The organism is Marinobacter sp. DS40M6 (genome assembly GCF_028581595.1).
In the GTDB taxonomy this organism is placed as follows: domain Bacteria; phylum Pseudomonadota; class Gammaproteobacteria; order Pseudomonadales; family Oleiphilaceae; genus Marinobacter; species Marinobacter salarius.
In genome coordinates, this window is the sequence record NZ_JAFCAE010000007.1 from 114,406 (window position 1) to 199,296 (window position 84,891).

General features: G+C 56.4%; 73 protein-coding genes and 1 pseudogene (1 of these 74 only partly in view). 30 read left to right on the plus strand and 44 right to left on the minus strand.

All coding sequences use genetic code 11. From position 1 onward, the window contains the following. The 4 genes in view from JJO78_RS17315 to sufB are tightly spaced (at most 60 nt apart) and all read right to left on the minus strand, a layout consistent with a single transcriptional unit that may run on beyond the window. Nucleotides 1-952, minus strand: the 5' portion of a protein-coding gene (locus JJO78_RS17315; RefSeq protein ID WP_273624239.1) for an aminotransferase class V-fold PLP-dependent enzyme. The gene continues 302 nt to the left of window position 1, outside the view; only the first 952 of its 1,254 coding nucleotides appear in the window; its start codon is at nt 950-952; its stop codon lies beyond the left edge, outside the window. A 6-nt stretch (nt 953-958) separates the two neighbouring features. Beyond that, entirely contained in the window at nt 959-2,245 is a 1,287-nt protein-coding gene (gene sufD / locus JJO78_RS17320; protein ID WP_085679189.1) for a Fe-S cluster assembly protein SufD, read from the minus strand. A 12-nt stretch (nt 2,246-2,257) separates the two neighbouring features. After that, nucleotides 2,258-3,031, minus strand: a complete 774-nt coding sequence (gene sufC / locus JJO78_RS17325; protein WP_041334000.1) for a Fe-S cluster assembly ATPase SufC — start codon at nt 3,029-3,031, stop codon at nt 2,258-2,260. Nucleotides 3,032-3,091: 60 nt separating this feature from the next. Then, complete coding sequence (gene sufB, locus JJO78_RS17330) at nt 3,092-4,540, minus strand: Fe-S cluster assembly protein SufB (protein WP_075194399.1); 1,449 nt, start codon at nt 4,538-4,540, stop codon at nt 3,092-3,094. Nucleotides 4,541-4,993: 453 nt separating this feature from the next. Between sufB and JJO78_RS17335 the strand changes: the two genes are divergently transcribed. Next, nucleotides 4,994-5,347 (plus strand): helix-turn-helix transcriptional regulator, encoded by a 354-nt coding sequence (locus JJO78_RS17335; protein ID WP_041334002.1) that lies wholly within the window; start codon nt 4,994-4,996, stop codon nt 5,345-5,347. A 62-nt stretch (nt 5,348-5,409) separates the two neighbouring features. On the opposite strand, the gene fabB is transcribed toward JJO78_RS17335, so the two are convergent. From fabB to JJO78_RS17365, 6 genes are all read right to left on the minus strand, one after another. Next, nucleotides 5,410-6,621 carry a beta-ketoacyl-ACP synthase I gene (fabB, locus tag JJO78_RS17340; RefSeq protein ID WP_085679192.1) on the minus strand — a complete coding sequence of 404 codons (1,212 nt, stop codon included), beginning with the start codon at nt 6,619-6,621 and terminating at the stop codon, nt 5,410-5,412. Nucleotides 6,622-6,631: 10 nt separating this feature from the next. Beyond that, nucleotides 6,632-7,141 (minus strand): bifunctional 3-hydroxydecanoyl-ACP dehydratase/trans-2-decenoyl-ACP isomerase, encoded by a 510-nt coding sequence (fabA, locus tag JJO78_RS17345; RefSeq protein WP_007153372.1) that lies wholly within the window; start codon nt 7,139-7,141, stop codon nt 6,632-6,634. Nucleotides 7,142-7,300: 159 nt separating this feature from the next. Beyond that, on the minus strand, nt 7,301-8,131 hold the full coding sequence (locus JJO78_RS17350; RefSeq protein WP_085679195.1) for an ion transporter: 831 nt from the start codon (nt 8,129-8,131) through the stop codon (nt 7,301-7,303). A 79-nt stretch (nt 8,132-8,210) separates the two neighbouring features. Next, nucleotides 8,211-8,666, minus strand: coding sequence for an EVE domain-containing protein (locus JJO78_RS17355; RefSeq protein WP_228210148.1), 456 nt, complete (start codon nt 8,664-8,666; stop codon nt 8,211-8,213). A 79-nt stretch (nt 8,667-8,745) separates the two neighbouring features. Further along, nucleotides 8,746-9,435 carry a PAQR family membrane homeostasis protein TrhA gene (trhA, locus tag JJO78_RS17360; protein ID WP_085679201.1) on the minus strand — a complete coding sequence of 230 codons (690 nt, stop codon included), beginning with the start codon at nt 9,433-9,435 and terminating at the stop codon, nt 8,746-8,748. Between the two features lie 91 nt (nt 9,436-9,526). Further along, complete coding sequence (locus JJO78_RS17365; RefSeq protein WP_085679204.1) at nt 9,527-10,237, minus strand: Crp/Fnr family transcriptional regulator; 711 nt, start codon at nt 10,235-10,237, stop codon at nt 9,527-9,529. A 147-nt stretch (nt 10,238-10,384) separates the two neighbouring features. Between JJO78_RS17365 and JJO78_RS17370 the strand changes: the two genes are divergently transcribed. After that, nucleotides 10,385-11,305, plus strand: coding sequence for an AEC family transporter (locus JJO78_RS17370; RefSeq protein WP_041334011.1), 921 nt, complete (start codon nt 10,385-10,387; stop codon nt 11,303-11,305). Here the strand turns inward: JJO78_RS17370 and rrtA are convergent. After that, the gene (gene rrtA / locus JJO78_RS17375) at nt 11,295-11,882 is read right to left on the minus strand and encodes a rhombosortase (protein WP_085679207.1); all 588 of its coding nucleotides are present in this window, start codon (nt 11,880-11,882) and stop codon (nt 11,295-11,297) included. The two genes, JJO78_RS17370 and rrtA, sit on opposite strands and share 11 nt — an antisense overlap. 93 nt (nt 11,883-11,975) lie before the next feature. On the opposite strand from rrtA, the gene JJO78_RS17380 reads away from it, so the two are divergent. Both JJO78_RS17380 and JJO78_RS17385 read left to right on the plus strand, forming a co-directional pair. Continuing rightward, a complete protein-coding gene (locus tag JJO78_RS17380; protein ID WP_273624246.1) occupies nt 11,976-13,601 on the plus strand; it encodes a M12 family metallo-peptidase in 1,626 nt (541 codons plus the stop codon). Next, the gene (locus JJO78_RS17385; protein ID WP_151982994.1) at nt 13,598-14,083 is read left to right on the plus strand and encodes a DUF6174 domain-containing protein; all 486 of its coding nucleotides are present in this window, start codon (nt 13,598-13,600) and stop codon (nt 14,081-14,083) included. Before JJO78_RS17380 ends, JJO78_RS17385 begins: the two co-directional genes overlap by 4 nt. Here JJO78_RS17385 and JJO78_RS17390 read toward each other — a convergent pair. From JJO78_RS17390 to thpD, 3 genes are all read right to left on the minus strand, one after another. After that, nucleotides 14,051-14,701 (minus strand): cation transporter, encoded by a 651-nt coding sequence (locus JJO78_RS17390; RefSeq protein WP_041334016.1) that lies wholly within the window; start codon nt 14,699-14,701, stop codon nt 14,051-14,053. The two genes, JJO78_RS17385 and JJO78_RS17390, sit on opposite strands and share 33 nt — an antisense overlap. Before the next feature lie 80 nt (nt 14,702-14,781). Then, on the minus strand, nt 14,782-15,234 hold the full coding sequence (gene cadR, locus JJO78_RS17395; RefSeq protein WP_085679212.1) for a Cd(II)/Pb(II)-responsive transcriptional regulator: 453 nt from the start codon (nt 15,232-15,234) through the stop codon (nt 14,782-14,784). 33 nt (nt 15,235-15,267) lie between these two features. Continuing rightward, nucleotides 15,268-16,182, minus strand: coding sequence for an ectoine hydroxylase (thpD, locus tag JJO78_RS17400; RefSeq protein WP_273624248.1), 915 nt, complete (start codon nt 16,180-16,182; stop codon nt 15,268-15,270). A gap of 282 nt (nt 16,183-16,464) precedes the next feature. On the opposite strand from thpD, the gene JJO78_RS17405 reads away from it, so the two are divergent. After that, nucleotides 16,465-17,058, plus strand: a complete 594-nt coding sequence (locus JJO78_RS17405; RefSeq protein WP_273624262.1) for a DUF2845 domain-containing protein — start codon at nt 16,465-16,467, stop codon at nt 17,056-17,058. A gap of 2 nt (nt 17,059-17,060) precedes the next feature. Beyond that, on the plus strand, nt 17,061-18,749 hold the full coding sequence (locus JJO78_RS17410; RefSeq protein ID WP_036208863.1) for an HAD family hydrolase: 1,689 nt from the start codon (nt 17,061-17,063) through the stop codon (nt 18,747-18,749). Nucleotides 18,750-18,751: 2 nt separating this feature from the next. On the opposite strand, the gene JJO78_RS17415 is transcribed toward JJO78_RS17410, so the two are convergent. After that, nucleotides 18,752-19,999, minus strand: a complete 1,248-nt coding sequence (locus tag JJO78_RS17415; protein WP_273624265.1) for a substrate-binding periplasmic protein — start codon at nt 19,997-19,999, stop codon at nt 18,752-18,754. 141 nt (nt 20,000-20,140) lie between these two features. Between JJO78_RS17415 and JJO78_RS17420 the strand changes: the two genes are divergently transcribed. From JJO78_RS17420 to JJO78_RS17450, 7 genes are all read left to right on the plus strand, one after another. Continuing rightward, nucleotides 20,141-20,857, plus strand: a complete 717-nt coding sequence (locus JJO78_RS17420; RefSeq protein WP_075194409.1) for a response regulator — start codon at nt 20,141-20,143, stop codon at nt 20,855-20,857. Then, the gene (locus JJO78_RS17425; RefSeq protein ID WP_075194410.1) at nt 20,844-22,313 is read left to right on the plus strand and encodes an ATP-binding protein; all 1,470 of its coding nucleotides are present in this window, start codon (nt 20,844-20,846) and stop codon (nt 22,311-22,313) included. The genes JJO78_RS17420 and JJO78_RS17425 overlap by 14 nt, the downstream gene beginning before the upstream one ends. Nucleotides 22,314-22,422: 109 nt before the next feature. Next, on the plus strand, nt 22,423-23,859 hold the full coding sequence (locus JJO78_RS17430; protein ID WP_198324904.1) for a carbohydrate porin: 1,437 nt from the start codon (nt 22,423-22,425) through the stop codon (nt 23,857-23,859). A 41-nt stretch (nt 23,860-23,900) separates the two neighbouring features. Then, complete coding sequence (locus tag JJO78_RS17435) at nt 23,901-25,160, plus strand: ABC transporter substrate-binding protein (RefSeq protein ID WP_273624267.1); 1,260 nt, start codon at nt 23,901-23,903, stop codon at nt 25,158-25,160. Between the two features lie 54 nt (nt 25,161-25,214). After that, nucleotides 25,215-26,141 carry a carbohydrate ABC transporter permease gene (locus JJO78_RS17440; RefSeq protein ID WP_075194413.1) on the plus strand — a complete coding sequence of 309 codons (927 nt, stop codon included), beginning with the start codon at nt 25,215-25,217 and terminating at the stop codon, nt 26,139-26,141. After that, a complete protein-coding gene (locus JJO78_RS17445; protein WP_273624268.1) occupies nt 26,134-27,003 on the plus strand; it encodes a carbohydrate ABC transporter permease in 870 nt (289 codons plus the stop codon). Before JJO78_RS17440 ends, JJO78_RS17445 begins: the two co-directional genes overlap by 8 nt. Nucleotides 27,004-27,009: 6 nt before the next feature. Continuing rightward, a complete protein-coding gene (locus JJO78_RS17450) occupies nt 27,010-28,125 on the plus strand; it encodes an ABC transporter ATP-binding protein (RefSeq protein ID WP_273624270.1) in 1,116 nt (371 codons plus the stop codon). A gap of 22 nt (nt 28,126-28,147) precedes the next feature. On the opposite strand, the gene JJO78_RS17455 is transcribed toward JJO78_RS17450, so the two are convergent. After that, on the minus strand, nt 28,148-29,680 hold the full coding sequence (locus JJO78_RS17455; RefSeq protein ID WP_273624272.1) for a cryptochrome/photolyase family protein: 1,533 nt from the start codon (nt 29,678-29,680) through the stop codon (nt 28,148-28,150). 284 nt (nt 29,681-29,964) lie between these two features. On the opposite strand from JJO78_RS17455, the gene JJO78_RS17460 reads away from it, so the two are divergent. Continuing rightward, nucleotides 29,965-30,465: a cupin domain-containing protein gene (locus tag JJO78_RS17460; protein WP_151982989.1), complete on the plus strand. Its 501-nt coding sequence runs from the start codon at nt 29,965-29,967 to the stop codon at nt 30,463-30,465. Nucleotides 30,466-30,522: 57 nt separating this feature from the next. On the opposite strand, the gene JJO78_RS17465 is transcribed toward JJO78_RS17460, so the two are convergent. From JJO78_RS17465 to moaA, 14 genes and pseudogenes are all read right to left on the minus strand, one after another. Continuing rightward, the gene (locus JJO78_RS17465; protein WP_273624274.1) at nt 30,523-31,593 is read right to left on the minus strand and encodes a hypothetical protein; all 1,071 of its coding nucleotides are present in this window, start codon (nt 31,591-31,593) and stop codon (nt 30,523-30,525) included. 185 nt (nt 31,594-31,778) lie between these two features. Then, nucleotides 31,779-32,741 (minus strand): LysR family transcriptional regulator, encoded by a 963-nt coding sequence (locus JJO78_RS17470; protein ID WP_159265599.1) that lies wholly within the window; start codon nt 32,739-32,741, stop codon nt 31,779-31,781. Between the two features lie 74 nt (nt 32,742-32,815). After that, the gene (locus tag JJO78_RS17475) at nt 32,816-34,036 is read right to left on the minus strand and encodes an HlyD family efflux transporter periplasmic adaptor subunit (RefSeq protein ID WP_199480639.1); all 1,221 of its coding nucleotides are present in this window, start codon (nt 34,034-34,036) and stop codon (nt 32,816-32,818) included. Nucleotides 34,037-34,092: 56 nt separating this feature from the next. Beyond that, nucleotides 34,093-35,187: a citrate/2-methylcitrate synthase gene (locus tag JJO78_RS17480; RefSeq protein WP_151982985.1), complete on the minus strand. Its 1,095-nt coding sequence runs from the start codon at nt 35,185-35,187 to the stop codon at nt 34,093-34,095. Then, nucleotides 35,184-35,915: a Sua5/YciO/YrdC/YwlC family protein gene (locus JJO78_RS17485; RefSeq protein ID WP_151982984.1), complete on the minus strand. Its 732-nt coding sequence runs from the start codon at nt 35,913-35,915 to the stop codon at nt 35,184-35,186. Before JJO78_RS17485 ends, JJO78_RS17480 begins: the two co-directional genes overlap by 4 nt. Before the next feature lie 13 nt (nt 35,916-35,928). Next, nucleotides 35,929-36,573, minus strand: a complete 645-nt coding sequence (gene leuD, locus JJO78_RS17490) for a 3-isopropylmalate dehydratase small subunit (protein WP_151982983.1) — start codon at nt 36,571-36,573, stop codon at nt 35,929-35,931. A gap of 10 nt (nt 36,574-36,583) precedes the next feature. Then, nucleotides 36,584-37,174 (minus strand): YbhB/YbcL family Raf kinase inhibitor-like protein, encoded by a 591-nt coding sequence (locus JJO78_RS17495; protein WP_159265601.1) that lies wholly within the window; start codon nt 37,172-37,174, stop codon nt 36,584-36,586. 398 nt (nt 37,175-37,572) lie between these two features. Next, the gene (locus tag JJO78_RS17500; protein ID WP_151982981.1) at nt 37,573-38,967 is read right to left on the minus strand and encodes a 3-isopropylmalate dehydratase large subunit; all 1,395 of its coding nucleotides are present in this window, start codon (nt 38,965-38,967) and stop codon (nt 37,573-37,575) included. Nucleotides 38,968-38,972: 5 nt separating this feature from the next. Then, on the minus strand, nt 38,973-40,151 hold the full coding sequence (locus JJO78_RS17505; RefSeq protein WP_159265603.1) for an amidohydrolase family protein: 1,179 nt from the start codon (nt 40,149-40,151) through the stop codon (nt 38,973-38,975). A 14-nt stretch (nt 40,152-40,165) separates the two neighbouring features. Next, on the minus strand, nt 40,166-40,846 hold the full coding sequence (locus JJO78_RS17510) for a TenA family transcriptional regulator (RefSeq protein WP_151982979.1): 681 nt from the start codon (nt 40,844-40,846) through the stop codon (nt 40,166-40,168). A 15-nt stretch (nt 40,847-40,861) separates the two neighbouring features. Then, entirely contained in the window at nt 40,862-42,031 is a 1,170-nt protein-coding gene (locus JJO78_RS17515) for a LeuA family protein (RefSeq protein ID WP_151982978.1), read from the minus strand. A 46-nt stretch (nt 42,032-42,077) separates the two neighbouring features. Further along, nucleotides 42,078-42,782, minus strand: a complete 705-nt coding sequence (locus tag JJO78_RS17520; protein ID WP_151982977.1) for an L-threonylcarbamoyladenylate synthase — start codon at nt 42,780-42,782, stop codon at nt 42,078-42,080. A 282-nt stretch (nt 42,783-43,064) separates the two neighbouring features. Then, nucleotides 43,065-43,238 (minus strand): annotated as a pseudogene (locus tag JJO78_RS17525) (cryptochrome/photolyase family protein); the annotation flags it as partial. Nucleotides 43,239-43,338: 100 nt separating this feature from the next. Continuing rightward, nucleotides 43,339-44,331 (minus strand): GTP 3',8-cyclase MoaA, encoded by a 993-nt coding sequence (gene moaA / locus JJO78_RS17530; RefSeq protein ID WP_036208888.1) that lies wholly within the window; start codon nt 44,329-44,331, stop codon nt 43,339-43,341. A gap of 185 nt (nt 44,332-44,516) precedes the next feature. On the opposite strand from moaA, the gene JJO78_RS17535 reads away from it, so the two are divergent. Beyond that, complete coding sequence (locus JJO78_RS17535) at nt 44,517-44,954, plus strand: RrF2 family transcriptional regulator (protein ID WP_273624281.1); 438 nt, start codon at nt 44,517-44,519, stop codon at nt 44,952-44,954. Here the strand turns inward: JJO78_RS17535 and JJO78_RS17540 are convergent. Next, on the minus strand, nt 44,951-46,045 hold the full coding sequence (locus JJO78_RS17540; RefSeq protein WP_036208894.1) for a fatty acid desaturase family protein: 1,095 nt from the start codon (nt 46,043-46,045) through the stop codon (nt 44,951-44,953). The two genes, JJO78_RS17535 and JJO78_RS17540, sit on opposite strands and share 4 nt — an antisense overlap. Nucleotides 46,046-46,113: 68 nt before the next feature. Next, on the minus strand, nt 46,114-47,217 hold the full coding sequence (locus JJO78_RS17545) for a ferredoxin reductase (RefSeq protein WP_273624283.1): 1,104 nt from the start codon (nt 47,215-47,217) through the stop codon (nt 46,114-46,116). A gap of 182 nt (nt 47,218-47,399) precedes the next feature. Here JJO78_RS17545 and JJO78_RS17550 point away from each other — a divergent pair, with 182 nt between their 5' ends. Further along, nucleotides 47,400-48,026, plus strand: a complete 627-nt coding sequence (locus JJO78_RS17550) for a TetR family transcriptional regulator (RefSeq protein ID WP_036208900.1) — start codon at nt 47,400-47,402, stop codon at nt 48,024-48,026. Between the two features lie 19 nt (nt 48,027-48,045). Here the strand turns inward: JJO78_RS17550 and JJO78_RS17555 are convergent, their stop codons facing one another. Together JJO78_RS17555 and JJO78_RS17560 are read right to left on the minus strand one after the other, a co-directional pair. Next, on the minus strand, nt 48,046-48,639 hold the full coding sequence (locus JJO78_RS17555) for an HD domain-containing protein (protein WP_273624284.1): 594 nt from the start codon (nt 48,637-48,639) through the stop codon (nt 48,046-48,048). A gap of 13 nt (nt 48,640-48,652) precedes the next feature. Continuing rightward, a complete protein-coding gene (locus JJO78_RS17560) occupies nt 48,653-49,423 on the minus strand; it encodes a class II aldolase/adducin family protein (RefSeq protein WP_007153342.1) in 771 nt (256 codons plus the stop codon). A gap of 110 nt (nt 49,424-49,533) precedes the next feature. Here JJO78_RS17560 and JJO78_RS17565 point away from each other — a divergent pair, with 110 nt between their 5' ends. Beyond that, on the plus strand, nt 49,534-50,226 hold the full coding sequence (locus tag JJO78_RS17565; protein ID WP_075194420.1) for a Crp/Fnr family transcriptional regulator: 693 nt from the start codon (nt 49,534-49,536) through the stop codon (nt 50,224-50,226). A gap of 26 nt (nt 50,227-50,252) precedes the next feature. Here JJO78_RS17565 and JJO78_RS17570 read toward each other — a convergent pair whose 3' ends face one another. Further along, on the minus strand, nt 50,253-51,710 hold the full coding sequence (locus tag JJO78_RS17570) for a WS/DGAT/MGAT family O-acyltransferase (RefSeq protein WP_273624285.1): 1,458 nt from the start codon (nt 51,708-51,710) through the stop codon (nt 50,253-50,255). A 267-nt stretch (nt 51,711-51,977) separates the two neighbouring features. Between JJO78_RS17570 and JJO78_RS17575 the strand changes: the two genes are divergently transcribed. The 4 genes from JJO78_RS17575 (at nt 51,978) to JJO78_RS17590 (ending at nt 56,150) form a co-directional block, all read left to right on the plus strand. After that, the gene (locus tag JJO78_RS17575; RefSeq protein ID WP_036208907.1) at nt 51,978-52,889 is read left to right on the plus strand and encodes a bile acid:sodium symporter family protein; all 912 of its coding nucleotides are present in this window, start codon (nt 51,978-51,980) and stop codon (nt 52,887-52,889) included. Between the two features lie 64 nt (nt 52,890-52,953). After that, on the plus strand, nt 52,954-53,334 hold the full coding sequence (locus JJO78_RS17580; RefSeq protein ID WP_085679244.1) for a CidA/LrgA family protein: 381 nt from the start codon (nt 52,954-52,956) through the stop codon (nt 53,332-53,334). Then, nucleotides 53,327-54,052, plus strand: a complete 726-nt coding sequence (locus tag JJO78_RS17585) for an LrgB family protein (RefSeq protein ID WP_036208912.1) — start codon at nt 53,327-53,329, stop codon at nt 54,050-54,052. The genes JJO78_RS17580 and JJO78_RS17585 overlap by 8 nt, the downstream gene beginning before the upstream one ends. A 43-nt stretch (nt 54,053-54,095) precedes the next feature. Beyond that, complete coding sequence (locus JJO78_RS17590; protein ID WP_273624290.1) at nt 54,096-56,150, plus strand: TonB-dependent receptor family protein; 2,055 nt, start codon at nt 54,096-54,098, stop codon at nt 56,148-56,150. 16 nt (nt 56,151-56,166) lie between these two features. Here JJO78_RS17590 and JJO78_RS17595 read toward each other — a convergent pair whose 3' ends face one another. The 4 genes from JJO78_RS17595 to tmpT form a co-directional block, all read right to left on the minus strand. Continuing rightward, nucleotides 56,167-57,714, minus strand: a complete 1,548-nt coding sequence (locus JJO78_RS17595; RefSeq protein ID WP_041334047.1) for a SpoVR family protein — start codon at nt 57,712-57,714, stop codon at nt 56,167-56,169. Further along, nucleotides 57,711-59,000, minus strand: coding sequence for a YeaH/YhbH family protein (locus JJO78_RS17600; protein WP_206512165.1), 1,290 nt, complete (start codon nt 58,998-59,000; stop codon nt 57,711-57,713). The genes JJO78_RS17595 and JJO78_RS17600 overlap by 4 nt, the downstream gene beginning before the upstream one ends. 39 nt (nt 59,001-59,039) lie before the next feature. Then, nucleotides 59,040-60,962, minus strand: a complete 1,923-nt coding sequence (locus tag JJO78_RS17605; protein ID WP_036208922.1) for a PrkA family serine protein kinase — start codon at nt 60,960-60,962, stop codon at nt 59,040-59,042. 233 nt (nt 60,963-61,195) lie between these two features. Beyond that, complete coding sequence (gene tmpT, locus JJO78_RS17610; RefSeq protein WP_273624291.1) at nt 61,196-61,849, minus strand: thiopurine S-methyltransferase; 654 nt, start codon at nt 61,847-61,849, stop codon at nt 61,196-61,198. Between the two features lie 97 nt (nt 61,850-61,946). Here tmpT and JJO78_RS17615 point away from each other — a divergent pair, with 97 nt between their 5' ends. The 8 genes from JJO78_RS17615 (at nt 61,947) to JJO78_RS17650 (ending at nt 77,854) form a co-directional block, all read left to right on the plus strand. Next, on the plus strand, nt 61,947-62,879 hold the full coding sequence (locus JJO78_RS17615) for a D-2-hydroxyacid dehydrogenase (protein ID WP_273624294.1): 933 nt from the start codon (nt 61,947-61,949) through the stop codon (nt 62,877-62,879). A gap of 155 nt (nt 62,880-63,034) precedes the next feature. Next, entirely contained in the window at nt 63,035-63,862 is an 828-nt protein-coding gene (locus JJO78_RS17620; protein WP_273624296.1) for a sulfotransferase, read from the plus strand. 33 nt (nt 63,863-63,895) lie between these two features. Next, nucleotides 63,896-72,388 (plus strand): Ig-like domain-containing protein, encoded by an 8,493-nt coding sequence (locus JJO78_RS17625; protein ID WP_273624298.1) that lies wholly within the window; start codon nt 63,896-63,898, stop codon nt 72,386-72,388. Nucleotides 72,389-72,398: 10 nt separating this feature from the next. Then, on the plus strand, nt 72,399-72,689 hold the full coding sequence (locus JJO78_RS17630) for a hypothetical protein (RefSeq protein ID WP_273624300.1): 291 nt from the start codon (nt 72,399-72,401) through the stop codon (nt 72,687-72,689). Beyond that, the gene (locus JJO78_RS17635; RefSeq protein ID WP_075194431.1) at nt 72,676-73,293 is read left to right on the plus strand and encodes a hypothetical protein; all 618 of its coding nucleotides are present in this window, start codon (nt 72,676-72,678) and stop codon (nt 73,291-73,293) included. Before JJO78_RS17630 ends, JJO78_RS17635 begins: the two co-directional genes overlap by 14 nt. A 173-nt stretch (nt 73,294-73,466) precedes the next feature. Beyond that, complete coding sequence (gene malE, locus JJO78_RS17640) at nt 73,467-74,684, plus strand: maltose/maltodextrin ABC transporter substrate-binding protein MalE (RefSeq protein WP_085679266.1); 1,218 nt, start codon at nt 73,467-73,469, stop codon at nt 74,682-74,684. Nucleotides 74,685-74,695: 11 nt separating this feature from the next. Further along, nucleotides 74,696-76,432: a methyl-accepting chemotaxis protein gene (locus JJO78_RS17645; protein WP_273624303.1), complete on the plus strand. Its 1,737-nt coding sequence runs from the start codon at nt 74,696-74,698 to the stop codon at nt 76,430-76,432. A 99-nt stretch (nt 76,433-76,531) separates the two neighbouring features. After that, nucleotides 76,532-77,854, plus strand: a complete 1,323-nt coding sequence (locus JJO78_RS17650; protein ID WP_041334063.1) for a YihY/virulence factor BrkB family protein — start codon at nt 76,532-76,534, stop codon at nt 77,852-77,854. Here JJO78_RS17650 and JJO78_RS17655 read toward each other — a convergent pair. The 4 genes from JJO78_RS17655 to JJO78_RS17670 all read right to left on the minus strand — a co-directional run bounded on the left by JJO78_RS17655 (nt 77,851) and on the right by JJO78_RS17670 (nt 82,592). Next, nucleotides 77,851-78,891, minus strand: a complete 1,041-nt coding sequence (locus JJO78_RS17655; protein WP_036208938.1) for an HDOD domain-containing protein — start codon at nt 78,889-78,891, stop codon at nt 77,851-77,853. The two genes, JJO78_RS17650 and JJO78_RS17655, sit on opposite strands and share 4 nt — an antisense overlap. A gap of 114 nt (nt 78,892-79,005) precedes the next feature. Then, on the minus strand, nt 79,006-80,235 hold the full coding sequence (locus JJO78_RS17660) for a DUF445 domain-containing protein (protein ID WP_127401835.1): 1,230 nt from the start codon (nt 80,233-80,235) through the stop codon (nt 79,006-79,008). A 261-nt stretch (nt 80,236-80,496) separates the two neighbouring features. Beyond that, the gene (locus JJO78_RS17665) at nt 80,497-81,231 is read right to left on the minus strand and encodes a 16S rRNA (uracil(1498)-N(3))-methyltransferase (RefSeq protein WP_075194433.1); all 735 of its coding nucleotides are present in this window, start codon (nt 81,229-81,231) and stop codon (nt 80,497-80,499) included. An 8-nt stretch (nt 81,232-81,239) separates the two neighbouring features. Then, nucleotides 81,240-82,592, minus strand: a complete 1,353-nt coding sequence (locus JJO78_RS17670; protein WP_041334068.1) for an adenosylmethionine--8-amino-7-oxononanoate transaminase — start codon at nt 82,590-82,592, stop codon at nt 81,240-81,242. Between the two features lie 182 nt (nt 82,593-82,774). Here JJO78_RS17670 and JJO78_RS17675 point away from each other — a divergent pair, with 182 nt between their 5' ends. After that, nucleotides 82,775-83,263, plus strand: a complete 489-nt coding sequence (locus tag JJO78_RS17675; RefSeq protein WP_036208948.1) for a DUF2505 domain-containing protein — start codon at nt 82,775-82,777, stop codon at nt 83,261-83,263. A gap of 14 nt (nt 83,264-83,277) precedes the next feature. On the opposite strand, the gene JJO78_RS17680 is transcribed toward JJO78_RS17675, so the two are convergent. Beyond that, nucleotides 83,278-84,891, minus strand: a 1,614-nt coding sequence (locus tag JJO78_RS17680) for an outer membrane beta-barrel protein (protein WP_228210166.1), incomplete at its 5' end; no start/stop codon positions are given.

Consider the following 84,891-nt stretch of genomic DNA (forward strand, 5'->3'; position numbering starts at 1 on the left):
CGTTTTCCGCCGCTTCCATGCCATTGCGATCCAGGTTGCCCAGATAATCAATGGCCGCACCCAGGCCGATGGCCTCGGCAACCGGCGGTGTGCCGGCCTCGAACTTGTAAGGCAGCACGTTCCAGGTGGTGCGCTCGAACGACACCCGCTCAATCATTTCACCGCCACCCTGGAACGGGGGCATTTCTTCCAGCAACTGGGCCTTGCCGTACAGCACGCCAACGCCCGTCGGGCCGAACAGCTTGTGGGACGAGAACACGTAGAAATCACAGCCCAGAGCCTGTACGTCCGGCTGGAAGTGCGGCACCGCCTGTGCGCCATCGATAACGGTGATCACGCCGTGAGCCTTGGCCTGCTCAATCAGCGGTGCAATCGGGTTCACCGTGCCCAGGACGTTGGACACGTGCGTCAGTGCCAGTACCCGGGTGCGGTCGCCCAGCAAACTATTGAACGAGTCCGGATCCAATTCACCCTGTGGAGTGATCTGGATGGGAACCACCTTCGCGCCCGTGCGCTCGGCCACCATCTGCCAGGGCACGATGTTGGCGTGATGTTCCATATGGCTGACGAGAATTTCGTCACCAGGCTTGAGGCGGCCGGCCAGGCCATTGGCCACCACGTTGATGGCCTCGGTGGTGCCACGGGTCCAGATAATCTCGCGGGTGCTGTCAGCGTTCAGGAACGCGCGAACCTTCTCCCGGGCGCCCTCGAAGGCGCTGGTGGCGCGGTCGCCAAGCGTGTGGGCGCCCCGATGGACGTTGGAATGCATTTCCCGGTAATAGCGATCCATGGCGTCCAGCACGGCGATGGGCTTCTGTGACGAAGCGCCGTTGTCCAGATACACGAGGGGCTTGCCGTTGACCTGCTGATCAAGAATCGGAAAGTCCCGGCGAATGGCCTCGACGTCGAACGCCGCAGTGCCCGCCTTTTTGGCCATGGAAAGGTCTGTCATAACCGGTCAGGCCTCCTGAAACGTCTGATCGAAAAATTCATTCAGCCGGAGCTGGGCAGCGTCTTTGACCGCCTGAACCGGAATCTGTTCAACAAGTTCGTTAATAAAGGCCATTGTCAAAAGGGTATTGGCCTCACGGCGACCGATGCCGCGGGATACCAGATAGAACAGGGAAATCCTGTCGAGCTGGCCGATGGTGGCACCATGGGCGCATTTGACGTCGTCCGCGTAAATCTCCAACTCGGGCTTGGTGTCGATTTCGGCGCCGGTGGAGAGCAACAGGTTCTTGTTGTTCATGTTCGCGTTGGACTTCTGGGCATCCTCGTGGATATGGATGCGGCCATTGAACACCGCGTGGGACTCGTCTGCAGCGATATTGCGATAGGTTTCCTCGCTGTCGCAGTGAGCGGCCACGTGTTCAATGGAGGTATGGTTGTCGTAGTGCTGTTTGCCCTGGGTGACAACCACGCCGTTCAGTTTGCACTCACCGCCTTCGCCTTCCAGCCGAACCTGCAGGTCATGGCGACGCAGTGGTCCGCCGAAGCCCACGCAGTGGCTCTCGAAGCGGGAATTGGCGGCCTGGCGAACACCGGTAGCCCCGATGTGCTGTACATTTTCGCCTTCCATGACCAGCCGCACATTCGTGACCTGGGCTCCATCTGCCAGTACAAACTCGGTGACGGTATCCACCATGACCGGCTCCTCGCCACTGGAGAGGTATTCCTCTACCACCGTAATCTGGCTGTGACGCGCGGCATCCACATAAATGCGCGGGTACGCCGAGCCGGAAGCTGTGCCGGTCACTTCGTGCACGATGAACAGCGGCTGATCGAGAACCGCTTCCTTGTCCAGCTGGATGTACAGGCCGTCTTCAAAGCGAGCGGAGTTCAGTCGCGCCATCTGTACGGCACGGGTGTCCAGCGTGTTGTCCAGGCGTTCGGCCAGGGCCGCGGCCTCGTCATCGTCCAGATCGGCGAAGCGTTGAATGCGGATGCCATCCAGGTCCGGAAAGTCCGAGGCCTCCGGAATCATCACGCCGTTGTGGAACACCACGCGATAACCGGGAATCGACAAGCTGCAGCCGTCCTTGCCGGTTGCGGGCAGGGTGGTGGCCAGTTCGTCGGTCAGCTTCAGGTGCCGGCTGGAGTATTTCCAGTTCTCGGTTTTGCGGGTGGGCAATGGCATATCCACCAGTGCCGTGCCCCGCTGTTTGCGCAGTTCAAGCAACGGCTCGGGCAGCGAATGCCCGCCCGGCTCAAGGAAGGCGCTGGAAATGGTTGGTGCTGGTTTCATTCCACGGCCTCCTTAGCTGGCTGCACTGGGGGTGGCTTCTTCGTCTTTCACGCCGAGCCAGCCGTAGCCACGCTCTTCGAGCTCGAGGGCCAGCTCGCGACCCCCGGATTTGACGATCCTGCCACCGGCCAGTACATGAACATGGTCTGGCACGATGTGGTTCAGCAGACGCTGGTAGTGAGTCACCATCAGAATGGCACGGTCTTCGGCGCGCAGGGCATTTACGCCCTTGGAAACCACCTGCAGGGCATCAATGTCGAGCCCTGAGTCTGTCTCATCCAGAATGGCCAGCTTTGGCTGCAGCAACAGCGCCTGAAGAATCTCATTGCGCTTCTTCTCGCCACCGGAGAAGCCTTCGTTGACACCGCGCTTGAGGAACGCCGGGTCCAGGTCCACCTGTTTGGAAACCTCTTTGGCCAGCTTCATGAACTCCGCGGCGTTCATTTCCTGCTCGCCGCGGTGTGTGCGCATGGCGTTGACGGCGGTGCGCAGGAACTGCAGGTTGCTGACGCCGGGAATCTCCACCGGATACTGGAACGCCAGGAAAATACCTTCACGAGCCCGCTCTTCGGTTTCAAGGTCCAGCAGGTTCTCGCCGTTCAGGCTGATTTCGCCCTGGGTTACCTCAAATGTCTCATTGCCTGCCAGCACCTGGGACAGGGTGCTCTTGCCTGAGCCGTTGGGGCCCATGATGGCGTGAACTTCCCCGGCCTTGATCTCCAGGTTGATGCCCTTGAGGATCTCTTCACCCTCAACGGATGCGTGCAGGTTCTTGATGCTTAGCATTTCTGGCGTCTCTCTATAATCTGAAAACTGGAATCTGAAAATTTGTATATGAGCCTGGGCTTAACCAACGGACCCTTCAAGGCTGACTTCAAGCAACTTGCCAGCTTCCACGGCAAACTCCATCGGCAGCTCCTTGAACACCTCTTTACAGAAGCCGTTCACAATCATGGAAACCGCCTGCTCCGGGTCGATGCCACGCTGGCGGCAGAGGAACATCTGCTCGTCGCTGACCTTGGAGGTGGTTGCCTCGTGCTCAACGATGGCCGACTTGTTCTTGCTCTCGATGTACGGGAAGGTGTGGGCGCCACAGCGGTCGCCGATCAGCAGCGAATCACACTGGGTATAGTTACGTGCACCTTCCGCACCCGGGCCGAACTTCACCAGCCCGCGATAGGCGTTGGAGCTCTTGCCGGCGGAAATGCCCTTGGAAATGATGGTGCTGGACGTGTTTTTGCCCAGATGGATCATCTTGGTACCGGTATCCGCCTGCTGGTAATTGTTGGTCAGTGCCACCGAGTAGAATTCGCCCACGCTGTTGTCACCACGCAGCACGCAACTCGGGTACTTCCAGGTCACCGCAGAACCGGTTTCGACCTGAGTCCAGGAGATCTTTGAGTTCTTGCCAATAGCGGCGCCACGTTTGGTGACGAAGTTGAAGATGCCGCCTTTGCCATTCTCATCGCCCGGGTACCAGTTCTGCACCGTGGAATATTTGATCTGTGCATCGTCCAGGGCCACCAGTTCAACAACGGCAGCGTGAAGCTGGTTTTCGTCGCGCATCGGCGCGGTGCAGCCTTCCAGATAACTGACGTAGCTGCTGTCCTCGGCGATGATCAGGGTGCGCTCAAACTGACCGGTGTTGGCCGCGTTAATGCGGAAGTAAGTGGACAGTTCCATGGGGCAACGAACACCCTTGGGTACGTACACGAATGTGCCATCTGAAAACACGGCGGAGTTCAGGCCCGCGAAAAAGTTGTCGCCTGCAGGAACCACAGAGCCCAGATACTTTTTCACCAGTTCCGGGTAGTCCTGAATGGCCTCCGAAATGGAGCAGAAGATTACGCCAGCCTTGGCCAGCGGCTCCTTGAAGGTGGTCGCCACCGAAACGGAGTCGAATACGGCGTCAACAGCCACGCCAGCGAGCTTTTCACGCTCGTGCAGGGGAATGCCCAGTTTCTCGTAGGTCTTGAGCAGCTCAGGGTCGACTTCGTCGAGGCTCTGGGGCATGTCTTCCTTGCGCTTGGGCGCGGAGTAATAGGAAATCGAGTTGTAGTCGATTTTCGGGTAACCCACGTGTGCCCAGTCCGGCTCGTCCATTTCCAGCCAGCGACGGTAGGCCTTCAGGCGCCATTCCAGCATCCATTCCGGCTCTTTCTTAATGGCGGAAAGGCGGGCAATGACGTCTTCGTTCAGGCCGGGCTCGAACGTGTCGGCTTCGATGTCTGTTACGAAACCGTGTTCGTATTCCCGTTTGATCAGCTCGTTCACCTCTTTATCGGTGGTCGCCATGATCGTCGCTCCGTATTCTCTCATCTCGGGCCTTGCAGCCCCTGGTGTCGCCGGTAGTCTCGTGTTCAGGGCTGCCGGGCGGATGTCATAAATTCATGCGTCGCAGTGATCGCCCCAGATCTGGGTGCGCCCTGCAATCGGTTTTTGGATGACGGATTGGGTGCGGCCCTGTTGAAAATCAAGGGCAATATCCGTTTCTTCTGGTGAGTGAGTATACAATACCAGAGTAAAATAGTCAGGTATTAAATTGCGCGTGTCGTGATTATACCTTAATCGACCCTTGTGGCACTAAGGGTGCGGTAATCGGGTCGATAGCCCGGCTCTTTGTGCTATTAGGCGGAGTGTGTCTTCCTGTCTGCGACTAAAGCCCAATATGGTTATTTTCGGCTAACATGTGTACGCTGACCAGCGCAGGTAAAGCGTGCCTGCAGGGAATGATCAGGAGACCGTGACATGCACTCAGAACCGATGAAGCCCCGCGCGGCTATGGCACCGTTCAGTGCGCGAGTGACTTCGTTGATTGCCGGGCATCTGGAGCGAGGTCGGGTAGGGGTGGAGGCTGTTGCCTCTCAACTGCACATGAGCCGGCACACGCTCCATAAAAGATTGAAAGAAGAAAATCTGACCTTTGCTGCGTTGCTTGAGGACATCCGGCGTGAACGGGCGCTGGCCTACCTGAAGGATCGCAGTAAGCCCCTGGTGGAAATCGCTGAACAGCTCGGGTTCTCCGAACTCAGTGCTTTCAGCCGTGCGTTCAAACGCTGGATGGGTAAATCGCCAGGAGCCTACCGCTCGCGGGTTGCTTAAGGAATATTGAAAACGCCGGGGCCGCAAATTTGTGCGTGCCCCGGCGGCTTGCTGCCGGGTGGTCAGGCTTTCTTGAAGATCAGCGTGCCATTGGTGCCGCCGAAGCCAAAGCTGTTGCTCATCACCAGGGGCAGATCCACGTTGTCCTGCCGTTCCCGCACGATGGGGTAGCCTTCGGCGCCCTCGTCCAGGTTCTCGATATTGGCTGACGGAGCAATAAAGTTCCCCCGCTGCATGATCAGGCTGTATATGGCCTCGTGCACACCGGCTGCGCCCAGAGCATGGCCGCAAAGTGGCTTGGTTGAGCTCAGTGGCGGTATCTTGTCGCCAAAGGTTTCCTTCAGGGCTTTGAGTTCGGTGACATCCCCCGCTGGCGTGCTGGTGCCGTGGGTGTTGATGTAGCTGATCTCGCCATCGATGTTTTTCATCGCCTGCTGCATGCAGCGAATGGCGCCTTCACCGCTGGGCGCCACCATATCGGCGCCGTCAGAGGTTGCGCCGAAGCCCACCAACTCGGCCAGGATGTTGGCTCCGCGAGCTTCCGCATGCTCCAGGGCTTCCAGTACCAGGATGCCGCCGCCGCCAGAGATGACGAAACCGTCCCGATCCCGATCGTAGGTGCGGGAGGCTTTTCCGGGGGTGTCGTTGTATTTGGTGGAGAGCGCACCCATGGCGTCGAACATCAGGCTCAACGTCCAGTGGATGTCTTCACCGCCACCGGCAAACATCACGTCCTGGCGGCCCAGGGCAATCATATCGGCGGCATGGCCAATGGAATGGGCGCTGGTGGCGCAGGCTGAGGTGATGCCGTAGTTGATGCCGGTAATGCCAAATGCCGTGGCAAGAGAGGCGTTGATAGCGCTGCCCATGGTGCGGGGCACACGATAAGGTCCTACCCGGCGGATGCCTTTCTCACGGTGGGTGTCGATGGCGTCCATCAGCTCCACCGTTGATGCACCGCCAGCGCCGGTAATGACGCCGGTAGAGTTGGCGCGGATATGCTCTTCTGTCAGCCCGGCTTGTTCAATGGCTTCTTTCATCGCCAGGTAGGTGTAGCCGGAGGCCGGGCACATGAAGCGCATCAGTTTGCGGTCGATCAGTTCCGGCAGATTCAGGTCAATCTGTCCGCATACATGGCTGCGCAGACCGTTGTCCTTGGCTTCCTGGCTAAAGCCAATGCCAGGAATTGAATCCCGCAGGGACCGGGTTACTTCGTCTTGATTGGTTCCGAGGCTGGAGACGATTCCCATGCCTGTAATAACAACACGACGCATTTAATGGCTCCTAGAAGTCATCCGTAGAATTGAACATGCCGACCTTCAGGTCTTTGGCGGTGTATATTTCCCGGCCATCCACTTCCATACGGGCATCGGCAATGGCCATGGTGAGCTTGCGGCGGATGACCCGTTTGATGTCGAGGTGATAACGCACGAGTTTGTTCGTGGGTAGCACCTGGCCGGAAAACTTCACCTCACCGCTTCCAAGCGCGCGCCCCTTGCCTTCACCTCCGGTGGCTGCCAGGAAAAAGCCCACCAACTGCCACATGGCGTCCAAGCCCAGACAGCCGGGCATGACCGGATCGTCCACAAAATGAACCTTGAAGAACCAGAGGTCCGGGTTGATGTCCAGCTCCGCAACGATGCTGCCTTTGCCATAGAGCCCGTCGGTTTCGCTGAAATGGGTAACGCGGTCCATCATCAGCATTTCATTGATGGGCAGTCGCATCTTGCCGGGGAAGAGCGTGCCTTGTCCGCAGGCTTCCAGATCGGCCTTGGTAAAGTGATCAGGGGTCATAATGCCAGTGTTCCTGTTACAAAATGGTTTCTTATACTTTAGCTGGTATTACCGCTAAGGCTATTGACCATTGGTTGCAGTTTGCAGTCGGGCACAAATTTTCTGTGACGATTTTTCACTTCGCCATGGCGACGCCACCCTGGCCAACGACTCCGGAGGTCAGCGCCCCCCGGATTTCTCGGATACCTGCTTCGTCAGTTCCTGCAACTGTTGCTGAACCGCCTTTAACTGGCGTGCGATCTCGTCCCGTTCATCGTGGGCTTTCTGGGCCTGCTCCGCATTCTGTTCCTCACTCATGACTTCCAGGATAGCCCCGATCATCATGTTGAGGAATACGAACGCCGTCAGGAATATGAACGTCAGGTAGTAGAGCCAACTGAGCGGGTAGGATTCCATCGTGGCATACATTACATCCGTCCAGTCCTCGAAGGTTGCCACCCGGAACAGAGTAAGCATGGCTATGGCAACATCGCCCCAAAGTGTCTCGTCCACGTCGGCAAAGAACATTGAGCCCATGGCCGCATAAATGTAGAAAATGATAAACATCAACAGGGCGATGTAGCCCATGCGCGGGATGGCTTTCAGAAGAGAGTTGATCAGGAAGCGCAGCTCTGGCACCACAGAGACCAGGCGCAACACCCGGAACACTCGCAACAATCGGCCAAGCAGCACGGCGTCGGAGTTGTCCAGTGGAATAAGGCTGCCAACCACGACCAGTGTGTCGAACAGGTTCCAGCCGTCCATCAGAAAGCGTTTCTTGTTGGGGCAGGCAGCAAAACGGAACAGGATTTCTATCAGAAAAAACAAGGTGATGGCGTTGTCCATCACGCTAAGGGAAGCCTCCACCAGTGGCGGAAGCTCATAGGTCTTTGCGCCAATGGTGAGCGCCGACAGGATGATAATGCCGATAACCACGCTCTGGAAGATCCGGCTGGACTCTATGCGGCGCAGTTGTTCGAATCCGGTTGTAGGGCTTGGTTGGGCAGACATGGGAAAACAGCAACTCCATAACGATCGCGGAGCCTGAATTCTAAAGGGAGTAGGGCGGATTGGGTAGCGGGAACTTTGCTCAGGCGTTGGCGAGTATGATCCGCCACTGCTCTTCAGTAACGGGCATCACCGACAGGCGGTTGCCACGCCTGATCAATGCCAGACCCTCAAGCCCTGGCAGGGACTTGATTTCATCCAGTGGGATCAGTCGTGGCAGTTTTTTCTCAAAGGCCATATCCACGGCCTGCCAGCGCGGTTTTTCCGGTGTGCTTTTGGGGTCGTAGTAGGGCGAATCTTCCCGGAACTGGGTCGGGTCCGGATAGGCGGAAGTCACGACGCGGACAATCCCCGCCACCCCAATGTGTTTGCAGCTGGAGTGGTAAACAAACACGTCGTCCCCCTCGGCCATTTCCCGCAGGAAATTTCGCGCCTGATAGTTGCGCACTCCGTCCCATGGGATGGTCTGATCCTTCGCGTTCTCAAAGTCATCAATGCTGCATTCTGACGGTTCGGTCTTGACCAGCCACTTTGCCATCGCTCGGCTCCCGACATGGTGAGGTTATACAGTATAACCAAAATCCGGCTCGTCTGGCCGTTATGGCACGGTCACGCTGTCACAGGGTATGGGGCAGGACGCCGTAGTAGATTGCGCTGAAGTGCAGGGCGCTGCCGCCGATGACGAACAGGTGCCATACCGCATGCATGTAGGGAATGCGGTCCGCGAGGTAGAAGCCGACGCCGGCTGTATAGACCACGCCACCCGCGATGGTCAGGTAGAGGGCTGTCTCGCTGATGCTCGCTACCAGGTCCGATGAGGCGAAGGTGATCAGCCAACCCATGGCAATGTAGATACCTACACGTGCCAGTTTGAAGCGGTTCTGGAAGATGACTTTCAGAACCACGCCGGTAGCCGCCAGGGACCAGATGATGGCAAACAGGGTCCAGCCGCTGGTGCCGCGCATGTTGACCAGCAGGAAAGGGGTGTAGGTGCCGGCGATCAGCACGAAGATGGCGCAGTGATCCAGGGTCTTGAACAGCGCTCGCATCCGGGGATGGCGAGCGCCATGGTAAAGCGCCGATGCCAGGTAAAGCATGATCAGGGACGCGCCAAAAATGCTGAAGCTTACAATCTTCCAGACATCACCCAGTTGGCTGGCCGCGACGATCAATGCAACCGTGCCGATCACGCTAAGAAGGGCGCCGAGGCCGTGGGTGGCACTGTTCAGCCATTCCTCGATACGGTGATGGACGGATTCTTCGGGGTTCTCGCGGGCTTTCATGGGTACCTGGTTCGGTTCTGTCATGCCGCTACGGTACTTCAGCGTACAGGTGTACGCAATAGACGAAGTGTGACGTGTTGTTCAGCTCGAACCTGTAATGACGCTGTTCGATGGATTATCCCGAGCTGCGGCCGTTGCCGGACGCCTTTTTCAGCCTTGAGAAGGTTGCGGGCACCACACCCAGCCACGACGCCAACTGGTTGTCCGGCACCCGCTTGATCAGCTCGGGATACTCGTCCAGCAACAGCCGGTAACGCTCCTGGGCCGGCATGGTTTGCTTGCGGAATTCCCTCATGCTGGTCAGCTCGGCGACTTCCTCCGTCAGCACAATGGCGAACTTTTCCCAGGCGCCATCCCCCTGTGCCTGGACTGCTGCCCGGAACGCGGAAAAATCGGCCACCCAGAGTGTTGCGGGGGTAACGGCTGTGAGGCACAGGGTGTTGCGGGAAGTTCGGCTTCTGCCAAAGACAGGCCAGATCAGATCCCCTTCCGTGAAAAAATGGTGGATGGCCACCTTTCCCGCCAGTGATTCCCGGAACAGTCGAAGCACACCGTGCTGGATCAGGTACACGTTACCCCAGGGGCGGTTGTGTCGCTCCAGATCGGTTTCAGCGTCTACCCGGCATTTCTGGAACAGTCCGCCCAGTTCACTGACGAAGCGCTGTTGGGGGTTGTCGCTGTCGTTGCTCAGATGAATGCCAAAGCAGTGGCTGAGCCCGCTGAGTAACGCATGGGACTCCGGCGCGGGCTCATGCCAGATAATATCCCGGTGTCGCTCTGCCAGCATGCAGGGGGGCGATGAGCTGGCAATCGGTTCCTGTTTCATGGGAGCACCTTGGCTGAGTCGGTTGTCGGAGTTTGGCATCTGGATAGGTACATTCAAAATAAATTAAACCAGTTTGTCTTAGCGGCTGAATCAATATTCCTGCTGGTGTTAAACTCGGTGCCTTTCATGCCCTGTACTGGAGTCAGCATGGCCGCGGCCCTCGCACTGTTCTACAAACTGCTCCCCCTGTATATCACGGTTGCCCTGGGTTGGGTTGCCGGGCGTTATCTTCAGGCCAGCGGCAAACACATCGCCGGTATCATGCTCTACATTGTAACGCCCTCTGTGGTGTTTTCCGGCGTTATGGCGGCACCGCTCTCGACGGAAGTGATCCTGTTGCCACTACTGGTTTTTACGCTGTGTTCGGTGCTTGGTTTTGCGCACATGAGGATTGCCCGCGGAATGATTTCGGACGGCAGTGCCAGTCTTATTCCGTTGTCGGTGGGCACGGGCAATACCGGTTATTTTGGCATACCGGTGGCATTGCTGCTGTTTGGTCAGGAAGGACTGGCGCTTTATATCGTGTGCATGCTGGGTACGACGCTGTTCGAGAATTCCGTGGGCTTCTATCTGGCCGCCCGGGGACGATACAGCCTCAAGGATTCCCTCGTGAGGGTGGCGCGGCTGCCTTCAGTCTACGCCTTTATGTTGGCGGTTGTGCTGAACCTGAACGGATTTTCCATCCCGGATGTTTTCACGCCGCTTTTCGACAATCTTCGTGGGGCCTACAGTGTCCTCGGCATGATGATTATTGGCATGGGGATTCTCAGTTTCCGCGGGCTGGCGGGCAACCCGCGTTTTACCGGCCTGGCGTTCTTCGGCAAGTTCGTGTCCTGGCCGCTGGCGGCCATCGTGCTCTGGTGGCTGGATGCCCGTTTCTTTGGTATCTATAACCTGGCCGTCTACCAGGCGATTTTCCTGATTTCCATAACGCCCATTGCCGCCAATACGGTGGTCATAGCCACGCTGCTGGACACCGCGCCAAAACAGGCCGCCGGCACCGCCTTGCTGAGCACCTTGTTTGCCCTGGCGTTTATTCCGGTGATGGTGGCCCTGGTTATGCCGTAACCCGGGGAGCGGTGCGTAAGGTGAACAAGCCCGCTATCAGGCCGGTGAGCGCGCCAAGCCAGTGGGATTGGACGATGACATGGCCCCCAATCAATGGGTTTTCGCCAACCGCCGGGTATAGAAACACCTCCGTTGCCATCTTCAGCAGAATGAATGCCAGTATGGTGATGCTCCAGCGGGTATCCGTTTTGATATTGAACAAGGCCGTAAACACCAGAAGCCCATGAAGACAGCCTGAAAACCCCCGATACCAGTCAACCTCGGGCGCCGCCAGAAACAGGCCTGAAGAGATGGCGAGAGGGGAGAGAATCAGGTAGCTTATCCAGCTCGGCAGGGGGGGATGCCTTGTGAACAACAGGCCGGTTACCAGTAGCCCCGCCAGGTTGAGTAGCAGGTGGTTCAGACCCAGGTGGGTCCAGTGGCCGGTGAGCAGCCGCCAGTACTCGCCGCCAGGAATACCCTCACGAGACCATTCCAGAGCGCTTGCCGGCCACAGGAATGCAGCCGCCAGAAGCGCTGCCAGTACCGTGAATCGCGGCCAGTAAGGGAACAGTTGTGGTGATCGTGTGTGTGTCATAAATACACGGCGTTACGCAAAACGCCTGGTGCCCTGCTTGCGAAGTGATTAGATTTTGTGCACCCCCTTTAAACAATAAAACAGGGATGTTCAATGCAGTTCAAGTTTATACAGGTTGTTGCGGCCATAATCACCCTCATGCTCCTTGCTGCAACCCCTGTGGCTGCGGAAACCAGCATGGTTCGTGACATCTGGATTGAGGGTCATGATTACGCAGCGGTGCTGGAGGAGAACTTGCGGGTGGACAACGCCCGGGATTCCGACCTTGCCGGCACTCACTATAAAGGGCACTTCCCGGAAGACCCGGACAGTTGGGTGAGGGTTTCCCGCCTGGACAGCGGCTGGGAAGGCTTGGCGTACGTTTTCGGGCGTATGCATGCCATCGGCGATGCCCATCGTGCCAGTCGGGTGACCAGTTTTAGTACCAGCCAGTTGGAGGCGCCGCAGTGCGGTCTTGATCATCTCCATGGCCGAACATTCATCACTCCGCAAAGCTTGACCGGTCGTGCCATGGCGCAGGCGGTCTCCGCCAGTTACGACACACTCTGCGCAAACAAGGTAGACGGCGCCTGCCTGATGCTGGAACTTGAGCTGGCGTTTGACCAGCAGTTCCAGGATCGCTTCCCGGGCGACTTCCAGGGCCGTGCAGGAGCCATACTGAATATGGTGGAAGGCTTCTACGCTGATCAGTTCGGCATTGTGTTTGATACCTTATCGCTGACGTTCACCGGGCCGGGGACGTTCGACAGCACCACGGATGCGGGAACCCTGCTGGACGACGTAACTGCCCGTCGCGACAGCCGCAGTTTACCGTTCCTGAAAAGCGAACGTTCGATATTTCACCTGATCAGCGGTCGTGAATTCGATGGCGCCACGGCAGGCCTGGCGTGGGTTGGTACGGTGTGTTACTCGCAAGGCTATGCCTCCGGTATTACCAATGCTTATAACTCTAACGCAACCACTGCGGTTGTGATCGCCCACGAGATTGGCCATAACCTGGGGGCAAGCCATGACTCGCCAGATAACGGGTGCGATGAAGGCGTAAATATCATGAGCCCTTATGTGGTGTCCTCGGCCACGCAGTTCTCCCAGTGCTCCGACGATGCCATCACCAACAGGATTTCCCAGCTAAATTCGGTCGAACAATGTTTTAACTTCCCGGCGGATGCGGGGCTCACCGCCGTCTCCGGAAACCCGAGTGAGGTTCAGGCTCAGTCGGCGTTTCAGGCGCATTTCGACATTGCGTATCGCCGGGCTGCCGAGCCAGCAGACGGCCTTGTCGTTGCAGGGGCTATCGGTGATCAGGAGGGGCGCTTGCTGGGCGTCAGTGTAGGTGGCGCAGCCTGTACCTTGCTGGGCACCGATGCCTATGACTGTGGTGAAATACAGGCTAGAACGGGGCTTCAGCTCAGCGTTCACGCGGTTGCCGGCGATCGCCCGACTTTCAGTTTGCTGCAGAATGTGAGTCTGGCCAGCAACAGCGGTGACGTTAAGGATATCCGGCCGATAAACGATTCGATACTGACGGAAATTGCGGTTACCGACAATGAGTCTGGGACGACGGGAGATCCGGACGACGCTGAACCGACATCAGGCACTCCGGAAACTTCCGGTTCTGGTTCAAGTTCTGGGGGAGGCGGCGGTGGTTCCGTTTCCTGGTGGTGGCTTGTGGTCGCGGTATTCGCGGCGGGCCTTCGTCGCCAGGGCCGGGTAGAATGATCCCGCAGCGGCTTTCGCTTTTACTGATCGGCTTCGCCCTGGCCGGTTGCGGGAGCTCAGTGTCCCAGGCCGGTGCGGACAATGCCCCCGTGCCGGCACCGGAGACTCTTGAGCACGCTGAGGCCGTGTGGGACAGCCATGCAACCGAGCGTTACCAGGTGACCGTGCAGCAAACCTGCTTTTGTCCAGAGGACATGCGTCAGCCAATACGCGTGACGGTATCAGCAGGTGAGGTTGTGAAGGCAGAAGGCCTCGAGCAACCTCTACAGAACCGGAACCTGCTGGACAACCAGAGGCTCACCGTTGCGGGGCTTTTCCTGTTTATCGAGCAATCCGCGGCGAAAGATCCACACAGGCTTGAGGTGGTGTACGACGCCCGTTATGGCTTCCCTCGCCGCATTGATTACGACGGTCACGAGATGATTGCCGACGACGAGTTCCAGTACGAGTTATCGGACTTCCGGGCTGGCGGAACTGACTGACGCCTGTTTGGCGCCTTCAATATCCTTCCGGGCATGACGCACTACGCTGACACCCGCGGTAATAGCCAAGCCGCCCATGATGGTTGCCACGGCCAGGTCAGGCCACGCGGTGCCAGTACCAAATACCCCCAGGGCGGCCACCATGACAGCGACATTGCCGATAGCATCGTTGCGACTGCACAGCCACACCGAGCGCATGTCTGAATCGCCATCCCGGTAGCGGAACAGTATCAGTGCCACAACGACGTTTGCCACCAGTGCCATAAGGCCCACGACCCCCATGGTCAGCGGCTCCGGTGTGATGCCGCTCTGAAGTACCCAGATGGCCCGGGCGAGTACGATGACACCGAAAACGGCCATCGTAATACCTTTCACCAGGGCGGCCCGGCCGCGCCAAAGCATACCCATGGAAAGTACGGTCAGGGACAGCACGTAGTTGGCGCTGTCGCCAAAGAAGTCGATGGCATCGGCCATCAACGACACCGACCCGGATTGAAGGCTTGCGATGCCTTCCACCAGAAACATTGCAAGGTTGACCCAAAGCGCAATCCACAATGCCTTTCGAAAGCCTGGAGCGGGGGATTTTGGGTTGGGGGCGGAGCAGCTACTGCAGGCCATGAATACCTCCTTATGTGAGACTGTATTCATTAAAAACCCTGTAGCTACTACAGAGTCAAACCCCGTCGCGAAAATGGTGTTCAGCGAGAGCCGTGAGTGCCGGGAATATGGTTGTGGTTGCCGGAGGACGCTTCATGGGCCGGCTCCGAAGTCAGTCCGCCGAGGATGCCGCACTCGCTGACTGTACGGCCTTCGGAGCAGGCATGCTGCAGTTGTTCAAGGGTATCTTCCAGGCTTTCAAGCTCCTGCAAACGCTCGCGTACATGGCTGAGGTGCCGAGCCAGAAGGGCATCCACCTCACTGCAATCAGAGTCCGGCTGGTCGGCCAGGCGTATGAGCTCCCGGATTTCGTCCTGTGCCATATCCAGGTTACGGCAACGTTTGATGAACAGCAGGCGATCAAGGTGGCTTTGCCGGTATTGGCGATAGCCACTGGCCAGGCGGTCGGGTGCCGGCACCAGCCCGATTTTTTCGTAGTAGCGAATGGTTTCTACCGGAATGCCTGTGGTTTTCGAGATTTCGCCGATTTTCATGGTTGCTCGCCTGCCGTTTGTCCGCCAAGGCCGTTAGGGGTTACTGACCGGCTTCAATGGTTCCAGATTCTTCCGGTTGGCCAGAAATTCAGGCCGTGGTTTATTGCCACAATAAGGCTCTTCCAGAGTATTGTGAACGCTGTTGTAAACGAAAAACAGGTTGCTTCGCGGCCAGCACGACATATTCACGTTGGAACCATGCAGCGTGTTGCACTCGAAGATGATCAACGACCCCGGTGGGCCCTTCGGTGCCTCAATGGCGTTCTCGTCCATCAACCGGGTCAGACTGGCGGCGTCCGGCACCCCGAGATCCTGGCTCTTGAGGGATTCCTTGTAGTTGTCCTCCGGCGTGCGACCGACGCAGGGGATAAAATACTTCTGGGAACCCGGAATCAGCATCAACGGGCCGTTGAACTCGTTGTTGTCGGTCATCACGATGGAACAACTGAGGCTGCGCATGCGCGGCATGCCATCCTCGCTGTGCCAGGTTTCGAAATCGGAATGCCAGTTGAACCCCTTGCCTTTGAAACCGGGCTTGTAGTTGATTCGCGACTGGTGAATGTAGACCTCGCTGTCCAGCAACTGACGCACGATGTTGAGCAGGTGAGCATCACGGGTCAGCCGGTCAAAGCGTTCCGAAATGTCATGAATGCCGAAGATGGATCGAATCTCCTCCTTTCCGGGCTCAAGGATGGTGCCCTCAGACAACTTGAGGTCGTCATCGTCCTCGTAGTCTTTAAGCTCTTTGATAAACCCGTCCATCTCGTCCTTGGAGAAGAAGGAATCAAAAAACAGAAACCCCCTCTCATCGAACTCTTGCACCTGTTTGGCGGACAGTGGGCCGTCCGACAGGCGCTCCGAAGGGGTGTGTACCACAGGATCCAGTCGCTCAAACATGCCCAGTTTGCGTTCGAGGCGTGTCGGAAACAGGTCTTGTGGGCGTGCCATATGTGTCCTCCTTTTTGCGGTAGATAAACAAATCCGTTGGGGTCTTAAGATGTATTTCAACCGTTGATATGGAGGGGCCCTTGAAACATTTTCGAGCGAGGCCACGGTTTGAAAAGTCTACTACCAACCCAACCGGCCATGGGTCGTGGTCCTTTGAACAGTGAACGTTGATTGCTGAGGATCAGACGGTGGTTGTTTACGTGTTTTTTACGATTTACGGGTGCCCAACTCCTTTTCATGCTTCTACTATGGAAGGTTAGGAGCGTTCAGGGGAGGAAAGGTATGCGGTTGCCGTTATCAATCAGAGTGTTGTTGCTTTTGGTTCTTCCGGGGTTGGCTGCCTTGCCGGGTGCCGCCAATGGTGCTTTTCGCTGTGGCTCGTCACTGGTGGACGTCGGCGACTGGCCAGTGGAGGTTGAAGAGCGCTGCGGTGCGCCGGATTACATAGCGACCTACCCAACGGCCACCGTTCCCGGAATAGGTGTTGTGGGCGAAGTTGAGCATTGGTACTACAACCCCGGCCCACAGGGATTTATTCGCCGCCTTGAATTCAGGAATGGCAAGCTCCGGCATGAGCACAGCCTGGGCTATGGCTTCGCCGGCGACAGTGCCGGTGACTGCTCTCCGGCGCGGCTGCAAAGCGGGCTCAGCGAATTCGAAATGGTGGCCTATTGCGGTGAGCCGCTTTCCCGGCGGGTCACCTGGGAACCCGTTGGCCGTGGATCAACGGTCGCCGGCCACTACCGTGCCGATCAACTGGTGCCTGTGGAAGAGTGGCTGTACGAGACTGGAAAGACCCAGTTCCGCCGCATCGTCAAGTTGCGTAATGGGCGGGTGGTTCACGTGGAGACCGCGAAGAAACCAACGGGAAACTGATTATGGCCCGATTCAGCGATGGACTGCCCGCACCCTCGGTGCTGATGTTTGACTGGCATGGCACGCTGGTGGATACGCACGACGCCATGTTCAGCGCCATGGAAGAGATGCTGCCGCAGTTGGAAGACCTGGGCCTGGTGGACCGGCTGCTGCCCGAGGACAAATGTCGCACCTCAGACGATGCTCGCCTGGTCCGTTACATACGGATCTTCCGACGGCTGCACCCGCGCATTCTGGCGGAACGGCGGGTATCACGCACCGACATCTTCAACGCCATCTTTGGCGACGATAAAGACGCCAAGCTTGTCGCCCATAAAGCCTACAACGATTGTTACCGGAAATACTTCGGCAAGGTACGGCCCTTCCAGCAGGGCGCCTACGAGTACCTGACCGCCATGAAGGAAATGGGCATCCAGCTGGCGGTGTCCACCAACCGCAACCGGGAGTTCCTGGACAAGGAGCTGAGCATGGTGGACGAGGGGCGCTGGCGCAACCTGTTTGACGCTACGGTGTGCGCCGACGATGTCACCGAGTACAAGCCCGACCCGGAAGTGATTACCCGCGTGCTGGAGAAACTGGGGCTGCCAGTCGACGAACAGGCCTGGTATGTGGGCGATAGCTACGTGGATATGCTCACGGCCAACCGTGCCGGGGTATCGGGTGTTTTCTACAACGGCGCCTGTTGGGAGCCGGATCGAATTGACAGTTGGTTCAGTTACCGCGACGCTCCGGCCGCCATACTGGACAGTTTCGAAGACCTCATAGACCTGCTGGCGTTGTTGGAGCGACATCAGCCAAAGGCGTTTCGGGCCACTCCGGCGGAAGTCCGGCCACGGCCCTACCCGCGGCCGGAACCGCCACAGCCCCGCATTGAGCCGGACTGGCATCCTGCCGTGGTCAGCCTGATCCGCCCGTCGGTGGTGTTGTTCGACTGGCACGCCACGCTGGTGGATACCCTGGACGCCATGTATCACGCGGTGGATGATATGTTCCCGGAATTCGAGGAACTGGGCCTGGTCAGCCGTATGCTGGCGCCGGAAGACAGCAAGACACCGGAAGACGCTCGGCTGGTGGCTTACGTGCGGGAGTTTGCCAAGCTTCACCCCAAGGTTCGGGCCGACCGCAAGATTTCGCGCACCGATATTTTCGAGGTCTTGTTCGGGGAGGATCAGGAGGCCAAGCAGATCGCCCACAAAGCGTTCAATCGTCACTACCGCGAGCACTATGGCACGGTGAAAGCCTTTGAGCCGAAGGTGCGGGCCGTTCTTGAGGGACTTCGGCGGATCAATATTCAGGTGGGTGTTATTACCAATCGTGACCGGGAATTCTTCGAGCATGAGTTGGCCGCCGTAGAGGACACCGGCTGGACGCATCTGTTTGATGTGGACGTCTGTGGAGACGACACGCCGCTGAGAAAACCTCATCCCGATCAGCTTTATCTTGCCGTGCAGAAGCTGGATTACCCGCCAGACCCGAGCGTCTGGTACGTAGGTGACAGCACCACAGACGTGATAGCCGCCAAACGCGCCGGCATGACGGCAGTGTTTTTCAACGGTGCGCAGTGGGATTTGCCCTGGCTGAACCGGATCTTTCCGGGCACTCACAAGCATCCGGATAAGCCGGATGTGGTGGTCAATGACTTTTCGGAATTCTGGGCGCTGGTGCTGGCCTGCGAAATCGGCCCGCCGTAATCTCAGTGAGGCCGGCTGTTCGCCAGCGCCTCTTCGATGTCGAGTCCAAGGGAGATAACGCCCTTTGGCAGCTTGTCGGTAATGGGCCCAACGGGGGCGCTGACCGTCACCTGAAAGCGGGACGTCGAGGCATCGTATCGAATGTCCGAAAGGTACATGGCCTCCAGCCCGGTTAAACCGGAGCGGATGTTTGATACGACAGCGTTGAACTTTGGCTCATCCCCCTGCCAGTAATCCGAGGTGAGTTGGCTCATGGCGACCAGAGTGCCCATGTTATTGGAGAGCAATGCCTCGGTGACCAGTTCCGGGTGAGTAAGCGTCCAGGCATTCAGAGTTCGCGATCCCGGCAACTCAAGTATGGTAGTGGCAAGGTCGGTTGCCTTTTCCGGTGCCCGTGCCTGCCACATGCTGTCGAAGGTCAGTACGTCCGCCAGGGTTTCGAGGCGTGGGCCGGCATCAATGGCTTGTTGCAGGTCCAGCATGCTGTCGAGCTCGCTGAACAGCCGCTCCGCCAATTGCCTTATGCGCTTGTCCTCCTCTGCGGAGAGTGTAATCTGCCCCTCCATGCACCCGGGTAGATAGCGGTTAAAGCTTGAGATGAAGCCCGGGTTGTTGGCGGTGAGATTCTCGCTCATATACAGATACAGCGGCGCGTAGCGAAGAAAGTGTGCGTTCAACTCGTTGTAACCCGTACCCTCCATGTGTTGCAGGCCACTCATGGTTCGCTCATCCATCAGAGCGGCGTCAATTCGCCCGCGCCTGAGCAGGGCTGGCAACTGGCTTGGTGATGACACGCTCAGAAAAATGTTATAACCATTGGCTTCGAGCCAGGCTTTCTCGTTGCTGCCGTCGACAACGCCGATACGGGCGGTGTCTGGGATGGGGCCGGGTTCTGTGTTGAAAAGGTACCACTTCTCCAGCGATACCGGGTCACTTCTTTTTGCCGTGATATCCAGCTCTGTGGACGGATCTATGGCAAAGTATCCGTCAATGAGATTGCGGCTGAGTGAGTGCGCAGCCCGGTTCTGGGGAGCGAGCCGAATGTTCGTGGACCAGCCGGCCTGGTTGGCCGCGCAGGTCACGGTATCTACGGTTTCGCCAACCACATTCGCTACGCCATCCGCTGTCTGTGCAGACATCTGGTAAGGCGGGGATTCAAATGTGTAGAGAGTGAGTGTGGGAGGCCCGGCGTGGCACACGGAAACAGCTAGGGTGCCGAGTACGCTCAGGGCCATAGGCCGAAGATCCATGATGACCGTGTCATCCCTTTTGTTGACAATGCTGACTGAAGACTAGCATTTGGATGTGGGTTTTGCCTTACTTTGTCTGACAGCGGCCCGACAAAGTTCAGGCATCTCCCCGCTCGAATGAATAACAATAAAGGCTTATGAATGTCTGATGTAAAAACATCGATTCTGGTTGTTGACGACGACCTGGCAATCCGTGAATTGTTGCATGAGCACCTGTCTCGTGTCGGCTACGATGTCATGACCGCGGCCGAGGGCGACAGTATGCGCCGCACTCTGTCAGAGGCACGGGTCGACCTGATTGTCCTTGATGTCATGTTGCCGGGCGACGATGGTTTTACGCTGTGCCGTGAGATTCGCGAGCACTCACAAGTGCCGATCATCATGCTGACTGCGAGCTCGGACGAAACCGACCGTGTGGTCGGCCTTGAAATCGGTGCCGACGACTACCTGGCGAAGCCCTTCAGCGCCCGGGAGTTGCAGGCCCGGGTCAAGGCACTGTTGCGACGCTCCGGGTTCAATCGTGCGGACAATCCCCGGTTCGTATGCTTTGATCGCTGGCGGCTGGACACCCAGGCCCATGAGCTTATCTCGGACCAGGGAGAAGTCACTCCGTTGTCCGGCGCGGATTTTTCGTTGTTGCAACTGTTCCTGGCACACCCCAATGAAGTCCTGGACCGTGACACCATTTCCGGCGTTACCCGGGGGCGGGAGTCCATGCCGCTGGACCGGGTGGTGGATGTGGCGGTCAGCCGCCTGCGCCAGCGCTTGGGAGACCAGGGGCGGAGCCCCAGGCTGATCAAGACGGTGCGAGGGGCAGGGTATCTGCTGGCGGCAACGGTGACCCATGGCGCGGAATAACGAGGGAGCCATAGAAACCGGCCGCAAGGTCTGGCGTCTTGTGCCTTCGTCGCTTCTCGGGCGCATTCTGTTGCTGACTCTGCTGGCTATGGGCGTTGCCCAGATCGCCTCCAGCGTGATCTGGGTGGGCACATTCCGCGCCCAGCAGGTGGAGGGCCTGGTCAGCACCACCCGCAACCTGGCCTCATCAGCGGCGGCAACAACGCAGTTCTTCAAGTCCCTGCCACTGGAATACCGGCATATTGTGCTGGACCAGCTGCGGGATATGGGAGGCTCCCGCTTCTTTGTCTCCCTCAACGACAAACACATCGATATGCGTGCGTTGCCTGACAGTGAACGCAAGCGGCTGGTGACAGACGAAGTCGTGGCGGTGTTGAAAAGCCGGTTGGGGAAATCGATAAATCTGCACGTGGAATTTGTTCACCCCGATGACCTGCGAATACTGAATACCCAGTTGCCATTGGATGCGTTGCCGAAATCCTGGGCTCACTATGCTTTGACGCTGGAACCCATCAAACCGCCCGTTCTGGTGACTCAGGTGGAGATTGCCACAGGAGAGTGGCTGTACCTGGCTTCGCTGTTGCCGGCGCCCTATGTCTCGCTGGATGATGAAAGCATCCCGGGCCAGCAGATCGTGTTTATCCTGGTGATGATAGGGGTTTTGTTCCCGGTGCTGGCCTGGCTGGTGCGTCGCCAGACCCGACCATTGCACAAGCTGGCCAGGGCAGCGCGGGACCTGCCGCTGGATGAACACCGATCACCATTGAGAGAGCAGGGTAGTGCGGAAATTGTGGCGGTAACCCGTGGCTTCAATACCATGCATCGGCGGCTACAAAGTTACATCAGCGACAGGGATCAGCTGTTCCGCGCAATCTCCCATGATCTGAAAACCCCGATAACCCGGCTTCGCCTGCGCGCCGACCTGATTGACGATGCCGACATTCGCGAGCGATTCGAGAGCGACCTTCAGGAGCTGGAATTGCTGGTGAAGGGGGCCTTGCAGGGTATGAAGGACACCGACATCCATGAAAACGTGGAGTTGGTTGATATTGACGGCATGTTACGGCGAATGGCGGAAGCGTATGGAGGAGAGAGCCCGCGGGTAGTCGTGGAAGGAAACTGCGCGGCTTATCGCGGCAAACCACTGGCGCTCAAACGATGCCTGGGTAACTTGGTGGACAATGCCGTCAAGTATGGGGACTCTGCGACCATCAGTGTGGAGGACTCCCCTGAGCAGTTGACGATCCACGTCCGGGATTACGGGCCGGGTATTCCGGAGGCCGAACTTGGACGGATTTTCGAGCCCTACTACCGCCTGGGTCAGGAACACCGGCGAGGGCATGGGCTTGGTCTCGGCATAGCCCGTAACATTGCCCAAAGCCATGGTGGCGACCTTGAAATCGCGAATTGGCCAGGCGGTGGCCTGGACGTCACCCTCACGCTGCCCCGACATTGAGGTGGCATGTAACAACCGTGTTACATCGGCCTTTCAGTTTGATACGTTCCTCCCCGAGGTATTGCCATAGACTCCGATATTGCTAATACAACAAAAACAAGGAGTCATTATGAATACCCATAAAACGTATCGTTCTGCCCTGATCCTGGGCGCCAAGCCTCTTCACAGACTGACAGCCGCGGTAGGCGTGGCGTCGTTGGGGTTGTTTGCCGGCCAGGCGCATGCCCAGGAGAGCGTGGAAGAACGCTTGTCCGCCCTGGAGCAACAATTGGCTGAGGTCGAACCCCATGCCAAGGGTGAGCAGGGCTTCTCCTTCAACACCTACGCCCGTTCGGGCCTGCTGCTCAACAGCGATGGTAAAAGTGCCCCCGGCGGCCCCTACCTGACCCCCGCCGGCTCTGTTGGTGGGGCCGTGGGTCGGCTGGGTAACGAGCCGGACACCTATCTCGAGGCCATCCTCAACTACAAAACCGTGGCGGATAACGGCACCAAGGCTCACTACCGCCTGATGATTGCCGACGCTACAACCTCCAGCAACGACTGGACTGCTGATGATGGCGCCCTGAACGTGCGGCAGGCCTATGTCCAGTTCAGTAACCTGGCCAGCTTCACGGGTATCTTTGAGGACGCCTCGATCTGGGCCGGAAAGCGCTTCGATCGCGACCTGGATTTCGACATCCATTGGCTCGACAGCGATATCGTCTTCCTGGGAGGCACCGGCGCCGGTATCTATGACGTGACGTTCAGCGAGTCAGTGACATCCAACTTTTCCTTCTATGGCCGCAGTTTCCTGGACTTCCCCTCCGACCCCACCACCACTGACGGCACTTCCGACACCGACAACCTGATTCTTACCGCCAATAACTATTTCGGTAACGTTGAGTGGCTGATCAGCGGCATGTCCGCTGCGGATAACGACGAGCGCATCGTCAATGGTGTTATGGAAGCGGCCGACACCGGTGTGCATACCATGCTGGCCTACCACGGCGACAGCTTCTTCGGACTCTCCGATGGCAGCTTCAAGGTGGCGCTGCTGCATGGCCAGGGGCTTGGCGCGGAGGTCAAGAACATTGGTGCCGATGGCAACCTGCATGAAGATGCCGCCAGCACACGAATCGCCGCCTACGGCACCACCCGACTGGGTGATAGCTGGCGCATTGCCCCGGCGATCATGGCGGAAACCAGCAAAGACCGTTATGTGGAAGGGGACGAGTACCAATGGTTGACCTTCAACACCCGCCTGGCCAATGAGCTTGGCGCCAACTTTGAAATGCAGTACGAAGCCTCCTGGCAGGTGATGGACCTGCAAACCGAAGGCTACGAAGGCCGTGGTGATGTGGATGGTGACTACGCCCGCTTTACCATTGCACCGACTTTCAAGCCCCAGGTAGGCGGCTTCTGGAACCGCCCGGAAATTCGGGTTTTCGCTACCTACTCCACCTGGGACGACGAGCTCAACCGCTACGACGGTGGCGATGCCCTGGGGCAGGAAGACTTTGGCGGAAGCCAGTGGACCTTTGGTACCCAGATGGAAGTCTGGTTCTAAGCCTGACAAACGTCTCCACGACAAGAATAAGGAGTCATGATATGAAATCGTTCAAGCGTCACCTTACAGCTCTGGCGGTCTCTTCCGCCCTGATGCCAACAGCGGCCGTTCAGGCCGGAGAAGTTGAGGTTCTGCACTGGTGGACCGCCGGCGGTGAAGCGCGTGCTGCGGCCGCCCTCAAGAAAATGATGGAAGAGCAGGGCCACACCTGGAAAGACTTTGCCGTAGCCGGCGGTGGTGGTGAAGCCGCCATGACCGTCCTGAAAACCCGCGCCGTTTCTGGCAATCCTCCTGCTGCCGCCCAGATCAAGGGCCTGGATATTCGTGAATGGGCGGAGCTGGGTTTTCTGACCAGCCTCGACAGCGTCGCTGAGGCGGAGAACTGGGATCAGCTCATACCGCCAATGATTTCCGACGTTATGAAATACGAAGGCGAGTACGTGGCTGTGCCCGTGAACGTCCACCGGGTGAACTGGTTGTGGGTGAACCCGGAGGTCATGAAAGATGTTGGTGTTGAGGTTCCCACTACGCTGGACGAGTTCTTCGAGGTGGCCGACAAGCTCAAGGCCGAGGGCTACATTCCCCTGGCGCACGGTGGACAGCCGTGGCAGGACGCAACGGTGTTCGATGCCGTGGCACTTGCCGAGCTTGGCCCCGATGATTACCGCAAGGCTTTTGTCGACCACGACATGGACGTGATCAACAGCGACAAAATGGAAGAGGTCTTTGCACAGTTCGCCAAGGTCATGAGCTACGTCGATGACGATGCCGCGGGCCGCGACTGGAACACTGCCACCGGTATGGTCATTCGAGGTGAGGCCGCCATGCAGATTATGGGCGACTGGGCCAAGGGCGAATTCACCGCCGCAGGTCTGACACCAGGAGAGGATTACGTGTGCGCGCCGGCCCCGGGCACAACCGGGCAGTTCACCTTCAACGTGGACTCATTCGCCATGTTCACGCTGTCCGAGGAAGAGGACATCAAGGCCCAGAAGGATCTCGCCCGAACCATTCTGGAACCGGAATTCCAGACCCTGTTCAACCAGAACAAGGGCTCAATCCCGGTTCGTACCGACATGGACATGAGTGATTTCGATACCTGTGCCCAGGCGTCGATGGATACCTTCAAGTCCAGCGCGGATGACGGCGGTCTGGTGCCAAGCTTCTCCCACGGCCTGGCGACCACCAGCTACATCCAGGGCCAGATCTTCGATGTGGTCACCAACTTCGTCAACTCCAACAACCCGGACCCGGCAAAAACCACGGACCAGTTGGCAGCCGCCATCCAGTCCGCCATGTAATGCCGTATCAGGCCGCCCGGTGGGCGGCCTTCGGGTTTCTTCAGGGGATTCCTCATGGAACACACTCAACGTCGCCCCACCGGGGTGGCCAGGGCATCGTCTGGCCTGATGGATGGCCTGCAGCGCTGGTTGCCCAAACTGGTGGTGGCCCCGACCTTCCTGCTGGTTGGCATCGGGATCTATGGCTACATGCTATGGACGGGCGTGCTGTCATTTACCAATTCCAGCTTCCTGCCCAGTTACAATTTCGTCGGCCTTGAGCAATACGCCAAGCTGATGGAGAGCGAGCGCTGGATCGTCGCTTCATGGAATCTGGCGATATTTGGCGGGCTCTTTATCGGCATCTGCCTGTTGATCGGTGTGGTGCTGGCGATCTTTCTGGACCAGCGCATCCGCCAGGAAGGCGCGATCCGGACTATTTATCTCTATCCCATGGCGCTGTCCATGATTGTCACCGGCACCGTCTGGCGCTGGATTCTTAACCCGCGCCTGGGCCTGGAAAAACTGATGCACGACTGGGGCTGGACGTCCTTCAGCTTCGACTGGCTGGTGAACTCCGACTTCGCCATCTACACCATTGTGATGGCCGCTGTCTGGCAGGCCTCCGGCTTTGTGATGGCGCTGTTTCTGGCCGGGCTGCGGGGCGTCGACTCATCCATTATCCGTGCTGCCCGAGTGGATGGTGCCAGCCTGCCGGTGATCTACTGGAAAATCATCCTGCCGTCCTTGCGGCCGGTGTTCTTCAGCTCCGTGATGGTGCTGGCCCACATTGCTATCAAGAGTTTTGACCTGGTGATGGCGATGACGGCGGGTGGCCCGGGCTATTCCACCGACCTGCCGGCGGTGTTCATGTACGCCCATACCTTTACCCGTGGCCAGATGGGGCTGGGCTCTGCCAGCGCCATGCTGATGCTGGGTGCGATTCTGGCATTGCTGGTGCCTTACCTGTATTCCGAACTGAGGGAGAAACGCCATGACTGATATGGTTCGTACCGGCTTTCGCCCCAGCCGCATTGCTATCTACGGCGTGCTGCTTCTGGCTTGCCTGGTGTATCTGATTCCGCTGATCGTGATGTTGATCACCAGTTTCAAGACGCCCATGGATATCCGCTCTGGCAACCTGTTGGCACTGCCCACCGACTGGACAACCATCGGTTGGACCAAGGCCTGGTCCGAGGCCTGCACCGGTGTGCAGTGTAAGGGCGTGAAAGGGTATTTCTGGAACTCGTTCAAGATGACGGTGCCAGCGGTGATGATTTCCACCCTGTTGGGTGCCTTTAACGGCTACGTGCTGTCGAAGTGGAAATTCAAGGGCTCGGATCTGTTGTTCGGGATGTTGCTGTTCGGCTGCTTTGTGCCCTTCCAGGTGGTGCTGCTGCCCATGGCGGCCACCCTTGGCAAGCTGGGCATGGCCAACACCACCGCTGGATTGGTACTGGTTCACGTGATCTACGGGGTGGCCTTTACCACGCTGTTTTTCCGCAACTATTACGTGGCCATTCCCGACGCTTTGGTGAAGGCGGCCCGGCTCGACGGCGCCGGCTTTTTCACCATCTTCTTCCGCATCCTTCTGCCCATGTCCACACCCATCTTCATGGTGTCACTGATCTGGCAGTTCACCCAGATCTGGAACGACTTCCTGTTTGGCGTGGTCTTCGCCAGCGGCGACAGCCAGCCGATAACGGTCGCCCTGAATAACCTGGTGAACACCAGCACCGGGGTGAAGGAATACAACGTGGATATGGCCGCCGCCATGATTGCCGCCCTGCCAACGCTGGTGGTGTACATCGTGGCCGGCAAGTACTTTATACGCGGCCTGACGGCCGGCTCGGTTAAAGGGTAAAACAACATGTCACAACTTGAACTGCGGGACATTCGCAAGACATACCCGGGGGCTCTCGATGAGACGCTCAAGGGCATCAATATTGACATCGCCTCCGGTGAATTCCTGACCTTGGTCGGACCTTCCGGCTGCGGCAAGTCAACCCTGATGAACAGCATTGCCGGCCTGGAATCCATTACCGGTGGGTCGATTGTGGTGGAAGGCAAGGACATATCCACCATGGAGCCGAAGGACCGGGACATCGCCATGGTGTTCCAGTCCTACGCGCTGTACCCCACCATGTCGGTGCGCGAAAACATCGCGTTCGGCTTGAAAATCCGCGGTATGCCGAAAGACGAGATCCAGCAGGAAGTGGAGCGTGTGGCTGATCTGCTGCAGATTTCCGCATTGCTGGACAAAAAGCCAGCCCGGCTTTCAGGGGGGCAGCAACAGCGGGTCGCCATGGGGCGCGCCCTGGCTCGCAGGCCGAAGATCTATCTGTTCGACGAGCCGTTGTCCAACCTGGATGCCAAGCTGCGGGTGGAAATGCGCACCGAAATCAAGAAGCTGCACCAGCGCCTGAAAACCACCATTGTGTACGTGACCCACGACCAGATCGAAGCCATGACGCTGGCGGATCGGATCGCGGTGCTCAAAGACGGCGAACTGCAGCAACTGGGCACGCCTAAGGAAGTGTATGACACGCCGGAGAATCTGTTTGTCGCGGGCTTTATGGGCTCGCCGTCCATGAGCTTTATCAATGTGACGGTAGAGCAGGCTGGATCAGGCCTGGTGGTCAACGTTGAGGGTAGCGATGGCCGGAAACTTGCCCTGCCAGTGCCGGATTACCTGCAGGGGTGGGCCGGCAAACAGGTGGTGCTCGGCATCCGCCCGGAGCATATAAGCCAGCCAGACGAACAGAAAAGGGACAACCAGATGGTTGCCGAGAGCCGGTTTACGGTGGAGGTGACCGAGCCCACCGGGCCGGACATCCTCGCCGTGATTCGCCTCAACAATGTTGATGTGCAGTGTCGGTTGGATGCGGAACACCCGGTGAACTGGGGGCAAGAGGCGGAGCTGATGTTCGACATGAGAAAGGTCGTGTTTTTCGACCCGGACAGCGAGAAGCGCATCCGCCCATAGTCGCCCCAGTTCCTCTCTGTTTTCAGAGTTGCTCCAGGTGTGCCAGCAAGTTGTCGGCACGCTGGAGCAGCGCCTCCCGCCTTTCTGGTTTCTGCTTGTCCCAGTTGCGGTACATCATGCCCATGCGCGGATTGCTGGCAAAGTCGTCCCGATGGCGATTGATGAAATGCCAATAGAGCGCATTGAACGGGCAGGCGTCGTCTTCCGTGGCCTTGTTGACCTTGTAGTGGCAGTTGCTGCAATGGTCCGACATGCGCTGGATGTATTTGCCGCTGGCGGCATAGGGTTTTGATCCCAGATAGCCACCGTCTGCGTGCATCACCATGCCCAGCACGTTGGGTAGCTCCACCCAGTCGTAGGCATCGGCATACACGGCCAGGTACCAGTCACAGATCTCCTCCGGCTTGACGCCGGCCAGCAGCGCAAAATTACCGGTCACCATCAGCCGCTGGATATGATGTGCATAGGCGTTGCGACGGGTGGCATCAATGGCCTTGTGCATGCAACGCATCCTGGTGTCCCCGGTCCAGTAGAACCAGGGTAGGGAACGGGTATTACCGAGCCGGTTTTCCTGTGCGTACCCTGGCATATGCAACCAGTAGATACCCCGCACAAACTCACGCCATCCCAGGATCTGGCGGATAAAGCCCTCCACTGCGTTAATCGGCGCACGCCCCGAATACCAGGCCTGTGCGGCGGCCTCGCAGACGGCCAGTGGATCCAGCAAGCCGCAATTGATGTAGGGCGACAGGATGGAGTGGAACAGCCAGTCTTCATTGTCGGACATGGCATCCTGAAAGTCGCCGAAACAGGGCAGGGCGAAATCGATGAAGTACTCCAATGCCTGCTCTGCGTCCTCGTGGGTGACGGCAAAGTGAAAATCTTCCGTGGTGCCGAAGTGTTCGGTAAAGTGTTGCTCTACCAGCTCAATCACCTCACGAGTCACCTTGTCGGGCTCAACGCGGTAGGGAGCCGGAGCCGCCGGTTTTCCCGTCCACTTGCGGCGGTTGTCGGCGTCGAAATTCCATTCGCCGCCCTCAGGCTTGCCATCTGGCGTCATCAACAAACTGGTTTTTCGTCGCATTTCCCGGTAGAAGAATTCCATTCGCAGCTGTTTACGCCCCTCTGCCCAGTCCGAAAACGCCTGCTTGCTGGCGATAAAACGCGTATCCGGCCGGATCTCCACCGGCACACCCAGGCGCTCATGCCAATGGCTAACTTGCTCGTACAATCGCCACTCGCCGCACTCTGTCGTGATCACCCTGTCAGCGCCGGTTTCTTTGAGCTGATTGGCGATGACAGACTCGAGATTTCGGGTTTCGTTATCGGGGTGGTAAGTCTGGTAGTGAACCTGCCAGCCGTCATCCTCCAGCCGCTGTGCGAAATGGCGCATGGCGCTGAACAGCAGAACCAGTTTCTTCTTGTGGTGATTGGTGTAGTTGGCTTCGTCGTGGACCTCTGCCATCACGATTCTGTCTCGTTCCCTGTCAGCGTTGTCGAGTGCGCTGATGGCGGTGGTCAGCTGGTCGCCTAGAATCAAAATCAGGTTAGGCATGTTTGATTGGCCTCTGGTACATGAGATTCTCTATCTTGTCAGGTGTTCTTTGTAAACTGAGCAGGTTGCGTCCTCTACACCCGCTCGCTCGACCACACAGAAGATGGTACGAAGAATACGCCATCTGCATGTGGGCGGTTCAACTCAGTAGCAGATAGTGTCCAAACATCAATTGCTGGTGTTCAGTGACGCTTGTGGAGTTGCCGGGTTATCTCTTCAAGTGGCAGTATGTGAGGGCTGAATGGACGCTGGCTGGAAGTATGCTAATGATAAGGGACGTTAATATGACCAAGAAGATTGTGAACATTGAGGACCCATCACTCACCCTCACTGAGCGCCAACACAACGAAAAATTCAAGGCTCGCACCGTTGATCTTTCCGGCTTGCTACCCGCGCAAAAACTGGGGTATCGAGTGGTGCACGTGGATCCCGGCTATCGTGCCTGGCCGTTCCACAGCCACCGGGTCAATGAAGAGATGTTCTTCATCCTGGAGGGGCAGGGCTTGGTTCGGATCGGAGAGGAGTCCTTCTCCATAACAAAAGGTGACGTTATTTGTGCACCGGCTGGCGGTACCGAGCACGCTCATCAGATTCTCAACAACTCCGATAATACGTTGTCGTATCTGTGCATCAGTACCATGGAAGCGCCCGATGTTATGGAGTACCCGGACTCTGGAAAGTTTGGAGTATTCGTTGGTACAGCCCCCGGAGGCCCTTCAGAAGAGCGCACATTTTCCTTTTTTGGCCGAGAATCTTCTGCGGTCAGCTATTGGGATGATGAATAATGTAGAAACTTGCGGCATGGCTGGCTTAATTGGCGTTCTCCACGCTAGCGGCCTCCACTATTCGGCGGAGGTCGTGTTTCTGGATATGGATGTCACAAAATACAAAGTCGTTAGCGCCAGCATGACTAAAGAAAAACTGCCGATATAAATGAGTCCTCCTCCAACAATTAGCACAACAGAGTTGAACAGACCAAACCTCTTTTCCATGGTTGACAGTATATAAGTCCTTTCATCTGCTTGTTTGGCGCTCAACTGAAGTTTGCTCATGGATAATGGTCGAATACAGCCAGATCCAAAACCAATTAATAGCGTCGCAAGACAAGCCGCAGGGAAAGGATCTCGATAATTCTCAGCCAACCACTCGCAAAGTGTGAATAAAGCCATCCCACTTAACATAACCACTACGTTAAGCCAGTAGTACCCGTTACTCCCAAGTACGCGATCCAAGTGGTTTGCATAGTATGCGGAAATGAAAGCAGAGAGTGAAAAAAAACTCAGCACAATACCGAAAGTGTATGGGTCGGGCTGCAGTTGTATGAAAAAGAAGGGCAGAAATCCAATAAAAGGAGCTAATGTCGCAATGCGGCCGACCACATAATAAGTCATCCAGAATTTGACCGATCCACTTAACCTTGGTGTATCGTCACGACCTGATGATATGTTGTGGCGAGCTTGGGGATTGGTGCTGATTGAGGGGAATGAAAGTACAATCAATATAGCTGCTACGTTTGTGAAAAGAGTGGCCAGGAAAGGCCATTGGTATTGATAATTGTAGAGAATGGCGCCAGAAAGCCCGGAAATTAACGTGGCAATAAACATCAAGCTTTGTGAGTTAGTCTGGACTCGTGCAAAGTCTTCTTGCGATATTTTTGAGTTGGCTTGAGACAAAAGCCCAATGTCAGAGCTAATTGAATAGCAGAATCCGATGCCTCCCAGAATTTGACCCACAAGGGGTAACCAAAAACTGACACTTGTTTGTTGGGTGCCCAGAATAAGTAGAATTATTCCAGATAATTTGGCCACCTCGCCAGTCAGCACCATTTCTTTGGCTGATAGGAACTGTGAAGTGTATCTGACGACCCCGCTGGCAAGTGTGATCGAAAAACCATACGCTGCAATGAGCAGCATGGTTCGCACCAAGCCATATTCGAGCGCGGTGAAGTACATGAAAATGATAATGACGTGGAAATACAGCCTCGACATTATTCGATAGGCATAGAACCTTACTATCATAAGATTGACCGCATTCCTGGCTGTTGATGGGACGGGGCATGAAGGTCTGGCCCTGTCGAGTATGGGTGCGGCGTTTACTTTTAGATCGCGTCGACCAATTGGCTGCTATGAACGGTACCTTGTACTGTTGCGTATATGCTTTTTCGCAACCAATCCAACGCTTGTTGATGACGGTAATCGCTGGTTTCTCTCACCTTGATATAGTAGGACCTGGCTGCGGGTACCGGGCGTCCGGGAAGCACGACAAGTGTTCGGTCTCGCAGATCGCAGCTCACTTCCGCCAAGGAAGCCAACGCGGCACCGCAGCTTGCTTTCGCTGCTTGCAGGGATAGACTGCTGCTTTCAAATAAAACGATCTCGTCGGATTGATTCCCTAGTTTTCCTTGCGCGGCTAACCAAGCGTCCCAAGATAGTCCGCCGTTTTCCCTGCTTGAACTGTGGCTTTCAAGCAAACAGGACTTCTCCAACCAATTTTTAGCATCTATCTTGATCATTTCGAGGTATTCAGGAGAGCACACGGCAACCATTTCGTCACGATCACAGAAGCACCAGCTTTCATCGATGAATCTTTCCTCATTTACGTTCACTTGGATGAGGCTTATATCTGCTGAATCGAACTCATTATCGTTTAAGCTCGACTCTAGAACGCAAAGCTTGAAATTATGAAATAGTCTCCTGAACATTGGTAGATACATTGGAACCCACTGTTCTGCTATAATCGTCGACATGGCCATTCTAATAACAAACGTTTCTTCTGGTTTTTTTTCCTGACCGTTATTTACTATTGATATAAGTGGGCCTATTTGTTGTAGAAGCAAGCGGCCTTGATCTGTGAGCCTTACACCGCGAGCCTGGCGGAAAAACAGTTCCGACCCGACAAGCTCTTCCAGGCGTTTAACTTGTTGACTCACTGCGCTCTGTGTCATGTGCAATCGTTGGCCACATGCGGTAAAGCTTCCGTAATGCGCCGCTGCAGAAAATACTTTTAGCATGTGTATACTTTTTACTTTACCTATACTTATTATCATCAGGCTCAACTCCATTGAACTTGGTTCCTTTGATGGTCGCTCATCAACACCCATCGATGCGGTGAGGCAACCCTATAGTAAAGCAAACACTATGCTGGACTTACGTTCACGCTAAGACCAACAGGACAAGACTCCACGCCTGTGTTTTTCTTTTGCCAATCCACACGTATTTTTACTGTTGCTACTCTCACGGGAAGCTGCCTTCTGGAAATCTCTGGAGGTGGTTCGGTAACAGGTTGACCGATTGATACCCTTCCGGTCCCGTATCTGACAAACTCCACCTCTCCTTCCCAATGCTCGGGACGACCAATTGGAGAAACCCGAACCAAGCTTCCGCGATGATAGGTGGCAGCGGCTCGCTCGTTCACGAAGGCTTCAACCCATATATTTGAACAATCGATAACCCTCAGCAGGGGCTGGTTGGTGCTGACCTGAGTGACCCCTTGAGTTTCAACAGACCAAATCAATACCGGAAAAGTAGAAGAGATAACGCGCTTTTCCTCTTGCCTCTGTTCTAAGGACACGAGGTTTTTTTGTTTTCGCAAGGCGCCAAGTCGTGCTTGTTGCACATTCAGGTCGAGTTTCAGGTCTTTAATCTCGAGTTCAATTTCACTCACGCGCAGTTGCGGATAGCTGAAGGTCATCGTGCCGCCTAGTTGCAACCCCAGCCTATCGGCCTCCGAGTCAAGGCGGATCTGCTCCCGCCTTGAGCGCAAGACCTCAACCTGGGCCTCGGCCTCTCGATGAGACATCTCAGTGACATCCAGTTCCTCCTCACTGACAAACCCTTTTCCCTCCAACTCACGGGTTCGTCTTAACTGCTTTTCCCTTAGTTGACTTCTGACAGTCGCTTCGGCTAGTTCAGCCTCCGCCTCATTCAAAGTTACAGACCAATTCTTTGCCTGTAATTCAGTCTGCTGGGATAAAAGGTGCTGGAATCGCGACAACTCACGCACTCTGCTTTTCAGCCTCCCTTTGAGGGAGGATATTGATTCAAGCTGAATGGCGATCTTTCGTTCGAGGTCCGCCCGCTGCAATCGCAGACTAAGTGCCAGCGGGTTGTTATTGACTCCTTTCACTTTGCCAAATGTCTTGCCTCCTGGGACAAACGCTCCAGCCCGAACCGTATCGGGCTCGGGCATCCAGGTACCGGAGATTGGTGAGCGCACCTCGATAACTCGAGCGTTCACGAATGCCTGGATACTGTCACTATCGTATACCCAGTTCCAGGCTGTATACCCTGATGCAAAAACAACCGTTGCCGCTAAGATATGCAGCCTGTGTATTGCCAACTTGCTCCTGAGTTTCAATCGTTTATCCCCAACTGAATCATTCCGTTGACTCGTTCCGATTCCCTTTCTTTGGCTTATTCTGGAAACGTTCCAGAATAAACAACCGTCGGGCGTATCAGTCTGTTTTTACCAGCCTGTTCGGCGATATGGGCACTCCATCCTACGATGCGCCCGAGGCAGAAGGTGGGCGTATACATATCTTTCTGCAACCCGGATACACGCAATGCGGCTGCTGCCCAGAACTCAAGATTCGGGTACAGGTCACGACCAGGCTTCAGTTCTTGGAGGGTGTCGACAATGACCTGCTCCACCTCCAACCCCAGTTGGAGCAAGGGATCGCAAGCTTTATACTTTTCACACATACTCCGCAATGCGGCACCGCGAGGATCATGGGTTTTGTAGACGCGATGGCCAAACCCCATTATGCGCTCACCGCGTTCCACCTTATTTCTGATTACAGCTTCGGCATTCTCAACAGAGCCAATCTCGTCAAGCAAAGTGTCTACCTTAGAGGGCGCCCCTCCATGGAGTGGCCCAAGCAATGCGCTTATGGCAGCAACAATTGATGATGTCAGGTCAGCCTCGGTTGAAGTAACCACGCGTGCGGTAAAGGTTGATGCATTGATCGAGTGGTCCATGGAAAGCACCAGGTAAGTCTCGAGCAACTTGACTTTCTCCGCAGCTGGTCGCTCTCCAGAGAGCATGTAGAGGTAGTTGTCCACGTGACCGAGAGACGGGTCTGGTCCAACAAACGGTTGTCCCATGCGTTTGTTGAAAAGGTAGGCAAGTATAACCGGGGCTCTGGCAATCAACCTGATCGCCTCTTCTTTTTCAGGTGGAAAGTGTTCCTTCTCCAGAGGCATGGTGGACATCGCGGTTCTCAATGCAGCCATATAGCTAACTTCGTCAGGGATGAGGTCCAGCATCGGATAGATCCATTGCGGTAATTCGCGCGCATCCGCCATGGATTTTGAGAACGCGGCCAGATCCATGGGCGTTGGTAATTCCCCAAACAACAGCAGGTAAGCAACTTCCTCAAACGAGTGTTTGGTTGCAAGCTCCTCAACCCAATGACCACGAAAAATCAGTTGACCTTTTAGACCATCGATGTAGGTGATCTTGGATTTTCCGATAGCGATGCCTTCCAGTCCTTCGTTTATTGCGTTCATACGGGGGCCTCCGTTTCTCTATTCTTATCTGTTACTGGCGCAATCTCTTCCCGAAGGAGCGGTAGCTTGCGCTCTGCTGCAAAACATTGATAGCTGCTGAGTATCTCGGCGCCGTTCACGCCCAGCCTTCTCACGCTGTGATTACTGAAGTTCAGGATGGTGGTTGCCATACGCTCCGGATTCTCATACTTTGATACCCCCATGTCGCACGTGAAATCCGCGCCCTCACGAATTTCCGACGGCACATCCTGTAACCGGAAATTGTTACCGGACTTTGAGAAATTTCCGGATGACCCAACCAATAACATTCCCTCCTCGGAGGCCAGTCTCACCATTTCTTCAACAACTGGCCCGCAGTTTAGGAACACCGCGATAGAATCACTCTCGGTTGAATGCTCGAGTACCCAGGGTGACAAGGAACGAATGAGCCGGGACTCTTTGTTCAGCGGAAAGACTACCGCCAGGGTGCTGTCCCGAGTTATTTCAAGCAGCCACTCCAGAGTCCCATCGTCCGGAACGACCGCGATCTCTGTCAGAACGTTCATGTTCCCCGCCACAATGCATGGATTGGTGAAGGACCGTCCCTTGAGGCTGTACATTTTACGGATCGAGTATTCCGAATTGCCCAGTAATCCGTAACCAATGTCCGCCGGCGTCAATGCCAGCCCCCCGTTTTTGATGACCGAAACCGCATTCCGGGCTGTTTCCAATAACACAGCTTTGTTCATTTCAAGACACCTTTTATTGGCTAAGTGAGTAAACCCAAGGTCTGGCTGACATATCCTGTTCAACGTATTGATCAATCTCTGATAGGTACTTCAATGTGATATCAATTTCGTCCTGACCACTAGCTATTCGCTCCCTGTCTTTGTCATCAATGTTGATATCTGCGGTTCCCATCCGGGCCTCAGGCGTTCGCCACTCGATAAGTTTTTTTCCGAGGTCGAGTGACATCATCATTCCCTTGGATTCCGGGCTGGCGCTTTTCAAAAGCATGCTATAGGTCTCGTCACTTATCACTGCAGCTATCAGACCGTTCCGCACAGAATTTCGGTAGAAAATCTCGCCAAATGACAGAGCCAGAACGGCGACAATACCAAAGTCCTTTAGCGCCCATACGGCGTGCTCCCGAGAACTGCCACAACCGAAGTTCCGGGCTGAAATCAGAATCTTGCTGTTACGGTTTTCTGGTCTGTTGAGCACAAAGTTTGAACAGAGCAGCCCAGTGTTGTCGTAACGCCAACGTGCAAACAGCCCTTTGCTCAATCCTGTCTTGGATGTCGTAACCAGCTCCGTCTGCGGGATAATGGCATCGGTGTCCACGTCGTTGTGGCTCAGAATAGAGGCTCGGACGTCACGGAATATCCACGGATCATTTACCGTCATTGTCCTCACCTTATGTCAGTTCAACTTCAGGCGAATAGGAGTAACTCGCTGCTATCGACGCTGAATCCAGGCAATGCCTTTGTAGTAACGGGATAACGTCGTCCGCCGAAAAGGCGCCCTCTAAACCCAGCGTGGGGATCGACAGGGCGTAAAGAGTGAACTCGTACCAATGCAGTTTCTTATCGTTGAGTGGAGGTGAGGGGCCATCGTAACCAAAGTAATGACCCGCCATGGTTTGATCCTCTCCAAGAACTTTCGTGTAGTCGTTCAGCCCTTCGATGAAACCATTGTGATGCTGTGAACTCTTGCCACCGACTGTGACGCATTTGGACACGCTTCCTTCTGGTATACGCTTGATGCCAGGCTGGATATCGGCAACGACCCAGTGGTAGAAATCTCGTCTAAGAGCACTCTCTGGTATGATCACCCCGGCCAGATTGACTTGTGTAAGGTCAACAGGAACGTGGCGATCCTTACATATCAGCACGAGTGAACGTGTGGCCGGCGGGATATCCTGCCATGCGATTTCCGGGTTTACGTTGCGGGCAAAACATAGCCCCTCGGACAAATCCTTTTTCGCAAATGCAAACTTGCTGGGCATACGCTCTCCATCCGAGAACGATTCCGATAAAATCTTCATCATGACCTCCGTATACATTCCACTGCATGGCAGCAGTGCGCTTACATTGAGTTAGTTGTTTGTTTCAATGCCCGCCGCCGGAGGCACTAAACTATTGACAATTTCTTTCACGTGTTCCTCGTCGCGCAGTTGCCACCAGTGTCCATCCGGGTAGGAAACCGCCACAGGGCCATTGGCACAGCGTCCCATGCAGCCAGAAGACGACACCCTGTACCGATGCTTTTCAGCTATAGGAAGACTTGTCCTAAGGGCAGACTTGGCCAGTTGACAAAACGCAGTTCCGCCTGAGCTGCCACATGCACGGCCACCACCTGGTCGTACATTGGTGCAAATAAAGAGGTGCTTGATATATGGCTCATTCATAGGTGAATCCCCAGTGTTCTCGGATCTTCGATTTGACCTGCAATTGCGGAAGCTGCTGCAACGGCCGGGCCACTCAGGTGAGTACGCGCATTCGGCCCTTGCCGGTGCTCAAAGTTGCGGTTACTTGTTGAAACACAGCGAGAATAGGGCCTGACGAACTCGCGATTGACGCTGACACACATGGAGCAGCCTGGTTCGCGTACTTCAAATCCGGAGTCGACGAATATATCCAACAAACCTTCGCGTTCCGCTTGGCGTTTGACACTCTCCGATCCGGGCACGACATAGGCTGTCACATGGGGGGCGACCCTTTGATTGCGACATACATGCGCAGCGATGCGCAGATCACTGATTCGGCTGTTGGTACAGGAGCCGATGAACACCGTATCTATGTTTGTACCGCGGATGGGTTCTCCCGGGGTCAGCCCCATATAGGCCAGTGCTTTATCATCGCTGTCGTCCTGGGAACCAGGAACCGTTCCATCGATTGGCATTGACTGGGACGGTCGGGTTCCCCAAGTGATCTGGGGCTCGATGTCGGAAACATCGATCACCAGTTCCCGCTGTACCTCGGCATATCTGTCACTGGCGAGCGACAACCAGCGACTCTCCAGTTCGGATTTGTTGAGGACTTGCTTTCCCGCATCTGTTGTCAGGATATAATCAATGGTGAGCTTGTCCGGGGAGACAAAGCCTGACCTGGCACCGGCCTCAATCGCCATATTGCAGATCGTCAGTCGTCCCTCCATGGGCATTTGCCGGATTGCTTCACCGGCAAACTCTATGACCATGCCTCGAGCACCGGAAGGTCCGAGGTGCCTGCATATCTGCAGGATATAGTCCTTAGGCAGTATGTATCTGCGTTCTTTTGAGTCCCCTTCGAGACAGACCCGTAATACGCCCGGGCGTCGTTGAACAATGGTCTGGGTTGCCAGCACATGCTCGACTTCGCTGGTCCCGATCCCAAATGCGACCGCTCCCAATGCGCCGAGTGTGCAGGTATGGGAATCACCGCACACGACGGTCATCCCCGGCATTACGAGTCCTTGCTCTGGCGCAATGACATGAACGATACCCTGCCTGTCACTACCAATCTGATGATGGGAAATACCGAAGTTCTCGGTATTTTTTCTCATCGTACTCAGCATCTGCTCCGCCTCCGAGAACGTTCCTCCAACCCGCCCAGGTGCCGTGGAAACAATGTGATCTTCGGTGCCGATCGCCAAGTGGGGATATCGCACAGGACGGGATTTTTGTCTTAAGCCATCGAAGGCCTGAGGACTGGATACTTCATGCAACAGATGGCGATCAATAAATAAAATGTCCTCCCCCGTTGGAAGTGTCTTGACGGTATGTAGATCCCAAATCTTGTCAAATGTCGTCAGGCCCATCTCGGTCACATCCTGTAGAAATCGAGGGAGTTCTTACCGAGAAACCTCGCCTTGGTCTGGTTGCTAAATCCCGGGTGGGTGACCAGATCTTTAAAGGTTTCGCTCAGCTTGCCGCCTTCGTAGTGCACATGAGGGAAATCGGCGGATCCGAGAATCCGGTTTTCACCAACCAGATCAACAAACTCTTCAAGTCGTGGCTCATCACCCTCAACAGTGAAGAAAACCTGATTCTCCCGTAAGTAATCCATCGGGCTTTTTTCGGCTAGCCAGACTTCGGCGGTGGGTGTCTTACGCCACTTTTCCGCTCGATCAAGGAAGGTGGGAAGCCAGACAGCCCCGGCTTCCACGAAAGCCACTTTTAACTCAGGGAAACGATCCAGTATTCCGCCCGCGAGCACTGAAAACATGCTGTGCAACATTCCAGCTTCGAAATGGAGTATCAGACTGGCGGGAATGCTGGAAAGTGAGTCATTGAGGCTGTCATGGGGCCAGCCCACGTGGATACTCATTGGCATGTTTTCAAGACACAATGTCTCGTAGACGATATCGAAACGACGGTCGTGCAGAGGCATGTCACCTACCGTGCTTAGTACCATGCAGGTGGAAGCGCCTAGGGATTTAGCCCGACGTACTTCCCGGGCCGCCGCGTCGGGGTTTCGCATTGGCAGCACGGCGGCCCATTTCAGATTCTCAGGTCGTTGGCCACAACGCTCTCCCATGAAAGAGTTGTAGGCTCGTGCCAGCGCCTCCTCAAACCCAGGATCACGCGTCATAGGATGTAGCATCAGTGTGGGGTAAAGAACGGACACATCAAGCCCAATGGTTTGCATGCACTCAATATATTCATCTGGGTCCATCAATCCTTGCACTGAGACGCTGACCGGCTTTGACATCGCGTAGTCGGATGTTGGCGGGCTCGCATAGCATGAGGGATTCTGCCCCATCAGTTTTGGACGTATTTCTCCGTCGACTAGCCACACTTTGTTCCGGGTGGGGCGGTGTTTGATCACGCCTTCGATATCGATAATAGTAGGCCGACGATGCTCATATTCCTTATCGATGTATCGAAAAACCTCTTCGTTTTCCTCGATATGAGAATCGGCGTCGATAAATGGACGGGCCAGTTTGTAAAGCTCCTTGTAGTTCTGGCTAGCCGACTGGTCTGTACTTTTAATGGTTTCCATTTTCGAACTCTCCTTTACGTTATGGATGCGTAGTAGTCTTGAAGGTTTGTCCACTCTATGACTGCTAATCTGACCACTTCCCATGCGTTTTTCTCGAAATCCACTACATCATCTGCGTGTCGGATGATCAGGTTTCGTGCTTGCTTGCTATGATCAACATCAAGCTCACCGTGCAGGTAAAACCATTCCAGTTCGCTGTCGTTGAAACCATATTCTTGCTTAAGTGCGGCTGCCATCTGGCTGGCGCTAGCGGGGGTCTGTCGTTCGTTGCAATAAATGGCCAGCATTGCCAGAACAGGATGTCTTTTTTTGCAGCAGTTAATCAGGTAATCCGTGAATCGTTTCACGGGTTCTGCCACCGGGCTGTTTTCTATCTCCTGGGTGTCAGCGCCACAGGCAATCGCGAATCTTTTCATCAAATTGAAATGACTATCGGTTCCGTCACATATATCGGTTTCTTCACCCACTAACTGATCAACCTGAAAGACTCGTATATCCGGGTAATCCCTCGCATTGCTATGTATTGCGCTGAATGACACATTCTGGAGATAGGTTTGATGATATTTTTGAGTCGACCACCTTCTTAATGTCGATCTTGATGCCACCTTATTTACGATGTTCTGAACAGACTTATGTCTGACGTATCTGTTCTGATCGATAAATTTATCGATTTCGTCGAGAATCCGTTCTTCCATTTTTTAAGCTCCTTCTTATTGATTTGTATTGCTATGAATCTGATTTCTTTGCTCTATATAAAAATCATAGAATTGCTTGTTATTGTTGTACTTGTGAACATCCTTGCTTTTAATGATTGATCTATACATTCGATCTACAAGTTCCGGGCTTGATGGTAAGTTGTTCTTTTGCAAACGGTCGGTGATCACGCTACGACCAGAGAGTCTGCTTATTATATATTCGCGTTCTCGGCCGTAATGCTCAGGACATACATACTCGTAGCACTCCGGGTCTTGCAGCATTCCATTAATGTGAATGCCTGCTGCAGTCGAGAAAACATACCTTCCTATGAGTGGTTTTTGAGGAGAAACAACCAGGCTGATCTCATCAATTAGTTTCCGGCATGCTTTAATCATGTGTATTGAGTCGACGCGAGACTGCATACCTACTTCATATCCCCTGTAGTGGATGACAGTTGCGAGTTCTTCCATGGCTGTATTGCCCGCTCGTTCACCGATACCGCACAGGGATACCTGAGCGCAGTCCGCACCGCCGACCAGTCCTGCGAATGTATTGGCAACGGCAAGACCCATATCGTTGTGGCAGTGAACGGACAGCTCAATGTCGTCTCCGATAAACTCCCGAATGGCTCTTACCTTATCTTCAAACTCGCTGGGTAATGCGGCTCCAACCGTATCAGCTAGTACGACGCAGTCTGCTCCTTGTTCCAGGCCAGCGGCGACCACTTGCTTTAGCATATCAAGTGACCCCCTAGCAGCGTCCTCGCAGCCCAGTGATATGTGTTGTGCTCCGTTTGTTCTTGCAATTCGAACAGCCTCGCTGGCTTCATTTACCGCATCTGGAAGAGAAAATTGACGTTTCTTTTCAAGGTGTACCTCAGAACCGGTGAGCAGTATTTGAACCTGTGATTTATTGGCAGCTTCCGTTGCCTTGATGGCGCACTCTATATCGGCTGCCTTGGCCCTTGCGAAAGCGCAGATGGTTGCGTTTAAGCCAAGTTCACTGATTCCTTTTGTGGCTTCGAAATCGGCTTCCGAGCACGAAGGGAAACCGCCTTCGATATAGTCAACGCCGATAGCGTCAATCCATTTCGCTAGTTCTACCCGTTGCTCAACGGACATGGCGTTACCTGGAGCTTGTTCGCCATCACGAAGTGTCGTATCAAAGAGTTTTACAGTGCGCATAGTCGTCCCTTATTTACACAGTTAACTACTGTTGGCGTTCTATTACTCAAGTCGTGTTCCATACTTCACTGACTTGTCCTTGAGTTCGAATCTTGTACTGTTCGCTGGTCATCGTTTTATCGATATCTGGAAGGGTTTCGAGTATGGGTTCCAAGGGGAATTCACCGAATCTGGCAATAACCGGGGGGTGCTCGGAGAAGTCAATAAGTGTGTTGGCGTGAAGGGAGCCCAGGTGGCCGCCGTCAATGATCAGGTCAACACCGGGGCCAATCTGTTTCGCCACGTCATCCGCACTCTTGGGGTCCGGCCCGCCAGACATGTTGGCAGAGCTTGACGCCACGGCTTCCGGCCTAAGATCAAAAAGCATTTTCAATGCCAGATGTTTGTGACAGCCCAGGCCGACAGTTTGAAGGCCCCGTACTACAAAGCTCGGTACTTCCGGCTTGCGCAGTAAAATGACACTAAAGGGAGCTGGCCAGTGTTTATTTACCAGTTCCAACGCGCGGTCATTAGGTTCGGCAAAACGATCTATATAATTGGCGCTGGGGACGGTCATTAATAGTGGACTATTACCGTTTCTTTTTTTTGCCTCATATAGTCGCTTTACAGCATCTGAGTTTTTATAGTCGCAGTGTATGCAGTAGTTGGTGTCCGAAGGCAAAACAACTAAACCACCACGATCAAGAATCCTCGCAGCTTCCATGATGGAGTCTGGGCTTAATGCTCTAATTCTTTTGTCTCGTTTGGTCATGTCGACTCCATTTTTCAGGCATTGTTTTGATTTATAGGTTTATGTTTTTTGAAACACCTTGGATTTATTCTTTCAGAGGAGTCTTGGGCTAACAAACGATATAATCTTATGGTCAAATATAAGGAAGGCTTATGTCACAGGTCCTGACTGACATGTCTCGTGAACACTTGGTGAAAGTTGTCAGTTGATTGCGGTAATATTGAAGATCATCTATCGCTGAGTAGATTCACAAATTTCCAGGGGTGGTCCTCCAGCCAATTTCACTCGCCCCTATACCTCTACGAAATGGCGCATGGCGCTGAACAGCAGAACCAGTTTTTTCTTGTGGTGATTGGTGTAGCTGGCCTCGTCGTGGACCTCTGCCATCACGATTATGTCTCGTTCCCTGTCAGCGTTGTCGAGTGCGCTGATGGCGGTGGTCAGCTGGTCGCCGAGTATCAGAATCAGATTGGACATAGCGGGAAACGACCTCCGTACCTGGGGCAGCAATCACCCATGATCGCCACGATGTGGTACGAAGGATACGCCAGCGGCGCACGGCTGGTTCAGCTGGAAGCTAGCCGCCGGTCATATTCATGAAGCGAAGAATCTGAACGTCACCCTCGCTGGAAAAGTGATGGCGCTCCGGTTTCAGGTCCATGGCGTTGATGATGGTTTCACGGAGTTTGTCATCGGTTTCCGGGTGGCCGCGCAGCACGCGGCGCAGATCAACGGAATGCTCGTTGCCCAGGCATAGCAGCAGACGGCCTTCCACCGTGACCCGAACGCGGTTACAGGTAGAGCAGAAATTGTGGGAATGGGGCGAGATGAAACCGACCCGAATGTCGCTGTCCGGCATGCGGTAGTAGCGGGCGGGGCCGCCGGAATCTTCCGGTGTGGGAACCAGCTCATGGCGCTGGCTGATGATATCGCGCACTTCGTCGCTGGTGCACAGCACCTGACCGCGATCATGATCGGAAATTTCACCCAGTGGCATTTCCTCAATGAAGGTAATGTCCACTTTCTTTTTGCGGGCAAACTCAACCAGCTCTGGTACTTCCTGGTCGTTGCCACCTTTCATGACAACGGTATTGAGTTTGATGCCCTCAAACCCCGCTTCTTTTGCGGCGTCTATACCATCAAGAACCTGGGCAAGCCGGCCGGTGCGGGTGATGCGGCTGAATTTCTCGGCATCCAGGGAATCCAGGCTGATATTCAATCGTTTGAGCCCGGCCTTGCGCAGTGGCTCTGCCATGGTGGGCAACTGGCTGCCATTGGTGGTCATGGCGAAGTCCCGCAGGCCAAATGTGCCGATTTCCTTGACCAGTTCCAGAATGCCCCGTCTTACAAGCGGCTCTCCCCCGGTCAACCGAATCTTTTCGGTGCCCAGGGATACGAAGGTCTTTGCCACCTGGGCAATCTCTTCAAGTGTCAGCACCTGCTGCCGTGGCAGGAAGGTCATCTCCTCGGCCATGCAGTACACGCACCGGAAATCGCAGCGGTCTGTGACGGACAGACGCACATAGTTGACGGTGCGACCAAAACGGTCTGTCAGCGTGGCGTTGGGCATGGGTAAATTCCCCGTCTGGCTTTGTATACAACAAGCATAACCAATGTGTGGTGAATAACCCAACCCAATATCGACAAAAGAACCATTCGGGCGTAAGAACCGGTTTCATGAATTCTGCGTATACAAGTATCGGTTTGGCCACTTTCGGTGTGAACCTGATATCGATGACTTATTGGAGTTGATGAATGCATATCACCCGTTACACCGATTACTCCCTGCGTGTTCTGATTTACCTGGCGGTGCAGGGTGATGAGCTGGCGACCATTCAGCAGATCGCCGACAGCTATGAGATCTCCAAGAATCACCTGATGAAAGTCGTTCATCAACTTAACAAGAAGGGCTACATCGAAACCGTCCGTGGCAAGAAAGGAGGGATGCGCCTGCACATGGCGCCGGAGGACATTAACGTTGGCATCCTGGTCAGGGAAACCGAACAGGATCTCGGTGTTGTGGAGTGCTTTTCCTCCAGGAATGCCTGCCGCATCACGCCGGTCTGTGGGTTGAAATCAATGTTCGGCGAGGCCTTGGCGGCATTCCTGGAAGTGCTGGACCGATACACGCTGGCCGATATTATTAACGACCAGCATCGCCCTCAGTTACTACGACTTTTGCAGATCGCTTAACTCAAGGCCCGGTTGCTGAATTCCGGTAGCAGCCGGTTGCGCATCCGGTCCGGCAGTGAATAGCCGAAAATGCGTTTCAGCACGGTTGAATACTGTTTGGCGAAGGTGCCGGTGTTGTACGGAATACCGTGCTTTTTACACACCGCTTGAACTTTCTCCGACATTTCGGGGTAGCGGTGGGCCGGCAAGTCCGGGAACACATGGTGTTCAATCTGATAGCTCAGATGACCGCTCAGCAGGTGCACCCACTTACCGCCGGTAAAGTTGCTGGAGCCTGTCAGTTGGCGCAGGTACCAGTGCCCCTTGCTTTCTCCTTCGCACTCTTCTTCGGTAAACGTCTCCGCATCCTGGGTAAAGTGGCCACAGAAAATAACCGTGGACGACCACAGGTTACGGATCAGGTTGGCGCCAATGTTGCCTGCCAGTACCACCGGGGCCACCGGAAAGGTGATCAGCGGGAAGAACACATAGTCCTTGAAGGCCTGGCGGCCGCCCTTGCGGAAGAAGTCCTTCAGGAACGGAATCTTTTCCCGTACCGAGATTTCCCGGCGGCGAATGCGCTCGGATTCCAGCTCATGGAGCCCCACGCCCCACTGGAAGAACACGCTCAGCAGGATATAGTTGATGAACTGCAAGCTATGGGCCGGCTTCCATTTGTCGTCGTCGCTCAGGCGCAGCAGGGCATAGCCATAGTCCCGGTCCTTGCCGATGATATTGGTGTAGGTGTGGTGTTCGTAGTTATGGGTGCGGCGCCAGGAATCGCCAGTGCACACCGTATCCCATTCATAGGTCTGCGAGTGCAGTGACGGGTCGTTCATCCAGTCGTACTGGCCGTGCATGACGTTGTGGCCGATCTCCATGTTTTCGATAATCTTGGAGATACCCAGCGCAGTGGTGGCTGCCAGGAACACGGGCGGGATAAACCCGAAGGGCATCAGCACCCGGCCACCGATTTCCAGGGATCGGTGAAGCCGAACGATCCTGCGGATGTAACGTGCATCCCGTTCGCCAAGATCGGAAATCACCTGGTCACGAATGGCGTCCAGGTCGTTTTCAAGCTCTTTCAGTTGTGTTTCGTTCATCGTCTTCATGGTGACTCCTTGCAGAATGGTCGAACCATGTCTGCCAATAATGGGTTCAGGCGTTGTGGTGCGGCCGGTCAGAGTTCAACAGACACCGGCCCGCTCGGAACAGACACACAAAGCTGAATGGTTTCCTCGCCCGGGCCGGATGCTTTCCCGGTCAGGCGGTTGATCACAGTGCCGCTGGTCTTGCGGCAACTGCACTGGTGACAGATGCCCATGCGGCAGCCGTAGCGTGGCGACAGTTTCGCGGCCTCGGCAATGTCCAGCAGCACCGCATCGCCTTCGGACGAGACATCCAGGTTGCTGCGTTGGAAATGCACGGCTCCTCCGAGGGACTCGGTGTCGAGATTTGCGGTCGGTGCGGAGAAGAAGGTGCTGTGAATGCGGTCTTCGCCAATCCCCCGCCGATACAGGAGATCGTTGGCCAGATCCATGAGCCCTTTCGGCCCGCAGAGGTAGCACCGCCGGGCCGCAATGCCGGGAACCTCATCCAGATGTTGCTCGCTGAGGAACTGGGGCGGGTGGGTGTCGCTGGTGGCAAACTCCTTCAGGGTGAAGGCCGGCCAGCGACTGGCCAGCGCGTGCAGCTTTTCCGCAGCAATCACATCGGCCTGGGTGCGCACGAAATACAGCAGGGTCACCGGCGCCCGATAGTCTGATGCCGCCATGGTTTCCAGTTGGCTCAGCACTGGGGTGATGCCGCTGCCACCGGCGATGTACAGGGCTGGCTCCTGCGGATCGGGAATCTGGAAGTCGCCGAACGCCTCGCCCAGCCCGATGACAGCGCCTGGCTCCAGGTGGTCGTGCATCCAGTTGGTCACCAGGCCACCTGGAAGCCGTTTGATGGTCAGGGTGACGGTGCCGTCTGCGCGCCATTGAATGGGCGAACTGGACAGGCTGAAGGTTCGGTTGCGACGCACGCCGTCAACATCGATGCCAATATTGACGTGCTGGCCGGCGGCAAAGCCTTTCCAGCGCCCGGCCGGCGCCAGGACAAAGGTTTTGGTGTCGGCGGTTTCGTTGTAGATGGCCTTCACTCTGGCCGGCGTGTATTGCCGTACCCACATGGGGTTGATGCGCTCCAGCAGGGGATCAAAAAAGGCAGCCGGGTCGTCCCGGTTAAAAAGCTGCCTGCCCAGCCAGTGCAGGGTCGGTGACTTTTCCAGTACAGATATCATGATTGCTCTCCTTTGTACTGATGTGTACAAGTGTTCACTAATGTGTACGACTGTACACAACGAAGTGTTAGGCGGCAATCAAGCCACTAACATTGTCCTATAATGACAAGTTCGGGTTATTTTTAGTGTGGGCCTGTGTACACTTGTTGGCTTGTGATCAACCGATGAGCTAGTTCCAGGCGATGGCAGAAAAACAACGACGTAAGCCGGGTGAAACCCGCGAGAAACTGATGAACGCCGCATTGGCCCTGGTGGGAAAGGGGCGGCACTTTGCCAGCCTGGGCATCCGCGAAGTCACCCGACAGGCAGGCGTGGTGCCGACGTCTTTTTACCGGCACTTCCGCAACATGGATGACCTTGGGCTGCAGTTGGTGGACGAATTGGGGCTGGTGCTTCGACGGATGATGCGCGAGGCGCGGGCGAACGTATTGCAGGCGGACAAACTGATCGACGAATCAGTTGGTATTTTTATCTCCCATGCCCGCAATAATCGCAGTTTTTTCATGTTTATGGCCCAGGGGCTGGCGGGGGAGAGCCGGGCGGTACAGGAAGGCATCCGCAGCGAAATGCGTTATTTTGCCAGCGAACTGGCCAATGATCTTCGGCGTCTGAAAGTGGCGGATCACCTGAGCGATGCCGACCTGGATATGACCTGCGACCTGGTGGTGCGCAGTGTGGCCTTCAGCCTGACGGACATCCTGGGGATCTCTCCCGACGACGACTATCAGGAAGAACAGGTGCGGCAGCGAACCGCACGCTTTCTACAGCTGATATTTGTGGGCGCAGCCAACTGGAAGAGTCAGTCCTGAGCCCACGTTGTGTTTCGGGTCACATGACGCTTTCGGCATCCTTGTAGAGGGATCGCACAGGCTGAGCGAACACCCGTTGCACCATGGGCTCGAAGTAGGAAAGCGGTAACGTTTCCGCATCAGGGTCGAACGCGGGTGAGTCATACTTGTGAACAAACTCGATGGTGCGTTCGAAGTGTGGATGGTCCCGGTAATGGTCTCTCATATCCCGGTTCATACCGAGATAGTGAAAGAAAAAGTAGCCCTGAAAGATGGCGTGGTGTTTTACCATCCAGTAATTAGCGTCGCTGACGAACGGTTCCAGTAGCACTGCGGCGACATCCGCATGGTTGTAGGTGCCCAGGGTGTCACCGATGTCGTGTAGCAGGGCGCAAACCACATACTCGTCGTCCTTCCCGTCCCGGTGTGCCAGGGTAGCCGTTTGCAGGCAGTGCGTCAGCCGGTCAACCGGAAAACCACCAAAGTCGCCCTCCAGCATTTTGAGGTGCGATAGAATTCGATCTGGCAGGCCTTTGGCGAATTCCCCGAAAGACGACGCGATGACCTGCCAGTCTTCGGCCTTGCCGTCTTTCATATGAGTAAACGTGGCCTGGTTCTTTGTCGGTTGGTTCATACTGTTCTCCCCCTTATTCCCGGAAACTGGCATCAATGCGGTCGAGCTTGCGTAGCAGGCCCGGCCAGGCCAGCTTGCCGCCCAGGCCTTTGGTCACCTGATCCGCCTGTTGCCGGATGGTATCCACAATGCCGGCAGGAATTGGCGTCAGTGGGCGATCGCCCGACAGTGCCCTGATCTGAATCTGACAGGACGTTTGCAGTATGTACATGGCCAGGAAGGCATCGGGAATACTGGAGCCGGTGGTCAGCAGGCCGTGGTTGCGAAGAATCATGAAATTGGTATTACCGAGATCCTTTTGCAGGCGGGCCTTCTCGTCTTCCCTTAGCGCCACACCTTCATAGTCGTGATACGACAGGCTTGCCAGTGCAAACAGGCTCTGCTGGGATAGCGGCAGCAGGCCCTCCTGTTGTGCGGATACAGCAATACCGTCGGTGGTGTGCAAATGCATGACGCAGGCGGCATCGTCCCTGACCTGGTGGATGGCGCTATGGATGGTAAAACCCGCAGGATTGATATCGAAGTCGTCGGGGTTGATCTTGTTGGCGTCCTGATCCACTCGCACCAGGCTGGAGGCTGTAATTTCCTCGAACATCATACCGTATGGATTAATAAGGAAGTGGTGCTCGTCACCGGGTATCCGTGCGGAGATATGGGTGAATACCAGATCGTCCCAGCCGTATAGGGCGACCAGACGATAGGCCGCGGCGAGATCGACTCGGAGCTGCCATTCCTCCTTGCTGACCTGATCTCTTTTTGACGGAATTGAAAGTTGTTCGGACATGGTGCGGCCTCTCAAATCGGGTGTTCTTGTTGTGGTGAGTGTTTAGCCATTCATTGAGTGTAGGTGCGAGTGATCGGCGAAGACTGTCAAATCGTTTACAATTATTTCCCATGAAGAATATCAAGACTGTCCTTGCCCGCTGCCCTTTATTCTCCGGCTTTTCAGAGTCGGCGATTGATGACCTGGAAGGTATCGCACGGATTCGCCGTTTTGAGGCTAACGAACTCATCTACAGTAAAGGTTCGGCAATATCGACCCTCAACATCATTGCCAGCGGGGTGGTTCGCATCAGTTCTGTGAACCCTGCAGGTCGGGAAGCCACCCTGATCATGTTCAGCGCGGGTACCTGGTTCGGAGATTCGGTGTTTTCTCCCGGGATGCGACGGGTATACGGCGCTACTGCCCACGAGGCCGTAACGCTGATAGAAATACCGGGCGAGGCATTTCGCGAACTCATGGCGACATACCCGGAAAGCTACCCGGTTATTCTTGATATGGTCAGCCGGCGGCTATGGGCCGCTATGTCCATTATTGAGGATGATGCACTACGAGGTGTTGCCGCCAGGATAGGGCGACGACTGTTGTTTCTGGCGGAAATCCAGGGCAATGGCGACGTCGGCACTGACCCGGTCACGATCTGGATCACCCGCGAGCACATTGCCAATATGATGGGCATGACCCGCCAGGGCGTGCATAAGTGGATTAAAGACTTTGAGCGTTCAGGGCTGCTGGAGCTGGCTTACGGCCGGATCGTATTACCGGATCCGACCGCATTGCAGCGACACCTGGAGACCATTGAGTAACTCTCTCCACGGGCACCGGAGCCCTGTTAGCTCTTTTCCGCAGTCTTTTTGCGAGGCGCCTTTCGAGCGTTGGATTTGGTCTGATTTGGTGGTGGCGAAACCAGGCTTTCCAGTTCATCCAAAGCCTCACCGGTGTAGACCGCCAGCTTCTGCATACTGGGCAACGTATCGCGGCAGCCCGTGAAACCGAAGTTGAGCGAGCCGGCGTAGCTCAGGCAAGTAATGTTGAGCGCACCGCCGTGGGCAATAAGCGAAACCGGGTACATCGCCTCCAGTCGTGCTCCTTCATAGTAAAGGGTTTCCCCTGGCCCTGGCACGTTGGAGATGGTCACGTTGAACACCGGGCGCATTCGCCCGCCCAGGCCTGACATCAACTGCAGGATGTAGGGCGACATCAGCAGCATGGTGTATTGGGTTAGGGCTTTACGCGGCAGTTTCTGAAGGTGCTGTTTGGCCCTGCGGGTAGAGTGTTTGATGTTCTTCAGCCGCTCGAGGGGGTCGGCTTCGTCGGTCGCCAGTGAGGCAATCATGAAGCTGATCTGGGTGCCCGTGCCCTGGTCATCGGAGGGGCGGATATTCACCGGAATTCCGGCGGTGAGTGGCGTATCCGGCAAACCATCCTGTTCAACAAGAAAGCGGCGCAGGGCAGTGCCACAGAGGTAGAGCACAATATCGTTCAGGGAGCCGTTGGACGCCTGGGCGACCTGTTTGATCCGTTCGAGCTGGTAGTGCTGAGTGGCAAACCGCCGCTGACCGGTGACCCGGTGATTGAGGGCTGAAACCGGGCCGGCAAAGGGCGCGGTCAGCCCCTCTTCCGGGTGCCGTGCGGACTGGATCAGGCGGTTCATCGCATTCCAGAGCCTCGGTGCCATGTCGGCCTGAATTCTCAGGGCTTCCATGGCCTGGGACAGGGCGGCTGAAATGCTGGCTTCGGAATCTGTCTTGCTGCCCCGTGTCCGCTCCGGGCGTACCGACCATGGCGGCAGCATATTAATCTCACCGGGGTCCTCGCTGAGCACCCGCTGCATCAGCCGAACACCGCTGATGCCATCAATCATGGAGTGATGCATCTTGGTGTAGAGGGCAAAACGGTTGTTCTCCAGGCCCTCGATAATGTGGCATTCCCACAGCGGGCGGGAAAAATCCAGCGGGTTGGAATGCAGCCTGGATACCAGGATGCCAAGTTCCCGTTCACTGCCGGGGCGCGGCAACGCCGAGTGTCGAACGTGGTAGTCGAGATCCAGCTTCTTGTCGACCTTCCAGGACGGGGCGACCAGGCGGCCCAGGAACCCCGAAAAGGCGAGCTTGTAGCACCAGGGCGGCGCTACATCGGCATCGGCTTTCATGCGGGCGAGCATGTCTCTTAGAAACGTCTCCGGAGCATCTTCCGGTAGTGAAAAAATCTGCAGGTTGCCGACGTGCATCGGGGTGTCTTCCGATTCCACCGCCAACCAGGAAGCGTCCAGTGTGCCCAGGCGTTTCATTGATCGTCCTCTTGCTTTATGAAGCTGCCAAACTGCACTGAATCTGATGCGTTTGGATTCGTATAGTTGTTGTTCGAAAGTATACGCAACAACCGGGACAATCACACGAACAAGCAGGTTGAAAGGTTCAGGTTTTTGCGCGCAATCCCATTCCTACCCTTTGCGCAATTACATGTTGTTGCGAATCCATATTCACTCTTTTTCGGCAGCTTATGCTATTTTCACTAGCTGGCTAATCTAATCACAACAACAATCCTTGGAGGCTTTGTGGAATCGAGTCCACTGATCTCTGCGGGGCTGCCGATTGCCCTGTTTATCATCATGATCGGTATAGGTATGACCCTGACGGTCAGGGACTTCCGCCAAGTGGCGGTTTTTCCAAAAGGTATGGTGGTGGGTACCGTTGCCCAGATACTGCTCATGCCCATGGTGGCCTTTGCCATTGCCTCCATGCTCGACCTGTCATCGGCCATTGCCGTGGGGCTGGTGATCATTGCGGCCTGTCCGGGAGGCACTACCTCCAACCTGTTCGTGTTGCTGTCCCGGGGGAACATTGCCCTGTCGATCGTGTTGACGGTCACCGCCAGTCTTATAACCATCGTGACTCTGCCGTTGTTCACCAACTATGCGCTTCAACTCTATGCTGGCACCGAGGAGTCCATCACACTGCCGGTGGGAAGAACGGTAGGCATGCTGGTGGGTATTGTCCTGTTCCCTGTGGCGATTGGGATGATCTTCCGCACCCGGGCACCAGAGCTCTCACGCCGTGCTGAAAGCGCAGTCAGCGTGTTTGGGGGTGTGGTTCTGGCGTTGCTGGTTGTCGGTCTGATCTGGGGCGTACGCGATCAGATTTGGGACCTGCTGCGACAGGCCGGCCCGGCAACCCTCCTGCTGAACATTGCCGGTATATTCCTGGGGCTCCTGGCGGGCCGCGCCGTGGGTCTGACCCAGCGCGAATCCATTGCCGTTGCTGTGGAGTTGGGCATTAAAAACAGCACCATTGCCCTGTTGGTAACGCTGACGCTGCTGGAGTCCAGCACCATGTCGATTCCCGCAGCGGTATACGGCGTGCTGATGTTCCCGATCGGTTTCCTGCTGGCGGCCTATGGCCGGAAAGTGATTCCAGCGACTACCATCACGACCACCACCCCGCCGCGCACAGAGACCAAGGCCGGGTAGGCACGGCGCTGCTTAGTGGCTATGCTCCTGACTTGGGCCGTTTTTTCTGTCGGGAGCCGCCACCATGAACTTTCTCAACGGAATAACCCTGCTGCTGGTGTATCAGTTGGTAGGGGAAGTCACTGTTCGTCTTCTCTCACTGCCGATTCCAGGGCCCGTGCTGGGTATGGTGATGTTGTTCTTGACGCTGATGATTCGGGGCGCCACGCCAGAGCCACTTGAGAACGCTTCCAGCGCATTGCTCAGCCATCTGTCGCTACTGTTCGTGCCGGCGGGTGTTGGCATGATGAGTCATTTTGGCCGGATTGCGGATGAGTGGCTGCCGATCACGCTGGCCCTGTTTCTCTCCACTATTATCACCATGGTCGCCACCGCCGGCATTATGCAGGTAACCTCGCGATGGTTTGCCCGACCCGAAAATATGGGAGGGCAGCGGGATGAATGAGCCGGTCATTCGTGATATCTGGGTTTATCTTTCAACGTCGCCGTTGCTTGGCCTGACCATTACGCTGGTGGCCTATGGCCTTGCCTATCGGCTCTATCTCAAGTCCAACTCCAGCCCCCTGGCCAATCCGGTGGTTACCTCAGTGGCGATGCTGATTGCCCTGTTGATGCTCACTGGTACCTCCTACGAGGAGTACTTCGAAGGCGGGCAGTTCGTTCACTTCCTGTTGGGGCCTGCCACGGTGGCGCTGGCGGTTCCCCTTTACCAGCAGTTTTCCCGGCTGCGCCAACTCTGGTTGCCGGTATCCATTTCCCTGGTGTGTGGTGTTGTGATTGCAGCGGGCAGCTCCATTGGGCTTGCCTGGCTTCTTGGCGGCTCCACTGAGATTCAGGTGTCCCTGGCGCCCAAATCCGCCACGGCACCGGTTGCCATGGGGATCTCCGAAACCATCGGCGGCATTCCTTCCCTGACCGCCGTTCTGGTGGTGGCCACTGGTATTGTCGGTGCGGTGCTCGGTACCAAACTGTTTGAATGGATGCGTATCACCGACGACAGTGTGAAAGGCATCGCCATGGGTGTGGCGGCCCATGGCATTGGCACAGCACGGGCATTTCAGGTCAGTTCCCAGATGGGCGCTTTTTCGGGGCTGGCGATGGCGCTGTCGGCGTTTGCGACGGCATTGATTGTGCCCTGGTTGGTGGATTTACTCGGAATTTAGACCGGCAGCAGGAGGTAAAGTGATCGTTCACAGGAGATTGGTTGTGGTCTTTTCAGCGCTGATATCCGCTGGAACATGGGCTACCGCCAATGCGCAGCAAAGCGTGGAGTCGCAAGACAATGTCATCAAGGTGACGTCGCCCCGCCTTGAGAGAGACCTCTACGAGACCCCCGCTGCGGTGTCCGTGACCAATGCCCCGGACATCCAGGAGGGCCAGCAGAGGCTGCAACTGGACGAGTCCCTGGATACTGTCCCTGGCCTGTTCTTCCAGAACCGCTACAACTTCGCCCAGAATCTGCGGCTGTCCACCCGTGGTTTTGGTGCCCGGGCGCCATTCGGCATTCGCGGCATTCGTATACAGGTGGATGGCATTCCCTACACGTTGCCCGACGGGCAGTCTCAGATCGATGCCGTGGACCTGGACTCGGCACAGCGCATCGAAGTGATTCGCGGGCCGTCGTCGGTTCAGTACGGTAACGCCTCCGGTGGGGTGATCGACATTACCACGGCCCGTGGAGACGAAATGCCGCCGGGCGCGCGCCTGCGTCAGGATGTGGGAAGCAACGACTATTACAAAACCACGTTCCAGGCCAACGGAAGTGAGGGGGCGACGAGTGGCATCGCAACTGCGTCCTGGCTTAACTACAACGGTTACCGCGATCAGAGCCAGGTTGAGAAAGGCCTTTTCAATGGGCGGGTGTCTCATGGTTGGGGAGCCGGGCAGCGTTTAACGGCCACCTTCAATGCCTTGCACACGCCAAAAGCAGAAGACCCCGCCGGCCTGACAGCGAGCCAGGTGGAACAGGATCGCCGCCAGGCGACGGCCAATGCCGAACGGCTCGACGCTGGCCAGGACGTTGACCAGCAGACGCTTGGGTTGCTGTATGAAACCGCCGAGATGGGTACTGGGGACCTGGCCGTTAGTACCTTTTTTACGCACCGTGATTTTGCCCAGCAACTGCCGTTTCCCGGCCCCAGCCGAATTGCCTACGACCGGCAGTTCTACGGCGTCAGTACGGATTACCAGCAGGGCAGCGAGGTAGCGGGCCTTCCGCTGACCTGGGTGGTGGGCGTTGACCTTCATCGCCAGGTTGATGAACGCCGGCGCTATTCGGTGTCGTTTAACGGTGATGTCACCGGACAAACCCAGGACGAAACCCAGAACGGCACTACCGCCGCGGTGTTTGCCCAGGGTGACCTGGCATTGACGGAGCGCCTGAACGTGTCTCTGGGCACCCGGTTTGATCGCCTGCGGCTGTCGGTGGATGACCACAGGATCAGTGACGGAGACGGAGACGATTCCGGCAGCCGCACCTATCGGGAATTCAGTGGTTTTGCAGGAGTCAGCTATCGGTTGGCGCCACGCCAGCAGTTCTACGCCACAGTGGGCACGGCCTTTGAAGCACCCACCTTCACGGAGTTTGCCAATCCCGACGGCAGCGGTGGCTTTAACCCCGACATTGAGCCCCAGCAGGCGCTTAACCGGGAAGTCGGTATACGCGGCAGCCTGGGGCAGGGGGTCCGTTATGACCTGGCACTGTTCTCCATCCGGGTGGACGACGAAATCCTGCCCTATGAGATCAATAACCGTACCTTCTACGAAAACGCAGGGCGCACAGAACGGAATGGGGTGGAGCTCGGCCTGAAGTGGGATATCTCCTACACCTGGCGGGTAACCAGTGCCGTGACCCTGGCGGACTACACGCTGAAGGACTTTACCGACGAACAGGGCAATGACGCCGATGGCAATCGCCTGCCGGGGTTACCGCAGGAGCAATGGGTTACGGAGGTTGAGTGGCGCGGTGACGGGCAACGGTTTGCTGCTCTGGAGTGGCAGTACGTGGGTGACCTGTACGCCGAGAACAGCAACCAGACCAGGGTCAGCGACTACTGGCTGCTGGGGATTCGGGCCGGTGACAGCGTTCGCGTGGGCAGTCAGAAATTCAGCGTCTACGGCGGTATCCGCAACCTTCTGGATGAGGATTACTTCAGCAATATCCGCATCAATGCCAATGCAGACAGGCCGATAGAAGATCGCGGCTACTATGAACCCGCGCCCGGCAGAACTTTCTATGCCGGGCTGGAGTGGGCATTCTGACAATCAATGGCGACATTCAATCCGCGTCGTCCGGTTCCCGTTGCGGGCAGTGGCACTCCTCCATGACCACGCCGTTGTCGACGCTTTCAAGGTGGACATCAAAGCCCCACAAACGATGCACGTGACGAAGCACCTCGTCAGTGTCGTCGCCAAGTGGAACCCTGTCGACGGGGATGTGCCGCAGGGTCAGTGATCGATCCCCCCTGACATCCACATTCCAGACCTGGATATTGGGTTCGCGGTAGCTCAGGTTGTATTGCCGTGCCAGCTTTTCCCGAAGGCTGCGGTAGCCGGGGTCATCGTGGATGGCGGTGATCCGGTAGACGTCTTCCTCATCATCGTTCTGAATGGCAAAAAGCTTCAGATCCCTCATCACTTTTGGGGACAGGAACTGCTGGATGAAACTCTCATCCTTGAAATTCTTCATGGCGAAATGCAGGGTTTCCAGCCAATCAGAACCGGCAAAGTCCGGGAACCATTCGCGGTCCTCGTCGGTGGGATTCTCACAGATCCGCCGCAGGTCGGTGAACATCGAAAAACCCAGAGTGTAGGGGTTGATGCCCGAATACCAGGGGCTGTCAAACGGTGGTTGGTAAACCACGGCCGTATGACTTTGCAGAAACTCCATCATGAAACCGTCGTTCACCAAGCCCTTGTCGTACATTCTGTGTAGCAGGGTGTAATGCCAGAAGGTGGCCCAGCCTTCGTTCATCACCTGGGTCTGGCGCTGCGGGTAGAAGTACTGCCCCAGCTTTCGAACGATACGGATGATTTCCCGCTGCCAGGTTTCCAGTAGTGGCGCGTTCTTCTCGATGAAGTAGAGGATGTTTTCCTGGGGTTCTTCCGGGTAGCGCTTCTTGCGGCTCACCGGGTCGTCATCCTCGCCCATTTTGGGGATGGTGCGCCAAAGATCGTTGAGCCGGCGCTGCTGATATTCCTCGCGTTCCTTTTGCCGGCGCAGCTCTTCGGCGGCAGAGATCGGCGCGGGGCGTTTGTAGCGGTCAACGCCGTAGTTCATCAGCGCGTGGCAGGAATCCAGGATTTCTTCCACCGCATCCAGGCCATAACGCTCCTCGCACTCGGCCACGTAGTTACGGGCGAATACCAGATAGTCAATGATGGCGCTGGCGTCGGTCCAGGTGCGGAACAGGTAGTTGCCCTTGAAGAACGAGTTGTGGCCATAGGAAGCGTGGGCAATCACCAATGCCTGCATGGGCAGGGTGTTCTCCTCCATCAGGTAAGCGATGCAGGGATCGGAGTTGATCACGATCTCGTAGGCAAGCCCCATCTGCCCCCGCTGATACCCTTTGGAGGTAGACAGGAACTGCTTGCCGAAAGACCAATGGTGGTAACCCACGGGCATACCGACAGAGCTGTAGGCATCCATCATCTGTTCGGCGCTGATCACCTCCACCTGATTGGGGTAGGTGTCGAGACCGAACTCCGCCGCGCATTTGGCGATTTCCTCGTCGTATTTCTCGATCAGCGGGAAGGTCCACTCGGAACTGGTCGAGATAGGTTCCCGGGTTTTCGGCTCGTTGGGTCTGTCGATGGTGTCGGTCATGCGGCTTTCCTCTCGAACAACTGGCGGAAGACCGGATAGATTTCACCAGGGTCGGCGATCTGTTGCAGCGCGAAGCTCTGCGGGAACCGCTCCTGAATTTTCTCGTATTCGTACCAGAGCATCTGGTGATCCTGGGGCGTGATCTCCACATAAGCGTAATACTGCACCAAAGGCAGGATGCTGTCGGCCAGCAACTTGCTGCAGATGGGAGAGTCATCGTTCCAGTTGTCACCGTCCGAAGCCTGGGCGGCATAGATGTTCCACTCCGCAGGGGAGTAGCGGGACTCGATGATCTTGTGCATCAGTTTCAGAGCACTGGATACGATGGTGCCGCCTGTTTCCCGTGAGTAGAAGAACTCTTCCTCGTCCACTTCCTTGGCGCTGGTGTGGTGGCGGATGAAGACCACTTCGATCTTCTTGTAGTTCTTCTTCAGGAACAGATACAGCAGGATGAAGAAACGTTTGGCGATGTCCTTGTGCATCTGGGTCATCGACCCGGACACATCCATCAGGCAGAACATCACGGCACTGGTGGCTGGCTGGGGCTTCTTCACGTGCTGGCGGTACCGCAGGTCAATCTCGTCAATGAACGGGATACGCCGGACATTGGCCTTGAGATCGGCAATCTCATCCTCCAGGGCTTTGATCTGGTCCTCGTGGCTGAAGGCCGGGTCCAGATCCTCCGGCGCGCTTTTCAGCGCGGCCAGCTCTTCCTCCATTCGGCGGATTTTCTTACGGCGCGCGCCACCGAGGCCAAGACGTCGGGCATGGGCGCCCCGCAATGAGCGAACCACGTCCAGCTTGGCGGGTATGCCCTGGGTTGAAAAGCCGGAGCGAACGTATTTGAACGCCTCGGTGTCTTTCAGCTTTTTACGGGCGAGATTGGGAAGTTCCAGATCATCAAACAGAAAGTCGAGGAATTCTTCCTGGGTAATCTGAAAGGCGAACTCATCCATGCCTTCGCCATCCGGGCTGGCCTGGCCCTGTCCCTGGCCTCCGCCGCCACCGCCCGGGGGTTTGGGCACCGTGTCACCCGTCACGAACTCCTTGTTGCCGGGGTGGACCATTTCCCGCTTGCCGCCCTGGCCATGGTGGAAGATTGGTTCGTCAGTATCCCTGGACGGAATACTGACATTCTCACCACGCTCAATATCCGTAATGGAGCGCCGGTGAACCGCGTCCGCCACGGCCTTCTTGATGTGATGGCGGTAACGGCGCAGGAAACGTTCCCGGTTTACCGCGCTCTTGTTCTTGCCGTTCAGTCGCCGGTCGACTACGTGGGTCATACCCATAGTTTCACTCCAGTTCAGCGTATGAAGGCTGACTTATTGAGACTTACGAACCCGCAGGTACCATTCCGCAAGGAGGCGGACCTGTTTCTCCGTGTAGCCTCGATCGACCATACGTTCGACGAACTGCTTGTGCTTGTTCTGATCCTCCTGGCTGGCCTTCGGGTTGAAGGAAATAACCGGCAGCAGGTCCTCGGTATTGGAGAACATTTTCTTCTCGATCACGCTGCGCAGTTTTTCGTAGCTGAGCCAGGACGGGTTGCGACCCTGGTTGTTCGCCCGTGCCCGCAACACGAAATTGACCACCTCGTTGCGGAAGTCTTTCGGGTTGCTGATGCCGGCCGGCTTCTCGATTTTCTCCAGTTCGTCGTTAATGGACGAGCGGTCGAGAATTTCCCCGGTTTCCGGATCACGGTATTCCTGATCCTGAATCCAGAAGTCGGCATAGGTGACGTAGCGATCGAACAGGTTCTGGCCGTATTCGCTGTAGCTTTCAAGGTAAGCCGTCTGGATTTCCTTGCCAATAAACTCAACGTAGTGAGGCGCCAGGAACTCCTTTATAAACCGCAGGTAGCGGTCGTGGGTCTCGGCCTGGAACTGCTCCTGCTCGATCTGTTTTTCCAGCACATAGAGCAGATGAACCGGGTTAGCCGCCACCTCCGTGGTGTCGAAGTTGAAGACCTTGGACAGAATCTTGAACGCGAAACGGGTGGACAGTCCGTCCATGCCCTCATTCACGCCGGCTGAATCGCGATATTCCTGGATCGACTTGGCTTTGGGATCGGTATCCTTGATGTTCTGGCCATCGTAAACCCGCATCTTGGAAAAGATACTGGAGTTTTCCGGCTCTTTGACCCGCGACAGGATGGAGAACTGCGCCAGCATATCCAGGGTGTCCGGTGCGCAAGGGGCGCCGGAAAGGGAACTGTCGCGCAGCAATTTGCGATAAATATCAATCTCTTCCGTCACGCGCAGGCAGTAGGGCACCTTGACGATATACACTCGGTCAAGGAAGGCCTCATTGTGCTTGTTGTTACGGAAGGTCTGCCACTCGGACTCGTTGGAGTGGGCCAGGATAATACCGTCGAACGGCACGGAGCCCATGCCTTCGGTGGTGTTGTAGTTGCCTTCCTGGGTGGCGGTCAGTAACGGATGCAGCACCTTGATAGGCGCCTTGAACATTTCCACGAATTCCATCAGGCCCTGGTTGGCCTTGCACAGGCCGCCGCTGAAGCTGTAGGCGTCCGGGTCATCCTGGGAGAAGTCTTCCAGCATGCGGATATTCACCTTGCCTACGAGGGCGGAGATGTCCTGGTTATTGTCATCGCCCGGCTCGGTCTTTGATACACCCACCTGGTCCAGTACCGACGGGTACATCTTCACCACACGGAACTGACTGATGTCGCCGCCGTACTCGTGCAGGCGTTTTACCGCCCAGGGCGACATGATGGACTTGAGGTAGCGGGACGGAATGCCGTATTCCTCTTCCAGAATACTCGCATCCTCAGCGGGATCGAACAGGCCTAGTGGCGACTCGTTAACGGGTGAGCCCTTGATCGCATAGAAGGGCACTTTCTGCATCAGTGACTTGAGTTTTTCAGCGAGAGAGGACTTGCCGCCACCGACGGGGCCAAGCAGGTAGAGGATCTGTTTCTTCTCTTCCAGGCCCTGGGCAGCGTGGCGGAAGAAGGAGACGATGTTTTCCACGGCCTCTTCCATGCCATAGAACTCGGAGAATTCCGGGTAACGCTTGATCACCTTGTTGGAAAAGATACGTGACAGCCGGGAGTCACGGGATGTGTCGATATGCTCCGGCTCGCCGATGGCCAGTAACATCCTTTCTGCGGCAGTGGCGTATGCCGCCGGGTCCTTTTTGCAGATCTCCAGGTATTCCTCAAGAGTGTATTCTTCTTCTTGAGTTGCTTCATACCGGTCTTTGAAATGCTGCATTATGCTCATAGATGGCCCCTCGCTTGCTCTCTTGCCATGAAAAGACAGCTTTTAGTTCACACAATATCCCCGTTGCTGTTGGGTCCGCCGCTCCAGGCGGTCGTTATGGTTATGGGTGGAAGTAAAGGGAGTAACAGACCGATTTACGCTGACGCGTTTATGTCGGTCTTGTTACTGTGAGCTTAGTTCAAGCTTCGGGACTTGGACAGGAGTAAAAGCGTTAAGGTTCATTAAATTGTGTATCAGCGTTTTGTAAGACGGAACACGCTCTCCGTCGCGCCAGCAAGCCCTTTACGCTTGGTAAAAGGGTGATCTTTTGCCAGCGTATTGGTGAGTATATGTTCGATCTCGTAATCAGCGGAGTATAGTTTCAGTACTTCTTCGTCACTGACATTGAACGGCGGGCCCTTGATGTCGGTGTCGTAGTCCAGGGTGATCAGAAGTATGCGGGTGCCATCCGGAATCACGGCGGTCAGGTGGTCGACATAATCCTGGCGCATGTGGGGTGGCAGGGCGATCAGGGCAGCACGATCGTACACCAGCCGGACGTGCTTCAGGTCCTCCGGCACCAACTGGAAAAAGTCGCCGCACCAAAGCTGGAGATCGTCGTGGGCAAATTTGGTGAAGGGTTCACCCGGGTGAACCTTCGCTTTCTCCTGGCCCTCTTCGAAGAAGTCCTTGCAGGCAACGTCACTCAATTCCACGCCGATGACAGCGTGGCCGCGGTCATGGAGCCACCACATGTCATGGGCCTTTCCGCACAGGGGAACGAGCACGGCACCGGTGCCATTGCCGGCGAGCTCTGGCCAGTGGTCATGGAGGTACTGATTGACGGTGCCTTCGTGGAAGCCGATTTCTTTCTTGGCCCAGCGTTCGTGCCAGAACTGATGTTCCATGAGTGTTCCCCTTTTCGCCAATTGGAGGTTTCGCTCAGTCTAACTTAATCTGGGGCTCTGTTGGTCGGCCAAAAACTTCATGAATAAGGAACGACGAATGAAAGCCGTATTTCTGGACGCAGACACACTGGGTAACGATGTGGACCTCTCGCCGATTGAGGCAGTGACCGGGGAGATGGTCAAACATCCGCGAACGTCCCCCGAGCAGGTGCAGGAGCGCATACGGGGATTCGACACGGTATTGGTGAATAAAGTTGTGCTGTCGCGGGAGCACTTCGAGGCCAGCCCGGAGCTAAAGACGGTTGCGGTGGTGGCGACGGGGCTGAACAACATTGATAAGGACGCGGCGAAAGACTACAGCGTAACGGTGATGAACGTGACCAACTATGGCCGCTCCACCGTGGCGCAGCACACCATGGCGTTGATTCTCGCGCTGGCCACGCGCTTGGTGGATTACGACAAGGACGTGCGGGCCGGGCGCTGGGGGCAAAGCTCGATGTTCTGCCTGATGGATCATCCCATCATGGAACTGGAAGGGCGCACGCTGGGGGTTGTTGGCTATGGCGACCTTGGGCAGGGCGTTGTGGAGCGCGCAAAGGCGTTTGGGATGAATATTGTGCTTGGCGCAAGGCCCGGACAGGCAACTGGTGAGGTGGATGGTTACCCCCGGATTCCCCTGGATGAGCTGCTGCCCAAAGTGGATGTGCTGTCGCTTCACTGCCTGCTGACGGACGACACCCGGAATATGATAGGCGCCCGCGAACTGAAGATGATGAAAAAGGAGGCGCTGCTGATCAATACCAGCCGTGGCGGCCTGGTGGACGAGCAGGCGCTTGCGGATGCCCTGCGGGCGGGGACTATTGGCGGTGCCGGCTTTGATGTGCTGACGGAGGAGCCGCCCCGAAATGGCAATGCGTTGCTGGCGGATGATATTCCCAACCTGATTGTGACGCCACATTCGGCCTGGGCGAGTCGGGAAGCGCGGCAACGGATTGTGGAGATTACTGCAAGTAACTTATCGACAATCTAATAAACCAATAAAAAATTACTAAATATTACCTTTGTAGAGGGGAAAGTGACGGCTCACTGAGCTATCTTTGGCGCCTAACAGAAAGTTAATGGTGGTAGGTCCAAGGAAATCGTTGTGATAACAGCGCAACGGTAGCTTCATCTCAGGGAGTCGTGATGCCCCCCAGTCAGTTTCATTTCATTTCAGGCCTGCCCCGGTCCGGGTCGACGTTGCTTGCAGGAATTCTGAGACAAAACCCCCGGCTTTACGCTTCTATGAGTAGTCCTGTCGGAGGGTTGATAAATGGCGCTCTGGAGCAGATGGGTGCCGGCAGCGAATTCTATACCTTCTTCGATGAAACCCGGCGCAAGCGCATATGCCGTTCACTCTTTGACGCCTATTACGAAGACGTCGGCCAGAGACCGGTTATTTTTGACACCAATCGCCACTGGACGTCCCGCCTCCATCAACTCGTGGAGTTGTTTGATGACTTTAAAGTGATCTGTTGCGTTCGTAATCCGGCCTGGATTATGGACAGCTTCGAAGTCATCCACCGAAAAAACCCCTTTGATTACAGTCGGATGTTTAATTCCGGCAATCGCCAGACCGTCTACAGCCGATGTGACGCCTTGATTAGCGCTGGCGGCGCGGTTGGCTCTGCCTGGACAGCTTTGAAAGAGGCCTACTACGGGGAGTTCTCGGACCGTCTGCTGCTTCTGGATTATGACTTGCTGACTCAGCATCCGGGCCGTTGTCTCGAGCTGATTTATCAGTTTATCGGCGAAGCCCCTTTTGAGCATGATTTTGACAGGGTGGAATACCAAGAAACTGAATTTGACGAAACCCTGGGCGTGAAGGGGCTTCATGCCGTTAAGAAGAAAGTGGAATTCAATAGCCGCCGCACCATCTTGCCGCCCGACCTGTTTTCGAAATATCAGGAAATGGATTTCTGGCAGGACAACACGGGTACTGCTGCCAACATCATCGCACCGAAGAAAAACTAGGCACGCCCCCAAGTGGTGGCGCGGAGAGGAATTATGCAAAAAAAGACTGTCCTGAATGGGCTTGGCGCATTGATGGCGCCTATGGGTATGTATGCCGCCGCTGCTACTGCATCGGCGGGTACCTATATGCCTCGGACCTATCTGCGAACCGCCCAGAGCATCCCTGATACCGCTGCTCAGTTGCCGTCGTTGAGCTCGCTGCCGAGAACTGCAGGCGAATTCTTGATCAATCAGCCAATACTAAGTGCTGACTTTCTGCAGGTAGAACAGGGGCAGCCGCTGCGGGAGTTGGTTCTCGTTGACGCCGGAGTGCCGCAAAGCGAGTGGTTTGATTACGCGACCAGGCCAGATACCGAGGTAGTCCACCTGTCTGACGGAAGCGGGCGACTTCAGCAGATCATCGACGTGCTTTCTGCTTACCGGGATCTGACGGCTATTCACCTTATCTCTCATGGTCAGGCCGGAGCTCTTATTCTCGGCAATGAGCGAGTCGATGAAGCTACTCTTGAGGATAACCCTGATTTCCTTGCCGCTTTTGAGGGGGCCACGCGCCCCGGCGCCGATCTTCTTCTATATGGTTGTGATGTTGCCGCGGGCGACGACAGTATTCTCGACATCATTCGTCGCGAAACACACCTTGATGTGGCGGCCTCATCCAGCCCTACCGGCAATGCCGGCCTTGGAGGCGACTGGGTTCTTGAAGTTGTCCGTGGGGATATTGAAACCACGTTGCCCTTCAGCGAAAAAGCTCTGAGGGACTTCTCTGGGGTACTTGGCAGCTTCTCGCCCCGTAATTTTTGTAACGACAGCAATGGCGGCAGGTACCGCTCAAACATAAATACTATTACGTCGGAAAATGGTGACTTCACCGTTACAACGTCCCCGAGTGCATTCCATTGCGGTTACAGCGGGCAGCTCGGTTATCTCAACCCTATCCAACCCTCTCATGCCATTTATCTGGCTAGCAACTCCGGAGGGGTTGAGTTCTCTTCACTTGTATTAGGGGGAGGATGCAGTGTCGTCGATGTTGCCGGCTATTCCGGGGGAGCACCGGTTGCTACTTCCCTGAACAACACTCCAGAAACTATGAGCAGTAACACCATTAACCTGAGCACATTCTCAGGAAAGAATGTAGATAGTTTGGCCCTCTATCTATCATCGTGCTCAGGCGCCACAGGAATATCTTCGTTCTCAACAGTGGAACCGAACACCGCCCCCACCGATATCGCTCTTGGATCAGCGAGTATCAACCAGTCATCAACAGGGGCTGGGGCGGTCATAGGTTCTCTCTCAACAACGGATGCAGACAGCGGTGACAACCATAATTACAGCCTTGTCTCAAATGGCGCATCAAGTAATGGTAGCTGCGGTGCTTCTGGCGATGACGACAATGCGAGCTTCCAGGTAGACAACGCCAACGATGACCTGGAGACGGCTGGCAGTCTGGCATCGGGCTCCTACGATGTGTGTATTGAAACTAGCGACGGTACGGCCAGTTACCAGGAGTCGTTCGCTATTACCGTGAACGATAATGTTGCGCCATCTTATCAAAACGGCACTCCGTCGGTTTCGGGGACCACAGCCAATCAGACAACGTTGACTACCCGCCTAGACGAGGCTGGTGTTACCTATTGGGTTGCCCTATCCGACGGCGCGGCGGCTCCCTTGGCAGTCAACGTCCGGAATGGGACTGACCGATTAGGCAACCCTGCTCCTTTTAGCGGTAGCTACAATGTCTCCTCCAATGGTGTGGACTTCACCGATGACATTACAGGTTTGTCGGCCGGGACATCCTATGACTTGTGGGTGGTGTCGGAAGATGGTGTGCCGAATTTGGGGAGCCCCACAAAAATAGATGTGACAACTCTCCGTGACAGTGATGGCAGCCTAATCACTGCGGCAGGCGTTGCTGAGCCGGTTGCACTGTTTACTACGGTCGATACGGTGGCCGAGACCGTCAATGTGTTTGACTTCACTCTTGCAGACGGAGGCACCAGTGACAACCTCCCCCTGAATGTCACCGAAATCACCTTGAACGTCTCCGGGAGCAGCTCGGATACGGAGCGTTCAAAGATCACCTGGCGGCTTAATGGGCCGGATGTAAGCAACGTAACGGGCACCTACAATGGGGGCTCCGATACGATTACTTTCTCCTCGTTGGGTGTTTCTGTTGCACATGGTGCCAGCGAAACCTACACCGTCAACGCTTACTACAACGACAATACCGGCCTGACCGAAGATCGAACGGTCATCCTGTCGGTGGATGGCGATACCGATCTCACGGTAGGCGGCTCTGGCACCCAGATGGGCTCCACCTCCACGGTTACCAACGGCACCGGAACAGCCATTGAAGTAGTGGCTTCGCAACTGGCATTTGCAACCCAGCCTTCTGGTTCGGTTTCCGGCAGTGCACTGACCACCCAGCCTGTGGTGGTCGCTCGTGATGCCTTCGGCAACATAGATTCTGATTTCACTGAAACAATCACCCTGGTGGAAGCCAGTGCGGGATCAATGTCAAACAACACCCAGGCGTCCGTTAATGGTGTTGCAACCTTTACAGGGCTGACCTACTCCGCCACCGCTGACCAGCAGAGTTTCACTCTGACGGCCGACGATCAAGCCGGTGTTGGCAGTGATCTGCCAACAGTCGATGCCAATGCCGTCACTTCCGACGTCGTGGCCACAAAGCTGATCTTCGACAATCAGCCTGCTCCCACCACGTTAACGAGTGGTGTGGCTACCGCCTTTACCACTGTCCCGGTTATATCGGCCGTTGACGGCAATAACGTTCCCGATACCGGATACTCGACCGACATAACGCTTGCGGAAGTCAACGGAGCCGGAAGCGCTAGCCTGACGGGGACGGGCGACACTGATGGTAATGGGTCTACTGTCACCCTGACACCCAGTTCTGGCACCGCGACCTTTACCGGTTTTCAGGCCACTTACACTGCGTCCGGATCCAGTGATGAAACTTTCAATCTGCGGGCCTCTTCCGGCGCGTTGACCGCTGCGGACAGTAGCCAGTTAACCGCCAGTGTAACCCCGACCATCAATAGCGTTTCCGTTCCCTCCAACGGTACGTATGCAACCGGGCAGAATCTGGATTTCACCGTCAATACCAGCCAGCCGATGACCGTAAACACGGCTAGTGGCACTCCGCGCCTTTCCCTGACGATTGGTGGCTCGGTCGTCTACGCCAGTTATATTTCTGGTAGCGGCACCAGTGCCCTGACATTCCGCTATACCCTCCAGGCGGGCGACCTTGATGCGGATGGCATCAGTGTCGGTGCTCTGGAGGCCAATGGCGGAACCCTGCAGGATGGCGCCGGTAACGATCTGGATACAACTCTGAACTCAGTGGGGAGTACCGGTTCCGTTCTGGTGGATGCAGTGGCCCCGACTGTCAGCAGCGTCTCGGTACCGCCAAACGACCTGTATATTGCAGGCGAGAACCTGGATTTCACCGTTAATACCAGCGAGAACGTGACGGCCAATACCGCTGGCGGAACACCGCGAATCCCGCTGACGGTAGGAAGTACCACCCGCTACGCCAGCTATCTGAGTGGCAGTGGAACTTCCGCCCTGGCGTTCAGATACACAGTGCAGTCGGGAGATGAAGATGCGGACGGCGTGGCCGTCTCGGCAGTGGTCGATCTGAATGGTGGCACGCTACAGGACAGCGCGGGGAACGATCTGAATACCACCCTGAACTCGTTGGGTAACACCAGTAGTGTGCTTGTAGATGCGGTAGCGCCGTCTGGCTACTCGGTTAGCTTTGACGACAGTACCCTGAACGCGTCCGAATCGGACTCTGTCAGTTTCACATTTGCGGGTGCAGAAGTGGGGGCCGATTACAGCTACAGTATTTCCAGTAACGGGGGAGGCACCCCAGTCACCGGGACGGGCACCGTGTCTGATGGCGCCCAGCAGATTACTGGTCTGGATGTCGGAAATCTTGGTGATGGAACGCTTACCTTGTCTGTTGCGCTGACGGATGAGGCCGGTAACCAGTCCTCTTCAGTCACTACAACAGCCACCCTGGATGCGACGGCGGCCTCTGTCACTCTGGACTCGGCGGCGGATCCGGTGACCCATGCCGAGTTCACGGTGTCCATCACGTTCGATGAGCCAGTCAATGGTTTTGCGGTCGGGGACATCACGGTGTCCAATGCCACTGTGGGAAGTTTTTCCGGTAGCGGGGCCAGTTATACGGCCACCATTACGCCCACCGATGATGGTACTGTCACCGTGGATGTTGGTGCTGGCGTTGCGCAGGATGCAGCGGGTAACGATTCTACGGCAGCGACTCAGCTCAGCCGAGTCTATGACGGTACAGCACCGATGCCTGTTATCACCACGGATGTGACGGCAGACGTTACCAACGCGCCTATTGGCGTGACGGTCGACTTCGGTGAAACCGTTACCGGTTTCGTGTCCGGAGATCTATCAGTCAACAACGGCTCTGTTACCGGGTTTACTGACTCCGGCAACGGCTTGTTTGAACTGACGGTTGAAGCTGCGGGTGATGGCGATGTAACCATTGAATTGCTTGCGGGCGTTGCCGAGGACGAGGCAGGTAATGCCAGTGAAGCCTCTGATCCACTGATTCTCGCGTTCGACGGCTCAGTCCCGGTTCTCCAGAGCTCTGTGCCGGCAGCAGGCGCCAGTGACGTTCCTTATCAGAGTGATTTGTCACTGACGTTTGACGAGCCCGTGTTTGCAGGTGTTGGTGAATTGGTGGTCCAGGATGCCACCGACGGCGTCGAGCACACACGCCTTGTCATTACGGACACACAAGTATCTATAGACGATGCTCAGGTCACTATTGCCCTGGACGAGGTCTTGGTGCCAACGCACGAGTATTACGTAACATTCGCCGCGAACAGCTTGGAAGATGCAGCCGGCAATGGCTGGGCAGGCATCGTGGGCGATACTGCCTTCCGCTTTACCGTTGGGAACCAGGCACCGGAAGCTGACAACGACAGCGCGAACCTTGACCAGGGCGCTCGCCTGGCGCTGGATGTTCTGGCGAACGATCGCGACGAGGAAGGGCGCCTGAATCTGGCCAGCGTGCGGGTTGTTGCCCAACCGACCCACGGCCGTGTGTCAGTCGAGACCGGCACGGGAGCCGTAACCTATGAGCCGGAAACCGACTACACTGGCCCGGACAGCTTCACCTACGTGGTGGAGGACGAGTTCGGTGGCCAATCCAATGCGGCGACGGTCAGCCTGATTGTCGAGCCGGCCGGCCTTCCTCCAGTCACTCGTGGGGATGTTGCTACAGTAGTTCCGGGTGGCACGGTGACTCTTGCGCCGCTGGATAACGATTACGCCGGAACCGCGGGTGTGAGTCTGGACCCGCAAAGCGCCGAACTGATCCTCCGCCCCCATCACGGCACGGCACAGTGGGCCGATGGGAAATTAACCTACACCGCGGAGAGTGATTTCGAGGGTGTGGAAAGCCTTGCCTATATCGTGTCCGATGCAAACGGTGTCCGCTCCGCAGTGACCCGTCTGTATATCAACGTGGCTGATGGCGCCATAGCGCCGCTTGCGCGGGATGATTCTGCCGACACTGAGATGGCCGCTGAGATTGCGGTGAATGTGCTCACAAACGACGAAGCCACAGGTAGCGCGCTTGCCAGTGGCACTGTTGAACTGGGCAGTCTGCCGCGCCACGGTGTGGCCGAGGTTGACCCAGCCACAGGTGCAATTGCTTACATGCCGGACGCGGACTTCCGGGGCGAGGACGCTTTCCATTACACCGTCCGTGATGATCGTGGACTGGTGTCGGAATCAGCACTTGTCACGATCAACGTCGGTCTTGCGGGTGTGCCGGTGGCTGGAAACGACCAGGTTCAGGCCATGGACGGTGCAACCATCGCAATCAACGTGCTAGGCAATGACCGTGGTTTGGGCTTGGCGTTGAGCCCGGCAACCCTGAGTGTAGTGGATAGCCCTGCTCAGGGACTGGTAACACTGGACACCGGGGCCGGCGTTTTCCGCTATACCCCGAATGACACCTTCGATGGCTCCGATACCTTCACCTATACCGTTCAGGATGAGGATGGCCAAGTATCTGGCCCAGCCACTGTCACGGTAACCGACCAGCCAGGTAACAACCGGCCTTTGGCCAATGATCGTGACGTGACGGTAGCCGAGGACAACGATACCAGCTTGTCACCTCTGACTAATGACCAAGACCTCAACGGTACTCTGGATACGGCGTCACTGCAGGTTGAACAGCAACCGTTGAATGGCACCTTGTCCGTAGGTGCCGGTGGCACAGTCAGCTACACGCCAGGGGAAAATTTCTACGGTGAAGACCGATTTACCTATACGGTGGCAGACGATTTCGGCCGCAGATCCCGCCTGGCTGTGGTCCGTCTCGTGGTAGCACCGGTTCCGGATCAGCCACAGATGTCCGGCTCGCCGACCTCGACCGTTTCAGCCGGAAACGCGTATCGTTTCACCCCGGTGGTGACCGATACCGATGGCAACCCACTGACCTTCAGTGTCGTCAACCTGCCCGCATGGGCAACGTTCGATGAACAGAATGGTCGTGTTAGCGGCACACCGGAACTGGACGATGTGGGCCGTTATGGTGGCATCGTGATCAGCGTCAGCAACGGCGATGAGTCTTCGGAGCTGGCAGCCTTTAGCGTTCGGGTAACCGGCAATTCCGGTGGTTCCGACGACGGTGGTCAGGGCTCTCCTGAAAGCCCGGTGACACCAGGGTCGGATGAGGGCGCGGACATTCCTGTCGTCGACTCGGATAACCCTGTCGTTGAGGTAGGCAATGACAAATGGCCGTCCTACACCGACGATCAACCTTCGAAGGCGCTTTACGAAACCACCTTCGTGGACGCCGCAGGCGAAAAGCGGAGTGTGTCAGTTCTCGTGGATGATCCCCAGGCACCGCTGCCTGCGACAGAATCGCCCGATGCGTCCGGGCGGCAAACGCTGACCTTCTCGCAATCTGACGGCAGTGAGCAAACCGTTGCCGTGTCTCCCTCTGGCGAGACAACAATCGCGGTGTTCGGCCAGGCCGGTGATGCCGATCCAGTCAGCAAGCTGACCAGCGATGCCGCCGAAATGATTGTCACGGCCCTGGCTGGGGGTGACATGCTTAGCAAAGTGGTCATCGAGAATAGTGACGGTGGCAGCAGCGAAATGACGATCGTCCAGTCAGTCATGGAAAGGGTATTGGTCTCCGGAACCCGCTATTCGGCGGACGGTGCTGTACTTGAAACTACGGCTGTCCAGTTCGATATGGTGCCCGCGGACATTGAGCTGGCTGCCGACGGCACGGTTTCACTGAGGGGTGAGGCGACCAGTGGCAGCGAAACGACCGCTGTAGAGTATCGTGTGACGCCCGCTGGAACAGTCAGCGCTGTCAGCCAGTACGCGGATGGCATCATTACGCCGGTTTCTTCAGGTGTAACGGTTCGTCAAGGTGGTTCCGTGGGCATGGTGATGGTCGATGGTTACATCGCCCTTGATCAGCCTTATCCGAACGCTGGCGTCGAGCACATGGCTCGTGTGGCCAGCAATGGTCAGGTGGAGTATATCGACGGTAGCGCCAATACCACCAATCTGCCAGCCGGTTCGATTCTCATCATTGATGGCGATCAGGCAACTACCGGTGGCCGCGATCTGGACCCCGACGGTAACGAGTTGAATCGTGCCGGCGAGATATTAGGGGCGGCGAGTGGACAACCCATCATCAGTCGGCTGGAGGTTACGGACCTGTCCAACGGCAACGAGTCGGTATTCGTCAGTCCCGCAGTGAATGGTGATGGCATCAATGCGTCTCGTTCGCTGCCTGGGGGCGAACTGTCGGCCAGGATTCGCCTCGACGGCACATCGGTCCATCGACTGTCAGGACGTGTTGACATGCGGGATAACCAGGCCCGTTCTCTTATCCCAGGCAGCCTGTCGTTGTTCTTCAACGACCGCGTGGTAACCGTGGTTGACGAAACCGACGCCACGTTACTGACAGAGCTTCTGGGTAATGGCGAGGTTCGGCATGAAGTGGCCGCGGGCGGGGCATCCACCCGTGCCTTCAGTTACCTGCCAGGCTCATCCACGATCATGGAGCGTGACGATGATGGTGATGCCCGGGTGGTGACACGTGCATCCGCAAACGGCCGTTCCCTTGAAGCAACCGCCAGTGCTGACGGCAGCGCCAACCATCGGTTGATCAATCGCCTGGGTGAGCGCTCTGAAGCGGACATCCGGGTTCCCGGTGCCTTCACCAGCTTGAACGAGGATGGCAATCTGCGCAGCCGCGTGAGGCTAGACGGCAGTGATGTGTGTGCCTGGGTGGAAACCTTCGGTAACGGTGAAGCCGGCACAGGCTTCGGAACATACGATCCCGATACACTGACGTGCCAGAGCGTGGAAATGCCCACAAGTCGTGAAAGCCTGTTCGAGGCCGGCAACACTGTCGAGGTTGAGAGCGAGTCCGGTAAGCATACCATTACCATCGAAACCCGCGTGACGCGGCCGATCCGGTTCTGAGGAGATGATGATGAATTCAATAGCCTGTAAGTCCGTTCGTCACGCTTTCCGCGCCAGTGCGTTGATTGTGATGATGTTGCTTTCCGCCTGTGGTGGGGGGTTCGACGAGGAACCGAACAATGCGAGATTGTTCCTGCAACCGGGAGATGAAGTGGAGGTCTTCAGGGGTGATGAGCTGACCAGCCCGTCGGAAGATTCGAGGATTGCGGTACGCCATGAACAGCAGGGGGACCGCAAGTTTGTAACGGTTCTGGCCGGAACGGCGGAGTTGGTCCGGGGAAACTATTATGCCCAGCGATAAGCGTCGGCAGTGGTTGGTCGCCTCTTTTCTGGTCGGGGCCATCTTGGCTCCGGCCAGTGTTGCGGCAGCCAGCGGTGCTCTCTTCGTGGGCGCCCAATTGGGCGGCTCGTCCCTGGCTGCAGACATCGAAGGACCCGGTGCGGCTTTTTCCAACCTGGATCACGGCACAACGCTGTCTGGTTCGGTTTTGGCAGCCTATGAGGGTGACCATTCTGGTCAAGGTTATCGGGTAACCGGGACCCTGGGGCATGCAAAGTGGGATAATGCGGGGTTGCTGGAAGCATTGGGCGGAGTGGATCTTCTCTGGCGTCAGGAAGATGGTAGTGGCGCTGTCTATGCTGGACCAAGACTGGGAGCGATTCGTTTTAGTGATGACATCACCGATGACAGCAATACCCGGTTTGCCTGGGGCGCCGAAGTGGGTGTCCTGACAACATTAGGCGCTGGGCCTGGTGGCGGTGACCGACCATTGTCCGCGGGCCTGTTCCTGCGACACACGGTCATCGATGCCCGCCAGTCCGGTGTAACCGGCAGTGGCCTTGATCGTGACATAAAGGTGAGCAGCCAGACTTCATTCGGTATTCAGTTACTCCTTCCGTTATAGCGAGCCGAGAGTGGGCTTTCGGCCCACTCTCGCTTACGCCCCTCATCTCATCCCCTTAAAGTTTGCACGTGTATGACGCGCCGACCCTCGCCTCCTGCATAAACTGCCAGTGGCATGTCTCATTTGAGGCATGGGATTCCCAACGCTCAAACAATAACAACAGGGCGATACCTATGATCAGACCTCTCCTGGCTCTTGTGCTTTCCTGTGTTTTCTTTTCTGCACCGGCATTCTCCTTTGAACGCGGTGAATTGCTTATCTGGATCAACTCCGACAAGGGGTATGAAGGGCTGGCTGAGGTTGGCCGACGCTTCGAAGCCGAAACCGGCATTCCTGTGACCGTGGAGACGCCGGACGATCTCACCTCCGAGTACGACCATTATGGCTATTCCTCCAAGGCGCCCGATATCGTGATCTGGCCCCATGATCGTTTTGGAAGCTGGATCAATGAGGGCCACCTGCGCCCCATCGAGCCGTCCGAGCAGGTGCGTGAGGCTATTGCACCCTTTGCCTGGCAGGCGGTTTCCGTGGGCGATCGAGTGTATGGCTACCCAATCGCCATGGAAGTGGTCAGTCTGCTCTACAACAAGGATTTGGTCTCAACACCGCCCGCCACTCTGAAAGGCGTGAAAGCTGAGCATCAACGACTGAGCGCACAGGGTATTGAGGCCATCTCCTGGGACTACAAGAATGTGTATTTTTCCTGGCCAGTGTTCGCCGGATCCGGTGGGTACAGTTTCGGCCTGGAAAACCAGGTTTACGACCTCTCCGATGTTGGTGTGGACACAGATGGCGCTGTCGGTGCCGTGGCAGGCATAAAAGACTTGCTGGATTCCGGTGTGCTGTCGGCAGATGCGGATTACGGCACCATGATGGACGGCTTCAAGGCCGGTCAGACTGCGATGATCATTAACGGTCCCTGGGCCTGGAGTGAGATACGGGACGCCGGTATAAACGTGGGCATAGCCGACGTGCCCACTGTCAGCGGTGAACCTGGAAAACCCTTTGTGGGCGTGCTGGCCGCCGGGATCAGCGCGGTATCCACCAACCATGAACTGGCCCGTCAGTTCATGGAGGACTATCTGCTGACCGAATCCGGCCTGCACGCCGTGAATGACGACAAGCCCCTTGGCGCCGTGGCCCATCTGGAAGTGGTGAAAACCCTCAGCGAAGACCCGTTTATCGACCATACCTTCCGCTCCGCCAGTCGTGGGGAAATCATGCCCAACATTCCTGAGATGAAACGCTTCTGGGATCTGATGACCATCCGTTTTGACGGCATGCTGGCCGATGATTACCCCATAGCGTCCACGCTCAAGGAGGCTGCAGGTCGGCTTGAAAGGCTGGATGACATGCGGGGCTGGACACGCCGGCATTACGTTACGAACTGAGTGAGCTCGCTATGGCATTCCCCCGATTAGAATTGACCATCCGTTCCCGGGTGATCCTGTTGTTTACCCTGTTGATTGGCCTGTCCGTTGCGTCATCGGCCCTGGTTTACCAGCGCATAGCCGGCATTGGTGACAGTGTTGATCAGCAGGCACGCGGCATCGCCGGCCAAATGGTTGCCATTGATGAGCAGTCCGAGCTCATTGACCAGCAAAGGGCGTTGGGCAAGTTGTCCGAACGCGTTACGGTCGCCCAGCAACATATGGGTGCGATGCAGTATTGGTATTTTCACGCCGCTCTGAATGCGGACATGGAGTCCCTGGACAAGGCTCAAGCCGCCTCCGAACAGTTGGTGGGCGAACTGGCTGCCATGGTGGCGGCCGATAGCAGCCTGCAGGCGGAGATCGCGGAAATGACAGAAACCGTGGAGCAGTACCGCACGCTCGGCGAAAAAATGTTTGAGTTCTTTGAAAAGTCCATGATGCTGATGGGGCGTTCGATGGCGGAGGCCGCCCGGGAACAGGCCGTTAGTCTCACGGCTAGCCTCAACGATATCCGCAGCGGCTACCAGCAACGGGAGGCCGTACTCACCGAGGGCGTGTTGGAAGCCGGAGAGACAGTCAGACGTGCCAGTGATCAGGTCGCCATAAGTGGCGGTGCTATTCGACACGAAATTGATCGGGCTGGATCGGTCAGCCTGATAATGGCTGGCGCGCTCGTTATCTCGGCATTGTTGCTGGGCACGCTGTTCCTGCGTTCACTGCTTCGCCCGGTGCGCAGGTTGGGGCAGCGTATTGGCGAAATACAGGCCGGCAATGACCTGCGGGGCAGCCTCGAGTATCGCAAGAACGATGAATTAAGCGTGATCACCCGCGCCTTTGATCAGATGCTGGCGCGATTTGGCGGTCTGATCGGTCATGTCGCCGCCTCCACCAATGAATTGGGGGATATGGCGGCTCAGGGACGGGAAAGCAGTCAGAGTCTTGCCGACCAGGTTGGACGCCAGCAACAGGAAACCAGTCTGGTGGCGACAGCCGCAAACGAAGTTACTGCCACTGCGGAAGAAGTCCGGAAGAGTGCCAACCACGCGGCATGCCTTGCCGATGAGGTTGGCGGGTTGACGCACAGTGGCGGTCAATCGGCGGATGAAGCCGTTGCCGCTATGGCTCGGCTGGAAACACGAGTGGAAGCCGTGGCCGAAACCATCGCCGGGCTGGCCAGCCAAAGCCAGTCTATCGGCCAGGTCGTGGATGTAATCCGGGGCATCTCGGAGAAAACCAACCTGCTGGCATTGAACGCTGCCATTGAAGCGGCCAGGGCCGGTGAAATGGGCCGGGGGTTTGCCATTGTGGCCGACGAAGTGCGGGGTCTGGCCAGCCAGACGGCGAACTCGACCGGGCAGATAGACGATCTCGTGTCATCGTTGCAGGCACAATCCCGTGATGCCGTTGAAGCGGTGGAGGCGGGGCGGGAGGAGAGCCGTACAACCGTCCAGCGCATCCGGCAATGCAGCGAGAGCCTGGGGCTGATCGATGAGAAGGCGGGCGAGATGCGTTTGCTCAACCAACAGGTCGCCCAGGCTGCGGCTGAGCAGAGCGAGGCTGTCAGCAAAATCGACGAAAACCTGATCAACCTCAAGCGCCAGATTGAAGACATTTCAGACAATGCCCGCGATACCGGAAGCATGACCGATTCCCTCGCGTCACTGAGCGAAGTGCTGAGAGGAAATGTCAGCCAGTTCCGATACTGAGCCGAAACCGCTAGTAAAAGCCACACAATACGCCATACTTTGTTGTGATTTGGTATCTGACTGATAATCTGTACAAAACACTGGCAAACAGGACGTTGTGTGGCTTCATTTCAATTCAAAGATCGGCTTCAGTCTGCGGAAACCTGGATTCTCGCCAACCCCAATCCACCGCAACACTGGCCATGGACCTGGCTTTATAAAACCGGGCGTACCGCCTATGCGCTGGTGCGGGACGTCGTTAGTGGCAACCTGACGCTTCATGCCATGAGCCTGGTGTATACCACCTTGCTGAGTATTGTGCCGTTGCTGGCCTTGAGCTTTTCGGTGCTCAAGGCGCTGGGTGTACACCAGCGTATGGAACCCTTCCTGTTCCAGTTCTTTCGGCCCATGGGCCCCCAGGGCGTCGAGATTGCCGAGCAGATTCTGGGCTTCGTGGATAACATGAAAGTGGGTGTGCTCGGCTCGGTCGGCCTGGCACTGCTGGTTTATACCGTGGTGTCACTGGTGCAGAAGATCGAGCGTTCTTTCAACATGATCTGGCGGGTGCCGGACATGCGCTCGATGGCCCAGCGCTTCAGTAATTATCTCAGCGTTATCATGGTGGGGCCGTTGTTGATGGTGTCGGCCATCGGTATCAGTGCCACCATTTTCTCGTCGGCGTTCGTGCAGGCGCTGATGGAAATCGAACCGCTCGGCTCCATGATTGTCTTCGCCACCCGCTTTACCCCATTCATGCTGGTGGTCGGGGCGTTCACCTTCGTATACGTGTTCATTCCCAACACCCGGGTGAAGCTTCGCTATGCGTTCATCGGTGGACTGGTGGCAGGTATATCCTGGCAGGCGGCGGGTATGCTGTTTGCGTCGTTTGTCGCCGGTTCCGCCAAGTACGCTGCCATCTATTCCAGTTTCGCAATCGGCATCATCCTGTTGATCTGGGTGTACCTCAACTGGATGATTCTGCTGCTGGGGTCCAGCATTGCCTTCTATCTCCAGAACCCGGGCTCGGTGGCCAAACGCCGCCAGGTGCGGTTGTCGCCGGAACTTCTGGAAAAAACCGGGCTGGCGTTGATGTGGCTGGTGGCGAAACCCTTCAGCGAGGGCCGGCCGGCACCGCAGCAGGAAGCGGTTGAGCAGCAACTCAGGGTGCCGGGGGAGGTGACCCGTGGTATCAGCGACAAGCTGATCCGCGCCAGACTGCTGACATTGGCCGGTCGCAACGGCGATTGCCTGGCCCCGGGCCAGTCCCTCGAGAGGATCACCGTTGGCAGCGTGCTGGAAGCCATACGTCGTGATGAGGATCGGGTTGCTGACCGTTTACCTTATGCCGTGCCGAGCCATCTGATGGAACGCCCTCCGGAGCACGAATCGGTGTCCTTCGCCGAACTGCTGAAGCAGGAAGGGGGTTACGGAGAAAAAACCTAGGCGCGGGTTTTTGCGCCCGCTTCCAGGGTATCGAGGATCACCTTGCGTACCCGCGTAAACTGCTCCCTCGAGATGTTAGTAATACGCAATACGTCGTCTTCCGGCATATTGCGCTGGTGGGCATGGCGTAACACCTCCCGGGTGCCGATAATAATACCGTCGTTCAGCGGGGTGTGTTGCTGCCTCGGCGCCGGCCGCTCCGCCGCCAGAAGCTGGGCGTGGTATTTAGGCGGCAGCCCCCATTCATTGGCCAGTAGTTGTGACGTGGCCCACTGGTAGCGGGAAAGGGCGATGTGGATCAGCGAGGGTGGCGGTTCCGCCAGCCCGGATTCCGTCCTGCAGACGCGCTGCAACTCCCTTCGTAGTGTGATGTAAGAGAGTGCTGGCAATAGGCCTGCCATGAAATAGACGCTGCTATCCTGGCCCTGAATCTTCGCAATCAACTCCGCACTGCGGGCACAGGTGAGCCCCCAGCGCCATACCCGTTGTGCAAAGAGTGCTTCCCGACTGTTCCTGGCTGCCATCATCGGCCGCATGATGGCGGCGGAAATAACGTTGCGAATACCGTCCATACCCAGAACAAAGACCGCCTGGTCCACCGAGTCGATGGACTGGTCGCCGGTGCGGAAGTAAGGGCTGTTGGCAATTTGCAGTAGTTGGTCGGTCAACGCGGGGTCATTGAGGATGATCTCCGTCAGTTGGTTACGGCCTGTATTGGCATCGGAGAGTGCCCGCATTAGCATCGGCAGGGTCATGGGTTGGCGCGGTAATTCGTCCAGTTCACTATTGGCGATTCGCCAGCGCAGTTTTTCCAGCACTTCATCCCATTGCCCGGTTTCTGAGCGCAGCGTGGCAGGGGGTGAGTCAAGCAGCCAGCAAAACAGACGTTCTTCCAATTTGTCGATCAGGGCCGGGTCTATGTCCGGGCTGTCGTTTGTTGAAACAACCGGGTTGAGCAGGCGGGATTCAGGTGCTGTTGCGGTTGTTGGTTTGTCGGACGAGAAAAGTCCTGAAATCCAGGAAATAAAGCCTGGCATCCGATGCCTCCGGGAAAAGAATAGTCGCCGGGAAATACATACCCGTACACCGCGAGTATAGAATGAGCTAGCGGCTATGCACAGTATAACAGCAGGCTTTTTGGCACTAGAGCCTCAGAAAACAGAGCCTCCGAAGACAAACACCAATTGGCAGATACCGGCGGCGAAACCCAGGAAGGCGCCCACCAGGATCAGTTTGATTTCGTCCTCCTGGAAGCAGGGTCGAAGAAGGTCTTGAAATTCCTCAGATGAGAGGGCAATCATGCGCTCCACCATGATGCTTTCCACGGCCCTTGCCCGGTCGGTTTCGAACACCGGGTTATTGAAGGAGGTTTGCGAAATTTCGATGGCTTTTTTGCCGACCTGGTTCTTTAGGGTCGCAAAGCCTGTTGGTCCAAACGCCATCTGGGTCAGGGCCTTACCCATGCCGGCGGTTTCGTCCACCAGGGGTTTAATGTGTTTTTTGACCATGTTGCGGGCCCGGTCGCCCTTTGGGCCCTCCAGTATGGCGTTGATGATGTTGCCAACCGTGAGTATTTCGTGGGTGACGATGTGGCAGAAGGATTCGGCGACTTCCTGCTGGCGTTTGAGGAACAGTCCCTGGAATCGGAAAGGGCCGACTTTCTTTTCGTGCAAGGGCCGGAAGATCACGTTCAGCGCGATCCAGTTGGTCGCCCAACCCACCATCAGGCCGAAGAAAGGCAGTACCCACCAACTTTGGTAGAAATACCAGACGGTCATCTGAACCAGGCCGAACAGGAAGCCGAAATAGAAGCCGGAGTTGATGATGAAACGGAATTCCACTTCCCCGCACTCGATGAAGATCCGGTTCAGCAGCCGTTTGTCCTTGGCCAGGCGTTCGATGACCATGCTTTTGATGTCGAGCAGGTCTTCGATGTTGTCGGAAACGTCACCCACCAGGTTGTCCACCAGTTGCGGGGTGGACTTGCGTACTCGGTCGTAGACCATGTTCCTGGCTGAGGAGGGCAGGTTTTCCCAGAAGGTGGGGTATTCCTTGAGCATCAGTTCGTCGACGTATTCTTCGGTGCGGGGTTCGACGGTGTAGAGGATGTGGGCTGCCAGTACCTTGGGGTCGATTTGCTGGAAGATTTCCTGCACGGTGCCAATCTTGGAGATGGTGGCGTCGACGCTGATGGCGGCCATTTTTCGGGCCTTTGAGGGGATGATGCCCTGCCAGCCCAGTAACGGGGGCTTGCCGACGAATTCCAGCGGGTAGAAGGTCATTTTGATGGCCAGCCAGTTCGTGGTCCAGCCGATCAGGGCGGCAATGACGGGGATACTGAGGTATTGCCAGAATTCTGGGGTGCTTAGCAGGCTTGTCATCCGGTGTTCGCTTTTTGGGTTCTGGAGTTTGCTGCATTACGGGGAGGCCTTTCCAAAACACGCTCCTTGCGGCACGTCCCTGTGGCGCTTGGGCTCCGCCATCCATGGCTCCGCACAGTTTTGGAAAGGCCTCCCCGTAATACAGCCCCGACTACAGAGCTATCCTCAACAGACTTATCACTCGACAGGGATAATGTTGTCGGGGGCCGGCTCTGTCAATGACTTGAGCGCCAGATTGAGATGGCGGCACAGTCGGTAGGTTCAACCGCCGATATCACCCCACAACCACTGGCACAGTGCCATGGCGGCAACCGGGGCGGTTTCGGTGCGTAAAACGCGGGGGCCGAGGGCAACGGGGAGGAAGCCGGCGGTTTCGGCAGCGGTGATTTCGTCCGGGCTGAGGCCGCCTTCGGGACCGATCATTAGCGCGACGCGGGCGGGTTTGGCCAGGGTGTCCAGGGATTGTTCGGTGCGGTGGTGTAGAACCAGGCGCAAGTCGCAGTCACCCGAGCTTTCAAACCATTCCGACAGTGTCATCACCGGTACTATCTCGGGCACCCGGGCTCGGCCGCATTGTTCGGCAGCGCTGATAGCAACGGATTGCCAGTGGCGCAGGCGTTTGTCTTCACGGTCGCCTTTGAGTTTGACGTCGCAGCGTTCGGTGGTGAGAGGGACGATGCGGGTAACGCCCATTTCCACAGCTTTCTGAACGGCGTAGTCCATACGGTCGCCTTTGGAGAGGGTCTGGCCGAGTACGATCTCCAGGTGGGACTCGGTGGCATTGGCGGACGGCGTTCCTACCTCGACCGACACGTGTTTCTTGCCGGCCTCGGTGATGGTGGCGGGGTAGTCGTTGCCGTCGCCATTGAACAGCAGCAGTTCCTGGCCGGGTTGCATGCGCAGCACACGGCCGACGTGTTGCGCTGCATTGTCGTCCAGGCCGGCCGTGGCGCCTTCACTCAGGGGTGAGTCGGTGTAGATGCGGGGGATGCGCATGGTGTTTGTCAGTCCCGTACGGCGATTTCGATGCCTTCTGTGGCCACTTGGGCCAGGTGGCGGATCTGTTCTTCGGTGATCACGTAAGGGGGCATAAAGTAGACTACGTTACCCAGTGGCCGCAATAGCGACTGGCGGGTGAGCGCATGCTGGTATACGCGGATGCCGCGCCGCTCCTGCCAGGGGAAGGGCTCTTTGGTGGCTTTGTTTTTCACCATTTCCACCGCCAGGGTCATGCCGTGCTGGCGGATGTCGCCGACGTTGGGGTGGTCCGCCAGGTGGGCGACGGAGTCAGCCATGCAGGTGCTCAGGCGTTTGTTGTTTTCGATGACGTTGTCGTCGCGGAAGATGTCCAGGGTGGCCAGCGCCACGGCGCAACCGATGGGGTTGCCGGTGTAGCTATGGCTGTGCAGGAAGGCCTTCAGGGTTTCGTAATCGTCGTAGAAGGCGTTGTAGACGGTGTCCGTTGTCAACACCACCGACAATGGCAGGTAGCCCGCGGTCAGGCCTTTGGACAGGCACATAAAATCCGGAGTGATACCGGACTGCTCGCAGGCGAACAGGGTGCCGGTGCGGCCGAAGCCAACTGCGATCTCGTCGGCGATCAGGTGCACGCCATATTTGTCGCAGGCTTCGCGCAGTTTGGTGTGGTAAATCGGGTGGTGCATGCGCATGCCGCCTGCGCACTGAATCAGTGGTTCGACCACCACGGCACAGATTTCGTCATGCTTTTCGGCCAGTAACGCGTCCATGGCCTCGAACTGCCGCAGCGCGTACTCCTCGTCGGTCTCGCCCGGCTCCTTGTTGAACGCATCCGGGGAGGGCGCGGTCATGACTTCCATCAGCAGCGGCTGATAGGTGTCCTTGTAGAGAGCAACATCGCCCAGTGCCAGTGCCCCCAGGGTTTCGCCATGGTAGCTGTTGCTCAGGTTGACGAAGTTTTTCTTGCCCGGTTTGCCCTGATTCTTCCAGTAGTGGAAGCTCATCTTGAGCGCAGCTTCAATAGCAGATGAGCCGTTGTCGGCGTAGAAGCACTTATTGAGGCCTTCAGGGGTCACTTCGATCAGTCTCTCGGAGAGGCTGACCACCGGCTCGTGGGTAAACCCCGCCAGGATCACATGCTCCAACTGACCAATCTGCTCCTGAATAGCCGCGTTGATTCTGGGGTTCGCATGGCCGAACAGGTTGACCCACCAGGAGCTCACGGCGTCGATGTAGCGGTTGCTTTCGAAGTCCTCAAGCCAGACACCTTCGCCCCGTTTGATGGGCACCAGGGGCAAGGTGCCTTCGTGGTCTTTCATCTGGGTGCAGGGGTGCCATACGGATTTGAGGCCGCGGGCGACGAGGTCAGCGTTGCGCATGATAAATCTCCGTCAAACGGTGGGGTTCTGTCAGGTTCCAACAAAAGGTCAGCTGTTAACCAGTGCGAATATTACAGTTAACAACGCCTGCTGACCACTATGCCATCCACCGATGACCGGCGGGCCAATGTGTGAATGAAACTCACCGCGCACAATCAGGCCATTCTTATACGGAGGCCTTTATGGAACTGGAATTGAGACATTCATACGATGCTGGCCTGGACCGGGTGCTGGGTGCGTTCTTCGACGAGGCCCATATCCAGGAGAAAAACCAGCGGCTGGGTTCGCGCAATGTGAATATACCGGAGCTGACCCGTGACGACTTGTCCGCGAAGGTGGTGGTTGAGCGTGAAATGACAGCCTCCACCGAGGTGCCCGGCATCCTGGCGAGCTTTCACAAAGAGTGGAATCGCGTACGCCAGGAAGAGCACTGGTTCCGCAAGGACGACGGGGAATGGCATTGCGAGTTCCGGGTAAAAATTGAAGGCGTGCCCGCGAAGATCAAGGGCAATATGCGCCTGCAGGGCACAGACCAGGCCTGCATCAACTACGTTACGCTGAATGTCTGGTGCGAAGTGCCGTTACTGGGCAAGAAGATTGCGCGGTTTCTGGCGGATGATTCCCATACCAAGATCGAGAAGGAGTATAGGATCACCCGCCAGTTGTTATGACATTGCGGTTAACGTTATTGGCGATCAGGCCCGCCAAAATAGCGACCAATCTGCAGGCCCAGATAGCGAGCGTCCCGATCATAACTGTCCAGTTCGGCTCGAATGAACCAGGCGGATTCCAGCGGTCGGTATTGAACGCCGACACCCAGTGCCAACTGCAGTGTTGACTGCTCGTCATAGCCGATTCTGCTGTCGCTGGCGCTGTTCTGAATCAGTGACGCACCCACCTTAACGAAGGCGTTGAAGCGGTGGCCAGGCTCCCGAATCCAGTAGCCGGCCATGAGTGACGGAACCTGGTAGTCGATATGGGCGTCGGGAGTCACTCGCTCCAGAGCTGGGTTTCGGTTGCCAAGACCGGCCTCACCGAGATCGCTGTATGCCAGCTCCCAGAACCAGTGGGGCGCAAAGTGATGGCCAACCGCAACCTTCCAACCCCAGTCAGAGTCGTCGTTGGTGCGCCAGCCATTGCTTTCGCCTTCTGGATCTATGTGGGTAACTCCCAGCCCTAGGTTGCCATAAAAACAACCCGAGAACTGCGCGTCGTCCTCACTGTCGTCATCCATAACGATTTCATGGTTTGAAGACAGCTGGTATCCGCACAGACCTGCGTCTGCCTGGGAAAGCCCAGGCAAACCGAGGGCCACTGCTGCGACCAGCAGCGGACGTGCGTGTTTGTATCCAGCGCGGCGTACCAGTACGAGTGCCAACAGTGCGATCAACATCCAGATACCGACACCCCCGGCTCCTCTGACAGCTGTTTCCAGTTCGCCGCCGTTGTCGAGGCGGTCAATCTGCCCGTCACCATCGAAGTCGCGTCCTTCAAGATCATCGTTGTAGCCATCTCCATCGGAATCAATGTCACGGTAGTCTTCACGTCCGTCCCCGTCAAAATCAGTGGGAGACCAGCGACGGGAAGTGTTGCCGTTAATTCCCAGCAGATCCACCATGCCATCGCCGTTGCTGTCGACCTGACGAATATCGACGCCCTTGTCAGCTGCTTCCACCAGGTCAACAATGCCGTCGTTGTCCGAATCGAGATCCCGGAAGTCTGCAGTGCCATCGGCATCTGAATCGATGGGCAGGGAATCTGCTGCTATGCGATCATCGAGACCATTAAGGTCGGCGTCGAGGAACTGGTCGACGTAGGTGTCTGAGTCTGCATCCAGCCGCCCCCGATTGGCTTCAAGTACATCGCTGATGCCGTCGTTATCGCTGTCCGGATCAAGACTGTCTGGCAGGTTATCGCCGTCGGTATCGACGAGACCGCTACCTTCCGCGACGTCAGGAATGCCGTCGTTGTCGTCGTCCAGGTCAGCACGGTTGTTGATGCCGTCCAGATCGTAGTCTTCCAGAGAACCGAATCCGAAGTCGCTTTCGTCAACAATGTCGGCGATGCCGTCACCGTCCCGGTCGGCCGCATCGTCGACAAGGCCATTATTGTCGGCATCGACAGTGGCGGCGTCATCGCGATTGCTGATGTCGAAGGGCCCGCTGCCGTCGTTGGCAGGGTTCGAGCTCTCGATATCACGGTAGTTCGGCAGCGCGTCAGCATCGTCGTCCGCAGGATTAAACAGGGTGCCCTGGTTGTTGGCCGGATCGTCGATCAGGCCATCTTCCGGCGCGCTGTC

Excerpts from the sequence above, each read along its gene's own strand:
- JJO78_RS17660 (WP_127401835.1), bottom strand. The coding sequence starts at position 80,235 with ATGACAAGCCTGCTAAGCACCCCAGAATTCTGGCAATACCTCAGTATC.
- JJO78_RS17675 (WP_036208948.1), top strand. The coding sequence starts at position 82,775 with ATGGAACTGGAATTGAGACATTCATACGATGCTGGCCTGGACCGGGTG.
- JJO78_RS17665 (WP_075194433.1), bottom strand. The coding sequence starts at position 81,231 with ATGCGCATCCCCCGCATCTACACCGACTCACCCCTGAGTGAAGGCGCC.
- cadR (WP_085679212.1), bottom strand. The coding sequence starts at position 15,234 with ATGAAAATCGGCGAAATCTCGAAAACCACAGGCATTCCGGTAGAAACC.
- tmpT (WP_273624291.1), bottom strand. The coding sequence starts at position 61,849 with ATGGAACATCAGTTCTGGCACGAACGCTGGGCCAAGAAAGAAATCGGC.
- JJO78_RS17570 (WP_273624285.1), bottom strand. The coding sequence starts at position 51,710 with ATGAAACGCCTGGGCACACTGGACGCTTCCTGGTTGGCGGTGGAATCG.
- JJO78_RS17540 (WP_036208894.1), bottom strand. The coding sequence starts at position 46,045 with ATGAAGACGATGAACGAAACACAACTGAAAGAGCTTGAAAACGACCTG.
- JJO78_RS17615 (WP_273624294.1), top strand. The coding sequence starts at position 61,947 with ATGAAAGCCGTATTTCTGGACGCAGACACACTGGGTAACGATGTGGAC.
- JJO78_RS17355 (WP_228210148.1), bottom strand. The coding sequence starts at position 8,666 with ATGGCAAAGTGGCTGGTCAAGACCGAACCGTCAGAATGCAGCATTGAT.
- JJO78_RS17625 (WP_273624298.1), top strand. The coding sequence starts at position 63,896 with ATGCAAAAAAAGACTGTCCTGAATGGGCTTGGCGCATTGATGGCGCCT.
- JJO78_RS17420 (WP_075194409.1), top strand. The coding sequence starts at position 20,141 with ATGTCTGATGTAAAAACATCGATTCTGGTTGTTGACGACGACCTGGCA.
- JJO78_RS17350 (WP_085679195.1), bottom strand. The coding sequence starts at position 8,131 with ATGTCTGCCCAACCAAGCCCTACAACCGGATTCGAACAACTGCGCCGC.
- sufC (WP_041334000.1), bottom strand. The coding sequence starts at position 3,031 with ATGCTAAGCATCAAGAACCTGCACGCATCCGTTGAGGGTGAAGAGATC.
- sufD (WP_085679189.1), bottom strand. The coding sequence starts at position 2,245 with ATGAAACCAGCACCAACCATTTCCAGCGCCTTCCTTGAGCCGGGCGGG.
- JJO78_RS17505 (WP_159265603.1), bottom strand. The coding sequence starts at position 40,151 with ATGGAAACCATTAAAAGTACAGACCAGTCGGCTAGCCAGAACTACAAG.
- JJO78_RS17455 (WP_273624272.1), bottom strand. The coding sequence starts at position 29,680 with ATGCCTAACCTGATTTTGATTCTAGGCGACCAGCTGACCACCGCCATC.
- JJO78_RS17445 (WP_273624268.1), top strand. The coding sequence starts at position 26,134 with ATGACTGATATGGTTCGTACCGGCTTTCGCCCCAGCCGCATTGCTATC.
- JJO78_RS17600 (WP_206512165.1), bottom strand. The coding sequence starts at position 59,000 with ATGACCCACGTAGTCGACCGGCGACTGAACGGCAAGAACAAGAGCGCG.
- JJO78_RS17390 (WP_041334016.1), bottom strand. The coding sequence starts at position 14,701 with ATGGCCTGCAGTAGCTGCTCCGCCCCCAACCCAAAATCCCCCGCTCCA.
- JJO78_RS17635 (WP_075194431.1), top strand. The coding sequence starts at position 72,676 with ATGCCCAGCGATAAGCGTCGGCAGTGGTTGGTCGCCTCTTTTCTGGTC.
- JJO78_RS17335 (WP_041334002.1), top strand. The coding sequence starts at position 4,994 with ATGCACTCAGAACCGATGAAGCCCCGCGCGGCTATGGCACCGTTCAGT.
- JJO78_RS17500 (WP_151982981.1), bottom strand. The coding sequence starts at position 38,967 with ATGGGCCTGACGACATTTGACAAGATTTGGGATCTACATACCGTCAAG.
- JJO78_RS17435 (WP_273624267.1), top strand. The coding sequence starts at position 23,901 with ATGAAATCGTTCAAGCGTCACCTTACAGCTCTGGCGGTCTCTTCCGCC.
- JJO78_RS17565 (WP_075194420.1), top strand. The coding sequence starts at position 49,534 with ATGAAGAATATCAAGACTGTCCTTGCCCGCTGCCCTTTATTCTCCGGC.
- JJO78_RS17440 (WP_075194413.1), top strand. The coding sequence starts at position 25,215 with ATGGAACACACTCAACGTCGCCCCACCGGGGTGGCCAGGGCATCGTCT.
- JJO78_RS17495 (WP_159265601.1), bottom strand. The coding sequence starts at position 37,174 with ATGCCCAGCAAGTTTGCATTTGCGAAAAAGGATTTGTCCGAGGGGCTA.
- JJO78_RS17545 (WP_273624283.1), bottom strand. The coding sequence starts at position 47,217 with ATGATATCTGTACTGGAAAAGTCACCGACCCTGCACTGGCTGGGCAGG.
- JJO78_RS17480 (WP_151982985.1), bottom strand. The coding sequence starts at position 35,187 with ATGAACGCAATAAACGAAGGACTGGAAGGCATCGCTATCGGAAAATCC.
- JJO78_RS17385 (WP_151982994.1), top strand. The coding sequence starts at position 13,598 with ATGATCCCGCAGCGGCTTTCGCTTTTACTGATCGGCTTCGCCCTGGCC.
- JJO78_RS17425 (WP_075194410.1), top strand. The coding sequence starts at position 20,844 with ATGGCGCGGAATAACGAGGGAGCCATAGAAACCGGCCGCAAGGTCTGG.
- moaA (WP_036208888.1), bottom strand. The coding sequence starts at position 44,331 with ATGCCCAACGCCACGCTGACAGACCGTTTTGGTCGCACCGTCAACTAT.
- JJO78_RS17550 (WP_036208900.1), top strand. The coding sequence starts at position 47,400 with ATGGCAGAAAAACAACGACGTAAGCCGGGTGAAACCCGCGAGAAACTG.
- JJO78_RS17470 (WP_159265599.1), bottom strand. The coding sequence starts at position 32,741 with ATGGAGTTGAGCCTGATGATAATAAGTATAGGTAAAGTAAAAAGTATA.
- thpD (WP_273624248.1), bottom strand. The coding sequence starts at position 16,182 with ATGGCACGCCCACAAGACCTGTTTCCGACACGCCTCGAACGCAAACTG.
- JJO78_RS17555 (WP_273624284.1), bottom strand. The coding sequence starts at position 48,639 with ATGAACCAACCGACAAAGAACCAGGCCACGTTTACTCATATGAAAGAC.
- JJO78_RS17645 (WP_273624303.1), top strand. The coding sequence starts at position 74,696 with ATGGCATTCCCCCGATTAGAATTGACCATCCGTTCCCGGGTGATCCTG.
- JJO78_RS17510 (WP_151982979.1), bottom strand. The coding sequence starts at position 40,846 with ATGGAAGAACGGATTCTCGACGAAATCGATAAATTTATCGATCAGAAC.
- sufB (WP_075194399.1), bottom strand. The coding sequence starts at position 4,540 with ATGGCGACCACCGATAAAGAGGTGAACGAGCTGATCAAACGGGAATAC.
- JJO78_RS17485 (WP_151982984.1), bottom strand. The coding sequence starts at position 35,915 with ATGAACAAAGCTGTGTTATTGGAAACAGCCCGGAATGCGGTTTCGGTC.
- malE (WP_085679266.1), top strand. The coding sequence starts at position 73,467 with ATGATCAGACCTCTCCTGGCTCTTGTGCTTTCCTGTGTTTTCTTTTCT.
- JJO78_RS17460 (WP_151982989.1), top strand. The coding sequence starts at position 29,965 with ATGACCAAGAAGATTGTGAACATTGAGGACCCATCACTCACCCTCACT.
- JJO78_RS17520 (WP_151982977.1), bottom strand. The coding sequence starts at position 42,782 with ATGACCAAACGAGACAAAAGAATTAGAGCATTAAGCCCAGACTCCATC.
- JJO78_RS17630 (WP_273624300.1), top strand. The coding sequence starts at position 72,399 with ATGAATTCAATAGCCTGTAAGTCCGTTCGTCACGCTTTCCGCGCCAGT.
- JJO78_RS17560 (WP_007153342.1), bottom strand. The coding sequence starts at position 49,423 with ATGTCCGAACAACTTTCAATTCCGTCAAAAAGAGATCAGGTCAGCAAG.
- JJO78_RS17405 (WP_273624262.1), top strand. The coding sequence starts at position 16,465 with ATGCGGTTGCCGTTATCAATCAGAGTGTTGTTGCTTTTGGTTCTTCCG.
- JJO78_RS17585 (WP_036208912.1), top strand. The coding sequence starts at position 53,327 with ATGAATGAGCCGGTCATTCGTGATATCTGGGTTTATCTTTCAACGTCG.
- JJO78_RS17655 (WP_036208938.1), bottom strand. The coding sequence starts at position 78,891 with ATGCCAGGCTTTATTTCCTGGATTTCAGGACTTTTCTCGTCCGACAAA.
- trhA (WP_085679201.1), bottom strand. The coding sequence starts at position 9,435 with ATGACAGAACCGAACCAGGTACCCATGAAAGCCCGCGAGAACCCCGAA.
- JJO78_RS17365 (WP_085679204.1), bottom strand. The coding sequence starts at position 10,237 with ATGAAACAGGAACCGATTGCCAGCTCATCGCCCCCCTGCATGCTGGCA.
- JJO78_RS17410 (WP_036208863.1), top strand. The coding sequence starts at position 17,061 with ATGGCCCGATTCAGCGATGGACTGCCCGCACCCTCGGTGCTGATGTTT.
- JJO78_RS17370 (WP_041334011.1), top strand. The coding sequence starts at position 10,385 with ATGGCCGCGGCCCTCGCACTGTTCTACAAACTGCTCCCCCTGTATATC.
- JJO78_RS17605 (WP_036208922.1), bottom strand. The coding sequence starts at position 60,962 with ATGAGCATAATGCAGCATTTCAAAGACCGGTATGAAGCAACTCAAGAA.
- JJO78_RS17465 (WP_273624274.1), bottom strand. The coding sequence starts at position 31,593 with ATGCTGCTCATTGCAGCGTATGGTTTTTCGATCACACTTGCCAGCGGG.
- fabA (WP_007153372.1), bottom strand. The coding sequence starts at position 7,141 with ATGACCCCTGATCACTTTACCAAGGCCGATCTGGAAGCCTGCGGACAA.
- JJO78_RS17430 (WP_198324904.1), top strand. The coding sequence starts at position 22,423 with ATGAATACCCATAAAACGTATCGTTCTGCCCTGATCCTGGGCGCCAAG.
- JJO78_RS17670 (WP_041334068.1), bottom strand. The coding sequence starts at position 82,592 with ATGCGCAACGCTGACCTCGTCGCCCGCGGCCTCAAATCCGTATGGCAC.
- JJO78_RS17380 (WP_273624246.1), top strand. The coding sequence starts at position 11,976 with ATGCAGTTCAAGTTTATACAGGTTGTTGCGGCCATAATCACCCTCATG.
- JJO78_RS17515 (WP_151982978.1), bottom strand. The coding sequence starts at position 42,031 with ATGCGCACTGTAAAACTCTTTGATACGACACTTCGTGATGGCGAACAA.
- JJO78_RS17595 (WP_041334047.1), bottom strand. The coding sequence starts at position 57,714 with ATGACCGACACCATCGACAGACCCAACGAGCCGAAAACCCGGGAACCT.
- JJO78_RS17415 (WP_273624265.1), bottom strand. The coding sequence starts at position 19,999 with ATGGATCTTCGGCCTATGGCCCTGAGCGTACTCGGCACCCTAGCTGTT.
- leuD (WP_151982983.1), bottom strand. The coding sequence starts at position 36,573 with ATGACGGTAAATGATCCGTGGATATTCCGTGACGTCCGAGCCTCTATT.
- fabB (WP_085679192.1), bottom strand. The coding sequence starts at position 6,621 with ATGCGTCGTGTTGTTATTACAGGCATGGGAATCGTCTCCAGCCTCGGA.
- JJO78_RS17620 (WP_273624296.1), top strand. The coding sequence starts at position 63,035 with ATGCCCCCCAGTCAGTTTCATTTCATTTCAGGCCTGCCCCGGTCCGGG.
- JJO78_RS17535 (WP_273624281.1), top strand. The coding sequence starts at position 44,517 with ATGCATATCACCCGTTACACCGATTACTCCCTGCGTGTTCTGATTTAC.
- JJO78_RS17450 (WP_273624270.1), top strand. The coding sequence starts at position 27,010 with ATGTCACAACTTGAACTGCGGGACATTCGCAAGACATACCCGGGGGCT.
- JJO78_RS17580 (WP_085679244.1), top strand. The coding sequence starts at position 52,954 with ATGAACTTTCTCAACGGAATAACCCTGCTGCTGGTGTATCAGTTGGTA.
- rrtA (WP_085679207.1), bottom strand. The coding sequence starts at position 11,882 with ATGACACACACACGATCACCACAACTGTTCCCTTACTGGCCGCGATTC.